Origin of the sequence: Streptococcus sp. FSL W7-1342 (genome assembly GCF_037966635.1) — a bacterium.
Lineage (GTDB): Bacteria > Bacillota > Bacilli > Lactobacillales > Streptococcaceae > Streptococcus > Streptococcus salivarius_D.
Genome location: NZ_CP150200.1, coordinates 2017451 through 2132793 on the forward strand (window position 1 = coordinate 2017451; position 115343 = coordinate 2132793).

Annotated in this window: 129 protein-coding genes, 1 tRNA gene, 1 other RNA gene and 1 pseudogene (1 of these 132 cut by a window edge); 33 read left to right on the forward strand and 99 right to left on the reverse strand. The window is 39.7% G+C overall.

Features of this window, described 5'->3' with window-relative positions:
- Window positions 1–48: 48 nt before the first annotated feature.
- From radA to NSQ79_RS09375, 3 genes are read right to left on the reverse strand one after another with little or no spacing between them, the layout of a single operon-like run.
- A complete protein-coding gene (gene radA / locus NSQ79_RS09365; protein ID WP_072903619.1) occupies window positions 49–1410 on the reverse strand; it encodes a DNA repair protein RadA in 1362 nt (453 codons plus the stop codon).
- Window positions 1407–1874 (reverse strand): isochorismatase family protein, encoded by a 468-nt coding sequence (locus NSQ79_RS09370; protein ID WP_164332142.1) that lies wholly within the window; start codon window positions 1872–1874, stop codon window positions 1407–1409. The genes radA and NSQ79_RS09370 overlap by 4 nt, the downstream gene beginning before the upstream one ends.
- 10 nt (window positions 1875–1884) lie before the next feature.
- Complete coding sequence (locus tag NSQ79_RS09375) at window positions 1885–2331, reverse strand: dUTP diphosphatase (protein WP_164332141.1); 447 nt, start codon at window positions 2329–2331, stop codon at window positions 1885–1887.
- Between the two features lie 208 nt (window positions 2332–2539).
- Here NSQ79_RS09375 and NSQ79_RS09380 point away from each other — a divergent pair, with 208 nt between their 5' ends.
- The 6 genes from NSQ79_RS09380 (at window position 2540) to galU (ending at window position 7960) form a co-directional block, all read left to right on the forward strand.
- A complete protein-coding gene (locus NSQ79_RS09380) occupies window positions 2540–3142 on the forward strand; it encodes an NADPH-dependent FMN reductase (RefSeq protein ID WP_002886986.1) in 603 nt (200 codons plus the stop codon).
- 18 nt (window positions 3143–3160) lie between these two features.
- Window positions 3161–4408: an NAD(P)H-dependent oxidoreductase gene (locus NSQ79_RS09385; protein ID WP_164332140.1), complete on the forward strand. Its 1248-nt coding sequence runs from the start codon at window positions 3161–3163 to the stop codon at window positions 4406–4408.
- A 118-nt stretch (window positions 4409–4526) separates the two neighbouring features.
- Window positions 4527–5318, forward strand: a complete 792-nt coding sequence (locus NSQ79_RS09390; RefSeq protein WP_002885797.1) for a formate/nitrite transporter family protein — start codon at window positions 4527–4529, stop codon at window positions 5316–5318.
- 8 nt (window positions 5319–5326) lie between these two features.
- Entirely contained in the window at window positions 5327–5887 is a 561-nt protein-coding gene (locus tag NSQ79_RS09395; protein WP_037611116.1) for an MptD family putative ECF transporter S component, read from the forward strand.
- 118 nt (window positions 5888–6005) lie between these two features.
- On the forward strand, window positions 6006–7028 hold the full coding sequence (locus NSQ79_RS09400; protein WP_022496721.1) for an NAD(P)H-dependent glycerol-3-phosphate dehydrogenase: 1023 nt from the start codon (window positions 6006–6008) through the stop codon (window positions 7026–7028).
- Between the two features lie 17 nt (window positions 7029–7045).
- The gene (galU, locus tag NSQ79_RS09405; RefSeq protein WP_002886993.1) at window positions 7046–7960 is read left to right on the forward strand and encodes a UTP--glucose-1-phosphate uridylyltransferase GalU; all 915 of its coding nucleotides are present in this window, start codon (window positions 7046–7048) and stop codon (window positions 7958–7960) included.
- Window positions 7961–8005: 45 nt separating this feature from the next.
- Here galU and NSQ79_RS09410 read toward each other — a convergent pair whose 3' ends face one another.
- The 7 genes from NSQ79_RS09410 to ffs form a co-directional block, all read right to left on the reverse strand.
- On the reverse strand, window positions 8006–8680 hold the full coding sequence (locus NSQ79_RS09410; protein ID WP_014632558.1) for a rhomboid family intramembrane serine protease: 675 nt from the start codon (window positions 8678–8680) through the stop codon (window positions 8006–8008).
- On the reverse strand, window positions 8671–9198 hold the full coding sequence (locus tag NSQ79_RS09415) for a 5-formyltetrahydrofolate cyclo-ligase (RefSeq protein WP_002886996.1): 528 nt from the start codon (window positions 9196–9198) through the stop codon (window positions 8671–8673). Before NSQ79_RS09415 ends, NSQ79_RS09410 begins: the two co-directional genes overlap by 10 nt.
- A gap of 68 nt (window positions 9199–9266) precedes the next feature.
- A complete protein-coding gene (locus NSQ79_RS09420; protein WP_002886997.1) occupies window positions 9267–10400 on the reverse strand; it encodes an N-acetyldiaminopimelate deacetylase in 1134 nt (377 codons plus the stop codon).
- Window positions 10401–10477: 77 nt separating this feature from the next.
- On the reverse strand, window positions 10478–11176 hold the full coding sequence (gene dapD / locus NSQ79_RS09425; RefSeq protein ID WP_002886999.1) for a 2,3,4,5-tetrahydropyridine-2,6-dicarboxylate N-acetyltransferase: 699 nt from the start codon (window positions 11174–11176) through the stop codon (window positions 10478–10480).
- Window positions 11177–11261: 85 nt separating this feature from the next.
- Window positions 11262–12014: an HAD family hydrolase gene (locus tag NSQ79_RS09430; RefSeq protein WP_002887000.1), complete on the reverse strand. Its 753-nt coding sequence runs from the start codon at window positions 12012–12014 to the stop codon at window positions 11262–11264.
- Window positions 12015–12127: 113 nt separating this feature from the next.
- Window positions 12128–12967, reverse strand: coding sequence for a methyltransferase domain-containing protein (locus NSQ79_RS09435; protein WP_002887001.1), 840 nt, complete (start codon window positions 12965–12967; stop codon window positions 12128–12130).
- Between the two features lie 14 nt (window positions 12968–12981).
- An RNA gene (gene ffs / locus NSQ79_RS09440) (signal recognition particle sRNA small type) lies at window positions 12982–13067 on the reverse strand.
- Window positions 13068–13387: 320 nt separating this feature from the next.
- On the opposite strand from ffs, the gene NSQ79_RS09445 reads away from it, so the two are divergent.
- From NSQ79_RS09445 to NSQ79_RS09455, 3 genes are read left to right on the forward strand one after another with little or no spacing between them, the layout of a single operon-like run.
- Entirely contained in the window at window positions 13388–13546 is a 159-nt protein-coding gene (locus NSQ79_RS09445) for a class IIb bacteriocin, lactobin A/cerein 7B family (protein ID WP_002885650.1), read from the forward strand.
- A 19-nt stretch (window positions 13547–13565) separates the two neighbouring features.
- Entirely contained in the window at window positions 13566–13733 is a 168-nt protein-coding gene (locus NSQ79_RS09450; RefSeq protein ID WP_002887002.1) for a class IIb bacteriocin, lactobin A/cerein 7B family, read from the forward strand.
- 47 nt (window positions 13734–13780) lie between these two features.
- Window positions 13781–14035, forward strand: coding sequence for a hypothetical protein (locus tag NSQ79_RS09455; RefSeq protein WP_045001373.1), 255 nt, complete (start codon window positions 13781–13783; stop codon window positions 14033–14035).
- A gap of 85 nt (window positions 14036–14120) precedes the next feature.
- Here the strand turns inward: NSQ79_RS09455 and tadA are convergent, their stop codons facing one another.
- From tadA to NSQ79_RS09490, 7 genes are all read right to left on the reverse strand, one after another.
- Window positions 14121–14639, reverse strand: a complete 519-nt coding sequence (tadA, locus tag NSQ79_RS09460) for a tRNA adenosine(34) deaminase TadA (protein WP_014632555.1) — start codon at window positions 14637–14639, stop codon at window positions 14121–14123.
- A gap of 769 nt (window positions 14640–15408) precedes the next feature.
- Entirely contained in the window at window positions 15409–15801 is a 393-nt protein-coding gene (locus tag NSQ79_RS09465) for a single-stranded DNA-binding protein (protein WP_014632554.1), read from the reverse strand.
- Window positions 15802–16228: 427 nt separating this feature from the next.
- Window positions 16229–16906, reverse strand: a complete 678-nt coding sequence (locus NSQ79_RS09470; protein WP_045001371.1) for a type II CAAX endopeptidase family protein — start codon at window positions 16904–16906, stop codon at window positions 16229–16231.
- 265 nt (window positions 16907–17171) lie between these two features.
- Entirely contained in the window at window positions 17172–17795 is a 624-nt protein-coding gene (gene ytpR, locus NSQ79_RS09475; RefSeq protein WP_002885779.1) for a YtpR family tRNA-binding protein, read from the reverse strand.
- A gap of 31 nt (window positions 17796–17826) precedes the next feature.
- A complete protein-coding gene (locus NSQ79_RS09480; protein ID WP_014632552.1) occupies window positions 17827–18351 on the reverse strand; it encodes a hypothetical protein in 525 nt (174 codons plus the stop codon).
- Between the two features lie 3 nt (window positions 18352–18354).
- Complete coding sequence (locus tag NSQ79_RS09485; protein ID WP_002885723.1) at window positions 18355–18669, reverse strand: thioredoxin family protein; 315 nt, start codon at window positions 18667–18669, stop codon at window positions 18355–18357.
- Window positions 18666–18950 carry a DUF4651 domain-containing protein gene (locus NSQ79_RS09490; RefSeq protein ID WP_002885838.1) on the reverse strand — a complete coding sequence of 95 codons (285 nt, stop codon included), beginning with the start codon at window positions 18948–18950 and terminating at the stop codon, window positions 18666–18668. Before NSQ79_RS09490 ends, NSQ79_RS09485 begins: the two co-directional genes overlap by 4 nt.
- A gap of 99 nt (window positions 18951–19049) precedes the next feature.
- Between NSQ79_RS09490 and pepA the strand changes: the two genes are divergently transcribed.
- Both pepA and proC read left to right on the forward strand, forming a co-directional pair.
- Window positions 19050–20117 carry a glutamyl aminopeptidase gene (gene pepA, locus NSQ79_RS09495; RefSeq protein ID WP_014632550.1) on the forward strand — a complete coding sequence of 356 codons (1068 nt, stop codon included), beginning with the start codon at window positions 19050–19052 and terminating at the stop codon, window positions 20115–20117.
- A gap of 15 nt (window positions 20118–20132) precedes the next feature.
- A complete protein-coding gene (gene proC, locus NSQ79_RS09500) occupies window positions 20133–20903 on the forward strand; it encodes a pyrroline-5-carboxylate reductase (protein WP_002885846.1) in 771 nt (256 codons plus the stop codon).
- 26 nt (window positions 20904–20929) lie between these two features.
- Here proC and NSQ79_RS09505 read toward each other — a convergent pair whose 3' ends face one another.
- The 17 genes from NSQ79_RS09505 to pbp1b form a co-directional block, all read right to left on the reverse strand.
- Entirely contained in the window at window positions 20930–21592 is a 663-nt protein-coding gene (locus NSQ79_RS09505) for a type II CAAX endopeptidase family protein (protein ID WP_111686674.1), read from the reverse strand.
- 112 nt (window positions 21593–21704) lie between these two features.
- Window positions 21705–22151, reverse strand: coding sequence for a hypothetical protein (locus tag NSQ79_RS09510; protein WP_013991259.1), 447 nt, complete (start codon window positions 22149–22151; stop codon window positions 21705–21707).
- Between the two features lie 77 nt (window positions 22152–22228).
- On the reverse strand, window positions 22229–22885 hold the full coding sequence (locus NSQ79_RS09515; protein ID WP_037601483.1) for a type II CAAX endopeptidase family protein: 657 nt from the start codon (window positions 22883–22885) through the stop codon (window positions 22229–22231).
- 11 nt (window positions 22886–22896) lie between these two features.
- A complete protein-coding gene (locus NSQ79_RS09520) occupies window positions 22897–23094 on the reverse strand; it encodes a helix-turn-helix transcriptional regulator (protein WP_002885716.1) in 198 nt (65 codons plus the stop codon).
- 250 nt (window positions 23095–23344) lie between these two features.
- The gene (locus NSQ79_RS09525) at window positions 23345–24538 is read right to left on the reverse strand and encodes an acetate kinase (RefSeq protein WP_138261572.1); all 1194 of its coding nucleotides are present in this window, start codon (window positions 24536–24538) and stop codon (window positions 23345–23347) included.
- Window positions 24539–24594: 56 nt separating this feature from the next.
- Window positions 24595–25551: a class I SAM-dependent methyltransferase gene (locus tag NSQ79_RS09530; protein ID WP_138261573.1), complete on the reverse strand. Its 957-nt coding sequence runs from the start codon at window positions 25549–25551 to the stop codon at window positions 24595–24597.
- A 44-nt stretch (window positions 25552–25595) separates the two neighbouring features.
- Complete coding sequence (gene comGG, locus NSQ79_RS09535) at window positions 25596–25913, reverse strand: competence type IV pilus minor pilin ComGG (protein WP_021144683.1); 318 nt, start codon at window positions 25911–25913, stop codon at window positions 25596–25598.
- On the reverse strand, window positions 25891–26328 hold the full coding sequence (comGF, locus tag NSQ79_RS09540; protein WP_045769383.1) for a competence type IV pilus minor pilin ComGF: 438 nt from the start codon (window positions 26326–26328) through the stop codon (window positions 25891–25893). Before comGF ends, comGG begins: the two co-directional genes overlap by 23 nt.
- Window positions 26315–26545 (reverse strand): competence type IV pilus minor pilin ComGE, encoded by a 231-nt coding sequence (gene comGE / locus NSQ79_RS09545; RefSeq protein WP_002887015.1) that lies wholly within the window; start codon window positions 26543–26545, stop codon window positions 26315–26317. Before comGE ends, comGF begins: the two co-directional genes overlap by 14 nt.
- A gap of 31 nt (window positions 26546–26576) precedes the next feature.
- Window positions 26577–27005, reverse strand: coding sequence for a competence type IV pilus minor pilin ComGD (gene comGD, locus NSQ79_RS09550; RefSeq protein ID WP_014632541.1), 429 nt, complete (start codon window positions 27003–27005; stop codon window positions 26577–26579).
- Complete coding sequence (comGC, locus tag NSQ79_RS09555) at window positions 26965–27279, reverse strand: competence type IV pilus major pilin ComGC (protein WP_037611125.1); 315 nt, start codon at window positions 27277–27279, stop codon at window positions 26965–26967. The genes comGD and comGC overlap by 41 nt, the downstream gene beginning before the upstream one ends.
- Before the next feature lie 8 nt (window positions 27280–27287).
- Window positions 27288–28388, reverse strand: coding sequence for a competence type IV pilus assembly protein ComGB (comGB, locus tag NSQ79_RS09560; protein ID WP_138261574.1), 1101 nt, complete (start codon window positions 28386–28388; stop codon window positions 27288–27290).
- Window positions 28270–29211 (reverse strand): competence type IV pilus ATPase ComGA, encoded by a 942-nt coding sequence (gene comGA, locus NSQ79_RS09565; RefSeq protein ID WP_002887018.1) that lies wholly within the window; start codon window positions 29209–29211, stop codon window positions 28270–28272. Before comGA ends, comGB begins: the two co-directional genes overlap by 119 nt.
- Window positions 29212–29290: 79 nt before the next feature.
- Window positions 29291–29653 (reverse strand): DUF1033 family protein, encoded by a 363-nt coding sequence (locus tag NSQ79_RS09570; RefSeq protein WP_049529260.1) that lies wholly within the window; start codon window positions 29651–29653, stop codon window positions 29291–29293.
- 162 nt (window positions 29654–29815) lie between these two features.
- Window positions 29816–33454, reverse strand: a complete 3639-nt coding sequence (gene rpoC / locus NSQ79_RS09575; RefSeq protein ID WP_002887020.1) for a DNA-directed RNA polymerase subunit beta' — start codon at window positions 33452–33454, stop codon at window positions 29816–29818.
- Between the two features lie 99 nt (window positions 33455–33553).
- Window positions 33554–37135, reverse strand: a complete 3582-nt coding sequence (rpoB, locus tag NSQ79_RS09580; protein WP_002885744.1) for a DNA-directed RNA polymerase subunit beta — start codon at window positions 37133–37135, stop codon at window positions 33554–33556.
- Window positions 37136–37493: 358 nt separating this feature from the next.
- On the reverse strand, window positions 37494–39917 hold the full coding sequence (pbp1b, locus tag NSQ79_RS09585) for a penicillin-binding protein PBP1B (protein WP_049527762.1): 2424 nt from the start codon (window positions 39915–39917) through the stop codon (window positions 37494–37496).
- A gap of 101 nt (window positions 39918–40018) precedes the next feature.
- Between pbp1b and tyrS the strand changes: the two genes are divergently transcribed.
- A complete protein-coding gene (tyrS, locus tag NSQ79_RS09590; protein ID WP_049527761.1) occupies window positions 40019–41275 on the forward strand; it encodes a tyrosine--tRNA ligase in 1257 nt (418 codons plus the stop codon).
- A gap of 123 nt (window positions 41276–41398) precedes the next feature.
- On the opposite strand, the gene ilvC is transcribed toward tyrS, so the two are convergent.
- From ilvC to treP, 14 genes are all read right to left on the reverse strand, one after another.
- A complete protein-coding gene (ilvC, locus tag NSQ79_RS09595; protein ID WP_002887024.1) occupies window positions 41399–42421 on the reverse strand; it encodes a ketol-acid reductoisomerase in 1023 nt (340 codons plus the stop codon).
- Window positions 42422–42496: 75 nt separating this feature from the next.
- The gene (gene ilvN, locus NSQ79_RS09600) at window positions 42497–42973 is read right to left on the reverse strand and encodes an acetolactate synthase small subunit (protein ID WP_002887025.1); all 477 of its coding nucleotides are present in this window, start codon (window positions 42971–42973) and stop codon (window positions 42497–42499) included.
- Window positions 42966–44666, reverse strand: coding sequence for an acetolactate synthase large subunit (locus NSQ79_RS09605; protein WP_339313601.1), 1701 nt, complete (start codon window positions 44664–44666; stop codon window positions 42966–42968). The genes ilvN and NSQ79_RS09605 overlap by 8 nt, the downstream gene beginning before the upstream one ends.
- A 133-nt stretch (window positions 44667–44799) precedes the next feature.
- The gene (gene ilvD / locus NSQ79_RS09610) at window positions 44800–46521 is read right to left on the reverse strand and encodes a dihydroxy-acid dehydratase (protein WP_002887027.1); all 1722 of its coding nucleotides are present in this window, start codon (window positions 46519–46521) and stop codon (window positions 44800–44802) included.
- A 169-nt stretch (window positions 46522–46690) separates the two neighbouring features.
- Window positions 46691–48358 (reverse strand): DAK2 domain-containing protein, encoded by a 1668-nt coding sequence (locus NSQ79_RS09615; RefSeq protein WP_164332138.1) that lies wholly within the window; start codon window positions 48356–48358, stop codon window positions 46691–46693.
- Entirely contained in the window at window positions 48358–48723 is a 366-nt protein-coding gene (locus tag NSQ79_RS09620; RefSeq protein WP_002885694.1) for an Asp23/Gls24 family envelope stress response protein, read from the reverse strand. Before NSQ79_RS09620 ends, NSQ79_RS09615 begins: the two co-directional genes overlap by 1 nt.
- Before the next feature lie 111 nt (window positions 48724–48834).
- Window positions 48835–50121, reverse strand: coding sequence for an MATE family efflux transporter (locus NSQ79_RS09625; protein WP_002887029.1), 1287 nt, complete (start codon window positions 50119–50121; stop codon window positions 48835–48837).
- Window positions 50122–50181: 60 nt separating this feature from the next.
- The gene (gene thrC, locus NSQ79_RS09630; RefSeq protein WP_049527750.1) at window positions 50182–51666 is read right to left on the reverse strand and encodes a threonine synthase; all 1485 of its coding nucleotides are present in this window, start codon (window positions 51664–51666) and stop codon (window positions 50182–50184) included.
- Between the two features lie 159 nt (window positions 51667–51825).
- On the reverse strand, window positions 51826–52803 hold the full coding sequence (locus tag NSQ79_RS09635; RefSeq protein ID WP_045769372.1) for a hypothetical protein: 978 nt from the start codon (window positions 52801–52803) through the stop codon (window positions 51826–51828).
- 25 nt (window positions 52804–52828) lie between these two features.
- Window positions 52829–53674 (reverse strand): hypothetical protein, encoded by an 846-nt coding sequence (locus tag NSQ79_RS09640; protein ID WP_049527748.1) that lies wholly within the window; start codon window positions 53672–53674, stop codon window positions 52829–52831.
- Between the two features lie 160 nt (window positions 53675–53834).
- Window positions 53835–56432: a bifunctional acetaldehyde-CoA/alcohol dehydrogenase gene (gene adhE / locus NSQ79_RS09645; protein WP_002887036.1), complete on the reverse strand. Its 2598-nt coding sequence runs from the start codon at window positions 56430–56432 to the stop codon at window positions 53835–53837.
- Between the two features lie 140 nt (window positions 56433–56572).
- Window positions 56573–58468, reverse strand: coding sequence for a M13-type metalloendopeptidase (locus tag NSQ79_RS09650; protein ID WP_002887037.1), 1896 nt, complete (start codon window positions 58466–58468; stop codon window positions 56573–56575).
- A gap of 81 nt (window positions 58469–58549) precedes the next feature.
- The gene (treC, locus tag NSQ79_RS09655) at window positions 58550–60175 is read right to left on the reverse strand and encodes an alpha,alpha-phosphotrehalase (protein WP_002887038.1); all 1626 of its coding nucleotides are present in this window, start codon (window positions 60173–60175) and stop codon (window positions 58550–58552) included.
- A 54-nt stretch (window positions 60176–60229) separates the two neighbouring features.
- The gene (gene treP / locus NSQ79_RS09660) at window positions 60230–62209 is read right to left on the reverse strand and encodes a PTS system trehalose-specific EIIBC component (protein WP_049527746.1); all 1980 of its coding nucleotides are present in this window, start codon (window positions 62207–62209) and stop codon (window positions 60230–60232) included.
- 156 nt (window positions 62210–62365) lie between these two features.
- Between treP and treR the strand changes: the two genes are divergently transcribed.
- A complete protein-coding gene (gene treR, locus NSQ79_RS09665; protein WP_049527744.1) occupies window positions 62366–63076 on the forward strand; it encodes a trehalose operon repressor in 711 nt (236 codons plus the stop codon).
- A gap of 53 nt (window positions 63077–63129) precedes the next feature.
- On the opposite strand, the gene NSQ79_RS09670 is transcribed toward treR, so the two are convergent.
- The 3 genes from NSQ79_RS09670 to NSQ79_RS09680 are packed head-to-tail and all read right to left on the reverse strand — an operon-like array spanning window position 63130 to window position 64433.
- On the reverse strand, window positions 63130–63690 hold the full coding sequence (locus NSQ79_RS09670; protein WP_049527743.1) for a TIGR01440 family protein: 561 nt from the start codon (window positions 63688–63690) through the stop codon (window positions 63130–63132).
- A gap of 15 nt (window positions 63691–63705) precedes the next feature.
- On the reverse strand, window positions 63706–64044 hold the full coding sequence (locus NSQ79_RS09675) for a hypothetical protein (RefSeq protein ID WP_014635137.1): 339 nt from the start codon (window positions 64042–64044) through the stop codon (window positions 63706–63708).
- A gap of 32 nt (window positions 64045–64076) precedes the next feature.
- Window positions 64077–64433 carry a hypothetical protein gene (locus NSQ79_RS09680; protein WP_049527740.1) on the reverse strand — a complete coding sequence of 119 codons (357 nt, stop codon included), beginning with the start codon at window positions 64431–64433 and terminating at the stop codon, window positions 64077–64079.
- A 910-nt stretch (window positions 64434–65343) separates the two neighbouring features.
- Here NSQ79_RS09680 and NSQ79_RS09685 point away from each other — a divergent pair.
- A complete protein-coding gene (locus NSQ79_RS09685; RefSeq protein WP_339313606.1) occupies window positions 65344–65538 on the forward strand; it encodes a hypothetical protein in 195 nt (64 codons plus the stop codon).
- Window positions 65484–65786: a hypothetical protein gene (locus NSQ79_RS09690; RefSeq protein WP_339313608.1), complete on the forward strand. Its 303-nt coding sequence runs from the start codon at window positions 65484–65486 to the stop codon at window positions 65784–65786. The genes NSQ79_RS09685 and NSQ79_RS09690 overlap by 55 nt, the downstream gene beginning before the upstream one ends.
- A gap of 32 nt (window positions 65787–65818) precedes the next feature.
- On the opposite strand, the gene NSQ79_RS09695 is transcribed toward NSQ79_RS09690, so the two are convergent.
- On the reverse strand, window positions 65819–66556 hold the full coding sequence (locus NSQ79_RS09695) for a hypothetical protein (protein WP_339313610.1): 738 nt from the start codon (window positions 66554–66556) through the stop codon (window positions 65819–65821).
- Between the two features lie 4 nt (window positions 66557–66560).
- Window positions 66561–67355, reverse strand: coding sequence for a SinI family restriction endonuclease (locus NSQ79_RS09700; protein ID WP_339313612.1), 795 nt, complete (start codon window positions 67353–67355; stop codon window positions 66561–66563).
- Window positions 67356–67471: 116 nt separating this feature from the next.
- Here NSQ79_RS09700 and NSQ79_RS09705 point away from each other — a divergent pair, with 116 nt between their 5' ends.
- A complete protein-coding gene (locus NSQ79_RS09705; protein ID WP_339313614.1) occupies window positions 67472–68893 on the forward strand; it encodes a DNA cytosine methyltransferase in 1422 nt (473 codons plus the stop codon).
- Window positions 68894–68905: 12 nt separating this feature from the next.
- Window positions 68906–69361, forward strand: coding sequence for a hypothetical protein (locus NSQ79_RS09710; protein WP_339313615.1), 456 nt, complete (start codon window positions 68906–68908; stop codon window positions 69359–69361).
- A 429-nt stretch (window positions 69362–69790) separates the two neighbouring features.
- On the opposite strand, the gene NSQ79_RS09715 is transcribed toward NSQ79_RS09710, so the two are convergent.
- The 9 genes and pseudogenes from NSQ79_RS09715 to NSQ79_RS09755 form a co-directional block, all read right to left on the reverse strand.
- A complete protein-coding gene (locus NSQ79_RS09715) occupies window positions 69791–70084 on the reverse strand; it encodes a DUF5960 family protein (RefSeq protein ID WP_339313617.1) in 294 nt (97 codons plus the stop codon).
- Complete coding sequence (locus NSQ79_RS09720) at window positions 70077–70439, reverse strand: hypothetical protein (RefSeq protein ID WP_339313619.1); 363 nt, start codon at window positions 70437–70439, stop codon at window positions 70077–70079. The genes NSQ79_RS09715 and NSQ79_RS09720 overlap by 8 nt, the downstream gene beginning before the upstream one ends.
- A pseudogene (locus NSQ79_RS09725) lies at window positions 70436–71186 on the reverse strand (hypothetical protein). Before NSQ79_RS09725 ends, NSQ79_RS09720 begins: the two are co-directional and overlap by 4 nt.
- Window positions 71186–71641: a hypothetical protein gene (locus NSQ79_RS09730; protein ID WP_339313621.1), complete on the reverse strand. Its 456-nt coding sequence runs from the start codon at window positions 71639–71641 to the stop codon at window positions 71186–71188. The pseudogene NSQ79_RS09725 and the gene NSQ79_RS09730 overlap by 1 nt, the downstream one beginning before the upstream one ends.
- Window positions 71642–71655: 14 nt before the next feature.
- Window positions 71656–72342: an XRE family transcriptional regulator gene (locus NSQ79_RS09735; RefSeq protein WP_339313623.1), complete on the reverse strand. Its 687-nt coding sequence runs from the start codon at window positions 72340–72342 to the stop codon at window positions 71656–71658.
- A gap of 8 nt (window positions 72343–72350) precedes the next feature.
- A complete protein-coding gene (locus tag NSQ79_RS09740) occupies window positions 72351–73211 on the reverse strand; it encodes an ImmA/IrrE family metallo-endopeptidase (protein ID WP_339313625.1) in 861 nt (286 codons plus the stop codon).
- Window positions 73212–73498: 287 nt separating this feature from the next.
- The gene (locus NSQ79_RS09745; RefSeq protein WP_339313627.1) at window positions 73499–74200 is read right to left on the reverse strand and encodes a DUF2290 domain-containing protein; all 702 of its coding nucleotides are present in this window, start codon (window positions 74198–74200) and stop codon (window positions 73499–73501) included.
- Window positions 74190–76166 (reverse strand): ATP-binding domain-containing protein, encoded by a 1977-nt coding sequence (locus tag NSQ79_RS09750; RefSeq protein ID WP_339313629.1) that lies wholly within the window; start codon window positions 76164–76166, stop codon window positions 74190–74192. Before NSQ79_RS09750 ends, NSQ79_RS09745 begins: the two co-directional genes overlap by 11 nt.
- Before the next feature lie 259 nt (window positions 76167–76425).
- Window positions 76426–76785 carry a helix-turn-helix domain-containing protein gene (locus tag NSQ79_RS09755; protein ID WP_339313631.1) on the reverse strand — a complete coding sequence of 120 codons (360 nt, stop codon included), beginning with the start codon at window positions 76783–76785 and terminating at the stop codon, window positions 76426–76428.
- Between the two features lie 869 nt (window positions 76786–77654).
- On the opposite strand from NSQ79_RS09755, the gene NSQ79_RS09760 reads away from it, so the two are divergent.
- The 15 genes from NSQ79_RS09760 (at window position 77655) to NSQ79_RS09830 (ending at window position 91410) form a co-directional block, all read left to right on the forward strand.
- Entirely contained in the window at window positions 77655–77951 is a 297-nt protein-coding gene (locus NSQ79_RS09760; protein ID WP_021144871.1) for a hypothetical protein, read from the forward strand.
- Between the two features lie 21 nt (window positions 77952–77972).
- Window positions 77973–78434 carry a conjugal transfer protein gene (locus NSQ79_RS09765; protein ID WP_339313634.1) on the forward strand — a complete coding sequence of 154 codons (462 nt, stop codon included), beginning with the start codon at window positions 77973–77975 and terminating at the stop codon, window positions 78432–78434.
- Window positions 78435–78447: 13 nt separating this feature from the next.
- On the forward strand, window positions 78448–80136 hold the full coding sequence (locus NSQ79_RS09770) for an FtsK/SpoIIIE domain-containing protein (protein ID WP_339313636.1): 1689 nt from the start codon (window positions 78448–78450) through the stop codon (window positions 80134–80136).
- Window positions 80137–80343: 207 nt separating this feature from the next.
- Window positions 80344–81576 (forward strand): replication initiation factor domain-containing protein, encoded by a 1233-nt coding sequence (locus NSQ79_RS09775; RefSeq protein WP_339313637.1) that lies wholly within the window; start codon window positions 80344–80346, stop codon window positions 81574–81576.
- A 14-nt stretch (window positions 81577–81590) separates the two neighbouring features.
- On the forward strand, window positions 81591–81821 hold the full coding sequence (locus NSQ79_RS09780; RefSeq protein ID WP_021144867.1) for a hypothetical protein: 231 nt from the start codon (window positions 81591–81593) through the stop codon (window positions 81819–81821).
- A 4-nt stretch (window positions 81822–81825) separates the two neighbouring features.
- Window positions 81826–82383, forward strand: a complete 558-nt coding sequence (locus NSQ79_RS09785; RefSeq protein WP_339313639.1) for a conjugal transfer protein — start codon at window positions 81826–81828, stop codon at window positions 82381–82383.
- A gap of 11 nt (window positions 82384–82394) precedes the next feature.
- Window positions 82395–83390 (forward strand): conjugal transfer protein, encoded by a 996-nt coding sequence (locus NSQ79_RS09790; protein ID WP_339313641.1) that lies wholly within the window; start codon window positions 82395–82397, stop codon window positions 83388–83390.
- A gap of 9 nt (window positions 83391–83399) precedes the next feature.
- Window positions 83400–83624 carry a hypothetical protein gene (locus NSQ79_RS09795; protein WP_021144863.1) on the forward strand — a complete coding sequence of 75 codons (225 nt, stop codon included), beginning with the start codon at window positions 83400–83402 and terminating at the stop codon, window positions 83622–83624.
- 2 nt (window positions 83625–83626) lie between these two features.
- Window positions 83627–84037: a conjugal transfer protein gene (locus NSQ79_RS09800; protein WP_339313644.1), complete on the forward strand. Its 411-nt coding sequence runs from the start codon at window positions 83627–83629 to the stop codon at window positions 84035–84037.
- Between the two features lie 13 nt (window positions 84038–84050).
- Window positions 84051–86555 (forward strand): ATP-binding protein, encoded by a 2505-nt coding sequence (locus tag NSQ79_RS09805; RefSeq protein WP_339313646.1) that lies wholly within the window; start codon window positions 84051–84053, stop codon window positions 86553–86555.
- A gap of 11 nt (window positions 86556–86566) precedes the next feature.
- The gene (locus NSQ79_RS09810) at window positions 86567–88447 is read left to right on the forward strand and encodes a conjugal transfer protein (protein WP_339313648.1); all 1881 of its coding nucleotides are present in this window, start codon (window positions 86567–86569) and stop codon (window positions 88445–88447) included.
- 1 nt (window position 88448) lies between these two features.
- Window positions 88449–88673, forward strand: coding sequence for a hypothetical protein (locus NSQ79_RS09815; protein WP_339313650.1), 225 nt, complete (start codon window positions 88449–88451; stop codon window positions 88671–88673).
- A 16-nt stretch (window positions 88674–88689) separates the two neighbouring features.
- Window positions 88690–89802, forward strand: a complete 1113-nt coding sequence (locus tag NSQ79_RS09820; protein ID WP_339313652.1) for a CHAP domain-containing protein — start codon at window positions 88690–88692, stop codon at window positions 89800–89802.
- A 13-nt stretch (window positions 89803–89815) separates the two neighbouring features.
- The gene (locus NSQ79_RS09825) at window positions 89816–90064 is read left to right on the forward strand and encodes a DNA-binding protein (RefSeq protein ID WP_179969591.1); all 249 of its coding nucleotides are present in this window, start codon (window positions 89816–89818) and stop codon (window positions 90062–90064) included.
- On the forward strand, window positions 90064–91410 hold the full coding sequence (locus tag NSQ79_RS09830; protein ID WP_339313655.1) for a site-specific integrase: 1347 nt from the start codon (window positions 90064–90066) through the stop codon (window positions 91408–91410). Before NSQ79_RS09825 ends, NSQ79_RS09830 begins: the two co-directional genes overlap by 1 nt.
- Window positions 91411–91493: 83 nt before the next feature.
- On the opposite strand, the gene NSQ79_RS09835 is transcribed toward NSQ79_RS09830, so the two are convergent.
- The 33 genes from NSQ79_RS09835 to ruvB form a co-directional block, all read right to left on the reverse strand.
- Window positions 91494–92375, reverse strand: a complete 882-nt coding sequence (locus NSQ79_RS09835) for a class II fructose-bisphosphate aldolase (protein WP_002887043.1) — start codon at window positions 92373–92375, stop codon at window positions 91494–91496.
- 145 nt (window positions 92376–92520) lie between these two features.
- A tRNA-Leu gene (locus NSQ79_RS09840) sits at window positions 92521–92606 on the reverse strand.
- A gap of 191 nt (window positions 92607–92797) precedes the next feature.
- Window positions 92798–94093, reverse strand: coding sequence for a hypothetical protein (locus tag NSQ79_RS09845; protein ID WP_002887045.1), 1296 nt, complete (start codon window positions 94091–94093; stop codon window positions 92798–92800).
- A gap of 250 nt (window positions 94094–94343) precedes the next feature.
- Window positions 94344–94730 carry a 50S ribosomal protein L17 gene (gene rplQ, locus NSQ79_RS09850; protein WP_002885709.1) on the reverse strand — a complete coding sequence of 129 codons (387 nt, stop codon included), beginning with the start codon at window positions 94728–94730 and terminating at the stop codon, window positions 94344–94346.
- A gap of 17 nt (window positions 94731–94747) precedes the next feature.
- Window positions 94748–95686 carry a DNA-directed RNA polymerase subunit alpha gene (locus NSQ79_RS09855; RefSeq protein WP_002887046.1) on the reverse strand — a complete coding sequence of 313 codons (939 nt, stop codon included), beginning with the start codon at window positions 95684–95686 and terminating at the stop codon, window positions 94748–94750.
- 48 nt (window positions 95687–95734) lie between these two features.
- Window positions 95735–96118, reverse strand: coding sequence for a 30S ribosomal protein S11 (gene rpsK, locus NSQ79_RS09860; protein ID WP_002885718.1), 384 nt, complete (start codon window positions 96116–96118; stop codon window positions 95735–95737).
- A gap of 26 nt (window positions 96119–96144) precedes the next feature.
- A complete protein-coding gene (gene rpsM, locus NSQ79_RS09865) occupies window positions 96145–96510 on the reverse strand; it encodes a 30S ribosomal protein S13 (protein WP_002885820.1) in 366 nt (121 codons plus the stop codon).
- A gap of 17 nt (window positions 96511–96527) precedes the next feature.
- Complete coding sequence (gene rpmJ, locus NSQ79_RS09870; protein ID WP_000868345.1) at window positions 96528–96644, reverse strand: 50S ribosomal protein L36; 117 nt, start codon at window positions 96642–96644, stop codon at window positions 96528–96530.
- Between the two features lie 25 nt (window positions 96645–96669).
- Entirely contained in the window at window positions 96670–96888 is a 219-nt protein-coding gene (gene infA, locus NSQ79_RS09875; RefSeq protein WP_001040189.1) for a translation initiation factor IF-1, read from the reverse strand.
- 117 nt (window positions 96889–97005) lie between these two features.
- A complete protein-coding gene (locus NSQ79_RS09880) occupies window positions 97006–97662 on the reverse strand; it encodes an adenylate kinase (protein WP_002885632.1) in 657 nt (218 codons plus the stop codon).
- 131 nt (window positions 97663–97793) lie between these two features.
- Entirely contained in the window at window positions 97794–99089 is a 1296-nt protein-coding gene (gene secY / locus NSQ79_RS09885; protein WP_002892081.1) for a preprotein translocase subunit SecY, read from the reverse strand.
- A gap of 16 nt (window positions 99090–99105) precedes the next feature.
- Window positions 99106–99546, reverse strand: coding sequence for a 50S ribosomal protein L15 (gene rplO, locus NSQ79_RS09890; protein ID WP_045769365.1), 441 nt, complete (start codon window positions 99544–99546; stop codon window positions 99106–99108).
- Window positions 99547–99673: 127 nt separating this feature from the next.
- On the reverse strand, window positions 99674–99856 hold the full coding sequence (rpmD, locus tag NSQ79_RS09895; RefSeq protein ID WP_002885773.1) for a 50S ribosomal protein L30: 183 nt from the start codon (window positions 99854–99856) through the stop codon (window positions 99674–99676).
- 14 nt (window positions 99857–99870) lie between these two features.
- On the reverse strand, window positions 99871–100365 hold the full coding sequence (rpsE, locus tag NSQ79_RS09900) for a 30S ribosomal protein S5 (RefSeq protein ID WP_002885626.1): 495 nt from the start codon (window positions 100363–100365) through the stop codon (window positions 99871–99873).
- Between the two features lie 18 nt (window positions 100366–100383).
- Complete coding sequence (gene rplR / locus NSQ79_RS09905) at window positions 100384–100740, reverse strand: 50S ribosomal protein L18 (protein ID WP_002885810.1); 357 nt, start codon at window positions 100738–100740, stop codon at window positions 100384–100386.
- An 89-nt stretch (window positions 100741–100829) separates the two neighbouring features.
- Window positions 100830–101366 carry a 50S ribosomal protein L6 gene (gene rplF / locus NSQ79_RS09910; protein WP_002887056.1) on the reverse strand — a complete coding sequence of 179 codons (537 nt, stop codon included), beginning with the start codon at window positions 101364–101366 and terminating at the stop codon, window positions 100830–100832.
- 126 nt (window positions 101367–101492) lie between these two features.
- The gene (gene rpsH, locus NSQ79_RS09915; RefSeq protein ID WP_002885642.1) at window positions 101493–101891 is read right to left on the reverse strand and encodes a 30S ribosomal protein S8; all 399 of its coding nucleotides are present in this window, start codon (window positions 101889–101891) and stop codon (window positions 101493–101495) included.
- A gap of 121 nt (window positions 101892–102012) precedes the next feature.
- Complete coding sequence (locus NSQ79_RS09920) at window positions 102013–102198, reverse strand: type Z 30S ribosomal protein S14 (RefSeq protein ID WP_001085699.1); 186 nt, start codon at window positions 102196–102198, stop codon at window positions 102013–102015.
- Window positions 102199–102215: 17 nt separating this feature from the next.
- Complete coding sequence (rplE, locus tag NSQ79_RS09925) at window positions 102216–102758, reverse strand: 50S ribosomal protein L5 (protein ID WP_002887058.1); 543 nt, start codon at window positions 102756–102758, stop codon at window positions 102216–102218.
- Between the two features lie 26 nt (window positions 102759–102784).
- Entirely contained in the window at window positions 102785–103090 is a 306-nt protein-coding gene (gene rplX / locus NSQ79_RS09930; RefSeq protein ID WP_002885874.1) for a 50S ribosomal protein L24, read from the reverse strand.
- Between the two features lie 80 nt (window positions 103091–103170).
- Entirely contained in the window at window positions 103171–103539 is a 369-nt protein-coding gene (gene rplN / locus NSQ79_RS09935; RefSeq protein ID WP_002885711.1) for a 50S ribosomal protein L14, read from the reverse strand.
- A gap of 24 nt (window positions 103540–103563) precedes the next feature.
- Window positions 103564–103827, reverse strand: coding sequence for a 30S ribosomal protein S17 (gene rpsQ / locus NSQ79_RS09940; RefSeq protein ID WP_232585530.1), 264 nt, complete (start codon window positions 103825–103827; stop codon window positions 103564–103566).
- A 24-nt stretch (window positions 103828–103851) separates the two neighbouring features.
- Window positions 103852–104058: a 50S ribosomal protein L29 gene (gene rpmC, locus NSQ79_RS09945; RefSeq protein ID WP_002885754.1), complete on the reverse strand. Its 207-nt coding sequence runs from the start codon at window positions 104056–104058 to the stop codon at window positions 103852–103854.
- A 9-nt stretch (window positions 104059–104067) separates the two neighbouring features.
- A complete protein-coding gene (gene rplP / locus NSQ79_RS09950) occupies window positions 104068–104481 on the reverse strand; it encodes a 50S ribosomal protein L16 (protein ID WP_000960950.1) in 414 nt (137 codons plus the stop codon).
- Window positions 104482–104484: 3 nt separating this feature from the next.
- Window positions 104485–105138: a 30S ribosomal protein S3 gene (rpsC, locus tag NSQ79_RS09955; protein ID WP_002885727.1), complete on the reverse strand. Its 654-nt coding sequence runs from the start codon at window positions 105136–105138 to the stop codon at window positions 104485–104487.
- 12 nt (window positions 105139–105150) lie between these two features.
- Complete coding sequence (gene rplV, locus NSQ79_RS09960) at window positions 105151–105495, reverse strand: 50S ribosomal protein L22 (protein WP_002887063.1); 345 nt, start codon at window positions 105493–105495, stop codon at window positions 105151–105153.
- A gap of 15 nt (window positions 105496–105510) precedes the next feature.
- Entirely contained in the window at window positions 105511–105789 is a 279-nt protein-coding gene (gene rpsS, locus NSQ79_RS09965) for a 30S ribosomal protein S19 (RefSeq protein ID WP_000533765.1), read from the reverse strand.
- A gap of 93 nt (window positions 105790–105882) precedes the next feature.
- Window positions 105883–106716, reverse strand: coding sequence for a 50S ribosomal protein L2 (rplB, locus tag NSQ79_RS09970; protein WP_002887065.1), 834 nt, complete (start codon window positions 106714–106716; stop codon window positions 105883–105885).
- A 17-nt stretch (window positions 106717–106733) separates the two neighbouring features.
- Window positions 106734–107030: a 50S ribosomal protein L23 gene (locus tag NSQ79_RS09975; protein WP_002887066.1), complete on the reverse strand. Its 297-nt coding sequence runs from the start codon at window positions 107028–107030 to the stop codon at window positions 106734–106736.
- The gene (gene rplD, locus NSQ79_RS09980) at window positions 107030–107653 is read right to left on the reverse strand and encodes a 50S ribosomal protein L4 (RefSeq protein ID WP_002885795.1); all 624 of its coding nucleotides are present in this window, start codon (window positions 107651–107653) and stop codon (window positions 107030–107032) included. The genes NSQ79_RS09975 and rplD overlap by 1 nt, the downstream gene beginning before the upstream one ends.
- Window positions 107654–107677: 24 nt before the next feature.
- Entirely contained in the window at window positions 107678–108304 is a 627-nt protein-coding gene (gene rplC / locus NSQ79_RS09985) for a 50S ribosomal protein L3 (RefSeq protein ID WP_002885755.1), read from the reverse strand.
- Window positions 108305–108418: 114 nt separating this feature from the next.
- A complete protein-coding gene (rpsJ, locus tag NSQ79_RS09990) occupies window positions 108419–108727 on the reverse strand; it encodes a 30S ribosomal protein S10 (RefSeq protein ID WP_002885653.1) in 309 nt (102 codons plus the stop codon).
- Window positions 108728–108960: 233 nt separating this feature from the next.
- A complete protein-coding gene (gene ruvB / locus NSQ79_RS09995; RefSeq protein ID WP_339313659.1) occupies window positions 108961–109962 on the reverse strand; it encodes a Holliday junction branch migration DNA helicase RuvB in 1002 nt (333 codons plus the stop codon).
- Between the two features lie 134 nt (window positions 109963–110096).
- Between ruvB and NSQ79_RS10000 the strand changes: the two genes are divergently transcribed.
- Window positions 110097–111083 (forward strand): IS30 family transposase, encoded by a 987-nt coding sequence (locus NSQ79_RS10000; RefSeq protein ID WP_339313661.1) that lies wholly within the window; start codon window positions 110097–110099, stop codon window positions 111081–111083.
- A 46-nt stretch (window positions 111084–111129) separates the two neighbouring features.
- Here NSQ79_RS10000 and NSQ79_RS10005 read toward each other — a convergent pair whose 3' ends face one another.
- The 4 genes from NSQ79_RS10005 to NSQ79_RS10020 all read right to left on the reverse strand — a co-directional run.
- Window positions 111130–112953 (reverse strand): acyltransferase family protein, encoded by a 1824-nt coding sequence (locus NSQ79_RS10005; RefSeq protein WP_339313663.1) that lies wholly within the window; start codon window positions 112951–112953, stop codon window positions 111130–111132.
- Window positions 112950–113360 carry a membrane protein gene (locus NSQ79_RS10010; RefSeq protein ID WP_002885750.1) on the reverse strand — a complete coding sequence of 137 codons (411 nt, stop codon included), beginning with the start codon at window positions 113358–113360 and terminating at the stop codon, window positions 112950–112952. Before NSQ79_RS10010 ends, NSQ79_RS10005 begins: the two co-directional genes overlap by 4 nt.
- Window positions 113357–113791: a low molecular weight protein-tyrosine-phosphatase gene (locus NSQ79_RS10015; RefSeq protein ID WP_002885857.1), complete on the reverse strand. Its 435-nt coding sequence runs from the start codon at window positions 113789–113791 to the stop codon at window positions 113357–113359. Before NSQ79_RS10015 ends, NSQ79_RS10010 begins: the two co-directional genes overlap by 4 nt.
- 275 nt (window positions 113792–114066) lie before the next feature.
- Window positions 114067–115343 carry the 3' portion of an adenylosuccinate synthase gene (locus NSQ79_RS10020; protein WP_049528625.1) on the reverse strand. 16 nt of this gene lie beyond the right edge of the window, so only the last 1277 of its 1293 coding nucleotides appear in the window; its start codon lies beyond the right edge, outside the window; its stop codon occupies window positions 114067–114069.

The following is a 115343-nucleotide window of genomic DNA, read 5'->3' on the forward strand; positions in this document are numbered from 1 at the left end:
GAGATATAATTTTGCAAACGTTTTCAAATTGACTTTTTTATCACTTTTTTAAGAAAAGACTTTTTTGAGTACTTCTCCCACTGTCGTAACGCCAACCACCTGGATACCTTCTGGAATTTTCATGCCGTGCAGAGAATTTTTGGGAGCATAAATCTTAGTAAAACCTAGTTTAGCAGCTTCATTAATACGCTGTTCAATGCGAGTTACTCGGCGTATCTCTCCGGTCAAGCCAATTTCTCCTATAAAGGCTTCTTGTGGATTGGTTGGAAGCTCCTTGTAACTAGAAGCAATGGCAACGGCAACAGCAAGGTCAATAGCCGGCTCGTCCAATTTGACACCACCAGCTGATTTTAAATAAGCATCTTGATTTTGGAGAAGAAGACCACAACGTTTCTCTAAAACAGCCATAATGAGGCTGACGCGGTTAAAATCCAGTCCTGTTGTTGTCCGCTTGGCATTACCAAAGACGGTTGGGGTCACCAAGGCTTGAACTTCAGCTAAGATAGGTCTGCTACCTTCCATTGTTACAACAATGGCAGAACCTGTGGCTCCGTCTAGGCGTTCCTCTAAGAAAACTTGGCTAGGATTTAGCACTTCTACCAAACCACCAGACTGCATCTCAAAAATCCCAATCTCATTAGTTGAACCAAAACGGTTTTTGACTGCTCGTAAAATACGGAAGGTATGATGACGTTCACCCTCAAAATAGAGCACAGTATCCACCATGTGTTCCAACATACGTGGTCCAGCCAACTGTCCCTCCTTGGTCACATGCCCAACAATAAATGTAGCAATGTTATTGGTTTTGGCAATCTGCATGAGTTCAGCAGTAACTTCACGAACCTGAGATACAGAGCCTTGAACGCCTGAAATCTCTGGACTCATGATGGTCTGAATAGAGTCGATAATGAGGAAATCGGGTTTTATAGCCTCCACTTGGCTGCGAACGGCTTGCATATTAGTCTCAGCATAAAGATAAAATTCGTTATCAATATCACCTAAACGTTCGCTCCGCAATTTGATTTGCTCGGCAGATTCTTCCCCAGAAACATAGAGGACAGTTCCCTTGTTAGCCAGCTGTGTTGACACTTGTAAGAGAAGAGTCGATTTCCCTATCCCTGGATCTCCTCCAATAAGAACCAGACTACCCGGAACCACACCGCCACCTAAAACACGGTTAAACTCGTCCATGTCAGTCTTTATGCGGGCATAATTAATTGAAGAGACTTCTTTTAATTTAGTAGGTTTAGACTTTTCACCCGTTAAACTAACACGAGCATTTTTTACCTCCTGCACCTCAACTTCTTCCTCAAAAGAGGACCAAGAAGAACAGTTGGGACAACGCCCTAGATATTTGGGTGAATTGTAGCCACATTCTCGACAAACAAAAGTTGATTTTTTCTTAGCTATGATAATTCTCCTTCTACGCTTACTCCAGCAGAGTGCCACTTATGCAATGTTTTTTGAAATTTCTTCTGGTTGGCAACTCCGACAGCGGACAAATCTACGGAAACCTGATAGTTCTCCTTGATAGCCGCCAAAACGGAAGCCTTAACACAGCCATTGCCATCTACCCCTATAAACTCTATGCTTTTAGCACCATTTCCCTCTAAAAAATCTTTTAAATCTGGATTAGTAAAGCAAGAAGCCCGACACTTCTCAAAAATACGAGAAGATACAAGCAGCAAGCCGGTCGCAAATTTCTTCTTTCTATCTTTTCTCTCCCAGAAAAAACGATTGAGAATATAGATAACCCGGTCGCTAGGATAGCTAGCAATTTTGTCATTTACAGCTGCAATCAGTTCTTCATGATATGCTTTTCCTACAGCAACATAATCTGACTGCATATCGATTACTAACAAATAATCTGCCACTTTGCTTCCTCTACTGTCCAGTCGATCCAAAGCCACCTGTACGAACACCATCAGCTTCGTCTCCATCTACAATCAAGAAGGGCATAAAGACACCTTGAACGATGCGTTCGCCAACTTCAAGAGTCACGGGCTGATTAGTAATATTTTTCATCTGGGCGAAGATATGACCTTCATTTCCTGGATTTCCATAGTAATCGCCGTCAATAACGCCAACTGAGTTGATCAAAACCAGGCCTTTTTTGCGAGGGTTTGACGAACGGTCATAGAGATAGAGGACCTCACCAGGTTGCATGTAAGCCTTAACACCTGTTGGGACGAGAACAATTTCCCCAGGAGCAATGACAGTGTTCTCTGCCACCTTTAAGTCATAACCTGCAGCATGAGCTGTCTCACGTTTTGGAAGCAAGTCCTGATTGTTATACGTTGATACAAGTTCAAATCCACGAATTTTTGTCATTATTTTTTCCTTTCGATACATCTATTGACTAGTATTTGTATAAACTAGCCATGCTAGCTTCAGACTTTTAAATCTATCCTATTATAATCTATTCGAAATAAGATGACAAAGGTAATAATCTAATCAGTTTCTCATTAAACGAAGATTGACTTTTAACCAGGAAAACGCTAACATAATACTAGATATAATACTTTTAAGGAGAATTGTCATGAAATTCATCGGACTTGTTGGTACGAATTCAAAACGTTCAACTAATAGACAATTATTGCAATATATTCAGAAACATTTTGCAGATAAGGCAGACATCGAACTTGTTGAAATCAAAGACCTCCCTGTCTTTAACAAACCCGCTAACAAACAATTGCCAGAAAGTGTCCTTGAAATCGTTAAAAAAATCGATGAGGCTGATGGGGTTATTATTGGAACACCTGAGTATGACCACTCAATTCCAGCTGTTCTCATGAATGCTTTAGCTTGGGTCTCATACGGTGTTTTCCCTCTTTTGAATAAGCCTGTTATGATTACAGGAGCATCTTATGGAACTCTAGGAGCTTCTCGTGCACAGCTACAACTTCGTCAAATTTTGAATGCTCCAGAAATCAAAGCTAATGTGCTTCCAGACGAATTCTTGCTTTCACATTCCCTTCAAGCTTTTGATAGCAATGGTGATTTAGTTGACCTCGATGTCATCAAAAAATTAGATGCTATTTTCGATGACTTCCGTCTCTACGTCAAAATTACTGGTAAACTCTCACATGCTACAGAGTTATTACATAAAGAAGCTGAAGACTTCGACTGGGAAAGCCTATAAGACAGGAGAATAGAAACTATGAAATTTGTTGGACTCGTTGGAGCAAATTATGATCAATCATATAACCGTAAACTGCTCGAATTTATCAGAAGACATTTTAAAATTAAATTTGAACTTGAAGTTTTGGAAATTGATGACGTTCCTATGTTTAACCAAGATGAAAAATGGAATGAAAGTTTCCAACTTCGCTTACTTAATAACAAAATTACACGCGCTGACGGTGTCATCATTGCAACACCTGAGCACAACCACACTATCTCTGCAGCACTTAAATCAGTATTAGAGTGGCTATCATTCGAAGTGCACCCTTTTGAAAACAAGCCTGTAATGATTGTTGGTGCTTCTTACTACGATCAAGGGACTTCACGTGCCCAAGTGCATTTGCGTAAAATCCTTGAAGCGCCTGGTGTTAATGCTTATACACTTCCAGGTAATGAATTCTTGCTTGGAAAGGCTAAAGAAGCTTTTGACCTTGAGGGGAACATTACTAACGAAGGTACTATTAACTTCCTTGAACAATGCTTAGATAATTTCATCCAATATGTAGGAGTGGTTTCTAAATTGAAAAAACCAAAACCAATCGAACCTGAAGACTTGGATTGTAACAACCCAATCGCTACAACTGTTACTGAGGTCGACCCTGATGATCCTGAATGGGTAGAAAAAGTAGCTGAAATTACTGGTGCGGTATCTGGCGATACCTACGTAAAATTAGACCACGGTATCTTGACAGTTAATCAAATTGACATGTTCCTCAAGGCTATGCCATTTGAATTGACCTATGCCGATGATAATAACCAGTTCCTATACTACAATAACGCCCATCAAGATCCTGACACTATGTTTGCCAAACGTGTGCCACCTCAATCTGGTAGCCGTATGTCAACTGTTCACGGCTCACTTCCACCAGCTCGTATGAAAAATGTGGAATGGGTTATCGGTACACTCCGTAATGGTAACCAAGAATACGTTCGTACGATTGTCCCAGGGTCACCTGAAGGAGTTATCAATACGCATAACTATCAGGCTATGTACTATGATGATGGTTCTTATGCAGGAATCAATGAAATCGTCTTTAACTTTAAACCATGGCTTGACTGGTATCTCGAAACAACTGGTCAACGCCTTGTCGGAGGAAGCGGTCCTTTTGCACCAGCTGCAGCTAGTCATGGCGGTAGCGACGCCACATCTGGAGCATCAGATGCTGGTGGTCACGGAGATGCATCTTCAGCCGCAGATGCCACATCCGGAGCATCCTCATATTAAGACTTGGAAAAGTTGGGACAAAATGTCCTGACTTTTTTTCATGGTCATCTTAGACTTGTTTTCACTCGAGCTTGCGCATTTGCCCATGCTCCATGCCACACATTTTAGAGGTAAACCTATGTCTCAATTTCAAGAAAAAGTTTTCGCTGCTTGCGCTAAAAAAGAAGCTCTCTTTGACGAAAGTCTGGGGCGCTATGCCTTGCGTTCTATGCTTGCAGGAGCTTATCTTACCATGTCGACTGCTGTAGGAATTATTGGTGCGGATGTTATCGCAACAGGTATTCCAGCCCTTTCTCGTTTTGTCTTTGCCTTTATCTTTGCCATCGGACTGGTCTTCGTTCTCATATTCAATGGAGAGTTGGCTACTTCAAACATGATGTTCCTGACCAGTGGTGCCTATTATGGTAAAATCAAATGGAGCAAGGTGTGTACCATCCTCCTCTACTGTACCTTCTTTAATTTTGTCGGTGCCCTTATCTTGGCCTGGTTCTTCAACCAATCCTTCTCTTTCCAACATTTGACTGACAAGAGTTTCTTAGTTACTGCTGTCTCAACCAAGCTTGGAAAAACAGATTGGATGAACTTTACAGAAGGTATTACAGCTAATATGTTCGTTAATATTGCCATCTTGGGCTACATGCTCCTCAAAGAAGAATCTGCTAAAATTTTCATTGCGCTATCAGCTATCTTTATGTTTGTATTTTTGATTAATGAACACTTGATTGCGAACTTTGCTTCTTTCATGTTGCTCGGTTTCAACGGCGTGCGTGATGCTGTGGATAATTTCACTTTGGCAAATATTCTACGTCAGTGGGTAGTCGTTTTCTTCGGTAACTGGATTGGCGGAGGTATTTTCATCGGTTTGGCATATTCTTGGCTCAATAAAACTAAAACACCTCACATTGATTAGGAGACCACATGCGTCAAAAAACATTCATCAAACAAACCAGCCTAGCTATTCTACTCTATTTTATTTGCCTAGCCCTTGCAGTGGCTATTGATTTAATCTTTTTCAAAGTCAAAAATATGTATCATACCCCTGCTTTAGCGGCTATCTTTGCAGGCTGGGTCTACTTGGGGCTTATCAGAAAGACAAAACAATTTGGAGCAATTACCTGTCTGGGTATCTTTATGTCCCTCTTTTTCTTTGCCTCTGGGCACTTTGTTCTAGCCTTTCTTCCTAGCTTGCTAGCTGGCCTTGTTGCTGACCTTCTAGCTAAGAAAGGGAACTATGAGAATAGTAAACTTAATTTACTTTCCTATATGATCTTTTCTCTAGGGAACTTAGCACCCATTATCACCATGTGGCTTGCACCCAAAGCCTATATCGCACAGCTCCTAGCCAAAGGGAAAACTCAAGATTATGTAAATCAAGTTATGGTTCCCTTTACAGCCAGTCATGTCCTAACTCTGATTGGAGGAACACTCATGGCTGCTCTCATTGGGGGCTACATTGCCCAAAATTGGCTAAAAAAATAAATAGCCAGCAGCCCTCCTAACAGAGAGTACAAGACAAACATGCTTTTCTTATGTTATAATGAGAAAGAATACAGTCTTTTTCTACTTTGTTAGAAAGGACCTAAAGGGAGACCTAATGATGAAAAAACAAAAAATCGCTGTCTTGGGCCCTGGTTCATGGGGAACTGCCCTTGCTCAGGTACTCAACGACAACGGACACGAGGTCCGTATTTGGGGAAACATCCCTGAACAAATTGATGAAATTAACGAGAAACACACCAATACCCGCTACTTCAAGGATGTGGTTTTGGATGAAAACATTAAAGCCTACAAAGAGCTATCTGAAGCCCTAGATAGTGTCGACGCTGTTCTCTTTGTTGTTCCAACCAAGGTCACTCGCTTAGTTGCTAAGCAAGTTGCTGAACTTTTGGACCACGAAGTTGTTGTCATGCATGCTTCAAAAGGTTTAGAACCTGGAACACACGAACGTCTTTCAACAATCCTTGAAGAAGAGATTCCTAAGGAACTTCGTAGTGAGATTGTTGTCGTATCTGGTCCAAGCCACGCTGAAGAAACTATTGTTCGCGATATCACTTTGATTACAGCAGCATCTAAGGATCTTGAAGCGGCACGCTATGTCCAAGGTATTTTCAGCAATAGCTACTTCCGCCTCTACACCAATTCAGATGTGATTGGTGTTGAAACAGCTGGTGCTCTTAAAAACATTATCGCGGTAGGTGCTGGTGCCCTCCACGGTATGGGATATGGGGACAATGCTAAGGCAGCCGTTATTACTCGTGGCCTTGCGGAAATTACTCGTCTTGGTGTGAAACTTGGGGCTGATCCTTTGACTTACAGCGGTCTATCTGGGGTTGGTGACCTTATTGTTACAGGAACCTCTATCCATTCACGTAACTGGCGTGCTGGGGATGCGCTCGGTCGTGGAGAAAAGCTAGAAGACATTGAACGTAACATGGGAATGGTTATCGAAGGTATTTCAACCACAAAGGTTGCCTATGAAATCGCCCAAGAACTCGGCGTCTACATGCCAATAACAACAGCAATCTACAAATCTATCTATGAGGGTGCTGATATCAAGGAATCTATTCTCAATATGATGTCCAATGAATTGCGCTCTGAAAATGAATGGGATAAAAAATAAAAATCTAAGGAGTTCTCATGAAGAATCAAAAAGTTAGAAAAGCTATCATCCCCGCTGCAGGACTCGGAACACGCTTTTTACCAGCTACTAAGGCCTTGGCCAAAGAAATGTTGCCAATCGTTGACAAACCAACCATCCAATTTATCGTTGAAGAAGCCCTCAAATCAGGTATCGAAGATATCTTGGTGGTTACTGGTAAATCAAAACGTTCTATCGAAGACCACTTTGATTCAAACTTCGAGTTAGAATATAACTTGGAACAAAAAGGTAAGACAGACCTGTTGAAATTGGTTAATGACACTACTGCTATTAACCTCCACTTTATCCGCCAAAGCCACCCACGTGGCCTTGGAGATGCTGTTCTTCAAGCTAAAGCATTTGTCGGGAATGAGCCATTTGTTGTTATGCTTGGTGATGACCTTATGGATATCACTAACGATAAAGCTGTACCATTGACTAAACAGCTCATTAACGATTATGAGGAAACACACGCATCAACCATTGCAGTTATGCCTGTACCACACGAAGAAGTTTCTTCTTATGGTGTCATCGCCCCTCAAGGCGAAGGCGAAAATGGACGTTATAGCGTTGAAACTTTCGTTGAAAAACCAAATCCAGAGGATGCACCAAGTGATCTTGCTATCATCGGACGTTACCTTCTAACACCTGAAATTTTCGGTATTTTGGAAACTCAAGAACCAGGTGCTGGAAACGAAGTCCAATTGACTGATGCTATCGATACGCTTAACAAGACACAACGCGTCTTTGCTCGCGAATTTACTGGAGACCGTTATGATGTCGGTGACAAATTCGGATTCATGAAAACGTCTATCGATTATGCGCTTAAACATCCTCAAATTAAAGATGACCTCAAGCAATACCTCATTGACTTGGGTCACAAACTTGAAGGCAAACCAGCTAAAAAAGACTAATATAAAATCCATCGAACATGACATTCGATGGATTTTTCATATGACTTAAAAATAAGTGAATCCTAGAAGAATCAGCAATAGTAAAATGTAGGTTAAAAGAGCTGTAAAACGCCAACCTTTACTAAATAAGCGACTTTCAACCTTGTTAGCCAAAAAGATAGCTGCAAGAGCACCTCCAACTAAACCACCAAGATGGCCTGTAATCCCAACACTAGGTGTAAACAGGTTGAAGATTAAGTTTATGACAATCAAAGCCAAGTAATTGCGACCTAACTGATTAAGCAAAGGACTATGACTATAGTAGCCAAGAATCACAACAGCCGCAAAAAGTCCAAACAAGGATGTCGAAGCACCAGCTGCAATAACATTAGGCGTAAAAAGTAAGGTAAAGGCATTTCCCATAACACCAGCTAACAAATAGAGCCCTAGAAAACGTAGAGTCCCAAAAATATGCTCAGCCATTTTCCCCATAAAGTAAAGGGCAAGCATATTAAATAGAAAATGCTCAACACCTATATGCACAAAAATCGGTGTTACAAGACGCCAGAGGTTCAGTGGGCTGTACTGAACAAAAGCACCGTACATAGCCCCCATCTTAAAGAGGCTCAAAGGTGAGGTCGCTTGAAAGCCGTTTAAAAGATATTGACAGATAAAAGTCAACGTCGTAAGCCCCAACAATAGATAGGTTGCTGGGTATTTCTTCCACTCATTTATTTGCATGTGACGACCTCCTTAACAGGAATATCATAGCTGTCTGGTTGAAAATCATGTTTCTGGCAAGGATAAACCGTACTAACGGTCTCCCCTTCAAAGTCAGACAAAAAGCGGTCATAGTAACCTGCTCCGTAACCAATACGATAGCCTTCATCATTGAAAACTACTCCTGGCACATGAATCAAATCAATCTCTGATTTATCCACAGCCAAATCAGACGCAGGTTCCATCAAGCCAAAAGAGGTTGCAACAAGATTATCTGGATCATAATCCACAAAAATCATTCGACCTTGTTTATATGTTTTAGGAATCAACAGTCGTTTACCATCCTTTAAAGCCTGATTGATTAAAAGACTGGTATCATATTCATGAGGAAAAGACAAATAAGTCGCAATCACCTGGGCATCTTTATAAGCAGGTAAGGCAATCAATTGCTCCAAAAGATATTGATCTATCTTAGCCTTAGTCTCAGGATCTTGTGAAGTTAACTGAGCCAAGACTGTTTTTCTAAGTTCATTTTTCATAGGTTTATCATATCAAAAAAGCTACCAAAAGTCAGACTTGGTAGATTTTTTAGCTGTATCAACTATGGTTAGGCTTCTGCCTTGTGTTTAAGGAATTTTCCAATTTCAGTCACTGCAAAAGCGAGGGCATCTTCATTTGGACTCATCTTAGGATGGTGAAGTGCATATGGCGTGTCAATTCCCAACCAGAACATGACACCTGGAACCTTACTAAGCAAATAACCAAAATCCTCTCCAGTCATAGCTGGTGGACAATCAATCAAGTTGACCTCTGGGCTAGCATCAAAGAAGCTCATTAACTCTTTAGCCAAGGCTGGATTATTTTCCACAGGAAGATAACCACCTTGTTTCAACATGATATCCACTTCCATACCAAAGCTAGCTGCCACGCCTTCTGCAATCTGACGCACGCGCTTCTGGATAAGGAGACTCATTTCCTGAGTAAGGGTACGAATAGTTCCATAAACCTCTGCAGTTTCAGCGATAACATTATTAGTAGTTCCTGCATGGAACGAACCAAAGGTAACTACCCCACCCTGGATAGGGTCAACATTACGACTAACAATCGTTTGCACCTGAGTAATAAAGTAAGAAGCTGCTACAAGGGCATCATTGGCCTCATGTGGAAAGGCTGCATGTCCACCTTTCCCCTTGAAAGTAACGAGGACTTCACAAGTCCCAGCAAAAAGGGTGCTTGTGTTAGTCGCAATATCACCTACCTTGAAATCTGGACGGACGTGAAGGCCATAGAACTCATCTGGCAACCAATCTCCAAAGGCACCATCCTCATACATAAGCATACCACCAGCTTCATTTTCTTCAGCCGGCTGGAAGAGGAAGAGCATGTTATTTTTAGGCTGTACTTGAAGCATCTGATCCAAGAGACCAAGCGCTGTGGTCATGTGCATATCGTGTCCACAAGCATGCATACGACCTTCATGAGTAGACTTGAAGTCAAGACCTGTTTCCTCTACGATTGGAAGACCATCAATATCTGTACGCCAACCAATAGTCTTTTCAGGAGCATGCCCGTGAAGATAGACAAGAATCCCTGTACGCCAAGTACGTTTCTCCACAAAATCCTTACCTTCAGTCATTTCAGCAATACGCTCTAAGAGATAAGCCTGAGTTTTAAATTCTTCCAAACCAATTTCAGGAATTTGGTGAAGGTCTCGTCTGATTTTAATTAAATCAAGTGTCATGTTTTTATCCTTTTTATTTGTCTTATTTTATAGAGAATCTAGAAATAGAGGCCTTACAGGCCTCTACTATCAATATGTTACAAGTTACGCAAAGCATCTTCGAGTGCTGTTTTTTGTTGTGTTTTCTCATCAATTTCCTTGATGATACGAGCTGGAACACCAGCCACAACCACATTTTCAGGAACATCTTGAGTAACGATAGCTCCAGCAGCAACGACTGAACCGTTACCAACTTGAACACCTTCAATAACAACAGCATTGGCACCAACAAGAACGTTGTCACCGATACGAACTGGGTCTGCTGAAGCTGGTTCAATCACTCCAGCAAGGACTGCACCCGCACCGATGTGGCTGTTTTTACCAACAGTAGCACGACCACCAAGGATAGCACCCATATCAATCATAGTACCAGCACCAATTTCAGCACCGATATTGATTACAGCACCCATCATAACGACAGCATTGTCTTCGATAGTTACTTGGTCACGGATAATGGCACCTGGTTCGATACGTGCATTAAGGTGACGTTTATCAAGCAAGGGAACAGCTGAGTTACGACCATCTTGTTCCACAACATAGTCCTTGTTTTCAGTCAAGTTAGCAAGAAGTGGTTCAATATCTTTCCAGTCTCCGAAAAGAACGTTACCAAGTTTAGTGACAGAAGCTGGAACAGCAGTTGCCAATTCCCCTTCAAAAGTTACTTTAACATTCGTTTTCTTTTCAGCATTACCGATAAAAGCGATAATTTCTTGTGCAGACATTTTTTGTGCAGTCATGAGATTCTCCATTCACATAAAGTTAGGAATTATTATACCAAAAATTCTGATAATTGTCTTTGCTTTTGCCAAATACAGTGTATTTTTATGTAAAATTGGTCTTTAGAGCCTCTATATCAGTAATCACTCGGTCTGGCTTGATTGGGGAATTCTCCAGTTCTCGACGGGAATAAGGGAAGGTATTGAGCAAGATACCATCGATCCCAACTGCTTCAGCCACAGCAATATCAGTCGTCAAGTCATTTCCAACCATGACAGTCTCAGACGGGTTTAACCCATAATCATCCAAAACTTGCTTTAAAAATTCAGGTTGAGGCTTACAGATACCGGCATCCGAAGACAAGTAAATAGCATCAAAATAAGATCTTAACGCCATTAGGTCAATCTCAGCGTTAGTAAAGGCTGCTTGAGCATTAGACAAGAGATAAATCCGACAGCCCTGTTCTTTTAGAAAGGCTAGCACCTCCTTGGTATGGGGATAAGCCGTCACATGTTTGCGAGATAAGACGCGAAAGACCATTGCTATCAATTGTCCCCAATCTTCCGGCTGATTAGAATTACTAGACTGAGGCCGAGCATCTACATAAAGCTGGTTAAAAATGTGGGCTAAATCAATTTCTGGATAAGCAACTCCTTTGAGCTCTATTAACTCCTTACGGGCCTGATCCACGTGCTTAGCATAAGCCTTTTTAAGAGCATCACCCTCATAAGCCGCTCCATAAGCCTGATATAGTTGGCCTAGTTTATCCCATAACACAGGATCCTTCTCATCGGTTAGGATATCAACCAAGGTACCATAAAAATCAAAAATGTAGTTCTTATAGGCTCTGTTTTTCATCGCTTTTTACCCATTACTGAAACTTTCCTACTTATTGCTCTCATCATACACCTTTTAGGAAGACCAAACAAGCTAACTGAGACATTTTCCCATCAAAAAAATCCCAACGATTGTTAGGATTGCTTATCATCTCTAATACGGCCAATCAGCAGTTCTCCCGCAACGGTTAATTGCGTCACTGAAGTCAAGTCCAAAGTATCCTTATTGGCATGGAAAAAAAGAGGTGTCATCTCGGCAAATGTTTGAACATGCTCTGATGGCATAGACCAAGTCTTAGCAATCGTCACACGCTCCAAAAGGTCACAGGACTCTTGAAAATGTTCCAGAACATCCTGGTTCGAATAAGCCTGCGCCTCCGGTAACAATTGGCGAAACTCTTTAAGATGATCCTCATGAGGAATAACCTTAAAAACCAAGCCATAATCAGACAAAAGTCGTCCAAATTCTTGATAATTAGCTGGTGAAAAAATATCTAAAATCACATCAATACTATGTTCACGTAAAGGCAATTGAGCCAAATCGCCAACAAACCAAGCTACGTTTTTCTGAGGATTTTGACGTGCCGCAAGAAGGATTGAATCCTTAGACAAGTCAAAGGCCATGAAATCCTTGTCAAACTCTTGAGCCAACTGACGGCTATAATAGCCTTCACCACAGGCAACATCTAGAACGTGCGAGTGTTTAGGAAGGTCACGCAAGTGCTCTGAAATCACCTCCAGAATAGGATCGTAATAGCCTGCCGCAAGAATCTGACTCCTCTTTTCAAAAGAAGCCATATCATAGTGCTTATCTCCCTTGGTCTGTCTCAAAAAATTAACAAAGCCCTGCTTGGCGATATTAAAGGTATGCCTATTCTGACAAACCAAGCTAGACAAATCCAAATGCATTGGCGCCTGACAGATAGGACAAGCAAAAAGACTCTCTTGATCTTTAAAAACACTAAATTTGGCCATAAATCCTCCTTAACACAAAAAAAGAGCACACACCTGAAATCGCTTAGGGCTGCTGGATTCCTCCCCTGACCCGCTTCACGCACAGATGTTGCTCCGAAAAATATTATACCATAAATTGAAGTGATTGCAAGTAGAGAACTTATGATAAGACTAGCTAGACCTACCCCTATCAATCCCTATTATCTTCTTCTGTCAGTATAACCTTCGATAAAACATAAGACTTACCATGGTGACATTTATGTCACTACTTTTTTATTTCTCGACACCTTATAATAAATCCATAGCTTGAGTAAAGCACCAAAAGCTAGTGACATGGCTGACTTTATTGAAAGGAGAAGTCATATTTAACATATCTCTTAACTCGTGGTGAGAGGGTATGAGATTTAAAAACTCACCAAAAATAAAAAAAGGAGAATGACAATGATTAACAAAGAAATGAAGGCAGCTGACCTAGCCTCAGTAACAGGAGGCGGATGGAAGACTAACCTTGCCATTGGAGGGCTCTGCCTAGCTTCAGGACCTATTGGAACTATGGTATGCCTTGGAGCCTACAATGGCTACATGGACTCTGCGAGATAAAAGAAAGGACATATGAACAATGACTAAGACCATTAACAATCGTAAAAACATGACTACTCAAGAACTTGAAACTGTATCAGGTGGAGTGGTTCCTTGGGCCGCTATTTCTGTTGGCATTGCTGCTGCAAAACTGACTTATGACCTTAGCTATGCTGCAGGTAAGTCTTTCTATAACCTCACCCACTAACTAACAGAACTCGGCTGACATCTCAAAGATTTTGAGGATGATAACTCATGAAACATATAAACAATCAAACAAATAATACTACTGCTAATCAATCACCTAAAATGAATAACTATTTACTCGTAAAAATAGCTTTAGCTGGAATTATCAGTAGCCTACTTCTGATACTCCTAATCAACCTTATCTTTTATGTACGATTAGGAACACCAATTATTGATACTAATTTGAAGTCCGCTTTTGGTACTCTGATTCTCTTTATGCCTATTTTTCTTTTAACAAGTGAGAAAGAAAAAAATAAAGCATAGAAAGAGTGACCTAAATTGCCTTCAGGAAAACAAAAAAATCATCTTCCATTAAAAAGTGCAAGTCCCTTTGGACTTGCACTTTTGTTTACATCTCTTGCCTTGTTTCCAATTTAGCCAATCGTTTGGCTTCTTTTTTGCGTTCACGACTCTGACGGAAAAAGTCTTGCATAATCTTAGCACACTCTTCCTCCATGACACCAGTCTCTACTTCTACGCGATGGTTGAGACGCTCATCTCTTAGGATATCGTAAAGGCTACCCGCACCACCAAACTTTTGATTGCTTGCTCCATAGATAACTTTAGGAATACGAGCCAAGCCAATTGCCCCACTACACATGACACAGGGTTCGATGGTTACAAAGAGGGTACAATCTAACAAACGCCAATTGCCTACAGTCCTATTAGCCTCTTGAATAGCCATGACCTCCGCATGCATGATAGCTTGATTGAGCTCCTCACGTGCATTGTGCCCACGGCCTATGACTTCGCCATTTTTAACGATGACACAGCCAATTGGAATCTCTGCTTTATCTAGAGATTTTTCGGCCTCCTTAAGAGCTTCAGACATAAAAAAGTCTTTCTCTTCTTGGGTAAAGTCAAGCATTAGTGTCACTCCCGTTCCAAGATTTGCGAGACAATATCTCACTTAGTCCTTCTATTATAGCATAAGAAAAGAAATACCGAAGACCTCCATTTTAAAGGACACAAAAAAAGCTAAGACGAATCATCCTAGCTTCAAACACATTAGTCTGGTGAGTCTTAGGAATCACACCAATGTGTTCCCCCAAGGCTAGACGAAAAGTCAACGACCGCTTAACATCCTAATTCATATGTCAGTCGGAGTGTCATAGTCAATTGTCTGTGAAATCATTATACAGGCCTAAGGCCTCACAACGATAAACAAAAATGCAACTGTCTCAAACAATTGCAAGGATAGCGTTATAGTTGTGATATTTCACACTTTCCTTCCAAACAAATAATGCCTACTATAAAAGTAACTTTTATAGCTTTTTCCTTACCCATCTATAGTTTATCATGAAACCTCTATCATTTAATTTAAAAATCGGTAATAAAACAATAATATAGATTAGAAACAACTGTTAATTGTATGCATTCTTTTGAATATTTTGCTTAACATTTAAAACGTTGATATATCAACGTTTTATGGCTTCCTAAACTATTTTTTCTAGTCTATCTACACTATTAAACACCTATCATCCTAAGTCTTATCTAATTTTACTGTTTATTAGTCTAACAAGTGTTTAATATTTTATCTCCAACAATTCTTCAAAACAAGGTATGGAACAAGATAATGATTTTTTATAGAGGTTGCTTCAAAGATAGGAGACCTAGATAGCTAGTCAAAGGATAAACTAGAAGGGAAGCTCTTCTTCCAAGACGAGGTCAGCCAAGTCATTATCAGGATTATTTTCCCTAACAGCACGCTGAGCACGACTCTCCAGAAGTTGGAAAGAGGAACAAAGCACTTCAGTAACGTAATGAGTTTTACCATCCTTATCGTACTTACGGGTACGAAGCTCACCATCAAGAGAAATTAAACTCCCCTTGCTAGCATAAGATGCTAAGGTCTCAGCCAAACGCCCCCAGACAACCACTGTAATAAAATCAGCCTCACGCTCACCATTTTGCGTCTTATAGCGACGATTAACCGCAACTGTAACACGTGTAAAAGACCTATCGCTAGCAGTTTTTACCATTTCAGGAGTCGCCGTCAAACGTCCAATTAAAATAACTTTGTTATACATTTTTTTACCTCCACCTATCTATTCGTAAGCGGAAGTAAAAAAAGTGACAGATTTTGAAAAAGCAAGAATAAAAATAATATATATATCACATTATTGACTTCAATTAAATAGAAAAAAGTAAAATCTATTCGGGTGAAAAGCAGGATGAGTTCTTCAATAAATGTACTTGTCACTAAATATTAGACATCTGAAGATGAGCTGAGCTACTAGCAAAGGAAGTAGGAAGCTTGGTATGAGCTGTCGATTCAAAGAACAGTTATCGCCATACAAACTTGTCATTAGTTTACTTACTCAAATCATCCTCTGCTGACCCAGAGTTACCACTTAAAATAATTTTAACACTCCGTTTTGAAGTTCTTCTATTGATAGAAGAGAGACGAGAGTCCTTTGCCTTTTTCTTTGTAAGCTGAAATAGTTTGGAATTCACTTATTGCATACTACCAATGACCAATACTATAAAAGATAAAATATTTCCTAGCACATGAACCATCAAGGGATAGTAAATATTTCCCTTTTCATTCACATAAATAATTGAAAGGGTTACTCCGCCACCTAAGTAACCAACTGCACTGACCCACTCTGATAAAGACAAACTGTGCATATGGGTCAAGGCGAAAACAAATCCTACCACACAAATGCTTAGCCAGCTTGGCAAATGTCTCTGTAAACAATGCAATAAAATTTGACGGAAAAAGAGTTCTTCCACCAAAGGTCCAATGATACAGGCGAAAACTGCTATCAGTAGTGGTTGTTCTTTAAAGGTACTTTGTATATTAGCCTCGTTTAGTCCTTGTTCACTTAGTCCCAAAACCTGCCTCAATATTGCCGATAGTAGTCCAAAGAAAATGGTCACCAGGACAAGTAAGAGCCAGCCTTTTAAAACCCCCAAGAAAAATTTTCTTTTAGAACTTCTGACCTCTTCCCACTTTTTGAGCAATTCAGACTTAAATAAGAAGCAACCATACAAAAACATGATGGTATAAACTAAATAGGTCGTTAAAGAAGAAGGTAAGGGAGCATCAAATACTCGTATACCGTCAAAAACAAAGAGGACTGTATAGAGAATCATAAAAACAAGGACTCCCTTATGTTTGTTGTAAGCCATTGAACTTTCCTTTCTTTTATAATCATCACCAAATCTGAGTCTGACAGATAAATAAAACACAACTTGATTAATAAACTTGAAGCCACATTTTTTAGATAATTGCTCGGATAAAGTTGTTTTGGCAAATAATAGAGATTGAGAGCAATACTATTATATTTTGATGATGAACTTGGTAAGCATAAAGAGGTTCTCGAAAATTTTGAACCATTTGCCAAGACGAGCTCTCCTGAAAAAAAAGCGGCTTACTTACCGCTTCTTGTCTTATTTACCCTTTCCAGTGTTTGGCTGGATCAAAAGCCTCTCCGACTACTGCTGAATCATCAAGTTCAATAATACCACGTTTTTGTGGGGCATTTGGAAGTGCCAACTCACGTGGGGCACACATCATACCATAACTATCTTCACCACGAAGTTTTCCTGGGAAGATAAGGGCACCGCTAGGCATCATAGCACCAGGAAGAGCTACGATAGTTTTAAGACCAAGGGCTGCGTTTGGTGCTCCTGCAACGATTTGGACCTTCTTATCACCGATGTTCACTTGGCAGATGTTAAGGTGGTCACTGTCTGGATGTGCAACCATTTCATCAATTTGTCCAACCACAAAGACTGGTCCTTGTGTGTTTTCCAAACGCTCTTCAAAGCCCTCTTTAGCCAATTCCTCGTTCAAAACAGCTACATCTTGGTCTGACAAGAAAACTTGACCGTTACCTTCGATATCAATGAGGCTTGACGCTTCAAAAATATTCCAAGCAAGAGTCTTGCCTGTTTCATCAGCTGTGACACGCGCCACTTTACCTTTACGTTCTACGCTACGTTTGATGTCCTTAGTATCTTCCAAGATAACCAACAAAACGTCACCAACTTGTTCCTTATTGTATGCAAAAATCATGGGTTCTCCTTCAATAGTTCTTTTATAGATTTTAAAATCGACTGACATGCCAAGAATCGTCATTACTACCATAGCGATAACTAATCTTGTCAATTTTCCAGTCACTCTCTGTTAATTTTATGATAAATTGTTTATGGTACCAAAAGTCATTCCCATAAGAAAATTCGAGAAACATCTTAGCCTTACTCTTCATAATAAACTTAGCTCGACAGGGCTCTAACACAAAATCATAGGTGCCTGGAGAACCAAAAGAAGCTGAAAAACCTCTTTTATAACAGTTATCAGTCAAGTGTTTTTGAGCTAAAGGAGTCAACTTCTCTTTAAATTCATCAAATAACTCCATTTCTCCAGGAATAGTTTGATGTGTAGGAAGATTATTTTCCTTTTTGTAGGTGTTTATTTCTTGGTGTTTTAGGAAGATATCACTTTCAATTTTGGAATGCTCTACTAAAATTTGGCATAATTCTTCGATGATCTCCTCATTTTTTTCTGTCAGATACTTTTCTTTAGTTTCTGAAATATCAAGAGAGATATTAGGAAAGTGATTGATTTTCATCTTTTAAATCTCCGACAAAAAGGCAGTGATTTCTTCTTTGGTTTTACGAGCTTTATTGACCAAGCGTCCCAATTCTTGACCTTTCTGAGTCACGACAAAACTTGGGATACCAAAAATATTCCAAGTTTGCGCCAAAGCCATATAATCATCACGGTTGACACGCACAAAGGTCATATCTGGATGGAGGGCTTCAATTTCAGGCATAACGGGATAGATGAACTGGCAGTCTGGACACCAATCGGCAGTGAAAAAGAAAACCACCTTTTGATCACTTTCAACATAGCTTGCCAATTCTTCAAGATTCTTAGGAATAATCATGCCTGCTCCTCCTCATAGGTCAAGATATCCTCTGCATAAACAAAGCTATAGGAACGTCCATCCTCTAAGACGATACCTCCTGTAAGTCCTGGATTTTCCTTATCAGTGGGATTTGTATAAAGGACTGCGATAGTCCCCAAGTGAGATAATTCTTGTCTAATATCTTGGATTAATGCAGCCTTCTTCATTTCTGCACGTGACTGTCTATACTTCTCTGCCATTGCCAAGAGACCTAAAGCTCCTACGCCTCCAGCAAACAAGGCCAATGTTTTACGTTTCATAAGAAACATTTTACCATAATTTTAGACGAATGGGGAGAGGCTACCTATCTCTTGAGAATCGTGCTAAAATAGTAGCAAGTACTACTCAAGGAGGATTTTATGACTACCCTATTTGACAAAATTAAAGAAGTAACCGAGCTCAGTGCTACTTCAGGCTTTGAAGCTCCTGTACGCGACTACCTTCGCAAAAACATCACCCCACTTGTAGATGAGGTCCAAACAGATGGTCTCGGTGGTATTTTCGGTATCAAGCATAGCCAAGCAGAAAATGCCCCTAAGGTGCTTGTGGCTGCCCACATGGATGAAGTTGGGTTTATGATTAAGGAAATCAAAGCAGACGGGACTTTCCGTGTCGTCGAACTTGGTGGTTGGAACCCACTGGTTGTCAGCTCACAACGCTTCACCCTACACACTCGTGACGGTCGTGTCTATCCTGTCATCTCAGGTTCAGTGCCACCTCATTTCTTACGTGCTAGTGGCGGAGCTTCAAGTCTTCCTAGTGTTTCTGATATCGTCTTTGATGCTGGTTTTGCTAACCAAGAAGAAGCAAATGCCTACGGTGTTTTCCCAGGTGATGTCATCATTCCTGAATCAGAAACAATTCTAACAGCCAATCAAAAGAATGTCATTTCTAAAGCTTGGGATAACCGTTATGGTGTTCTCATGATTCGTGAACTCTTGGAAAACGTTAAGAATCAAGAACTCAACAATACTCTAATTGCTGGTGCCAATGTTCAAGAAGAAGTTGGTTTACGTGGTGCCCATGTCTCTACCACTAAATTTGATCCTGAAGTTTTCTTTGCAGTGGACTGTTCTCCTGCAGGGGATATCTATGGTAATCAAGGTAAGGTAGGCGATGGTACCCTTATTCGTTTCTTCGATCCAGGTCACATCATGTTGCCAAATATGAAAGATTTCCTTTTGACTACAGCTGAAGAAGCGGGTATCAAATACCAATACTACTGTGCTGCGGGCGGAACAGATGCTGGTGCCGCTCACTTGCAGAATGCTGGTGTTCCATCAACAACTATCGGTGTTTGTGCCCGCTACATTCACTCGCACCAAACCCTTTATGCGATGGATGACTTCCTAGAAGCACAGGCCTTCTTACAAGCTATTGTTAAGAAGTTGGATCGCTCAACAGTAGATTTAATTAAAAACTACTAAGATAAGGAGTAACCCATGATTATAGGTTTTATCGGTGTCGGAAAAATGGCAACAGCCATTATCAACGGCCTAAATACAAGCTCACATCGTATCATTATTTCAGGGTCTTCCTTGGCTCGTTCACGCCAGCTTGCAGAGGAACTAGAGGTTGAAGCGGCTGCTTCCCATCAGGAATTGTTGGATAATGCTGACCTGGTCATCCTTGGTATCAAACCTCAAATGTTTGACAAGGTACTAGCCGGTCTCAATTTTCATCAACCTATCATAAGTATGGCTGCTGGAGTGACCTTGGAACGCCTTGCTTCCCTCACCAGTCCAGACCTTCCTCTTATTCGTATCATGCCGAACCTTAATGCTCAGATCCTCAAAAGCACTACTGGTCTTTGCACTAATGATAAGGTATCCGAGGACCTTTTGGCAGTTGCCAAGGAAATCACAGACAGTTTTGGAACCACTGTTGAATTGGCTGAGAAAGACTTTGATACCTTTACTGCCCTAGCAGGTTCTAGCCCTGCCTACATCGCCCTCTTTATCGAGGCTCTAGCCAAGGCTGGTGTCAAAAATGGCCTAAGTAAGCAGGTCGCTCTGACCATTGCCACACAGACGGTTCTAGCTACTGCTGAAAATCTCAGTCTTGGTAGCGACAGTCCACATGATCTTATTGACAAGGTCTGTAGCCCTGGTGGGACTACTATCGCCGGTCTCATGGACCTTGAGCGTACAGGCCTCACCCATAGTGTAGTTTCAAGTATTGATACAACCATTGCTAAAGCCAAAAAACTATAAGAAAAAAGCTCGGAAGATTCCGAGCTTTATTTGGTATATGGCGCTAAAAATTGTAAGAGTAACAACATTGAAACCGCAATGCTATTGTTAATGATATGGGCAATGATACAGTACTCTAACTTTTGAAACTTACGATATGCTATTCCAAGGGCAAGACCCATACCTGCATATACAATCCAAACACCGATACTATTCGGCATATGAACAAGGCCAAAAAGTAAACTACTAACAATCAAGCCAACAATAGAATCTGGATTAAAGACGCGTCCCATGAGGAGCCCGCGAAAAACCAGCTCTTCCACAATCGGTGCCATAATTACCGTAAACGTTATGAGGAGGAAGGGATTCATATGGGCATTTTCTATGGCTGCCTGATTGGTGCTATTACTAACACCTTCCATCATCATGACCATAGAACCAATCCTAGTAACGATATAAATACCTAGGTAGGTCAAGCCAATCATACCCCAGGCCTTCAGGGAAGAAAGGGCCTTAAAGCCTTCGAAAAGCCCAAGACGTTTTCCTAAGAAAAGAGCTCCTGCGCTCATAAGAAGCAAGACAAAAATTAAGAGACAGACCAGCCTTATATCTTTGACACCTAAATAGATGGTTGGAACTTGATCAATAATTAGTATTAGGAAAGCTAGTAAAAAATAAAGAAAGCGTTTGAGAATTGACCCTTTGTTCATGAGAATCCACCTCTTTTCATCATTTATTTGTATCTTTATTATAATACAACAAAACTTACTTGACAAGACAAAAAGAGAACGAGAGGTGAATTTTTCAAGATAATATAGGCTCTTATCCTATTTTAGATAGGATGAGACGAATAAGAGCAAATCCCAATACTAAGCCATAGAGCAAGACTGATAAGACTGTAACATATGGCAACTGAATATTGACAAAGGCATATAGAGCAATCAAAGCAAAGATAAGCAAAAACTCTAAAATCAGAGTTGCAACTGCTGTCGCCATTAAAATCTGTTTATTTCGCTCATCATAGGCAGCAATATACATCTGGTGAAGACGTTTAGGATGAGTAAGCGTCGCAAAATAATAGATTGACAAAACATAAACCCCAATGGTAAGTCCTAAAACTAAGCCTAGAGCATAATCACTAAGACTGTTAGAGCGAATAATAAACAATCCCAAAACACCCAAAGACAAAAGAGAACAGGCTACTCGTGTAATGTATTTCTTAAACTCATCCTCTGTTTTTCTCTTTCCTACTAACATTTTTATTAACATATCTTAACACTCCCTTTATTATCCTTTATAAGAGCAATATAACTTTTTTCACTGACAACTTTAAACACTTATTCACCTTAAACGAAAAGACTGAGTAGTACACTTATGCTATTGTTTAAGATATGAACACCCATACTGTACTCGATACGCTTAGTCTTATAATATGTTATCGCAAGACCAGCTGACATAATACCATAGATGACAATTGTCTGAAGCGTAAATGCTGAGTGACCAGCCATAAAGAGAAGACTGGAAATAACAAGACCCGTCTTAAAGTATTTTCCAAAGAGCACCTTGGCTAAGAGTCCCCTAAAAATGATTTCTTCCATAATCGGAATAATAAAACCGGCGACTACTAGGTGAAGATAGAATGGTACGTGGGCAAAGATATCATTTAAAGCATCTTGATTTTCCATAGTCGCATTGTGTGTTAACTGACCAATAAAATACCCTAGAAGATCACCTAGGAAAAAGATGACGAGATTAAGAGAAGCAATCGCAACGAGACGTCTCCAATTAATCTCTTTAAGCGATAAAAGTTTAAATCTATAAGCAATCACGATAAAAATAGTCAAACTCCCTAATGCCCAAATACCGTAACCTATTTGCTCCACAAGTGAAAACTTACCATCCTGAGTAAGTAGCGGGAAAGCACCTAATAGTGTTAAATCTAAGATTAGTAGAGTGAGCGCTAAAACAATAACACCAATTTTCTTCATGACTTGTTTAAACATATCTTTTCTCCTTAATCTTCCTCAAAAATAAAGACTTCTTCAATAGTCTTTCCAAAATATCTAGCAATTTTAAAAGCTAGTTCCAACGACGCATTATAGCGACCTTTTTCGAGTGAAATGATGGTCTGTCTCGTGACTCCCATTTCATCTGCTAACTCTGCCTGACTAATCTTATTAGCCTTGCGAAGTTCCTGAATTTTTGTTTCCATGTGGTACCTCAACCTTATCGTTTATTTTCAAATAGTTAAACTCCTTACTTTTCTTTGTTAAGTTAACTTTACATTTATAGTATAGCCTACTTTACATATTTTGTAAAGTCTTTTTTACATTTTTTGTAAAGTTTTCTTTACTTATTGAATTACACATATATAGACATCGACAAATGATGCTTTCAGAGCATTCAAAAAAGCTAGCCAATCACTCGGCCAACTTTTCTGGTCTTATCAAATTTTTGATAACTTATTTAGTTTTAAGGCGCTCAACATCACGCGCAATCACCAACTCTTCATCTGTTGGAATAACAAATACTTTAACAGCTGACTCTGCTGTTGTAATATCGCCTACATGTCCAAAGACATTCTTTTCAGGATCCACTTCAATACCAAACCAAGTGAGACCATCCAAAACTGAAGCACGAACTTCCGCAGAGTTTTCACCAATACCTGCTGTAAAGACGATAGCATCCGCTCCGTTCAACACACCGAAGTATTGAGCAATGTATTTACGCAAACGATCCACATAAAGATCATAAGCCAAGGCACATTTTTCATCGCCAGCATTCTTACCAGCAATGATATCACGCATATCACTTGATTTTTCAGAAATGCCAAGAAGACCTGATTCCTTATTAAAGACGTGACGGATACGCTCAGCATCTGCCATTTCAGGCTCACGATCAATAACAAATGGAATAATCGCAGGGTCAAGGTCCCCAGTACGTGTTCCCATCATAACGCCACCAAGTGGTGTCAACCCCATTGATGTGTCTACTGATTTACCACCATCAACCGCAGTAATTGAAACACCATTTCCCACATGGGCTGTGATAATCTTAGTTTCTTCAATTGACTTACCTAACAACTTAGCTGCTTCTTGAGAAACATATTGGTGACTAGTTCCGTGTGCTCCATACTTACGGACTTGGTAGTCTGTATAGTAACGATTAGGCACTGGATAACGGTAGGCCACTTCTGGCATAGATGTATGGAAGGCTGTATCAAAAACAGCAACACTTGTAATATCTGGGAGGAGCTCCTTAAAGGCACGAATCCCTGAAGCTGCACCTGGATTGTGTAAAGGCGCTAAGGCTGACAATTCTTCAATCTTAGCCAAGGCATCTTCATCCACCAAGCTTGATTCTTTGAAATATTCTCCACCAGCAACCACACGGTGACCAACACCTGTGATTTCATCATAGCTCTTGATAATATCAAAACGAATCAAATCATCAAGCAAGATTTTTACTGCCTGAACATGGTCAGCAATATCTAGAGTTTGCGATTCTGAACGGTCATCAAATTTTACTGTTGAAACAGAATCTTTCAAGCCGATACGTTCAATCAAACCCTTAGCAAGAACAACTTCATCTGGCATCTCATATAGTTGCCATTTCAAGCTTGAGCTTCCTGCATTAATTGCTATTGTTTTTGTCATAAGCCACCTCTTTGTAAAACGCTTTCAATAATATAGTCCTATTCTAACATGTTTTGCTAGAAAATGGAATTATCTGATTTCCATTTTTGAAAATTCTCTGTAAAATCTTTGAGGACCTCTGGGTTTTGCAAATCGCTAAGTGGATAAACAAAGGTCTCAGGAGCATTTTCAGTTTGTTTTTTAAGCACAAAGATAGACTTCATGTTACGTTTATTGCCAAAAGCTGCTTCTGGAAGAGTGATAACTGCAATAATATCAGCATAGCCTGACAGCCATTTCTTAAGCAAATCACTTTGTGGGCTTGTTAAAAGATTAGTTGGTGCCAAAAGAATAGCAATACCATCTTTCTTCAAGTACTTGAGTGATTGCTCCATGAGAAGGTGATGGGCATAGGTGTGTTCACCAGTTGCTGCAACCTTGAAACGACTCGCAATCTCATCATTAGGGTAGTAACCAACAGGTAGGTCACTAATAATAACATCACTCTCTTTGAGAATGTGTGGTCGAACAGCATCTTCTTGGATGTAAACTGCACTTGAATTCACCACATCAGCAATACTAGCTGACAAATCGATAAGGAGATCGTCAACTTCCATTCCCATATAATTAAGGGTTTTCTGACTATTATTTAGAAGAGTCTCAGCCAAGTTTCCTGTCCCCGAACCAATCTCCAAAACATCTAATTGGTCGTCCTTGGTCAACCCTTCAAGTAGGTAAAGAATGATAAATCCAATAGCATCAGGTGTAAATTGGTGATTGGCTTGTAAGGCTTCCAATTGCCCTAGCTTGATAAACAAGAACTGAAAAGCGCGACGCCACTCCTCTTTGCTTAGATTAAGGGCACGTAATTTCTCGTTGTTTTTGATGATGACTTCATTAGCTACCTCAGCCCCCAAATAATAGGAATTTTGCTCAATAAGCGCATCGTAAGCATGGGTTCCAAGATCATTTTCAATGGTTTGGACATTTTCTAACAACAGCTCAAAGGCTGTCTCAATTGCTTCAAAATTCATGATTTCCTCCGTCCTTCTATCATATCAAAAAGGAAAGAGAATTTCTATTTCTGCTCCTGCTTCTTCACATAACGATAGGTCTTGATTTGGCCTTTACTGGCAACTCTAACAATCACTTGTTTGTCCTTAACCTCATAAGTCGTAGTTCCCTGAGAGAAACTAAAAGCACCTGCTTCCTTGTCCGCCAAGTCCATGGTCATCTCTGCCATGAGACGACTCTGACTGGAGATCATTTGTGCTTGGTTCTGTCTAGAGCTAGCAACCACCCGCTCCAGATAAACATGCAGAAGAAGTGTGAAAATGCCAGCCATAAAAAGAGCGTAGAGAAGAACGCCTCCCCTAACCTGTTTTTTCAAAAGCATAAACAAAACTCCTTTGTAGCCCATTTTTAAGAGTCACTTGGATGGTGACTATCTGGTTATTTTGACTAATTGTACTAGCTTTTACATTGAAAAGCATTGGTTGGTAGCCTCGACCGTCAGCATTTGTTTTTCGAAAATCAGTAGCACTTGAAAGGCCAAAAGCCAGGTCTTGATTATCCTGCTTAACATAGAGCTTGTTCCCTTCTACCTTTACCAACTGACAACCTTCTAACTCTGCCTCCATTTGTTGGACAAATAGGAGCCAGTCTTGGTTTTCTTGTTGCTTGACCTGCTTAACATTGCTCACCAATACTGTGGTCAGACCTTGATAAACTTGAACTGAACCAGCAATCACCAATAGAGCTACTAGACATTCCAAGAGGGTAAAAGCACGAACCTTGCTATTGAGAGACATGAATAATCTCCTTTCCTGATTCATAAACTGCGATACCTTGCTGGCTACGTTTTACCGTCACTGTGATGCCATTTAAGGTCAACTGATCCTGTTTGGTCTGAACTGCCATGGTTGCCACACTCAAGACCTCCTGTTGGTGGAGATTCCTAGCCATTAGCCTACGATTGGTATTGATCTGATCCAAGATAAGACCACTGACGAGTACTAAGACAGCCATTGCTACCAAGCTTTCGATAAGAATATAGCCTCTAAGAGACCGTCTTTTTATATTTACCGCTGCCCATGTTAAGCTGATAGGTCACCACCTCCTTATCACTTGAAAAACGAATCTTTGTGAGGCTAGAGTTGCCTCCTTTGGCATCAAACACTAGCGTCTGCCCCTTATCCAGATGTATATTTTTAGGAATCACCAGACTGGATTTTCCGTTACTGATTTTATCCTTGGACAACTGCAATTCAACATTGGACCCTTCCGCCGCTGCCAAGCGCTGACTATCTCGGTATAGGTACTCAAAGCGCAGATAAAAAAGATTAGTCTCAACCTGCTGAAAAATACCTGTGACTGAGCCTGATAAACTCAGAGTGAGAAAGGCAACCACTGCTAGAGTCACCAGACTCTCCAACAAGGTAAAGGCTCTAATTGGCCACTGAGCGGCTTTCGCCACCATGTTTCGCATAATAATCATTGTATGAATCTGCCTGTTTTTGCGTGATTTGACCTTCTGAAACAAGAGCAGCTAAGCTAGCTGTCTTATTATTCTTCATTTCATAAAGTTCTGCTTGAGAATCCACGACCTTGACCACAGCCGCATTTCCAGTCTCTTTAACAGAATCCTTCTGCTTGCTCAAGTTAGGTACAAAGAGCAAAAGGAGAATACTGATAATGAGAAGCACGACCAGCATTTCAATCAGTGTAAAAGCTCGTAGTTTAACGGCATTCAATTTTTTCAACATCATTTTCATGACATCATTCCTTCCATATTTTGATACATTGGTAATAGCATGGCTGCATAGATCATTACAATCACGACAGCAACAATAACAAAAATGAGGGGTTGCACAAAGGTTGTTGCCTTATTAAGACGGTTGAAGAAAGTCTGCCAAACCTCTTCAGCATAGACTTCTAACTCATAGCCCAACCTAGCATTAGCCTCTCCATAAGCAATAATTAAGGATAGTTCCTTAGTGAAGAAAGGGTGACTAGCAATACGGTCAGGAAAACTCTGTCCTAGCATCAAGGCTTCTTCTAAATCAGCCCCCAGCTCACGAAAGAGCTTTGATTTTTGCTCTTTCATTAGGGCAACTAAGTCTAGCAAGTCAATACCTTGCCCTAAGAGATTTCCCCATTCCCTAGCATAATAGGCGGTCATATATAGCCTGACAGTTTGGCCTATAAAAGGGATTTTTGCCATTCGTCGATAAAAGACAAGGGCTGACTGGCGTTTCACCCATAGATAGAGAATTAAGCTTAATACAAGCAGTCCGCACAAAATCACAAAAAAGAGCTGGGGAAAAATTTGAACCAACTGTACAGCCCAATTCTCCTTACCATCCCCCTCTAACAGTTGAGGCAGAAGATAATTTTTGAGCCCCAACATAATCAGAATCAGGAAACCCAGAAGTAGAATAGGGTAGGTCGCTACCTCCATGAGTTTCTTACGAACCTTGGTCATACGAAGCATGTAGGTTTCAATCTTAGTTAAACTCCCTAGAAGATTACCGTGCTTATCAGCAAGGGCAATCTGAGTAACAATATTGTCCGAAAAGCCCACTGACGCAAACATCTGGTCCAACCTGTCACCTCGCATTAAACTCGCTTTCATAAGAGACAAGGACGATTCTTTCAACAAGTGACTTCGCTCCAAAAAGGCTACGATTTCAGTCAAGGTAAACCCTGCCTTTAAAAGTTGTTTGAAAAGCTGGATAACCTTGAGTTGCTGATTAATCTTTAATTTTTTCCCCTTGGATATCCCCTTCAGTGAGATATCCTTGTTTAACCAAGCCTTCCAACTGCTGGTTCCAACTGGTTGACGAATGACTTTGGAAATTTTCACTGGCAAAATCAATCACACCTCCTCCCTTAATCAGACGCATGTAGGCAATCCCTTGAAGGGCATTATCCAACTCAGACTTATCTACACCAAGGTCCAGAAGACGCTCATAAACACCTGCCACACTCTTTGCGTGAATAGTTGAAAGAACAGTCACTCCCGTCAGACTAGCTCTAATAACCGCTCGAGCAGTCTCCTTATCTCGAATTTCTCCAATAATCAAAACATCCGGGCGGTGACGCAGTGATAGCTTAATCAAATTATCATAGGTCATGTCAATTGCTTGATTCACCTGAAGTTGCAAAACATTATCCTGTTTAATTTCCACAGGATCCTCAATCGAAATCACCTGCTGCCCCTTAAAACGCTCCTGAACCAACTCATGCATAAGCGTAGTCTTTCCAGAACCAACGGGACCTGCAAAGAGATATAATCCACGATAATCCAAAGCATCCATAATAGGCTGGATTCCTTGATTCCAGTACACTAATTCTCGACGTTCGGAATGTAGAACACGAATAACTAAACTTTCTAAGCCACGATAATCCCCAACGGTAGACAAACGCAGAGAAACTCTTTGACCATCACCACAATCATAGTCACAGGAACCTAGTTGACTCCTACGCTTCTCACCCACCATCATTCCCGCTACAAATTTAAAGTGACCAATAAGACTAGCCATGAAATCAGGCCGATATACATCAATTAATCTCCTCTCCTGGCCAACTCGCATATAGAGCTCGTAATTATCCTGACGTGGAATGACATAGATGTCTTGAGCCCCACAACTATCAGCATTTTTGATCATTTCCTTAGCAAATTCTGTTACCATAAGGACCTCCTCATAGACCTATTCGTAAAAAGTTTAAGAAAATGAAAAAAAGCTCGAAAATTTCGAGCTTCTGCTTTATTTAACGTTTAATTTTACAGTGGGCATGATTTGGAAGGTCATTTCGCTTTTCATATCCCGGACGGTATTTTTCCTTAGGAATTTCCTGCCAATCATCCAAAAGAGCAATTGATTGATAGACCTGCAGGTATTCATCACACTCCTCACACCAGTGCTTATCCTCTTGATCCCAAAAAGCAGTCATGACACTACTACGGCTGATATAACTTGGCAAGGTTTCTTCCATCGCAAACCAAAGTTTTTTATAGTACTTGAGGGCATCGTAAAAATTTTCAAATTCCTTAGTACTGATGATATCCTCTTGCCAGCCTTCTAGGAACCACCACGGTTCCAAATCCCCTTTCATTTCAACTACTTGGTACATTTTTCTTTCTCACTTCATCTTTGGTGTTCTTATTATACAAAATTTTCTGGAAAAGATAAAAAAAATGGTCTTATATTTTATATTTATCAAAAATAGAAGAAATTCTAGTCATATAAATACGAAAAGAACCCACAATTCATTGTGAGTTCTTTTGCTTTCGTTTTAGTCTTCAGATGATTCCACAATTGCTTCATCAACAGCAATGTTTTCAATAACTTCAACTTCGTTAACTGAAAGTGGTTCAATGTTACGGTAACGAGCCATACCTGTACCAGCAGGGATAGTCTTACCAATGATAACATTTTCTTTAAGACCAAGGAGATGGTCTTTCTTACCACGGATAGCTGCATCTGTAAGGACACGTGTTGTTTCTTGGAAGGAAGCCGCTGACAAGAATGAATTTGTTTCAAGTGAGGCTTTCGTAATACCAAGAAGGACTGGACGAGATGTTGCAGGAACACCACCAGAGATAACAATATCCTTGTTAGCATCTGTGAAGTCAGAAATGTCCATAAGTGTACCCGGAAGGAGATCTGTATCACCTGGATCCATAACACGTACTTTACGAAGCATTTGACGAACCATTACTTCGACGTGTTTGTCACCGATTTCTACCCCTTGGCTACGGTAAACTTTTTGTACTTCTGCAAGAAGATAAGTTTCAACTGACAAGGTATCACGTACTTCAAGGAGACGTTTAGGTTGGATTGAACCTTCTGTCAAGGCCGCACCACGGTGTACTTCGTCACCCACTTCAACTTTCATACGAGCTGTAAATGGAACAACGTATTCACCCATTCCAGTCTTACCTTGAACGAAGACTTTCTTAGTACGTGTTGCAGCATCTTCTTCGATTTCAATAACAGTACCCTTAACTTCAGTGATAACCGCTTCCCCTTTAGGATTACGTGCTTCAAAGATTTCCTGGATACGTGGAAGACCCTGTGTGATATCGGTATTTGAGGCTACCCCACCGGTGTGGAAGGTACGCATAGTAAGCTGTGTACCAGGTTCCCCGATAGATTGAGCGGCGATAGTACCAACTGCTTCACCAACTTCAACCGCATCACCTGTTGCCAAGTTGATACCGTAACAGTGACGGCAGACACCGTGACGTGTGTTACATGTAAAGACTGAACGGATAGTTACTTCTTCAACACCAGCATTGACAATAGCAGCAGCCATGTCTTCAGTAATCAAAGTATCTGGACCTACGATTACTTCACCTGTTGTAGGATTCTTAACTGATTTCTTAGTGTAACGACCTTGAAGACGTTCTTCAAGTGTTTCCGTAACCTCTTTACCATCAGTAATCGCACGGATGAGAAGACCACGGTCTGTTCCACAGTCATCCTCACGAATAATAACATCTTGGGCAACGTCAACCAAACGACGAGTAAGGTAACCTGAGTCGGCTGTCTTAAGGGCCGTATCGGTCATACCTTTACGCGCACCGTGAGTAGAGAAGAACATTTCCAAAACGCTCAAACCTTCACGGAAGTTTGAAAGGATAGGCAATTCCATGATACGTCCGTTAGGAGCGGCCATCAAACCACGCATACCGGCAAGTTGAGAGAAGTTAGAGATGTTACCACGGGCTCCTGAGTCCATCATCATAACGATTGGGTTCTTAGGATCTTGTGTTTCAATCAGACGTTTTTCAAGGGCTTCTTTCGCTTCACGCCATGTTGTTGTAACAGCAACATAACGGTCATCATCTGTCATCAAACCACGACGGAAGGCCTTGTTAATTTCTTCAACACGGTGGTGAGCAGCATCGATAATTTCTTGTTTGTTATCGATAACTGGGATATCGGCGATACCCACTGTCAAACCAGCAAGTGTTGAGTGGTAGTAACCAAGGTCTTTCAAACGGTCAAGGAAGGCTGATGTTTCAGTCGTACGAAGACGTTTGAAGGTTTCAGCGATGATGTTACCAAGATTTTTCTTCTTGAATGGTGCATTAATTTCCAAACTATCAATAACTGTTTGGATATCTTGACCTGGTTCAAGGAAGTACTTATCTGGTGTACTATCTGTCAAGTTCTCATTTGTTGTTTCTTGAAGATATGGAATTTCTGCTGGGATGATTGAGTTAAAGAGAATCTTACCAACAGTTGTAACCAAAATCTTATGAAGTTGGTTTTCTTTCCAAGGTTTATCAGGCATGCTATCTACTGCGATACCGACACGGCTATGCAAGTGAACATAACCATTACGATAAGCCATAACTGCCTCATCAATATCCTTGAAGACCATACCTTCACCCTCACGGCCTTCTTCTTCCATAGTCAAGTAGTAGTTACCAAGAACCATATCCTGAGATGGCGTTACGACCGGTTTACCGTCTTTAGGGTTAAGGATGTGTTCAGCCGCAAGAAGGAGCAAACGTGCTTCAGCTTGAGCTTCTTCAGACAATGGAACGTGGATGGCCATTTGGTCACCGTCAAAGTCGGCATTGTAGGCCTCACATACCAATGGGTGAAGACGAAGGGCCTTACCATCAATCAATACTGGTTCAAAGGCCTGGATACCCAAACGGTGGAGGGTAGGTGCGCGGTTAAGAAGTACTGGGTGTTCCTTGATAACATCTTCAAGAATATCCCAAATACGTTCATCACCACGTTCAACCATACGTTTAGCGGCTTTCACGTTACCTGCGTATTCACGCGCAACGATTTCACGCATCACAAATGGTTTGAAAAGTTCGATGGCCATCAAACGTGGCACACCACATTGGTACATTTTAAGTGTTGGACCAACGGCGATAACGGAACGTCCAGAGAAGTCAACACGTTTACCAAGCAAGTTTTGACGGAAACGACCTTGTTTACCTTTAAGCATGTGGCTCAAAGATTTAAGTGGACGACTACCTGGTCCAGTGATTGGACGACCACGACGTCCATTATCGATAAGGGCATCTACCGCTTCTTGCAACATACGTTTTTCGTTTTGCACGATGATACCTGGAGCATTCAATTCAAGCAAACGAGCCAAACGGTTGTTACGGTTGATAACACGACGATAAAGATCGTTCAAGTCTGATGCCGCAAAACGTCCACCATCCAATTGAACCATTGGACGAAGGTCTGGTGGCAATACTGGCAAGATGTTAAGAACCATCCATTCTGGTTTGTTACCAGACTTATAGAAGGCATCAAGAACGTCCAAACGACGAACAGCTTTAACACGTTTTTGACCAGTTGCTGTCTTCAACTCTTCTTTGAGTTCAGCAATTTCAGCTTCCAAATCCACTTGTTTCAAGAGGTCTTGGATAGCTTCTGCACCCATTTTAGCGACAAATGAACCATGTCCATACTCTTGCAATTTTTCACGATATTCACGTTCTGTCAAGAGAGATTTTGGTTCAAGTGGTGTTTCCTTTGGATCGATAACCACGTAAGCTGCGAAGTAGATAACTTCTTCAAGCGCACGAGGACTCATGTCCAAAGTCAATCCCATACGAGAAGGGATTCCCTTGAAGTACCAGATGTGTGATACTGGTGCTTTCAACTCGATGTGACCCATACGTTCACGACGAACCTTAGCACGTGTTACTTCAACACCACAGCGGTCACAAACGATACCTTTATAACGGATACGTTTGTATTTCCCACACGCACATTCCCAGTCTTTAGTAGGACCAAAGATTACTTCGTCGAAGAGACCTTCGCGTTCTGGTTTGAGCGTACGGTAGTTGATTGTTTCAGGTTTCTTAACTTCACCATAAGACCATGAACGGACCTTAGTTGGTGAAGCTAGTGTGATTTGCATACTTTTAAATCGATTTACGTCAACCACTAGTATTACCTTTCTTTTGTTCTATTGACAATAGCAGCGCTATTCTCACCTTTATCAGCTACCTTAGCAGAGAGAGTGAACTCCCTCTCTAAAGCTTATTTATTCTGTTTTATCTGAAGCTTCTTCTTTAGCTTTTTCTAATTCAGCAGCTTCTTTGGCTTGTTGTACACGTGCTTTTTCAAGATCATCGACGTGCATGACATCGTCATCTTCACCTTCATCAAGATCACGCAATTCAACTTCGTAGTCATCCTCATCAAGGACACGCATATCAAGACCAAGTGATTGCAATTCTTTAACAAGTACTCGGAATGATTCTGGAACGCCTGGTTTTGGAATTGGTTTACCTTTAGTGATAGCTTCATAGGCTTTCAAACGTCCGTTAACGTCATCTGACTTGTAAGTCAAGATTTCTTGAAGGATATTTGATGCACCATAAGCTTCAAGGGCCCAAACCTCCATCTCACCGAAACGTTGTCCACCAAATTGTGCTTTACCACCAAGAGGTTGTTGGGTAACAAGTGAGTAAGGACCTACTGAACGAGCGTGAAGTTTATCATCAACCATGTGGTGAAGTTTGATCATGTACATGACACCAACTGACACACGGTTATCAAATGGTTCACCTGTACGTCCATCGTAAAGGATTGTCTTAGCATCACTATCCATACCTGCTTCACGAACAGTATCCCAGAGGTCTTCTGAGCTTGCCCCGTCAAAGACTGGTGTTGCGATGTGGATACCCAAGTTACGAGCAGCCATACCAAGGTGAAGTTCCATAACCTGACCGATGTTCATACGTGATGGCACCCCAAGAGGGTTCAACATGATATCAACTGGTGTACCGTCTGGAAGGTAAGGCATGTCTTCAACAGGAACAATACGAGAAACAACCCCTTTGTTACCGTGACGACCGGCCATCTTATCTCCGACCTTGATCTTACGTTTTTGAGCGATGTAAACACGAACAAGCATGTTAACACCTGATTGCAATTCATCACCGTTTGCACGTGTGAAGATTTTAACATCACGAACGACACCATCACCACCGTGAGGTACACGGAGTGATGTATCACGTACTTCACGAGATTTATCACCAAAGATAGCGTGGAGAAGACGTTCTTCAGCAGAAAGGTCTTTTTCACCCTTAGGTGTTACCTTACCAACAAGAATGTCACCTTCTTTAACCTCAGCACCGATACGGATAATACCCATTTCGTCAAGGTCTTTGAGGGCTTCTTCACCAACGTTTGGCAATTCACGTGTGATTTCTTCAGGCCCAAGCTTTGTATCACGTGTTTCTGATTCGAATTCTTCCAAGTGAACAGATGTATAAACGTCATCTTTCACAAGACGCTCACTCATGATAACGGCATCCTCGAAGTTGTAACCTTCCCATGTCATGTATGCGACAATAGGGTTTTGACCGAGGGCCATTTCTCCACCTTCCATAGATGGACCGTCAGCGATAAAATCACCTTTTTCAACAATATCGCCAACCTTAACCAAAGTACGTTGGTTATAGGCAGTACCTGAGTTTGAACGACGGAATTTTTGAATAGTATAAACATCAAGAGAACCATCTTCACGACGAACTTCAACTTTATCAGCATCAGAGTAGACAACTTTACCGTCGTGTTGAGCAATAACTGCAGCTCCTGAATCGTGGGCAGCTTGATATTCCATACCAGTACCAACATAAGGTGCTTTAGGATCAATCAAAGGCACAGCCTGACGTTGCATGTTGGCACCCATGAGGGCACGGTTAGAGTCATCGTTTTCCAAGAAAGGAATACATGCTGTCGCAACGGCAACTACCTGTTTAGGAGAAACATCCACGAAATCTACAAGGTGTGATGGGTACTCTTGGTTATTACCTTGATGACGACCCATAACGATTTCTTCTGCAAATGTTCCATCTTCGTTCAATTTAGAGTTAGCCTGAGCAACTGTGTACTCATCTTCTTCGTCGGCAGTCAACCAAACTACTTCGTTGGTTACTTTACCAGTTGCACGGTCAACCTTACGATATGGTGTTTGAATGAAACCATACTTGTTAAGGTGTCCGTACGAAGACAAGTTATTGATCAAACCGATGTTAGGTCCTTCAGGTGTTTCAATTGGACACATACGACCGTAGTGCGTATAGTGCACGTCACGAACTTCATATCCGGCACGGTCACGTGTCAAACCACCAGGTCCCAAGGCTGACAAACGACGTTTGTGTGACAACTCTGACAATGGGTTGTGTTGGTCCATGAACTGTGACAACTGTGAAGAACCAAAGAATTCTTTAACAGCTGCAGTTACAGGGCGAATATTGATGATTTGTTGTGGTGTCAAGACTTCGTTATCTTGAACTGACATACGCTCACGTACGTTACGTTCCATACGAGCCAAACCAATACGGAATTGGTTAGCAAGCAATTCACCAACGGCACGGATACGACGGTTACCAAGGTGGTCGATATCGTCTACTTTACCGATACCTTCAGCAAGGTTGAGGAAGTAGCTCATTTCAGCTAAGATATCCGCTGTTGTCAAAGCACGAACTTTGTCATCTGGGTTGGCATTACCAACAATTGTAACCACACGATCTGGATCATTTGGTGCAACAACCTTGAATTTTTGAAGAACAACAGGTTCTGTAACCACCGCATAATCGTTTGGTGTGTATACAAATTTGTTCAAATCACCATCCAAGTATTCTGCGATTGAATCAATCACATCACGTGTCATTTCAGTACCAGCTTCAACAAGGATTTCACCTGTTTCAGGATCTACCAAGTTTTCAGCAATTGTTTGTCCCAAAAGACGTGTCTTGATGTTAAGTTTTTTGTTGACTTTGTAACGACCAACAGCAGCCAAGTCATAACGACGTGGATCAAAGAAACGAGCTACAAGCAAGCTACGTGAGCTGTCGGCAGTTTTTGGTTCACCTGGACGAAGACGTTCATAAATTTCTTTAAGTGCTTCATCAGTACGTGAATCTGCTGGGTTTTTGTGGATATCTTTTTCAATGGTGTTACGAACCAACTCGCTATCACCAAAGATATCAACAATTTCGTCATCACCTGAGAATCCAAGCGCACGCACAAGCGTTGTGAATGGAATCTTACGTGTACGGTCGATACGAGTGTAGGCGATGTCTTTTGAATCTGTTTCGAGCTCAAGCCATGCCCCACGGTTAGGGATAACTGTTGATCCATAACCCACTTTGCCGTTTTTATCAACCTTATCGTTAAAGTAAACACCAGGTGAGCGCACCAACTGAGAAACAATAATACGTTCACCACCATTGATGATGAAAGTACCCATCTCAGTCATAATAGGGAAATCTCCGAAGAAGACTTCCTGAGTTTTGATTTCACCAGTTTCTTTGTTAATAAGACGGAAAGTCACAAAGATAGGTGCTGAGTATGATGCATCGTGGATACGAGCTTCTTCAAGTGTATACTTAGGCTCTTTCAATTCGTAACCAACGAATTCCAATTCCATAGTGTCTGTGAAGTTTGAGATAGGAAGTACATCCTCAAAAACCTCTTTAAGACCAGTATCCAAGAATTCTTTGAATGAATCCGTTTGGATTTCAATCAAGTTTGGTAAATCAAGAACTTCTTTGATTCTTGAAAAACTACGACGGGTACGATGTTTCCCGTATTGAACGTCATGTCCTGCCAAGTCTTCTACTCCTTTTCTACATTCGAGACCTGCTTTGCAAGTCGTGCACTTTAAATATTTGTCTTCTGCCTTTTTCAGTTGCTTGTCCCATTGACAAGTGATTAAACACTAAGATCCACTTAACTGATTAATGATAAGCGATAACTTAATCTGTGAATTTTTAGAACCTTTAAATATGCGTTACAACACTTGGAAATCCTAAAAATAAGCACAAAAATAGCAGCTAAATCTGACCGAAAAAACGTTGATTTAACTGCTGTATCTCTTGATTGGACAATATTTCAACCAAGTAAGACGACAAATAGTTGTCTACATTATACCTAATTTTTTACTTTTTTGCAAGTTTTCTTGGCAATTCCTAATGCCCTCCAAGAATGCTAGACCAGGCTTTTTGATAGTCACTGTCGGTTCCACCAATAGCAAACTTGTAAGTCGTATCTCCAGGTCCATTTTTAGCCCAGTAAGTATCAACCATTTCACCACTTACAGAAACATTACGACCATTGACAGACACTGTTGCTGGTTTAAGACCTGTTGATTTAAGCACACTTGCCTTAATGGCACTTGAATCGATATTAAACTTATCTCCCGTTTTAAAAATACCTGGATTAGCATTATAGATAGCGGAAGTCAAACGAGCCATATATTGGGAATTATATATGTAACCCGTTTTAGAATTGGTTGGTGTATTATTATCATATCCGGCCCAACCACCAAGAGTAATACCAGGCGTTGACACAATCAGCCAAGCATCCGCAAAGTTATCTGTCGTTCCTGTTTTACCCATCCAGTCCGCTGAGGCTGCTGCACCATTGACATTTTTCAATTCAGAATGAAATTGAGTTGTTGCTCCTTTAACTACCACTTCTTTGAGTAAGTTATCCATGATACTAGCCGTAGCCCTTGAAAAAACTTGAACTCCTTCAGATTTATGCTGATAGATAACTTCGCCAGTCCGGTCAGTAATACTATCAATCATATGGCCCTTCTCATAGACGCCACCATTGGAAAGCATTTGATAGGCATTTACTTGCTGGGCAACCGTAGTTTCAATTCCCCCGCCAAGAGGTAAACTTTCGATATTGTAGTTAGCAATCTTATAACCCATCTTGGTCATGTAACCCTCAACATCAACATCATGACGTTGAAGCATTTGATAAGTCCAAAAGGCTGGAATGTTCCATGAGGTATTGAGTGCCTCTTGTAGGTTCATCATAGCTGTACCCTTATCACCATCATGGAGAATAGGCGTTCCACCCGTAAAATTAGTTGGGTAGTTAGAAAGGATACTTGAGCTACCCATCAAACCTTGATCAATAGCAATTCCATAAGCGATAATAGGCTTAATAGAGGAACCTGGGGAGCGTGCCGTATCAAAGGCATGGTTATTTTGGTTATTTTCGTAACTACGACCACCAACAAATCCTAGAATTGCTCCGGTCGCATTATCCATGAGCACATTTCCGACTTCAACTCCACTATTACCTCCTTGGTCAAGGAGGCCACCATATTGACTCGCAGCATCTTGCATCGCATTATAAACTGCATTGTCAATAGTTGTCTTAACGCTGTAGCCACCGGTTTGGAGCTCTTGAAGAGCCCTCTCACGATAGCTTTCCTTTGTCTTATCATTTTTCAACTCTTGACTCGATACCTTGTCATGTTTAACGAGGTAATCATACATGACACCCTGAGCCTCAGACATGACAGAATAGTACAAATAGTCATGACTTACGGCATCAGACTTCTCACCAGCCTTGAAATCTTTAGTGATATCATAATTCTTATAGCTTTCGTACTGCGACTTATCTAGATAGCCACCGCGATAAAGATTGTAGAGTACATCTTGTTGACGTGCCAAGCCATAAGAAAGATCCTCTGCGTTTTTTAATTGTCCATCAGCTGTATAAGGGGAGTAGACAATCGGGCTCTGTGGCAAACCTGCCAGATAGGCTGCCTGAGGAACTGTCAAATCTGCCGCAGATACCCCAAAGATACCTTGAGCAGCCTCCTCAATACCAGCAATATTTTTCCCCTTGTTATTACGTCCAAAAGGAGAAACATTCAGATAATCGGTTAAAATTTCATTTTTAGAAACACGACGCTCCAATTGTAAGGCATAGATAATCTCTGCCGCCTTACGTTTAAAGGTTGGCGCATCCCCTGTTACCTGTTGCTTTATTAACTGCTGTGTTAGCGTCGAACCTCCACTTGAAGAGCCAACTCCCAAAACTGATGACACCAAAGCCCTAAATACTGCCTTTGGCACAACACCCTTATGCTTCTTAAAATTTTCATCCTCAGTCGCAATGATGGCATTCTTGACATTGTTAGAAATCGCATCACTCTCAATAGGTGTTCTCAGCAAGTCAGTGTCAATATCCGCAATCTTCTTGGAATCGGAATAGCTCATCGAAGATACCAAACTAACCTCACTAATCTGATTCAACAAGGTTTTGTCCTTAATCGACGGAACAGACTCAATTTGACTCCCCAAATAACCCAAACCAATTCCTGCACCGAACAAGGTAAGGACGATAATAACCACATAAAAGAAATCAGACAAAAGCTTTAAGGTTTTTAAGAAAACATCACCCATGTCTAAGAGTGTCATCCGGTCCTCAGGCGACTTTCTAACTTGCTTACGATTCCACTTAGAATCAGTTGTAGCTTTCCTTTCATTAAAAGATTTATCCCCTCTTTTAGACCTAGAACCAGCAAACTTTGTGCGAATAGCCTGCCCTAATCGTCTAAAATAATTTATTATTTTTTCAAAATTCATAGAAATACCTCAAAGCCTATTATAACAAACTTTGACAAAGCTTGCATAGGCCTACTTTCTTTTGGTATAATGGTGCAGAATATACTTTATTGGAGAATATCATGACAATTTTTGAAGAACTAAAAGCACGTGGCTTGATTTTTCAAACCACAGATGAAGAAGCCCTTGTAAAAGCCTTTGAAGAGGGACCAGTCTCATACTACACTGGTTATGACCCAACAGCAGACAGTCTCCACCTTGGACACCTTGTAGCTATCCTTACAAGTCGCCGACTTCAATTGGCTGGACACAAACCTTACGCCCTCGTTGGTGGTGCAACAGGTTTGATTGGTGACCCATCATTTAAAGATGCTGAACGTAGCCTCCAAACCAAAGAAACCGTTGAAGGTTGGGTTGAAAAAATCCAAGGTCAGCTCTCTCGTTTCCTTGATTTTGAAAATGGTGACAACAAAGCCGTTATGGTTAACAACTATGATTGGTTTGGTTCAGTCAGCTTCATCGATTTCTTGCGTGACGTGGGTAAATACTTCACAGTTAACTACATGATGAGTAAGGAATCTGTTAAGAAACGTATTGAAACAGGTATCTCTTACACTGAGTTTGCCTACCAAATCATGCAAGGTTACGATTTCTATGAACTCAACGATAAGTACGGCGTAACCCTCCAAATTGGTGGTTCTGACCAATGGGGTAATATGACAGCAGGTACTGAGCTCTTGCGTCGTAAAGCAGATAAATCTGGACACGTCATTACAGTGCCACTTATCACAGATTCAACTGGTAAAAAATTCGGTAAATCTGAAGGTAACGCTGTCTGGCTTGATGCTACTAAAACAACACCTTACGAAATGTACCAATTCTGGCTCAACGTTATGGATGATGATGCTGTTCGCTTCTTGAAGATTTTCACTTTCTTGTCACTTGAAGAAATCGAAGAAATCGGTAAAGAATTTGACCAAGCTCGTCACCAACGTTTAGCACAAAAGGTTTTGGCTCGCGAAGTTGTTACTTTGGTTCACGGTAAAGAAGCCTACGAACAAGCTGTTCACATCACTGAACAACTCTTCGCTGGTAACCTTAAAGCTCTCTCAGCACGTGACCTTAAAGTTGCCCTTAACGGTGTCCCAACTTATGAGATCTCAGCAGATGAAAATCTGAACATCGTTGAACTTCTCGTCAATGCTAAGATTTCACCTTCTAAACGCCAAGCACGTGAAGATGTCCAAAACGGTGCTATCTACATCAATGGTGAACGTGTACAAGACTTGAATTACACCCTCTCAGATGCAGATAAAATTGATAATGAAATTACTGTTATCCGTCGTGGTAAGAAGAAAAACTTTGTCTTGACTTACTAATTTATAGCTATTCTCACTCCTTAATGGAGTGAGTTTTTTTACCCAAAAAGAGCAGTCGGATTCCCAACTACTCTCTTCAGAACACAAAAAACCAGTACTAGACTGGTTTTTGAGACTATCACATTAGTTATAGATTTTGAATGCGTCATCGTCGTTTTGACCAACGAATGGCATTGCTTTACGCAATTCAGCACCAATCTTTTCAATTTCAAGCTCTTCAGCTTCTTTACGGTAAGCTTTCAAACGTGGGAAGCCAGCATCATGGTCTTCAACGAATTCACGTGCAAATTTACCTGATTGGATATCAGCAAGGGCAGCTTTCATGTTTTCTTTGACTTCTGGACCGATGACACGTGGACCAGTTACAAAGTCACCAAATTCTGCAGTATTTGAACATGATTGACGCATTTTCTTGAATCCACCTTCGTAGATCAAGTCAACAATCAATTTCATTTCGTGAAGCACTTCAAAGTAAGCTAATTGTGGTGCATAGCCTGCTTCAGTCAAGACTTCAAAACCAGCTTCAATAAGGTGTGTCAACCCACCCATAAGAACCGCTTGTTCACCAAACAAATCTTCTTCAGTTTCTTCTTTAAATGTTGTTACAAGTAATCCAACACGTGCAGAACCAATACCCTTAGCCCAGTCCATAGCGATATCTTTAGCATTACCTGTAGCATCTTGGTATACTGCGTAAAGTGCAGGAACACCAAAGCCTTCTGTATATGTACGGCGTACCAAGTGACCTGGTCCTTTAGGAGCAACCATAAAGACATCAACATCTTTAGGAACCTTGATGAATTCGAAGTGGATGTTAAATCCGTGTGCAAAACCAAGAGCTTTGCCTGCACTCAAGTTTGGCTCAATTTCATCTTTATAGATATCTTTTTGAATTTCATCTGGTGCCAAAACCATAATGATATCAGCCAATTTAGTTGCTTCTGCTACTGTGTAAGTATCAAAACCATCTTCTTTAGCTTTATCAAATGATTTACCTGGACGAACACCGATGATCACATCGTGACCTGAATCACGCAAGTTTTGTGCATGCGCATGACCTTGTGAACCATAACCGATAACGGCGATTTTTTTACCGTCAAGTGCTGCTACTTTTACGTCTTTTTCATATTCCATTTGAACTGCCATAGTAATATGTCTCTTTTCTAAAAAAATATTTTATTGCCTTTTTAAGGCTGGGTTAACAAATTTAGGTTGGATTTTTTAATCACGGGTAAATCCAGTAGCACCCGTACGAGCGATATTCTTTATTCCGTAAGGACGAATAACTCGTAGAAGCGCCTCGCTCTTTTCAGCATCACCAGTCATCTGGATAGTGATAGAGCTTGGTGCCACATCAACCACCGATGCACGGAAAGGTTGAATAATCGCCAAGATTTCAGCACGCTTAGAGGTTGGTGCTGACACCTTAACTAGGATAACTTCACGTTCCAAGTGTGGCTGATCCGTGATATCACGGATACGAATCACATCAATCTGACGATTAAGCTGTTTGATGATTTGTTCCACTTCATTTTGAGAATTCACATCAATAATAATCGTAATACGTGAAACGTTAGGATCCTCAGAAGCCCCTACAGAGATACTTTCAATATTAACTTGACGTCGTGAAAGAACACCTGTGAAGCGGTTAAGGACACCCGAACGGTTCTGAAGTTTAGCTGTTAACATTCTACGCATTGAACTTCACCCCCAACATTTCGTGATTACTCTTACCAGCCGGAACGATTGGCAAGACATGCTCTTTACGAGAGATATCCACCTCGATGAACATTGGTACGTCTTCCTTGATAACTTCCAAATCCTGATCAATTGTCTCTGGATTATCAAACTTGTAGGACTTAATGCCGTAAGCTTGAGCCATCAATTGGAAATCTGGGAGGGTATCAAAGACTGACTCTGATGTACGCCCTTCGTAGAAGGACTCTTGCCATTGACGTACCATACCAAGTGAGTGGTTGTTCAACATAACAACCTTGATTGGCACCTTGTAAATATTTAAGATAGCCAATTCTTGGTTCGTCATTTGGAAACCACCATCACCAACAAAGAGGATAACTTCTTTATCAGGATTAGCAATTTTGGCACCAATTGCTGCTGGGACACCAAATCCCATTGTTCCAAGACCACCTGAGGTCACCAGTTGACGCTCATTTTGGTATGGATAATACTGAGCTGTCCACATTTGATGTTGACCAACGTCAGTAACAACAACAGCATCACCCTTAGTCAATTCACCGATACGCTCGATAACTGTCTGAGGCTGTACCATACGTTCTTTCTTATCGTAAGAACGTACACGCTCTTTGTCTTTTGTGACTTTTTCAATCCATTTTTCAGTGTTATTCTGAACCACTGGTTCTGCTAAGAGCATTTCAAGAGCTTGCTTGGCATCACCAACAACTGGAAGGTCCACTGCAATAATTTTACCAATCTCAGCTGGATCTATATCAATATGGACAACCTTAGCATTCTTAGCAAATGTTTTAGGATTACCTGTCAAACGGTCATCAAAACGACAACCAATAGCAATCATAAAGTCAGCATCCGTCATAGCAATGTTAGCCGCATATGAACCGTGCATACCACCCATACCCAAGAAAAGGGGATGACTAGTAGCAATTGTCCCTTGTCCTAGAAGACTTGTGACAACTGGGATTTGGTAGCGTTCTGCAAAAGCAACTAGCTCCTTAGCAGATTCAGAATAAGACACCCCACCTCCAGCTACAATAACCGGTTTCTTAGCTTTCCCCAACTGCTTCAAGATTTTCTTGATTTGCATTTCGTTTGGTCTTAGCGTCGGTTGGTAACTTGGAAGATTAATTTCAGGATCGTTGATGAAGGCTGTTTCCTTAGCTACGACATCTTTAGGGAGGTCGATAACAACCGGACCAGGACGACCAGTTGTTGCAATATGAACCGCTTCCCTAATAATACGAGGAATATCAGCTGTATCGCGAATCTGATAATTGTATTTTGTAATCGGCATGGTAATTCCGACAATGTCAGCCTCTTGGAAGGCATCCTTACCAATACCTGATGTTGCTACCTGACCAGTAAAGACTAGGAGAGGTACGCTATCACTCATAGCATCTGCAATCCCTGTAATAGCATTAGTGGCACCAGGACCACTCGTTACAAGAGCAACACCGAGTTTACCAGTTGATTTGGCATAACCTTCAGCTTCGTGCAGACTTCCTTGCTCATGACGAGATAAGATATGATTAATCTTGTCATTTTTGTAAATAGCATCATACAAAGGAAGAACCGCTCCGCCAGGATATCCAAAGATAGTTGAAATCCCAAGTTCAAGAAGTGTATCAAGAATCAAATCAGCACCAGAGCGTGCTTCTTCAAGTTCAATTTTCTTCACATGGACCTCCTTTAGTAGTTGTTTTTTTCGAATTGTCTAAAAATTCAAAACCTTGTATACTATGATAACATTTTTAACCAAATTTGCAAGGGTTTCAGAGAAAAATATCACAAACTCTTCGGAAAGAATGTTCTTAGTTTTTTTCTTGTGCTTGACGTTCTGCTTTACGTTCTTCGAATTCTTCGTCACTCATCAAAGTTCCGCCGACATTGGCTGATTTAGCAAAGGCTGTATAGCGACGCAACCAACCACTTGAAATTTTTGATTTGAAAGGTTTCAAATGTTTGCGACGTTCTTCAAGGGTTACATCATCGACAAGCAGATCAAGAGTACGGTTTGGAAGATCAATCACGATTTCATCGCCATCTTCGATTAGGGCGATATTACCACCTTCTGCTGCTTCTGGAGAAACGTGACCAATAGCAATACCACGAGTAGCTCCTGAGAAACGGCCATCCGTAATCAGTGCCACATCCTTACCAAGACCGCGTCCGACAATCTTAGAAGTTGGTGCCAACATTTCTGGCATACCAGGACCACCCTGAGGACCTTCGTATCGAATGACAACGACATGTCCCTTCTTAACTGTTCCATTGTCAATCAACTCAAGGGCTTGATCTTGTGAATCACAACAAATAGCTTTACCGCGGAAAGTTTTAACAGATGGATCTACACCACCAACCTTGATAACAGCTCCATCCTGAGCAATATTTCCGTAAAGAATAGACAAACCACCAACTGGTGAAATAGGATGCTCAATCGGATGGATAATTTCTTCATTTTTGATTTCAGCACCAGCTACATTTTCTTTCAAGGTTTTACCAGTAACTGTAATACGATCACCCTTAATGGCTCCCTTTTTAATCAACTGATTGATAATGGCTGGAACACCACCAGCTTCATGCACATCATGCATGGTGTAAACACTTGAAGGGGCAATTTTAGAGAGATAAGGTGTCTTCTTGGCAATTTCATTAATGTCCTTAAGGTCATAATCAATACCAGCCTCACGCGCAATAGCAAGGGTATGGAGAACAGTATTGGTTGAACCACCCATAGCCATATCAAGAGCAAACGCATCATCGATAGCTTCTTTGGTCACAATATCACGTGGGCGAACATTATTTTTGATGTTATCCATCAATTTTGTGGCTGCTTGACGAACCAATTCACGACGTTCATCTGAGACAGCTAGGATAGTACCGTTACCTGGAAGGGCAAGACCCAAAACTTCCATCAAACAGTTCATTGAGTTAGCGGTAAACATTCCTGAACATGAACCACAAGTTGGACAAGCATTTTTCTCCAAATAATCGAGCTCTTCCTTGCTCATATCTCCAGCCTGATAGGTACCTACAGCTTCAAACAAACTTGATAGCGTCGCTTGATGACCAGTCATGTCAACGCCACCCTTCATAGGGCCACCAGAACAAAATACTGCTGGCACATTAGTACGCATGGCTGCCAAAATCATCCCTGGCGTAATCTTATCACAGTTAGGAATATAGAAAACCCCGTCAAACCAGTGGGCATTAATAACTGTTTCTGCTGAATCGGCAATCAATTCACGAGATGGAAGACTGTAACGCATCCCAATATGCCCCATGGCAATCCCATCGTCCACACCAATGGTATTAAACTCAAAAGGAATACCGCCAGCCTCACGGATGGCTTCCTTGGCAATATCTGCTAATTCACGCAAGTGAACATGCCCTGGAACAATATCAATATAAGAGTTACAAATAGCAATGAAAGGCTTTTGCATATCCTTGGCAGATTTAACTTGCCCAGTCGCATACAAAAGTCCGCGTGCTGGTGCCTTATCAACACCAACTTTAATCATATCACTTCTCATGATGTTACCTTCAATCTATAAAATTTCTTACAACATATGTTACCACTTTGGAAAGTAATGTCAAGGAATTTTCAGAATATTTCTGTAATTTCGAAAAGATGTCCCAGCCGTATCAAAACCGACAAAACAAAAAGGAAGCTCTAAGACTTCCTAAATGATTATTTCAATATTATTCAACACTAAAGAGGTATGGATAAACTGGTTGGTCTCCTTGGAAGATTTCAACTTCGATACCTTCGTGAGCCTCTTCCAATTTTTCCGCAAGTGCTTGAGCTTGTTCTTGATTACCTTCTTCGCCGACATAAATCATAACAATTTCACTGTCTTCGTCAATCATCTTGTCAAAAGTGTCAAGAAGGGCTTGATCCATATCTGGTGTAGACACAAGGATCTTACCATCAACCATACCAAGGATATCATTTTCATGAATCTCAAGTCCGTCAATAGTTGTGTCACGTACCGCCAAGGTCACGCTACCACTTGTTACATCTGAAAGACTAGCTGTCATAGCTTCAACATTCGCTTCGATACTTTGGCTAGGATCAAAAGCAAGCAAGCTTGTAAAGCCTTGTGGTACTGTACGCGTTTCAACAACTGCCGCATTGACATCTACTACCTCAGCAGCTGATTGTGCTGCCATAAAGATGTTTTTATTGTTTGGCAAGATGATAACATTCTTAGCATTAACCTGCTCAATAGCCTTAACAATATCTTCTGTTGATGGGTTCATTGTTTGACCACCTGAAATCACATAGTCAACACCTTGTGATTTGAAGATATCTGCAAGCCCATCTCCAGCAACAACTGCAATAAGAGCAAAGTCTTTAGGAGCAGAAGGTGCAGCTTGGATAGCTTCTTCTTTTTGAACTTGTGCATCGTGTTGGTTACGCATGTTGTCAACCTTAACTTTGACAAGAGCCCCATATTTAAGACCTTCTTGCATGACAAGACCTGGATCCTCAGTGTGGACGTGAACTTTGACAATTTCATCGTCATTAACAACAAGGAGAGAATCCCCAAGGTTGCTCAAGTAATTTTGGAACTCTTCATAGTCAAAGTCCTTCACATAAGTTGGACCTTGTTTGAGACCAATCATGATTTCCGTACAGTAACCAAAAGTAATGTCTTCTGTTGCAACATGACCAGCAACTGACTTATGATGTTCTGCATTGATCATCTCTGTCATCGTAGCTGGTGTCGCTTGGAAGTCCTCTGAAGCGATATACTCACCTGTGAGGGCTGACAAGAAACCTTCATAAATGAAGACCAAACCTTGACCACCTGAGTCTACCACACCAACTTCTTTCAAAACTGGAAGCATCTCTGGTGTCTTAGCCAAGGCAGCTTTAGCTCCGTCAAGAGTTGCACGCATAACCTCAACAGCATCATTTGTAGATTCAGCTTTCTTAATCGCTGCTGAAGCTGCACCACGAGATACTGTAAGGATTGTTCCTTCGACAGGTTTCATAACAGCTTTATAAGCAACTTCAACCCCTGCTTGGAAGGCATGAGCTAGATCTTGGCCGTCAAGTTCCGTTTTATCCTTGATACTTTGACCAAATCCACGGAACAATTGTGACGTGATAACACCTGAGTTACCACGGGCACCCATCAAAAGACCTTTAGACAAAATCTGACCAACTTCACCAACTGTTGAAGCTGATTGATCTGCGACAGCTTTGGCTCCGTTATCCATAGTCATTCCCATGTTTGTTCCAGTATCTCCATCTGGTACTGGGAAGACATTGAGTGAATTCACATATTCTGCTTGCTTACCTAGACGTGTTGCTGCCGCTTGGACCATCTCCTGAAGCAAGCTTGTTGTAATTTTAGACACTAGTTTTCTCCTACGACTTTAATATTTTGAACGTAAACATTTACTGTTTCAGCCTTGATACCGAGTTGATTCTCAAGATTAAATTTCACACGTTCTTGAATATTTTTTGAAACCTCACTAATCTTAACACCGTAACTCATAACAGTGTAGACATCCACAGTGATACCTGCATCAGTAGATTTCACGACAACTCCTTTTGCGTAGTTTTCTTTTCCAAGAAGTGCTTGAAAATTATCTCGGATAGCACTCTTACTTGCCATACCGACAACGCCAAAAATTTCTGTTGCTGAACCGCCAACTACTGTTGCGATGACATCATCTGACAATTCGATTTGACCATCTTTTGTATTGATTTTTACAGTCATAATTACTACCTCAAAAAGTTTTTATCAGCTTATTTTACCATATTCGAGCCTACTTGTAAAAAATAAGAAGAAGATACCCTTTGAATAAGAGTATCTTCTCAGTATTTATCATTAAAACTTTCTCTTTACGAGATAACGACGGTACATCACGTAGAGGAAAATCGCACGCCATACATTATCAACAACGGTTGCAATCCAGACACCAGCAAGACCCATTCCCAGACTCACCCCAAGGAAGTATCCTGAGAAAATTCGAATAATCCACATCCCAATAGTTGTCGCATAGAAAGGCATCTTAGCCTTACCCAGACCTTGCCAAACTGCTGTGTAAACTAAAGTCCCCGAAGTCACAGGATTCCCAAGGAAAGAATAAAGAATAACTACCTGACTAGCCGCAATAGCTGCTTTATTATCTGTAAAGAGACCTGATAATCCTTGGCCAAAGAGCAAGATACTCCCTGAAACCAGAACCATCAAGAAGGTGGAAATCCAATAAGACTCTCGTATAATACGCTTCATCTGCGTCTTATCCCCTCGACCCAGACTATTGGCAACCAAGATAACCGTAGCCGTTGCGACTCCCATACCAGGCATATAGTTAAACTGGGTGAGGTTTTCACCAATGGCGTTACCACCGACAACGGCTGTACCAAAGGTAACAATAATAGCCACGATGACCACATCTCCAGCACGCATCATCAGTCGTTCACCTGCTGCTGGCAGGGCAATCCCCAACAACTCTCTATTAAAAGGTTTGGTAATTTCAAGCTGCTTCACATCTAGTTTCATCGCTTGCCAGAGTATCACTGTCCCAACCAGACGAGAGAAAACCGTAGCTGTAGCGACCCCAACAATCCCCCAATGTCCAACAAAGATAGCTAAAGAAGATAAAATAGCATTAAGAACATTGGTCAAAAGACTGACGACCATGGAAATACGAGGTCGTCCCTTGGCCCGTAGGATGTTACCAAAAGTGGTCATCAAGGCTAGGAAAACCACTCCTCCACCGACAAGAGCAAGGTAGAGACTACCAGCCTGAGTCACAGATTGCTCAGTACCTAAAAGATTAAGAATGGCCCCACCACCAAAAATGGAAAGTAGACCAAGGATGAGACTAAGAGCAAGGGTAATAATAATAGCATCCCAAGTGTCTCGGTTAGTCGCTTTAACATCACCTTTTCCTAAACTCCTGGCAATGACACTGGCACTTGAGGCTCCTAGAGCAATAAAGATAGCTTGGTAAATCGTAATGATATTATTGGCTACGGAAACCCCCGATATAGCGACAATACCCACCTGAGCCACTAGGTAAGAATCGACAACCCCCATCAACATTTGTAGAAGGTTTTCGGCCATAGCAGGCAAGGCTATGTTTAGAATTTTCTTTGTTTCTGTCATAATATTCTTTTCTATATTGATAAAAATAGGGCTGATTTCTCAGCTCCTATTTTTTTATTCTTATACACCAAGATAGCTTTCAACTGCTTTTTGCATATCAGCTGCCGCAACAACTGTTTTATGGCGAACTTCTGCATGTTCAAGTCCATCTACAGCCGCTGGGATAGCTACACCTGAAAGTTGGTGCAAATCTTCTACTGCTTTGAAATCATCCCCACTGTCTTTACCAGTGACAGCTGAAACTGCCACACGTGGGAATTTGTATGGGCTAGCTGTTGAAGCGATAACTGTTGGTGTGTGGTCATCTGTCTTTTGAACATATGCTTCGTAAACAGCTGAGGCAACTGCTGTATGAGGATCTTCGATATACTTGTCTTCATCATAGACACGCTTGATTTCAGCAGCTGTTTCATCCTCAGTTGCAAAACCTGCTGCAAACAAATCAAGAATATCTTTATCTGCATCAGCCAAAGTATACTCACCCTTAGTCACAAGTGCATCCATAAGCTCTTTAGTCTTAGTAGCATCATTACCAAGAAGGTGGAAAATCAAACGTTCCAAGTTAGAAGATACCAAGATATCCATAGAAGGGCTTGTTGTTACCTTGAAGTCACGTTTCTTATCATAAGTACCCGTTGCGAAGAAGTCTGTAAGGACGTTATTTTCATTAGAAGCACAGATTAATTTGCCAACTGGAACACCAATCTGATGTGCATAATAAGCCGCCAAGATATTACCAAAGTTTCCTGTTGGTACTGTGAAGTTCACCTTATCTCCGTTTTGGATATGACCTGCCTTAACCAACTGTGCATAGGCATATACATAGTAAACCACTTGCGGTACCAAACGACCAACGTTCATTGAGTTAGCTGATGAGAATTGCGTATGATGAGCCAACAATTTCTCACGCAAATCAACATCATTAAACATACGTTTCACATCTGTTTGAGCATCATCAAAGTTACCATCAATGGCAATAACGTGCGTATTAGCTCCTGTTTGAGTGGTCATTTGCAATTCTTGGATTTTTGAAACACCGTCTTTTGGATAAAAGACAATGATTTCAGTTCCAGGAACATCTGCAAAACCAGCCATGGCAGCTTTACCAGTGTCACCTGATGTCGCTGTCAAGATGACAATCTTATTATCAACACCTTGCTTTTTAGCTGATGTTGTTAGCAAGTAAGGCAAGATTGAAAGGGCCATGTCTTTGAAAGCGATAGTAGAACCATGGAAAAGTTCAAGGTTGTAGTGGTTCTTAAGTTTAACTACTGGTGCAATGGCAGCTGTATCAAACTTGTCATCATAAGCATTTGTGATACAGTAATCCAATTCCTCTTCAGTAAAATCATCCAAGAAAGCTGACAAGACCAATTTAGCAACTTCTTGATAAGAAGCGTCTTTCAATTGATCAAAGTCCAAAGCAACCTCAGGCGTTGACAACGGTGTGAACAAGCCACCATCTGTTGCCAAACCTTGAAGAATAGCTTGACTAGCTGTTACTTTATTATTTTCGTCACGTGTTGATTGGTATACAAGTGTCATGGTAAATCCTCTTTTTAGATAGTCTGTGGCTCTATTGTAGCATAATTGTCAGAATATTTCTACACGTATTGTGACTTGTGAGAAAATCATTCGGATATCACCCTATTTTCTCCTCTCAAAGACATGAAAAAATCCGGAATAGCTATTCCAGATGTCATCTTAAAATTTATCTTTGGTGTCATTCTTAGTTGAGAAAGTAATATCTTTTGATTTGCCATCACCACTAAGCGTTACTTTCTTATCTTTTTTAGTCACTTTTAGCTCTTGGCCTTTTTTCACATTGAGACCATCAATATCAACGTCTTTGTTGACAGAAGTAACAGTCATCTTATGTCCCAAGCGACTAACCTTCCCTTTGAAAAGGGTTGTCGTTGTTTCGCCTGTCTTCGAATCATACTTTTGACCGCTGTCTTTTGCAGCTTTTTCAAGAGCTTCATCAAGTTCTTTTTCTATAGTTTCCTCACTATAATAGTTTTCAAAGGAATCTCCATAGAAGGCTTTAAATAAATCTCCAAAGGCTGAGAAGGACTTCTGAACCCTCTCACGATAATCCTTGATGTAAGTTTTCTTGTCAAAAGTATAGCCAGCAGTCACCTTCGCATTGCTACCTTTTACCTTCATGGTTACAGCAGTATCTGTAAAGTACTTTTCAAGCTCCTTACTATCCAAGTCTGTCAAACTTTCAGACATGCTTGAACTATACTCTCTACCTAGAGAACTACTGTACCATTTGCCATCAATATTACCTGTCACATAACGGTAAGTCATAAAGCCACCGATACATAAGAAGACGAGGACTACCGCTGACAAAACTGAGACTAGGATGCGTTTTTTCTTTTTGGGATCCATTGGTTTTTTAGGAGCCAAATTTGCCATAGCTACTTGTCCTTCTGGAAAAGCAACCATAGAAGGTGCTGTTGTTGTTACCGCTGGTGCCGTTTCTGTTGGTAGAGGACTAGTGCTTGTCTCGACGATTTCTGCCTCAACCTTAATAGGTTCAGTAGTAGCTGTATCTTCAGCTTTAGCTGGTGCTTCATTAACAAACTCTCCAGCTTTCAAAGCATCCGCCATTTCCTGAACACTCGGCTTACGTCCGTTTACCGTCTCAAAATAGTCCAACCATTCTGCTCTTGTCATTTATATTCCCCTTTAATTTCCTTTTTTATTTATTTTTTGTAAAACTAATGTCACCGAATTCACTGTGTGCCTTGATAGTAAAGCCTTCATTGTTAGGCGTATAATCTAAGACATCACCTTTTTTAAAAGCATCTGAATCTCCAGCCTTATCCACAGTGATTGTTTGCTCCCAACGGTTAATATCTCCCGTAAAAGCAGTTGTTGTGACACGACCGGTTTTGGCATCGTAGGTATAGCTCTTTGGAAGTTCTTTCTTCACTGTCTCATCAAACTGTTTATAGTAGTCTTTTTCTGACAATGAATAACTATCAAAAACCTCCGAGAACTCCTCACCGTACTGACCTTTCAATTCAGTAACTCTACTCTGGTAAGCCTGATAAAGAGCTTTACGATTGTAAACAAAGCTCACTTTTAAGTGAGCCTTATTGTCAGTAATACTCATTGCTGTATTGATATCGGTGATAAGATTTTGACCTTGTGGTAAAGCATTACTAACTTTATTCTTAGTATTAGCAGTATCTTTCAGAGTGGCTAACATTTTCTCACTAAAGGTTGGGCTTGTCCAATCGCCCTCAATGCTTGCGGCTCGATAACGGTATCCCATCACGAGACAAACGATCAAAAGTATGGTTAGTATCGCTGCAATCACACCTGATACCATCCCCACAATATTCTTTGAGGTTACTGGCTCCTTTGATTCTTTTACTTGTTGACTAGGATTGAATTGAACACTCACCATCCTATCAGCATTAAACTCTTTAAACTTATTAGTCGCTCTATTCCCTTCCATGAGAGCCCCCGATGGTCCCATTTTATGAGGCTTAAGAGGGTGTGCTGTTTCACCCAAGCTAAGCCCTTCTTCTTTTGTCATAGGAATCTCCTTATCTTGCTGTAAGGTTATTATAACAATTCTTAAAGCGTTTTTCTATCTTATTCAAGAAAGTCCTTTATTTTTAATTTGGATAAACACTCTAATATAGAAGATTCCTGGCAAAAAAAGTAGCCCTTATAGAGCTACTTTAGTCTATCACTTACCCTTTATAATCAAAGGCAATTTCGATAATTTCTTTCAATTCTGAAATAAGCGGTTCTTTCGGATTAGCTGTTGTACATTGGTCTTCATAAGCATGTTCGGCCAAAGTATAGGCAGTGTCTTGAAGAAGTTTCTTAGTGACACCTTGTCCCTTCCAGTTCATGTCAATACCAACGGCAATACCTAATTCGTATACTTTTTGTGCCAAAAGTTCAACCAATTCAGCATCTGATTGTTTGTCAGTACCCCATCCCATGAAACGAGCAATATCAGCATAATCCTTGTCTGCACGGAAGTAGTCATATTTAGGGAACATGGCGTGTTTTTGAGGATCACGACCATTGTAGCGGATAACGTGAGGTAGAAGAATTGCATTGGTACGTCCGTGTGGAATATTGTACATTGGACCAATCTTATGTGCTAATGAGTGACTAATACCAAGGAAGGCATTGGCAAAGGCCATACCAGCCATTGTTGACGCATTATGCATTTTTTCACGTGATTCTTCATCACCAAAACGGTAAGAATGTTCAAGATTTTCAAAAACAAGTTTAATCGCTTGAAGTGAAAGTCCGCGTGTATAGTCGCTAGCCATGACTGATACATAAGATTCAATAGCGTGAGTCAAAACGTCCATACCTGTATCTGCCGTAACGCTGGCAGGTACACTCATAACCAAAGCAGGGTCGACGATAGCAATATCCGGAGTCAAAGCGTAATCTGCCAATGGATACTTGATATGAGTTTCACTATCAGTGATAACCGCAAATGACGTTACTTCTGAACCCGTACCTGAAGTTGTAGGGATACAGATAAATGTGGTCTTTTCAGCATATGGAATCTTATAGGTACGTTTACGAATATCTAAGAATTTTTGTTTAGCACCGAAAAAGCTTACATCTGGGTGTTCAAAGAACATCCACATAGCCTTAGCCGCATCCATTGCAGAACCACCACCAAGGGCAATAATGACATCTGGTTGGAAGTCTACAAAGCGTTCCAAGCCTTTATAAACCGTATTCGTAGATGGGTTAGGCTCAACATCTGAGAAAACTTCAATCATTGGATCGTGACGGTTGAGTTCCAATTGGCGTTTAACCAAGGCAGCGTAGCCAAACTGAACCATACCTGGATCACAGACCAACATTACACGCTTAGCTTTGATATGACGCAGATATGTTATTGAGTCTTTTTCAAAGAAGATTTTTGGTGGGACGCGAAACCATTGCATATTATTGCGACGCTTTGACAATGTTTTTACGTTAAGAAGGTCAAATGAACTAACATTGTGAGAGATTGAGTTGTGTCCGTATGAGCCACAACCAAGAGTCAATGATGGGATCATGTTATTGTAGATATTACCGATACCACCTTCAGCTGATGGGCTATTTACCAAGACACGGCAGGCTTTCATGCGAATACCATATTGGAGTTGGAGCTCTTCATTTTCAGTGTGGATAACAGCTGTGTGTCCGAGACCACCCAAATTGAGCATACCTTCTGCTTTTTTGAATCCATCTTCAACGCCATCAGATTTGATAAGGGCAAGTACTGGAGACAATTTTTCCAAGGCAAGTGGGTGTTCCATTGTTGCATCTGGAATTTCTGCCAAAAGCAATTTTGTACCTGCAGGAACTTTAAGGCCAGCTTTTTCAGCGATTTCAATAGCTGAGTGACCTACAATGGCACCATTTACAGCTGTACGCGCTTCATTAAGAACGACTTTTTCCAATTTAGCAATGTCGGCTTTTTTAGAAATGATGACACATTGATGTGCTTCAAATTCAGCCTTAACTTCGTCATAAATAGCTGCATCAACGATAGCTGCTTGTTCAGAAGCACAAATCATACCATTGTCAAAACTCTTTGAAAGAATGATATCGTTGACAGCACGTTTAACTTTAGCATCTGCCGCAATATAGGCAGGTACATTCCCAGCTCCTACACCAAGTGCTGGTTTACCAGTTGAGTAAGCTGCTTTAACCATACCAGGTCCACCAGTCGCAAGTACTGTGGCAATCTTAGGATGGTTCATCAAGAGACCAGTCGCTTCGATAGATGGCTCTTCAATCCACTGAATACAGTTCTTAGGTGCACCAGCTTCAATAGCAGCATCACGAACAATGCGCGCAGCTTCTGCTGATGATTTTTGAGCTGATGGGTGGAAGGCAAATACAATTGAGTTACGTGTTTTCAACGCAATCAAAGCTTTGAAAATAGTAGTAGATGTTGGATTAGTTGTTGGAGTTACCCCACAGATAACACCTACCGGCTCAGCGATAGAGACCAAACCTTGCTCTTTATCTTCAGCAATAACACCGACTGTCTTGTCATTTTTGATGCTATTCCAAATATATTCAGAAGCATACATATTTTTTATAGCTTTGTCTTCATAAATACCACGACCTGTTTCGTCAACAGCCAATTTTGCAAGATACATGTGTTTATCAAGCGCTGCGATTGCTGCATGGTGAACAATGTGATCCACTTGCTCCTGTGTAAAGTCAGCCATTTCATTGAGGGCTTCAACCCCCTTTATTGCCAATTCATCAATTACTGTTTGAATATCTTTAGTTTGTTTAATTTCTTTAGTCATATAAAACTCCTTTTAAGCACTTGTTAAAAAAATCACAAGCTTTTGAACAATATTATTATAGCTCTTTATTCAATTTTTGTAAACCCTTACAACGACAAAAATAAAGAAATCCATCCATTTTAGGACAGATTTCATCATTATTACCAAATAATCACACGATCTTCTGGGGCACGCCACATGCCGTCGCCTTCTTTAACGTCAAATTCCTTGTGGAATTCGTCGAAGTTGCTCACGATAACATTGGTGCGCCATTTAGCCGGAGCATGCACATCCACGCTAGCTAACATTTGCATGTATTCTTCACGTGCTTTCATACGCCAGATTGTCGCAAAATTAACAAAGAACTCACGAACTGAAAAATCCTTATCTCGTTTAGCGGCCTCTAAGGCACAGGCTACACCACCGAGGTCAGCAACATTCTCAGAAACAGTCAATTTACCATTGACCTTGGCACCATAAGAATCCAAGCCCTCAAACTGATCCACAATCTTGTCAGTACGTTCCTTAAAGGCTGCATAGTCTTCCTCAGTCCACCAGTTCTTAAGACTACCATTCTCATCAAAGGAAGCTCCGTTTGTATCAAAGGCATGGGAAATCTCGTGAGCAATGACAGCACCAATACCACCATAGTTGGCTGATGAGCTTTGTGCAATATCATAGAAAGGTGCTTGAAGGATAGCTGCTGGGAAAACAATTTGGTTCTGCTGTGGATCATAGTAAGCATTAACCATGTGGGCAGGCATATGCCACTCACTACGATCAACAGGTTGATTCCACTTGCTCCAACTATGTGCAACTGAAATTTCGACTAACTTCTGTGCATTCTCAACAAGTGACAAGTTCTCATCAATAATCTTCTTATCATATGTCTCAGGTAGTTTTTCTGGATAACCGATATGAGGTGTGATGACATTGAGTTTCGTAATAGCCTTTTCACGTGTCTCAGGAGCCAACCAATCTGCTGTTTGAAGGCGTGATTTATAAACATCAATCATAGTTGCCACCTTCGCTTCAACATCTGCTTTTGCTTCTGGAGAGAATTTTTCACCTGCATACCAAAGTCCAAGAGCCTGATTGTAATGTCCTTGTGCCAAATAGTAGGCTCCTTTTTTCTTGTCCCAGGCTTGTGGTGTTCCTGAAAGCGCACGACCATATTTTCCAAATAGAACACGAAGTTCGTCTGTCAAATAGGCATTCCAAATTGTCGTAGCATCGATAAGTAGGCTCGCCTTAAGTAGCTCCCAATTATCTTCTGAATAATATTCTGCCGCAAATTCTGTCCAGAAGCGCTCTTCAGGAACGATAACTTTATCAGGAACTTGTCCCAAGATTTCTGTGAAGATGTTATCAAGTGGAAGTTCCGGTGCTAGCTTGGTAAAGTCTTCCCAATCATATGGGTGGTAGAGTTCCACATACTCGGAAGATTCTTCACTCGAAAGGACATACTTGGCCAACTTAGCATCAAGGGCGATAACCTTGTCCAAGATATCTTTGATTTCTTCAGCTGTAAAGCCATATTTCTCAAGGAGTTCTTCTTCCATTTCACGCCAAATTCCTAAAAGCTCCTTGCCCTTCTCATTATCCTCAGTGTAATAGGTTGTATCAGGTAAAATAATACTTGGCGCTGCTGCCCAGAGGACATTTAATTGAGCATTCATAAAGTCTGGAGATACACCGAATGGGAACGCATTAGGTTTACCAGACATCTCGTACTCAGCAATTTTCGAAGCAAATTCTGAGAATGAGGAAAGCTTCTTGTATTCTTCAATCCAAGGTTTAACAGGCTCGATACCCAATGCCTCACGTTTGTCAAAGTCCGCAGCCATACGGTGAAACTTAATGAAGTTTTGTAGAATAGCATTGTCTGGAATATTCTCTCCTGCCAACCACTGATCAGTCGTTTCAAGCATAAGGTCTTCAATTTCATCTGCTAAATCTGAGAAACCACCTGTACGTGGCTTATCATCGGGAATCACTGCTGTTTTTTCCCACTCACCATTAATCGCATGGTAAAAATCATCTTGTAAGCGTGTCATTACACTTCCTCCATCAACATTAAAAGTGCTTTCATTATAACAAAATTCCCCAGCAAAAGCATTTACTGAGGAAAGTTTGGCTTATTTTACTAAGATTGCTAGGGTTTGATAAGGCTTAAGACTTACCTTTTCAGCAAGCTCTGCATCGTCATAGTTTGACAAGAGCACGCGCCCTGACTGGTATTCTGCTGGAATCTCCACTTCAGCTTCACTTCCATAGAAATTATTGAGTACCAAGAGTTTTTGACCGTCTAAGTGGCGTTCAAAGGCGTAGACTTGTTGACTATCTTCCAGTGCTGGCAAGTAGCTACCTTCTGAAATGATGGGCATTTCTTTGCGCAAGCGAATCAATTCTTTATAGAATTTAAAGATTGGTCCATCAATTTCATTTTCAACGTTGATGTCTTTGTAAGATTTGCCAGCTTTCAACCATGGAGTTCCTGTTGAAAAACCTGCATTTTCAGAAGCATCCCATTGCATTGGCGTACGAGAATTATCTCGTGACTTAGCTTGGATAATCTTAAAGGCTTGCTCAGGTGACTTGCCTTGATCCAAGAGCATTTGGTAAGCATTGATGGACTCGACATCCACATAATCTGCCATAGAATCATAATCTGGATCAATCATGCCAATCTCTTCGCCCATGTAGATATAAGGGGTTCCACGTGACAAGTGAATGCTAGCTGCTAGCATAGTCGCTCCTTCATTGCGGAAGTTCTTGATATCTACAAAACGATTCAAGGCACGAGGTTGATCATGGTTATTCCAGAAAAGGGCACTCCAACCACCACGTTCACTCATTTCCTTGCCCCAAGTATGATAGAGACGTTTGAGCTCTTCAAAATCAAAGGGAGTAATGGTCCATTTTTGACCATCTTCATAGTCTACTTTAAGATGATGGAAGTTAAAGGCCATAGACAACTCGTGGCGCTCCGGTGCTGAATACAAAACACAGTTGTCAATGGTTGTCGATGACATCTCTCCAACTGTCATAAAGCTATCATCAGAACCAAAGGTCGCTTCATTCATCATACGAAGATAGTCATGGACAATTGGTTTATCCGTATAAGCTGGTTTCCCTTCATTTTCAGGGCAATCCACCAAGACCTCATCTTTCCCAATCAAATTGATCACATCGAAACGGAAACCTTTAACTCCCTTGTCACGCCAGAAGTTGACCACCTTGAACAACTCCTTACGAACATTGGGATTACGCCAATTGAGGTCTGCCTGTGTTTCATCAAAGAGGTGAAGATAGTATTTCCCTGTATCTCCAAAAGGAGCCCAGGCAGAACCACCAAATTTAGATAACCAATCGGTTGGTTTGTCCTGAATGAAGAAGAAAGCTTGGTAATACTTATCCCCAGCCAATGCCTTTTGGAACCACTCATGCTCCGTTGAGCAATGATTGAGCACCATGTCTAGCATGAAGTCAATATTATGCTCTTTAGCGACACGGACCATCTCTTCAAAATCAGCCATGTCTCCAAAGACAGGGTTGACGGCTGTGTAGTCTGAAATATCGTAACCATTGTCACGTTGTGGACTTGGATAGAAAGGATTGAGCCAAACCATATCCACGCCCAACTCTGCTAGATAAGGAATCTTTTCAATGATCCCTCTGAAATCACCGATTCCATTTCCTGTCGTGTCCTTATATGATTTTGGATAAATTTGGTATACAACCTTTGTTTTATCTAATGCCATTTATTTAACCTCTTTTTTATCAAAGGGTGGACCGTAACGTTTTCACCCCTTAGCTTATTTTGTTCGATGAGCAATCATGAGAACATCACCACGTTTGATATCACGTGGAAGATCCCCTTCAACATCTGCTTGGAAATCATCTTGATTTGTAATGATAACTGGAGTCTCAGTGACCAAACCAGCTTTTTTGATAACATCCATATCAAAGCTAATCAATTGTTGACCAACAACAACTTTATCACCTTGTTCAACATGAGCCTCAAAACCTTTTCCGTCAAGGCTAACAGTATCCATACCAATGTGCATTAGCATTTCAACACCTTCTTCAGAAACGATACCTACGGCGTGCTTAGTTGGGAAGAGTACTGTCACTGTACCATTCACTGGTGAAACCAATTCCCCTTGACTTGGTTCGATGACGATACCTTGTCCCATTACACCTGATGAAAAGACAGGGTCTGTGGCTTGGCTAAGTGGTTTAACTTGACCAGCAAGTGGACTAACAACCTCTGCTGATTCAGCAAGAACCGTTGAAGTAGCAGTATGTGATGCAAATTCAGCCTCTTCTTGAGCTGCAAATTCTTCCTTAAGTTCTGTATCATCTTCTGTCTTAGTAAAGAGACCCGCTTTGCGGAAGAAGAAAGTCAAGACCATAGGTACAATGATAGCAACAAGCATAATTCCTGCAAATGGAATCATATACTTAGGTTGAATTGATAGAATACCAGGCAACCCACCAATACCAATAGAGGCCGCTGTAACGTTAAAAGTTACGGATAGAAGACCTGCAATAGATGAACCAATCATACCCGCAACAAATGGGTAAATATATTTGACGTTAACCCCGAAGAGAGCTGGTTCTGTAACACCAAGATAAGCTGAAATAGTAGCTGGAAGTGAAATTTGAGCCTCACGTTCATCATGACGATGCATAATATAGTAAGCAAAGACTGCTGACCCTTGAGCAATGTTTGATAGAGCAATCATAGGCCAAAGAGCTGTTCCACCAGCATCCGCAATCAACTGAGTATCAATTGCATTGGTCATGTGGTGAAGACCAGTAATAACGAACGGCGCATAAAGGGCACCAAAAACAGCACCGAAAAGCCATTTTACAGGACCTGTCAAACCAGCAAGAACCACTGTTGAAAGAGCTTGGCCAATAGTCCAACCAATAGGACCTAAAACAGTATGAGCCAAAATAAGGGCTGGAATCAATGACAAGAACGGTACAAAAATCATTGATACTACTTCTGGTACATGTTTACGCCAGAAAATTTCAAGATAAGAAAGTGACAAACCAGCAAGAAGGGCAGGAATAACTTGCGCTTGATAACCTATACGATTAACAGTAAAGAATCCAAAATCCCAAACCCAATCCTTAGCAATTTCAGACGCTGGTGTCGATGCTACTGAATAAGCATTAAGCAATTGTGGTGACACCAGACAAATACCCAAAACAATTCCAAGAATTTGGCTAGTTCCCATTTTACGAGAAACAGACCAAGTAATACCTACAGGCAAGAATTGGAAAATAGCTTCACCAGGCAACCACAAGAAGTGATTCACTCCTGACCAGAACTGAGAAACCTCGGTAATTGTCTTACCGTCAAGCATAGACCAATGCACACCCTCAAGAACATTACGGAAACCAAGAATTAATCCCCCAACGATAAGGGCTGGAATAATAGGTGTAAAGATCTCGGCTAAGGTTGTCATAACACGCTGAACTGGGTTTTGGTTGCTCTTAGCAGCTGATTTAGCAGCTTCCTTAGAAACACCTTCAATCCCTGATACAGCAGTGAAATCGTTATAAAAGATTGGTACATCATTACCAATGATAACTTGGAATTGACCTGCATTGGTGAAAGTCCCCTTAACAGCAGGAATGGCTTCGATTGTTTTCACATCTGCCTTCTTGTCATCACCAAGAACGAAACGCATACGCGTCGCACAGTGAGTAACAGCAGTCACATTTTCTTTACCACCGATTGCAGCAAGCAGATCTTTAGCTTCTTGTTCAAATTTACCCATTTGAATCTCCTTTTCTTTTTTGACAATATCTGATTGACTTGATAAACTGATTGTAAACGATTGCAAATTTGTCTGCAAGTGTTCCGGTGTTTTTTTAACATATTTTTGTAAAAAAATATCGGTTGTATGTTTTTTTACCTACAAATGAGGAGAAAGATGAAAAAATATCAGATTATTTATAAGGATTTAGAAAAAGCTATCCATGAGCAAAAGTATCAAGTGGGAGACTTTCTCCCCACCGAGCAAGAACTGGTTCAATCTTATCAGGTTAGTCGAGACACTATACGAAAGGCGTTAACCTTACTCGTTGAAGAAGGCTTGGTCAAAAAAATTCATGGCTCTGGCTCCCAGGTTATTAACCAAGAACAAATCAACTTTCCTGTGTCTGACCTTACTAGTTACCAGGAGCTAATCGAACAACAAGGCCTTAATTCGCAAACCAACGTTATTTCTCTGGATAAAATCATTGTTGATTCAAAACTCTCAGAAAGAACTGGTTTTTCTAATAGCCAACAGGTTTGGCGTGTTGTTCGTCAAAGAGTCGTTGATAGCTGTGCCTCTGTTATAGATATTGATTACCTAGATGCCAGCCTTGTTCCGCAACTAAACCGTAGCATTGCTGAATACTCTATTTTCGACTACATAGAGAATCAACTCAACCTTAGCATCTCCCACGCCTTTAAAGAAATCACTATCGATAACGCTACCGATCAAGATAAGATTCTTATCGACCTAGGTAAGGACCAGCACGTCGTCTGTGTCCGTTCAAAAGTTTATTTAAACAATGGAAAACAGTTCCAATTTACGGAAAGTCGCCATAAACTTGAAAAATTCAAATTTGTTGATTATGCCAAGCGCCATCATTAAAACGAAAAGCCCAGCTAATAGAAAAAGTATCGGACAAGAGTGTCTGATACTTTTTAGTTTTTACGGATAGGATCTGCTAGATACTCCGCACGAGCACCACCAATTAACTTAGGACGACTAGCCAAAGCAGTCACATGGGCACCACCTAATTCTGGAATAATAGGGCGAAGAGGAACTTGGACCCTCTTCACATGCATACCAATAGAGGTATCCCCAATATCAATACCAGCCTGAGCGACAATTTCCTCCACCTCAACAGGATCCTTCATATAGTCGAAAGCAGCCAGCTGACCACTTCCCCCAGCGTGTAAGGTTGGAAGAACATTCACAATTTCCAAATCTTTAGCTATAGCAAGTTCACGCTCAACAACCAAAGCACGATTCAAATGTTCACAGCCCTGAACAGCCAAGGAAATCCCTTTAGGTTCCAAAACCTCAAGAATAGTTTTCACAATTCGTTGACCAATTTCACGGCTAGAGGCTTTGCCGATAGTCCCACCAGCAACCTCACTGGAAGACAATCCCAAGACAAAGATAGCTCCTCTCCCAATAGCTGAACGTTCAACAATATCTTCTACAAGCACACGTGTCTTCTCTTCTAAATCTAGCAACATCACAACAGCCCTCCTTTAGACAACAGCTGTATTCAAGATTCTCACAATAAGATAGTACAGAATCACAAAAAAGACAAGGAAAAATGCCCCTAATAATAATAACTGCCTACGACGTTTCTTACTTAGGTCCCAGGAGAAACCAAATCCCATCAAAAAAGGACCAACACTATAACTTAGCATAAACCATAAATCTACACGTGCTATATGCCAAAAAGAAGAAATAAAGGCCGCCAAACCTATTAAGGATAAGATCCAAGAAAAGTCCCAACGATCTGGTTTAGCAAAAGCCAAGCCTATTAAGAAGCAGCCCAAGGCAGGCATGATAATAAATGATAGGGTCATAAAATAAAACATGCCATTATTATAGCATGTTTTACAGTTTCATGTTAGTGGCGGTTAATAACACCATAAGCAATAGTAAATGCAATAGCAGCAATACCTACAACGATTGCCATGATGGCCCAAAACATAGTCATCGCACGGCGTCCCTTGCGATTGTTGAAAGGAAGTCCCCAACCAACCATGATAACACCTAGCAATCCAAGCCAGATTTTATAAGTGATAACAATCGCCGAATCAAAATAGGCAAAAGCAACCAAACCTAAACCTAGCAAAGAAATCAAATAAGACCACTTACCCTTCAAAAATGAAGGCAAAGCCCAACCAAATAACACTAAACCTAGTAGAGCAAGAGCTCCACCACCAAAAAATACAGGTACAATATAATTATCAAACATATTCATATTATAGCATATCTTAAAAAGTTAGGAAATAGAATCTATCAACCAAAGCCATATCCACTCTTTAAAATTTGTTCACTCTCAATCACAGATTGATTGGCAGATACTAACTAATTATTTTAGTACAAAAAAACAAGATCCGAAAAGGACCTTGTTTTAATAAGCTAATTAAGCTTTGTTTGCTGAGCATAGTTGATTTATTCGCCATACTTCCCATTACATCGTAAAACTCTATATTTAAGATTTCAAACAACCATATTAATAGGAAGAGAACTTCATTATTCCTCTTAGTTCTATAAAAAGTGTGGCTAATTTGAGGCAAAATATTAAATTAAATTTGCCACAAATCGTAAGACCTGGTTTAATAAGTGTCTATTTCAACCAGTTTCAAAATTTTGTTATATCAATGATTATCTTAGTACTATCAAAAGACTCTTTCATCTAATTTGATTTTATTTTAAACAAATAGTGTTAATTTTAACCCGTAATCTAAGCGAACATGTTATTCCAACCTTGCTTTACTTACTAACAGTATAACATAAATTCTATCCATACAGTCTCCGTTTAAACGATCCATTTTCCAAACTTCCCACTATAATGAATTTTACTTACTTACATAGTAGAGAAATAATTATCTGTTATAATAGTAGAAAAGGAATGTTTCGTTATGAAAAAACTATTATCATTACTACTAGCAACATTATCAACTATCATTCTTGTTTCTTGTGCTTCACAAGATAAATTAGATGGTGACTATTATTAGATTGATACCGAGAATGGTCTAAGAAATGAGCTGTCATTCTCTATCAAAGGTACTGAAGGTACGATTGATAAGGAAGAGTACGACAAATTCACCATCAATAGTAAAAACAACACTTTTGAACTTTCTGGCGAAGACGCTTCAGCTAAAGAAGTGACTTACAAACACTCTGACGGAGTCATCACTGTTGATATCATTGGTACTGAACACGACTACTATCTAAAAGGAACAGATGCTTACGAGGAAGCACTCAAGAAATACAATGAACTACAAAATTCAGGAGGTCAATCTTCATGGAAATCAGCCAAGAAATTTATGACAATCTATTTGATTTCATCCAAAACTTAGAAATCAGAATCCAAAAGAATGTTTTTCATTCTAATCATTCAGAACAACTATCAACTTTCTGTAATAATCTATACCAACTCTGCAAGACTAAAGAGCTGAATGTCTTGCTTAATGATGTTACTTCTCTATCTTCTTATGAAGAACTTATATTAGCTACGCCTGAACAATCAAATGGTTATGTCTTGATGAGCATAGAAAACTTCTATACTGAGATTATCGAACCATCTAAGATGGAATATTATGGGTAAATCAAAAAGGTGCAGTTTTGAACTACACCTTTTTACATTATTCTTTCAAACACAGTTGGATCATTTAAATTAAATAAAAAACTGTCTTTAGCATTATGGTCATCGTTTTGTCTATAAATATAAGGATGAAGTGCAACAATGCCGTTCTCTATTAACTCTGACATTCTGGAAAAACTAGCTCTCCAGATCCCTTCAACAGATTCAACTTTTATATCTCTATATGAAAGCTGTTGCCAACTAACCCAGAAATATATATCACAATCTGGATGATGTGCTCTATAATTTTCGTAGTCTTTTCTATTAAAAGTTACAGTATAAGAAGGGTCGTATGGTGTTCCATTGTAGCAATACCTACCAGATGTAAAAAAGGGAGTATCTTGAACTTTAAGATCAGCATATCTCTCATTAGTTAAATCATATAAATCAATACGAGTCGGATCTGATTCTTTTTCTGGATTTATTATAATTTCATTTTGTAAATTAGGAACTATTGTAGCAATAAATTCATCTTCTTTGCCTTCACCCCATTTATACCACTGCTTCCTATCTTCTGTATTGTAAAGACTCATATTTCTATCAGCAACCTCAATAAATTTTGCATAATAGTTATTTTTTTGGCTTAAAACCAATTGAAACTTTACAGTAGTATTTATAGGCAAATTTATTGGGACTTTATAAATACTTAAAATTCCATATTTATCACTTCTTGTATCAACTTTTCCGTAACTACCATCACTAGCAACGAATATTAACAAACCGTACATTTCCATAAAATCATTCTCCCAAAATATCTAGTTCAGACGTTGAATTCGTCTCAATGTAGTTAAGGTATTTTTCTTCAGTTAGTTGATCATTAAGCGAAGGATTTTGTACAATTTCATGCAGTGTATCCCAATTAGGAATTGGAGTAAATTTACCTGTTGCTACTTTAGGACGTGAAAGGCGATTCCATTTTTTTATTTTTGTTCCATTACGTATCGCAGAGCTAGAACTATTTTCTGTATTATACTTATTTTTAACTTGTAGTAAAATAGGTTCTTCTTCGTTAGATAGATAACAAAAATCAATCGCTCTAAAAACAGACCCCGCACACCATTGCCATCCAGCTGGTTCTAATACTTCAGCTAAATATTCTTCTAAGATCGCACCGTTCATATTTTCAGCACTCATAAACAGATAATGACCATCAATATAATTTTGAACAACTTCTTCGCTCTCTCTTGTGGACGCTCGAACTCTAGAAATCAAAGCCTCGTCTTTTTCACCATAATTCTTTAAAGGTGTGGCTAGCTTTTCATTCTCTCTATCTTTGATATATTTACTAATCCATTTATCAATGTAACAAGATATTTCTCCTTTAGCATCTTTAGATGGTTTAATAGAATTGTTCGTAAATAGCTCCTTATGTTTGAGAGCAAAAGTGAAAAGCTTTCGTAAGTTATCATCATATTTGGAACTTTCGGCATTTTCTAAACATTTTTCAAATAACCGATTTAATTCCTCATCAGTAATAAAAGAATACTCAGTAAGTAAATTTTCTAAATTAGTATTTTTTGATTTTTGTTTCATGTCAAATCACCTCTAGTATAAATAGAGTATCATATTTTTTAAGTTTTCTCTGGACCTTACTGCCTTTTTATGATATTATAGAAGGGTCTAAAAATTGTTTCGCAGAAAGGGTTGAAATGACAAATAATAGCATAAAATATCTACAAGCTGAGGAAGTTGCGAACAGACTTAATATTTCTCCTCAATATGCTAGACGACTAATGAGAGAAAATAAAATTAGTTCCATAAAAATTGAAAATTCTTATAAAACTACTGAGGAACATCTTCAAGATTTTTTAGAAAATAGTGATGTAATCATTAATCCCGAGGATAGAATCAGACTATCTAACTCTCTTCCAGAAATCACTGCGATTTCTTTTTTCAGTGGCGGGATGGGTTTGGATATTGGAATGCAAAATTCAGGTATAGAACCTCTGTTAGCCTGTGAAATAAACAAAGAAGCAAGAGCTACTATTGTGAATAACAATAAGCATATTGGTCTGATTGGTGACATTTGGGAATGCAACAAAGAAAAGATTTATAAATTCGCTAATTTACCTGAAAATCGTAAAATAGATATCATTTTTGGTGGTCCACCATGTCAAGCTTTTTCAACAGCAGGTAATCGCAAAGGATTCGAGGATGCTAGAGGAGATGTTTTCATCAAATACCTTGAAATAATCGGAGAAATAAGACCTAAATATGCCGTCATTGAAAATGTCCGTGGTCTTTTAACCACGGAAGCAAGTCTTGAAGACACTAAAGGGATACCAGTAAAAGGTGGTGTTCTCCACTATGCTCAACAAAAGTTAGAAAACTTCGGTTATACTGTATCTTTTGAATTATATAATGCTGCTAATTTCGGAGCACCACAAAAACGTGAGCGTTTCGTAATTATTGCAAAATTAGGTAATGAGAAAGTACCATATCTAACACCAACTCACTCGGAAAATGGTGAATTTGGTTTAGAAAAATGGGTAACCCTAGGAGATGTTATTTCTGATATCCAAGGAACCGAAATGCACTATACCGAGATTCCTAAAAAACGTATTGATTGGTATAAAAAAATTCCTGAAGGTGGAAATTGGCGTTCTCTCTCTGTAGAAGACCAGATGGAAGCAATGGGAAAAAAATTTTATATGAGTGGTGGAAAAACAGGCTTCTTCAGAAGACTTTCATTTAGTGAACCTAGCCCTACTTTAGTTACCGTACCAACTATGCCTGCAACTGACTTGATTCATCCGACAGAACTTCGACCTTTATCAATTGAAGAATACGCTAGAATCCAAGGATTTCCTGATAATTGGAAATTTAGAGGGAAAATAGGAGAAATTTATAAACAAATCGGAAATGCTGTACCAATTAAATTAGGAGAAGCTATTGGAAATACAATCTTGAACGACATGAAAGGTATCAACACAAATACTTTTGAAGATTTTAAATATTCCAGATACAAAAAAACTTCTGATAAAGAATTCCCTCTTCTGTTTGCTAGCAATCTAAAAAAAGCTTTTGATAAAGAGTTTAATTCAGTAGAACAATTAACTTTACCACTTTAACGAGGATAGCATATGATTCCACTAATGAGTTTTTGGCCCGATGTCTACAATAGAATTTTAAACAAGGAAAAACTATTAGAGTATCGAAGAACGTTCCCTAAGAACTGTACACACGCTTATATGTATATAAGCTCGCCAGTAAAAGCAATCTGTGGAATTGTATACTTTGATAGTGTAATTAAACTAGAAGATTTAAAAGGAAAATATAGTTCAGAAGTGGATCAAAGAATTGATTTATACTCCTCAAATTATTTATATGCAGGAACCATTAAGTCAGTTCAAAAAATTAAACCTATTCCTTTACAGGATTTAAGGGAAAATGTCCCTGGTTTTACAGCTCCACAATCATACTTATACGTTGATAATTTTCCAATCCTTAAAAATTACATAGAAAACAATATTATTTATGATGATGAAATTATAAATAATAATCTAACAAACATAATTCCCAATAAGCTTTGTAGATAAAAAAGGGATTTCATCTTGAAGTCTCTTTTTTTTTATCAGTAAATTACCAAACCTTAAGTTCTTCACCATAAGTAAGAGATTATTCATATCTTTGTTCTAAATTACTTCCGATGCTACTTCCAGTATTTTTTGTTTTAAGTTCGATATTTTTTTTAGAATTTCAATAAGTAACCAACTCTCAGATTCCATCTTATCTGAAAGAACAAGGTACCAAATTTTATAAAATTTTTGATTATATTGGAAGTAGAGACGACACCAATGTTCAGTTCCATATTCAGTATGTTCAACATGGTCTAGTTTAATTCGTTTTAGTTGCACCATTTTTAATCCTCCAAAAAATATTTTAAGAAAGAACTTCTCCTTCTATCTTATTTATTCGTAAAAAATTTTGAAACGAAAACTTTTTTTAGTGCAATTTTTTTATACTTTTTACTGGATAGAGCTAAACACCCTCAAATACTGATACTTTCTAACCGTCTTACACTCATCACTCATTTCAATTTTAAAGTAGAAAAAGTGATCTCGTCCGTCTTTGCTATTTTCCTTATTGAGTTTGAAATAGTTCTTTTGACTCATGGCCATTTCTCTTAGTATATCATCAGTGAGAAATGTCAATGGTACATCCATAGCTGAATACTTGTAGAAGTCTTCTTCAAACTTAATATATGAATTCGAGAAATAGTCAAACTGTAATTTATCTTTATAAATTTCTCTCCTACTCACCGCTCAATTCCTCCATTAAACTGATTCCCAAAATATCATCCACTTGAAGTAGCTGGTACTTATCAGCTGTTTTTATTGTGATTTCAGACGTGCTGATTTCTGTTACCTGTCCAGTGTATCCTTCTTTTCTCTTGTCGGATTTGACTTCAAATATTCCTGTCAGCCTACCAACATACAACTGGTTAATCAAGGTGAGTTTATCTAACTTAGTCAACTCGCTACTCATATCAACCTTGTTCTTATCATCTGCCAATGAGGTTGTATGTTCTGAAAGGAAGAAGCCCATCCATTTCATCATTCCCCTATCTTGATGTTCCCTTGCTGACTGGAAGGGAAGATAACTTCTATCAATCATTTTAAACCATCTAGTCCACCAGCTGAATGACCACCAATCAACTTATTTCGCTCTAAACTTCTTGATGCTTCTAGCCAAGAGTTCCCCTTTTAAATTGTAGTAAATCCAAATTGATTTCGGATGGTATCAATAGCTGTATGGAGCCTTTCTTATTTATCAATTTTCTCTACATCATCAAATAACGAGATAATCTGGATAGAATCATCTACAAAATTTGAATAACTAACGGCTACATTTCTGACTGCTCCCGAATCGTATTTCATTCTAAACAAAGATAGAACATGGTCTGTGAGAAATCTAGTATTATTAGTCGGCTCTACCTTCATCTGAGTCTAGATAGGTCCTTTCATTTCATTCCTTGAAAAGCCTATGGAGATGAAAACTGTACAATACTTCTTATGAGCTCTTCTCAATCGAATGGCTACCTGCTCTGCCATTTCTCTTAAAATCTATTCAATATCAACTTGTTTGACATAATCCCTAGGCAAGACTTGAGAAATTCCTAGTATAAATATAAAAGGGTAAACCATAGCTTCGCTCTACGTTCGATTTCCCAAAGACTTTCTTGAACATTGGAGAGGAAGCTAAGATAAATCTGTTTGAATTATCTGCTCTACTCATCACACAAAACGAGATCCTTAAAGGATACAATCCATGTCCCACACACTCAACACTTGTATAGAAAGATCTAATATCCACAAAAGCAATATCAGATTTTGGTTCTCGTGAACAATCAAAATAGCCCATTATCTATCTCTTTTATAGTTGTTTTCCCAATATTCCCTTTCACCTTTTCCTATGCCTTCTGGTAGTTGCTTCAAACATTGTCCCATACTTTGATATTTAACAATTTCAGTTATTTCAGCCAAGGAAAGTCGATGGGATGCTCTGCTAAAGTTCGTATCGAAGTAATCAACCTCTTCTATTTCAACTAAAATCTCATAATTTTGACCAAGATAATATTTAATTTCAGACGGTACTAACTTCTCTGATTCTTTAAAAAACAAATGAATATGGCCGTTTGAAGACAACAATCGTTCTCTGATATTAGTTGATTTTCCAATATAAAAACAGACTTTTTCATCTTCTAAAATAGCAAAAAACTTATATACGCCCACAATATCTTTTTCCAAAATTTCTGAGGGGATAGTGATATTCCTCATTTTAGCTTTTTCTAATTTTGCTTTATACGTCATTCCCATGGTATTCTCCTAACTTACACCTCTAATGGCATAAAGTCTCCTACAATTTTACCCACGATACGAGGGTTTTCATCATAAGGAATATAGATGTCCTTATAATCCTTGTTAATAGAAACTAGGCGTAGCCCCTCTTTCTCACGGTAGACTTTCTTGATAAAGGTCTGAAAGTTCCACACTACAGCATAGACTGCTCCATCATAATCAAATCCTGTCTCACGGATAAGAGCTACTGAACCGTTGTGATATTTGGGTTCCATTGAATCTCCAGAAACCCATGAGGCAAAATCATGAGCTAGTTCTTCATCAAAATAAACAGTATCATAGTTTCGATCATCGTAAACTGATGCACCAATACCAGCAGACATTTTTTCGTAAACATGATACTCGTAAAGATTTTCTGAAACTGATTTTACTTGTTGAGTTTTCTCTTTTTGAACCAAGTCACGAGCATATTCTACTACTTGATTTTTACCTTTATTCGACAATGTATTATACAGACGAACAATCTCAATTTCTGTAAAATAACCTTTTGGTACTCTTAGTATTTGTTCTAGTCGTTGAACTTTCTCCTTGGATGGTTCTTTTACTCCACGTTCCCATGCAGAATAGGCTTGATAGCTGATTCCTAATTGATCCGCTATATCTTTTTGAGTCATTTTTAGCTCTTTTCTACGAGCTTTTAGTTTTTCTGGTTGATACATAGTGCACCTCACATTAATAGTAACTGTAATTCTGCCTTTTTTCTTGCCTCTTCATCTGAGAATTTTTCTTTATCCCAAACATATGCAATCGCCTTTCCCTTGTTATAAACAAGCCACGTTTTTAAATTGCCATTATTATCTTTAATTGCTTTCCAGTTATCTTGATTTAATAAACTTGGGTATTCTTGGCTTGTTACAAAACCTACCTTTCTAACTCTTTGCTTAACCTGATTAATAAGGGAAGGTTGAAACTGATGGAACTCCTCGATAATTTTATCTTTAATATTATGAAATAAACGAAAAATAGAGGCGTTCTTTCCTTCAATATAACTCTCAATAGCTTGTGTAACTTCTCCCTCGTTATCAGAATAATATTCTCTTAAAAAATCTAAGAGGCGATAGAATAAGGCCTGATTTGAAACTTCGAGACTATTTTGTACCTGATGAAAGGTATGACAACTATAGTAGATTTTTGATAAAAGGACAATATCTGGCATCAATACCATAGCCGAAAAAATATTGGCCTCTCGCTCTAAGATGTCCTCTTGATTATCTACAGACTCTGCAAAATAAGAACCATCATGTTTTAGAATAAAATGACCTAACTCGTGGCATAAGGTAAAATTTTGCTTCACTTTGGGATTATCTCGCTCATAAGAAAAACTTATTCCTAATTCATCCACTACTGTTAACCCTTCAATCTTATGACTTGAGAAATGATGAGGAATCACTTGAATATTATTTATTTGAATACAGAAGTGAAAATAATGGCTAAAATGATAGTTCAGCAAGGAAATATCTTCATCCTTCATAAACTGATATAACGTTTGTTTTGTTGCACTACTTACTATTGCATACAATCCATCCAAAGAACAGTACCCCCTTTAAGTATAATCCGCAAAACTAAACCAATTTGGTTGAGTAAATTATATAAAAAAAGTGAACGATTGTCCACTTACTTATTATTTTTTCTTGTAGCAAGCTCTAGTTAGGGAAATATAGATGCAAAAGAAACTACGAATGTAGTTATTAATAACAATTCGTAAATATTTACTACTGAAGAGTTATTAGCCCCAATCTACAAAAAGACAGTGAAGCTTATGAGAAAGTATTAAAAGATTAATGGATTGAAAAATCACTTTGATCGTAAAAAGACCTAATTATTGAAGAAAGAATTATCTATCGAGAAGTCTTGTTCGTCTACTTGTATTAAATCACGTCTTTCAAATTCTTTATTAATATTTATAGTACTTTGATTATCATAAATATATTTTGTAATTAGATAAAGAAAATCTAGAGGAAATATCACCTTATTTATGGGAAGCCTAAGTTCATGTCTAAACGAACTATCTTCTAGAGGTTCTAAATTCTCCTTATTTTTTTTAGTCTTATTGCGTTCAACTAGACCTTTATGAAGATGTTGTTTTTCATGTACCGCTTTTTTATATCCGACTTCAGAGAAGTCTATTCTTAGATAGTCATTAAAACAAGGAGTTAAAGTTTCTCGGATTTCCCAGTCTTTTTTTCCCCCAACAATTTGACCTTCCTCGAATGCTGGTATAAATGACAGAGAATATTGAAGCAGCCTCCCCGAACTATCGAATTCATAAAAATAACTTATCAAGGAATCATCTAATAGTTTTATTTGCCAGTTTTCTTCTTTATCACATTCTCTATAGCGAATATGATAATTTTCATATGTGAATTTAGAAGTCTTCTTTCCTATTTGTCTTCTCTTATTATGAGAGATACACTCTGGATATTTAGTCAACATCACAATTTGTTTACCATTTTTCAGATTTATAATATCATTAAAATCAGACAAAATTTTTTCATAATCAGTTTTTTCATTCAACACTTTGTTCTGCCCTCTTTTGAGCTAAAATTGCTTCGAGAATTTCTACCGATAAACCTTCTGCTGCTTCAACCTTCGTTTCTATTTTCTCTTCTTCATCTCCCATCAATCTAATACTTCTTTTTTGTTCTTCCGTAGGGTAATTAAAGATTAAATGATAATTATTTACTTTAACCTCCTCAATCTCGTTTGAAAGAAAACCTACATTAGTCCCATAAAGCCAAACTTTAACTTTTGCACGTGTCATAGCTGTAAAAATTTCATTCCTATAAGTCCCATTCGCTAATTGTGTTAATCTATTACAGTTTATTACAAACACCAAGTTAGCTTCATTACCTTTGGCTCGAAATACCGATGTATAGTTAATTGCTCCTTTTTCCTTTTTCATAGAAGGAGTTTTACTACTGACTAATCTCACATGATATGTTTCATCCATTTTATTTAGAGCCAATAATTGCTCAAATTGTTCACTAAATTTTTCATGATTTTTGGTTAGTTGACCACTATTTAAATCAATAATCATTATATCTTCTGGAAGCACATCCTCTGATTTAATTAAGCTAATAATATCTTTAGCCAAGCAACAATATTGATCTAAAGCATTGGAGTAAGCTTTTGGTGCATCTACTATTATTCCACTTTCTTGTTCATGTTTCCTTTTCAAATCAACCAAATGATTAGGTATAAACTCTTCTGTTAAGTTCTCATACCCCATATCAAGCAAAGTATTATTATCTACAAGATTTACAATAGGAGTTGCTCCTTCGGCAACTGTCCTATAAATTCCCATACCTAATGCATGTGCTGTAGTTAATATCTCAAGAGGTGCTCTATAACTTATTGAAAGGTTAATGTCCTCACAATCTAAATCACTTCCGAAAATCTCTTTTTTGCTTGGAATTGATAATTCATCCTTTAATGACTGAAGTTCATCATAAGCGTAGATTATTTTACCGTTATTTTTCAGTGACTTTAATGCTAAATGGAAGAAGTTTATACCAAAATCCTGCGCCTCATCAATAAATACATAATCATAGGTTCCCATATATGAAGAATCTATTTTTAGCTCATTAAGTAATTTTTCCGAAACAACTTCAAAAGGTTCTCCCTCAGAGTCGTAGTCAATTGCTTCACTATAATTGAGATATTCTTTATCGGTTAACTCACACAAATCCGAATAAAACCCTCTCCTACCTTTTCCTCCCCAAGCATGGAAAATTTTCACATTATCAAAATCAGGCTCCTTATAGGGTTCATATTCTTTGTAAAAATTTTTAAATAAAGTGACCATACTCAATCTTAAGGACGTTGTATAAAAAACAAAACACATTTTAGTTTTTCGTTCCAAAAAATGAAGATAAGCTAATTTTTTTAATAGTAGTATAGTTTTTCCACTGCCTGCCAAGCCTCTAACTCTCTGATGTTTTTGCACTTCGTTTAGAACCATATTAAATTGATCCACATCATAACTACTAATATAAGTATTTCTTTCTTTAATTATCGACCCTAGTGAATTATCTTTAGTAATCGTTCTATTATCAGTGCTAGTAAGATTGAATGATTTTTGGATTGCTCTATTAATCTTTTTAATATCAATATCAGAAAGTCTATCACCTAATAAAGTCAAGTCACTTATTATTTTATAAATATCATCTCTTAAATTTATTAATTTAACATATTCTTTAAAATTTGAAGCAATTGTAAATAAACTTGAATCAGCTGATAGATGGTGCATCAGACTACTAGCAAACTTTACTTGTTCCTCATCATTTTCAAACAATACCAGCAAACATTTTTTTGTAATAAAAATCGCCTTCACGAATTCTTTTTTTAAGTTTTCATTAATAATAGGGTATCCTGAATACAAATCATAATCAATATTAACCTCAGATAGAATTCCTTCAATGATGTGAATTTTCTCTTCCGTCTCTTTATTAATTCTACTAAAATTTCCAAAATGTCTACTCATTTCTGCCCTTCTTTCATACAACTATTGTAACCATTTACCATATGATTTAAGCTTGATTCCAAAACGGTTGCAACTCTCTCCGTACCCTTCAAATACGTATTTAATTTTCCTTTTTCCTATCGTGCTACTATTTGAATAGTTTTATCTACTGCTTTAGCAAAATCTAATTGAGTAACACATCTTGCTTTTCACATTTCTTATAGTTTTATAAATCAGCCTATTTTTTCTTCTATCTTACTATTCGTAAAAGTAAAATTTTTTAAAATTTTGGTGATCTATTTTTTTCTTGTTCAAAAACCTCCTTTCGTGTTTTCATAAACTCAATAAGTTCTCTCTTAAAGATTTTCTTTTCTTCATCAGTTAATCCCTTTGAATTCATGCGGAAAAGTAATTCAATATTATCCAACTCATCTGATTTCTCTTCTGAGTTTCCAACTAGATAATCGACTGATACATTTAAAACTTGTGCAATCTTCACTAGGTTCTCTTGAGTTGGTTTCTTTGCTCCACGTTCCCATGAAGCATAGGCTGGTTGAGAAATTCCTAGTTTTTCTGCCACATCGACTTGCGTTAGTTCTGCTTGTTTCCTAAGGTCTTTTAAGCGTTCCGAAAATTCCATTTTAAACCTCTAAAAAATTTTTCCAATTTTTTCAAATTATCCCTTGACTTATATAACCATTGGTTATATAATTTAAATATAGCTGATAGTTATATTGGTTTTAAAAATAATAATGCCAAACTATCGGCATTACGATCATTGACAACTAAATAAAAAGTGCGTCTGACAACCAGAGGACTGACTATCAAACTACACTAAACTTCGTACCTTTATTGTAATTGTTTTGATAAGTAAAGTCAAGTCCGTTTATGGTTGAAGTGAAGATAAAAACAAGTATTTTGTGGGCTTCCACGCATTTCGGACGATTAGCACTTTTGCCGAATAGTAAAGTGAACTGGTTGCGCAGAGTTGCGTAAGAGAATCCCTTGGGTATGACAATGACTACCTAAAGAGATTGGCCGGGCAAACGATGGTAATTCATGCAAAGCACCTTGCTAAACGTTGCCACCGTGGAAAGAGGAATCTTTCCAAACAAACAACTTTTCTTTACTGCTGTCTGTCTTTATAGATGGACTTACTCTCAAGCTACTAAGTCCTTCTTATATCTTAGTAGCTTTTTTATGCTTACAATAAAGGAGAAATTATGACAAACTTTTTTCGCATTACAATGTAAACGCCTCTATGATAACTATGAGTTCACCTATGGTATGTTTAGCTACTCACCTAAACTACAAGCCAAACTCTATACACAAGCTCTTCTTGACCTCGATTATTTAGTCCAAGAAGCTCGCAGAAACAGCTATCCTAGCAGTGATATTCAGTTCTATAGTCGACAGTTTAAACGTAAACTGTTTACCCACTATTACTCAAGAGTGAAGCAATTAGCTTAACTCTTTTTTCTTTTGCTCAAAATCAGAAAGGATAATCCTATGATTCCAGAAACACTTGTTATGAAACCAGATTTTATCGGCCCTGCTTACTACGAAAAATTAGGGAACGCCCCTCGTTTTATCTTTGGAAAAGAAGGTAAATACCAACGCCACATTCTTAATAGTGAGAAACACGGCGCCTTCCATGTCATCACACCTGCTTCTACCACCGTCTTCCCAGAAGATGCTCTCGTAGAAGCGGTCAACCCAATTTTTCTCTCAGACACAGCTCTAAATGGTAACTCAGTTGCCCCAGCTCTCAATGTCTTTGCGGAAAAATTAGTCCTAAAAAAATAAGAAAATAAAGGAGAAATACATATGGCTAAAATCGGATTAAACTACGGAGAAAAACTACAAATTGCAGACAAGACCTATCGTGTCATTACGGATGGTCTAAACGTGTCTGAAGTCCTTGGAAAACTATCTTTCCGTGGCATTGAAGGCCCTGATATCATCTTTGAAGAAGACCGTACCCAACGTAACCCTGACGGTTCATTCGTCCAAGTCAATACGGGAGAAATCCGTGGGATCGTTGTCGCAATTCACTCTTCTGTCCAGCATGAGACCCTCTTTTTCACTATTGCTGATATGGCTCAGTCTGAAATTGAAGACCTAGGCATTAAATACCGAGAAGAGGTAGAGCTAGAAGATATTGTGATCACCCATACTCACGTTAACCGTAATGATATTTACAAGCTCTTTGCTTCTAAAATCAAGAAAAAGAATGGAGGGACACCTCTTAAAGAAAACAAACCTCTAGACAACAAGAAAGAAAACTAGGAGGTGATGCACTATGAAGCTCTTTACCTATCGTGGGATAAGAGTTAGGGCCTTTTATCGTCATATTCGGGGAATCACCTGGTTTACCTGGTGGTTCCCTTCTTTGTTAGCTATTGGAAATTATTGTTATGTCAATCTAGAAGAATTGAAGGATTATCCCTTGCCACAAGTTTACTTTATCGGGGGTGTCCTTGTTGCTTCTTGCTTGGTCGCTTACCTACTGAATCGCATGTGCTACGAGAAAATCGTCTTCTTCCAAAAGCTCAATAGCCTACGGATTTTGTCTCGCTTCCTGATAGAAAATAACCTCTATTTGATTAAGAATATCAGGCGTGAAAACAAAACGATTGAAAAGATTGTTCTTCCTCAGGTGTACTTGAAACAGTCTCGCTACAAGATTGAAGTCCGTTTTATCCTAGAAGGGAATAAATTTCAGGACCGTTTTCTCAATCTTGGTTCTACCCTTGAAGTCATGTTTAACGGTGACTTTCGTAATAAAACCTTTGATAAACGGTTTATCACCTATGACATTGCCATCAACCGCATTGATAGCCGTATCACTATTAACGAAGTAGAGGTTAAGGGCTCTAAACTCCAACTTATGAAAGATGTCACTTGGGACTATATCGAAGAGCCTCACCTGCTCATTGGTGGGGGAACTGGTGGCGGTAAAACCGTTGTCCTTATGACCATTATCTATGCACTGGCTAAGATTGGCTTTGTGGATATCTGTGATCCAAAGAACTCTGACCTGGCTGGTCTAAAAAAGATTCCTGTCTTTCATGGTCGTGTCTATACAAGTAAAGAAGATATCATCCAGTGTTTTAAAGAGAACGTCGCCTTCATGGAAAAACGATATGAGCTCATGTCTAACTCACCCAAATTTCAAGCTGGTAAGAACTTTACACACTACGGCATGACACCCAAATTCATCCTTGTGGACGAGTGGGCAGCCCTTATGGCCAAGATTGACCGTGACTATAGCCTACAATCAGAACTCATGGAATACCTCTCTCAGCTCGTCCTAGAAGGGCGTCAAGCTGGTGTCTTTATCATCTTTGCTATGCAACGGCCCGACGGGGAATTTATCAAGACGGCTCTTCGAGATAACTTTATGAAACGTCTCTCAGTGGGACACTTGGAATCAACCGGCTACGACATGATGTTTGGAGATGCCAACAAAAGCAAAGAGTTTAAAAAGCTCGATGAAATAAACGGAGTTAAAGTCAAAGGACGAGGCTATATTGCTAATAACGGAGACTTGGCTGGGGAATTCTTCTCCCCTTACGTACCTCTTGACCAAGGCTTCTCTTTCTATGATGCCTACGCAAAAATCCCCATTATGGAGTACAATGGCGAAGAATTTGAAGTTTTTAGAGAGAACCAACCAAAAACTAAAAAAACTGAATTAATAGAGGAGGACGAAGCTCTAAACAATGAAACAAACGGACGTCCACTCAAGGAGTTTGCGGAGGAACAGGATCTCAAAATGGCGACGCTCCGAAAGATTATTTATCTCTTACAAGAACAAGGGATTGTTTTTGAACGGACGGAATCTGCCATTCTAGTCGACCCTTTTCAAGAAGAACTTCTTCTTGAAAGTCTTATCCATTTTGAGGAGGGAGGACGCAAATCTTATCCCAAAGCCGTTGAAGCGACGCTTAGTCATCATGGGCTAGGACAAGGGCAAGGGCAAGCCTGACCACAGGTCAGGCGCAGACCGTAGCCCGAAGTTCCTAGGCCATGATGAGACTTCAACCCCCGATTTCTAATAGGGGGGTTACATTTGGCAAAAGTGCCACGTCCACCCCTCCTCATTCCTTGTGGGAGTTGGGATTTCAGGATTTAGAAAGTGTGTAACTTTGGTCCAAAAAGTGTGTCACTTAGTCAAAAGGAGGTGTTCCCATGAATGACTAAAATAAGTCCCTTTCAGATCAAAAACTTCAGAAAACAAACAGGCCTTAGTCAAAAAGCCTTTGCACAAGCCGTTAACTTACCAATAAGAACTTATCGCTCCTATGAATCAGGGGAAAGAGGTCTCACCATTGACAAGTTCCGAAAACTCAAAGAAAAACTCGGTTATTATCAAGAGTGTCACAGAAACAATCTCAGGGCTCACATCGACTATTTGCGACTTACCTTCCCTAGTCTCCGAGATTTAGAAGCCTTCTGTGAGAACTTTCTTCATTGTCACTTAAGCGAATTTACTGACCAAGAAACACGACTCATGAATTATACCCACTTATGGCAACGAGGAAACATTTGGATTTTTGATTTCTTTGATAAGTCTGCCACTAATAACTACCAAACTTGTCTCCAACTCTCTGGTCAAGGCTGTCGGGAGATGGAACTCCTCTTAGAACATAAGGGGATTTCTTGGCAAACCTTTCTTCAAAATATTCTCTATGCTTACGAAGATGTCAGGGTAAAACGCCTTGATATCGCCCTAGACGAGCTCTATAAAGGCTATGGGCATGAGGAGGAACACATCCAGATTCCAAAGCTCATTGATAAGCTCTATGCCAAAGAAATTGTCCTAGATACCATTCGAAAATGGAACATCACAGGTGGGGGTTCCTTCACCGATAACGATGATATGGAAGCCAATCACGGGCTCTCCCTTTACTTTGGAAGCCGTCAAAGTCAGCTCTACTTCAACTTTTATGAAAAGCGGTACGAAATCGCCCGTATGGAAAACATCTCCTTGGAAGAATCCTTGGAGATTTTTGGTATCTGGAACCGCTACGAGCTACGCTTTTCAGACCAGAAAGCCCAAGGTGTTGTGGAGGAATACATCAACGGTGTGGACCTCGGAGAAATCGCAAGAGGCATCGTGAACAAGGAAATCCAAGTCTATGATGGTGTCACCCGTTTTGGAGCCTATAAACCCTATGAAAAATGGCAAGAACTCTTTGGAGGGGTCGAACCCCTAAAACTCTCAACCAGTCCACAACCCTACAGTATCGAACGAACCATTCGCTGGTTAACCTATCAAGTCGCAAACTCTCTTGCACTCGTTTCTGAAGCAGACAAAATCATGCAAACAGAATACATGAAGATGATTCAAAATAGCGGTGAAATCACTGATCGTGGGGAGGCTATCTTAAGACTCCTCAAAACCAACAAACACTATGAACACTAGAAAGGAAATCCCTTATGGAATACAAAGTCGAAATCAATTCATTAAACAACTTTAAAGCCTGGTCTGGTGGCCTTAGTACCTTAAACACTGTCCGTGAACGTGGTGGGATAGATACCCTAACCACCATCTGTGAAGATCTCTTTTCAGGCAACACCCCTACCGACACTCAAATCAATGATTGGCTCTGGTTTGATACAGACTTTATTTATCAAGCACTTGGCTACGAGGACCTCCTAGAGGGCTAAGGCCATGCTCAAGAAAATCTATCAAGCAGACTTCCTTCTTCTTCCTGATCAGGAGTTTTGGAACATGTATATCCTCCTTAGGAAAGATAAGGACTTCTACTATGAATGTGCTGGAAGATGTACCGAAAAGCCACCAGATGATAGGGGCTTCTACGACTATGAACATGCCTGTTTCACCCTAGACGGTCAGGTACTGAGTCTCAATAAACGGATGCGTCCCTCTCTCATTGCCTATATTCAACAGACCATCAAAGACAATCACGAAACATTTAGAAAGGAAATTGATATGTCTACTAAAACGATTTTTGAAACAAAAGTTGGACAGGTTACCAACGAACTTGGAGAATTACTCAAAAAGAAAGACCACAAACAGGCTTGGACCAAGGCTGGAGAACTCAACGCTCTTCTCAAAAAAGAAGAAGCCAAAGACCTAAAACCTGAGTTAGTCGAACAACTGCATAATGAGTTACGAGGCTACTACTACATCAACAGTGAGATTGAAAAAGCCAATAAGCGACTCTACGCTAAAGGTTCTAAACTCATTGAACTCGCTAGTCTCTAGAAGGAGGTCCTATGATTAAAGCTAAACGTTACTTACTAAAAGCAAGAGAATACCTCTCAAACTTTAAAAAGGTGGAGAAGAAAGGTGGCCCACCAAAGCTAAAAGTCACTACGAAAAAAACCGTCAATATAGCTGTTATCGGAGGAATTTCTTTCCTCCTTTTTGTTGGTCTTATGGGATCCATCCGTGCCATCACACTCTCAAATAAAGTGGGAACACTACAAGCTCAAGTGGAAGCGACTCAAAAACAAAAAGCACAGCCTGTAGACGCTAATCGCAAGTATGACTACAAGCTCCAGTATTACCTCAATGACTATGTCTACGCCTACTTCACCCTCCCACAAGAAGGGGATAAACAACAAGCACAAGTCGAACACCTCAACAGTTTCTATAACTTCGTTCCAGACGTTAAAGCACAAGGTCAAGTGCGTAACCCAAGTACCCTGCTCTACTCACAATTAGTCACGGTCAAAGGTAAGGTAGCCACCTACAAGGTCAAATACAAGGAAATGATCCAACATGACAAAGACACCGAGGAAAAAGAACTGGTAACGGGATTTAATATTCCCTTTGATGAAAAAGAAGGGAAATACTATGTATCTGGACTCCCTTGGTTCTCAGCGATTGAGCCTTCACAAGCAGGACACTTTAGCGAAGATGATCAACTCCAACTCACAGCTAACGATCACGTCTCAGACAGTCAACACAAGAAGGTTGAAAAGTTCCTCAAGGTTTTCTTTACCAACTATACCACTAACCAAGACAACCTCAACCTTATTGCCAAGAACGTTGCTATTGTAGCCAATACAACCTTTAAAACGATTGACTACACCTATCTTAAGAAAGATGGGGCTAGTCTTATTGCCTATGTCCAAGCAACCTTTGAGGTGGGAGGAACGACACACTCTGAAAACTTCACCTTCACACTCTCAGAAAAAGACAAAAGCTACTATGTCACAAAACTAGAACACACCATTCCACTTAACTACGCAAACGATAAAGATTAGGAGAACTCTATGAATACAGACAATCTACGTACCTTCCTCCAAGGCGATGGGATTTGGATTCTCACCGCTATCGCTGTTTTGTTGGCTATTAAGGCTTGGCGAAACAGTTCTTGGCTTCAACTTTTCTCAGTCGTTGGTTTCTATGCCGTCATTGTCTCTATCGCAAAAGGACAAGACATCCTAAAAGTAGTCGGCTGGTTCCTACGACTCTTTGGCATTGATTCAGGACTTTAAATATGACTGAAGAAAGACTCTATGACTACAGTAAGGGCTTGAACGCCCCCTATTGGATCCAGGAAATCAAGACAAAAAAGGGGACTCGCCTTTGGTACTTTGCGACACCAATGCAATTATCCTTTTTCATTGTCTTTACCTTCGTTTTTGTAGCTATGTTGCTCTTTGGAGGGTTTATCCTGGTTCCCCTCGCAAAATTCACACACTCTATTTCACTACTGCTCTACTGGTATCTCCCCTATAAACTCGCTAAATTCTACACCGAATACGAACCACACGGTAAGAAGATGCACGTTTTCATTGGGGACTACCTGATTTACTTCTGGGATTTCAAGCTCAATAAAAAAGCGATCTACCATGAAGACCGAATAGAGCCTGTAGAAGAAATTGTCTTTGAAAAAACAAGACTCTAGAAAAGGAGGTCCTATGAGTATTACCTTAACCTATCCCATTAGGGAAACCCATGAAAATCTGGCCCTCAAAAAAGATCGAACGGTGGTAGCCTATTACCGCATTCCCAATACTCCCATCACCATTACAGATGAAGAGAAAAAGGGCAAACACAAGATTACAGTTGCTCAGATGATGAAAAAGCTCCAGAAAAACAAGTCCTTTGAGATTTCACTCATTCCTAAAGACTATCTCTTAGAAGAGAAAATGAGGGACTTTTCAGAAGCATTGGCAGATGATAGCCGTGAACTAGGAGAAGAGCTTCTTCTTTACACGGTTGACCGTCTCACGGATGAAATGGAAATTCCTTATCAGTTTGATTGGGTCGTGGGAGTGACCTTACGCAAACAAAATCACGGGGCAACAGTGAAAGACTTGGCCTATGAGAGTTTTAACGAGTTCTCGGAGAAAATCGCAAAAGGTTTTGGCTACGAATACGCATTGAGTCCCACCTGGTATGACGATTACAGAAGTGACGAATTCACTATTTTCCAAGCTTTTTCCGTCCTACGTGCTAAACGTCTGACCAATGAAGAACTCTTCTACTACCAGCGGATGCAATACCTCCGCTATATTCCCCATTACAAGAAGGAGGTCCTCGCTAATCGCTCCCAATTTAATATCACAGACACCCTAATTAAAGTCCTAAAAGGAGGCTTCATCAAGCTCGAAAGTCCTTATGGTTCCTCTTTTATGACTATTCTTCCTGTTGGGAAGTTTCCTGTGCAATTCAACGGCTTTCACTTAGGCGAATTCGTCCAACGCTTGAACTTTCCCGTAGAACTCCGCATCAAAGCAGAATTTATTGATACCAACAAAATCAAAGGGAGAATGGGACGTTCCAATACCCGTTATCGAAACATCATGGAAGAAGCCGAAAACACAGATACGGTCCAACAAGATGAAATCATCATGGGCTCTATCTCTCTAAAAGATCTGATGAAAAAAGTCGGAAACAAGGAAGATATCATTGAATATGGAGCCTATCTTATCGTCTCTGCTTCTAGTGTCAATCAGCTTCGTCAGAGACGACAAGTAGTTCTGAATTACTTTGACGATATGGGAGTTGAAATCAGTGAAGCCTCTCAAGACGGCCCATACCTCTTTCAAGCCCTACTTTACGGTGAAAACCTCCAAAAGAAAACTCGCACCTGGACACATATGGTCACAGCTCGTGGGTTCTCAGAACTCATGCCCTTTACCAATACGTCCTCAGGGAACCGTATCGGTTGGTATATCGGCCGAGTCGACAACTGGACAGGGCGTTGGGACACTATCGCTAAAGCCATTGATTCCTCTAAAAATATCGTCCTCTACAATGCCACAGTCGGAAACAAAGAAGATATCGCTGGAAAAATTACCAAAAACCCACATATCATTATTACGGGTGCGACAGGACAAGGAAAGTCTTTCCTCGCTCAAATTATCTTTTTAAGTGTGGCTTTACAAAATGTCAAAACCCTCTATATTGATCCCAAACGAGAACTCAGAAATCACTATCAAGAAGTAATCAACTCCCCTGAATTTGCACGACGCTACCCTGAACGAAAAAAACAGATTGAAAACTTTAACTTTGTGACACTAGATAGCTCACTGCCATCAAACCACGGAGTCCTAGATCCCATTGTAGTCCTTGATAAGGAACAAGCCGTAGAGGTCGCAAAGAACATGCTCGAGTTTCTACTACAAGCTGTCGATGACGTGACGATGGACCAGAAAACAGCCATCACAGAAGCCATTAACGCTATCGTAGAACGTCGAGTAGCTGGTGAAAACGTCGGCTTTAAACATGTCCTAGAAGCCTTAAGACAGGCTTCCTCATCTGAAATTGCCTCAGTGGGTCGCTACCTGACGTCCATTGTGACAAACTCCATCTTGGAACTCGCTTTCTCAGATGGCACAACCCCAGGACTTAACTATGAGTCCCGCGTTACTATCCTAGAAGTCAATAACCTCAAGCTTCCAAAAGATGACTCCACAAAGATTTCAGACCACGAACGAAACTCTATTGCCCTCATGTTTGCGCTTGGGGCCTTTTGTACCCACTTTGGTGAACGCAATGAAAATGAAGATACCATTGAGTTTTTTGACGAAGCTTGGATTCTGATGAAGTCCGCAGAAGGAAAGGCCGTAATCAAAAATATGAGACGTATTGGACGCTCTAAAAACAATACCTTGGCACTAATTACACAATCTGTTCATGATGCAGAAAATGACGATGACACGACTGGATTTGGGACCATCTTTGCCTTCTATGAAAAATCTGAACGTGAAGATATTCTCAGACACGTTAATCTCGAAGTCACTGAAAGTAACCTCGAATGGATTGATAATATGATTTCCGGTCAGTGCCTTTACTACGATGTTTACGGTAATCTTAATATGATTTCCGTCCACAATCTCTTTGAAGATATTGATATGCTTCTAAAACCTATGAAAGCAACAGTATCTTCAAGTCTCGAAAATAAATACGCTAGTTAGGAGGTGAACCGATGCAAGAAGCTTTTGCCAAGCTAAAGGGAGTGGATATCTTCTCCCTAAAGTCCTACATGGAACCAACCAACTTTGGCTCCTTTAATGGCGCCTGGGTTCTGATTAATGAACTCTTCGTTAACCTCTTCTTTTTCATTCTCAATGCCGTCGTTGGCTTCTTTTCCCTCCTCATTCGCATTTTAGAAAAGATTGATCTCTATGCCACCTATAAAGCCTATGTCTTTCATGGGGCAAGCAGTATTTGGCACGGATTTACTGGCTCTAATACTGGCAACATTACCAACAAATCACTTGTAGGCACCTTGCTTTTGGTTTTAGCTTTCTACCTGTTCTACCAATATTTCTTTTCAAAAGGATCCTTTTCAAGAACACTCCTCCACGTCTGTCTAGTACTCCTATTAGCTCTGGGGTACTTTGGGACTGTTGCTGGAACCTCTGGTGGGCTTTATCTCCTTGATACTGTCAATAACGTCTCTAAAGACGTTACCAAAAAGATTGCAGGAATTAAGGTGGACTATGCCAAAGACAAGTCCATTAAAATTGGAAAATCGATGTCGGATAGCTACATTGCAGAAACGTCCTATAAAGCCTATGTTTTTGTCAATACTGGCCAAGAAAATGGCAAATACAAGAACAGCCAAGATGGCAAAGAAGAAGCCTTTGACGACAGTAAAGTTCTTGGAACGAGTGATAAGAATGGGAACTTTAAGGCAGTCAAAGCTAAAGACCGTTCCAAGTATTTAGATGATTTAGGAGATGGCGCCAACGATGATGGTGAAAAGAACCGTTGGGTGTCAGCTATGCCAGACTTCATCTTCACTCGGATGTTCTATGTGATTTTTAAAATTGTAGAAGCCTTTGTATTAGCCGTCCCTATTATCCTTATCCAGCTCTTAAATGTGGTGGCTCAAATCCTTGTCCTCACTATGATTCTACTTTTTCCAGTAGTCCTTCTCATGTCATTCATTCCAAGGATGCAGGAGTTAGTCTTTGGAGTTCTTAAAGTTATGTTTGGGGGATTGATTTTTCCAGCGATTACTACTCTCCTAACACTCCTTATTTTCTATATTGAAAAAATGATAGAAAACATTGTCACAAATGGGTTTGATGGTGTTCTAAAAACCTTACCGTCACTTCTTTTATTTGGTCTTGTCTTCAAACTTTTAGTATCGGTGGTGTCTAAAGGTGTCATCTATTTCCTCATCTGGAGATTTAAAGGCCAACTCCTCCAATTCATTCTTGGCTCCAAAGCTCGAATGGTTGCGACAGATATTGGGACCAAAGTTGAACATGGCGCCACAAAAACCAAAGAGGTTGCTTCACAAGTCCCAACACGAAGCCTTGCGACGGCTCAACACCTCGGAAACTTTGCATTGGCTGGTGCTGGTTTTGGAACTGGTGTGATGATGAATGCCAAGAGCCATTTCCAAAATGCTGGCTCCTTCTTTACCAGTAAAGAAGCAAGCCAACCAGAAACAGTTATGCCATCTGGACCAACAGAGGGGCCAATAACCCCAGAATCTCCAGAACCAATCATTTCTCCAACACAGACACCACCTGATAACTTCAAGCCAATTGAAGAAGAGAACCCAACACCTCCTAGCGAGTCACCAATCATGTCAGAAGGAACACCTAGTCCAGAGGACGAATTCCAAACGCTCAGAGAAGAGTGGATTTCGCCATTCAAACAACACCGTATCAATACCCTAGAACGTAGATTGGATGCTTACAAGGACCCTCAAGCCATGTATAAAGCTCAAGGTTCTAATGCCTTCACCCGTGCTTATCGTCAGACTATGACACGAGACGATAAAATAAGGGCCAATATTGAGCGACGAGATCGTTTAACTCAACGCTTAAACCAATTGAGAGGAGAATAGAATGAATACTAAAATACGATCAAGAACAGCCTTTCCAAGAATACTTGAAGAAACAGTCTTTAAGGCCTACCAAGAAGGGAAACGCTCGGTCGATTTCCTTCTTTTATTTCCAGTTTCAGAAAAAGACAAAGACCAGATCATTGTACAAACGAAAGCTCATTCCGTTGTCTTAGATGCCAAATGGCGCTTTGGGACTGTTCTATTTACAGCTTATATCAGACATTGAGTAGAAAGGAGAGTCGATGAAAAAACTAAAATGGTATCTATTATCTGGACTTATTCCTCTCTTTTTTCCTGTTTTTATCATTATCATCATTATGGGAGCAGTCGGAGGGGGTAGCACTGGTGGCTCTTCTCAATCACCAAATGGTACAACCTACACGGATCACTGGTCAAATGGAGATCCCTATACCCATAATTTACTCGTCCATCGCTATGGTATTAAAGCAGAGCAATTGGACGGGTTTTTAGATACTTTAGGAATCTCCTACGACAAGAAGCGCATCAATGGGAAAAAGCTCCTAGATTGGGAGGCTAAGTCTAATCTAGATGTTCGTGCCATTGTAGCGATTGCCTTAAATGAAAGCTCACTTGGAACAGCTGGAGTTGCTACAAATCCTGGTTCCAACATGTTTGGTTTTGGGGCATTCGACTCTAATCCAGAAAATGCCAATAATTTTAACGATGAAGTAGCAGTTGTTGGACTCACCAATCAGACCATCATTGGCAATAAAAATGAAACCTTCAAAGTCCAAGATGACAAAGCTCAAAAATTTGCGAGTGGTTCTCTCAATACGTCAACAGATGGTGGGGTTTACTTCACCGATACTTCTGGATCAGGAAAAAGGCGTGCTGAGACCATGCAAAAACTCGACACTTATATCGATGAGCATGGAGGCACACCAAAGGCACCTGAACAAACGACAGGAAAAACGAGAGACGGAGGTGGCGTCACAACGGGGGATGTCCCACAAGGCTACAGTCTCACCAAAGAAATCAATACCTCAAGCTATGCAGGTCTATCTTATCCCTGGGGACAATGTACCTGGTTTGTCTATAACCGAGGAAAAGAGGTCGGTGTTAGCTTCGGAGAGTACATGGGAAATGGTGGTCAATGGATGAATGCCCCTGGTTATCAGACAACTCATACCCCAACCGAACACTCCGCACTATCTTTTAGCCCAGGACAAGCTGGTGCAGATCCAACCTATGGACACATTGCCTTTGTAGAACAAGTCAAATCAGATGGCTCTATTCTTATCTCTGAATCAAACGTCAAAGGCCTAGGAATCGTTAGCTACCGTACTTTTGATGCAGAAACAGCAAAACAATTTACTTATGTTATTGGAAAATAGAAAGGAGTTATTTATGCTAAAGCTTAAATACGTACCAGTTGAAAACTGCAAAGCCGAATGGGGTGACAAAATGGCCCTTATGAAACGTTTTGAAGGACTTAAACTCAAAACTCTTAACAATCTGCTAACTGAAATGAGAATGAATCCCCAATTCAAAGACTATGTGATTAATTCCGGTCACAGAACTGTTTGGATCAACTTCGAGGGTTTCTTAAATTTCTTACGCTATAGGCAAAATAAACGATTTAAGGAGGTGGGGTAATGGAGCAAGTTAAAATAGCTAATACTACTCAAAAAACAACAAGACCTACTGATAAAACTGGATATATTGAAGTAAAATTTAGAACCTACTTCAATAACCCGTTAACGAATAAACGTAGAGAAATTCTATCTGATTGGTACACTATCGCCAATAAAAAGGATCCCACAGGAAAAATAAAACTCTCTCCTCAAATTAAAGCTATTATCCATAAAGAACTTCAAGAGAAGGCCAATAAAGTTTATGAAGAGCTGACTAGAACTATTCTTCTAGAAAAATCAGATATCACGCTTGATGAGGTCTGGAATGAATGGCATAATGAACGAGTTGAAAGACAACTAGTTGCTCCTAAAACATTAGCAGGTGAAGATGGTAGATACCGTAACCATATTACTAAGCAAATCCCTAGGGATTCGATTTTAAAAAATATTCCATCTAGTTTAATAAAAAACTTACTTGATAATCTTTATCCTATAGGAAACCATAAAAGACTCGCACAAGGTGTAAAATCCGATTTAACATCAATCTATAAGTTTGCCATTCTTCATGATTATATTTCTCCTGACCAAAATCCAATGCCCTATATAAGTATCGGTAGAAAAGGGCTTTCTGACGAATTAGATCGTTTAAAGAAATCAGATATAGAAGATCAATATCTTGAATCTTGGGAACTCAAAGAAGTATTATCCATTGTTCGTAAGTACAATGAACAGTATGCACGTATTTTTGAATTTCAAGCACTAACCGGAATGCGTATTGGTGAAGTGCTCGGTTTAAAGGAGGAAGCTATTGATTTTAATAAAAATATAGCCTCAGTTATTAGAACTCGTGCTACTCATGGAGGAGCTTCAGAAGATAGCTATGAAGGTAATGTAAAAAACTTACAAAGTTACCGAAATGTCCAATTATCTAAAAGGGCTATCGAAATTCTTAAAGAGGAAATTGAGTTAAATCACCAACATATAAGATTCAATCCTGATTATAAAGATAATGGATGGATTTTCACCTCTAAGAGCATCCATAAACCTGATTACAATGGTACTCCTCTTCATTACAGTGTATTAAACAACTTCCTCAACTCTTCAGAAAATGGTAAACTAAACCGCAAGGGAAACCCGAGAAGGGCAGGAATCGATATTGACAATAAGCTTAGTTTCAAGAAACATATTACAACTCATATCTTCCGACACACGCATATCAGCTTCTTGGCTGAACAAGGAGTACCTTTAGAGGCTATTCAAGATCGTGTTGGACATTCTAGAGGTAGTCGAGTAACAGAAATTTATTTGCATATCACTAAAAAAACAAAGGATCAAATTATACCTATCCTTGATACTCTTACACAATAAGTGTGGCAAATCTGTGGCTAAACACAAGAAAAAGGCTTATCCATATTGGACAAACCCTTTATTTTCAAGCTTATATAGTTTAATTAAGCTTTGTTTGCTGAACCGAATACGTCGATACGTTCTTCAACAGCTTCTGTAATAGCTTCGAAACCTGGTTTCAAGAATTTACGTGGGTCGAAGAGTTTCTTCTTGTCGTATTCTGCTTCATTTGCTTCGTATTCAGCAACAAATTTACGTGTTGCGTTAGCAAATGCGATTTGACATTCAGTGTTAACGTTAACTTTAGCAACACCAAGTTTGATAGCTGCTTGGATTTGATCATCAGGAATACCTGATCCACCGTGCAATACGATTGGGAAGTTAGGAACAGCTTCTGTCAATTTTTGCAAGTGGTCAAGGTGAAGTCCGCTCCAGTTTTCTGGATAAGGACCGTGGATGTTACCGATACCTGCTGCAAGGAAGTCGATACCAGTTGCAACCATAGCTTTAGCATCTTCGATTGGTGCCAATTCACCATCACCGATGATACCATCTTCTTCACCACCGATTGTACCAACTTCAGCTTCAACTGATACACCGTTAGCGTGTGCAAATTCAACAACTTTAGCTGCTTTTTCAAGGTTTTCTTCAACTGGAAGGTGTGAACCGTCAAACATAACTGAAGTGTAACCTACACGGATACATTCCAAAGCATCATTGTAGTGACCGTGGTCAAGGTGAATAGCAACTGGTACAGTGATACCCATTGATTCAACCAATTCTTCGATAAGAACTTTACACAATTTGTAACCACCCATGTACTTAGCTGCACCCATAGAAGTTTGGATAAGTACTGGAGCTTGTTTAGCTTCTGCTGCACGCAAGATAGCTTGAGTCCACTCAAGGTTGTTTGTGTTAAATCCACCAACTGCGTAACCATTATCACGAGCTGCTTGGACAAATTTTTCTGCTGAAACGATTGCCATTATAAAGGCCTCCTATATTTTTTTGGGTTTGAACCCGTTTACAAGTTTATTCTATCACAATTAGACTCAAAAAACTAGCTTTTCTACAATTTGTAAGCGTTTTGATTTTTTAATACAAAAAAACCAGTCATCTGACTGGTTACTCTGCGGAAAGAGGGACTTGAACCCTCACGACCTAAAGCGGTCACAGGATCCTTAGTCCTGCGCGTCTGCCAATTCCGCCATTTCCGCTAACAACATCAGTTATTATATCAAGATTGACAACTCGTGTCAATACTTTTTTGAAAGTTTTTTATAACTTTCTCTTGTCTCTTTCGAAACAACTACTATATAATACCATTTATTGTTTGCTGACGTCAATACTTTTTTGCTTTTTTTTAAATTTTTTAGCAAAAGTTATCTATTATATCTTTTATCAAAAGTTAAGCTAAACTCTTATTCAGTTTATCTAATTTCTCTCTAAGGGGAGCTAAGTAGACTTCTTCTCCAAAACCACGCGATTTCAAGCCATCCTCAGCACAAGCCAATAACGATTCTGTCAAAGGTAAAATCATTTTGAGATCTGTAGCAGAAATATCCTTTTTCGAAAATAAACGACGAATTCTAGGAAAATCATAGTCAAATGCTTCAAAAAAGGGTGAGTCATTCAAAATATTTTCCAGATTTTCCAAATTGACTAAAAGACCAAGGTGAAAGGCTGCCGGCGCAAAAGTTGATGAGAAAGGTTGGGTACAAACACTGCGAAACTCAATAGTTCCTCGCGTCGTTAAATCTTGGAATTGATAAGAACGGTGAGTCTTAAAATCTTCCTCACTTGGCTCAATAGTGACTACTTCACCATGAATAGAGTGTGCTTTGACAGATGGCGTACTTAGGTAGTCTTTAGCACGTATTGGTTCAAAATAGTAGGTTTCGTCACCACGCTTAGCAGTAAAAATGGCTGTCTCAGACAAGTAAGAAAAATAGTCATCTTCGCTCTTAAACACCTTAGGAAATACACCAGCATTTTCCTCAAACACACCATGCATGGAATTCTCCCAGAAAACATCACGGGAAATCGCTAAATCCCAATCAGAACCCCAAAATTCAGAGTTTGCCAATAATACTTCCTTGGGTCCCTCTATTTGATTAAAAGCATTTAAAACCCTTAAATAGGACGTTTTTGAAACATCTAACTGTACCTGACTCCCACAGATGAAAGAACCATATTCTGGATAATCATGAAAGAAAGAATCGTTCTTTGCTTTAGATAGCTCGAGAAAATCCATAAGCATCTCATAACGAGGAGATTTAACAGGTCTGTTGTCATTTTTTGCCCAGTTTGGATTCACTCCCCAACCTTGCAACTCATGATTATGATTCTGAAGATAAGGTTGGATTATACCGAAGTAAGTATCCAAACGTTCCTCAACCTCAGAGATTCTTTCAGCCTTTGCAAAAGCAAACTCAATCGTATTGTAGGAGACTTCAAAAAGAATCATATCTCCAGAAGCTTTATCAATAAGCTGAATAGGATTGTTATCAGAATCATACTTATCAGCTTGAAAATCAAAATTATCCAAGAGATAGACTAGTAACTGTTTTGTAAGAGAGACATCTGTAGCATTACCACTCAAATTAACAACTGGATATTCCAACTCAATCCCCACAAATAATTCGGGTTGCTCCTTAATTGGCTCATAATACCTTTGCTTAAGCAGTTCCTTGGCTGTTGTCAAAATAATGTCCCCCCTTTTTGAAATAAGCTTATTCCATTATATCAAAATATTCAGACGATTTATAGCCCAAAAAAACGCCTGCTTACGAAAAATAACAGTATTACCTTTCGTAAACAAGCGTTACATGCTTATTTATTCCCATTTTTATGATGAGTGTTCCCGCTAGGCGTATGCCCAGCGGTAGACCAGAGCTAGACTAAGAAAAGCTAAGCTATTCCATCATCATAACACTCAACAAAATTGATAAAAATTAAACAAGTTCGATGATTGCCATTGGGGCAGCATCGCCACGACGTGGTTCTGTTTTAAGGATACGAGTGTATCCACCGTTACGTTCAGCATAACGAGGTGCGATTTCTGAGAAAAGTTTTTGAAGAGCAGTTGTTGATGTATATTTATCAGTTGCTTCATCATAGCTTTCAGATGCAATTTCGTTACGTACAAATGCAGCTGCTTGACGACGTGCGTGCAAATCACCACGTTTACCAAGAGTGATCATTTTTTCAACTGTTTTACGGATTTCTTTAGCACGTGCTTCAGTTGTAACGATTGCTTCGTTAATGATAAGATCTGTAGTCAAATCACGAAGAACCGCTTTACGCTGTGAGCTTGTGCGTCCAAGTTTACGGTAAGCCATGTTATCCTCCTATATTATTATTTATCGTTTTTGAGTCCAAGTCCAAGATCAGCCAACTTAACTTTGACTTCTTCAAGAGATTTACGACCTAGGTTACGGACTTTCATCATTTCAGGCTCAGTTTTTTCTGTCAAATCATGAACGGTATTAATACCGGCACGTTTCAAACAGTTATATGAGCGTACAGACAAATCAAGTTCTTCGATGGTACGGTCAAGCACCTTTTCATCGTTCACTTTTTCAGTTTCTTTCATTACATCAGTAGCTTTAGCAACATCAGTAAGGTCAGTAAACAAGTTCAAGTGTTCAATCAAAACGCGAGCCGAGAGACCGAGGGCATCTTCAGGGATGATTGTTCCGTTTGTCATGATTTCGATTGTCAATTTATCAAAACCATCGTTGCTACCTACACGGGCAGGTTCAACTTGATAATTGACTTTTTTCACTGGTGTGTAGATTGAATCTACAGCCAATGTTCCCACTGGTGCATCATCCTTCTTGTTTTCATCTGCTGGAACATAACCACGGTTTGTAGCTACTGTCATAGTCGCTTTCAAAGAAGCTCCTTCAGCGATAGTGAAAAGATAATGATCAGGGTTAACAATTTCAATGTCGCTATCAGTCAAGATATCTCCAGCAGTAACTTCAGCTGGACCTTGAACATCAAGTTCAATTGTTTTTTCGTCTTCGACGTAAGATTTTACAGCAAGTCCTTTAATATTAAGGATGATTTGCATCACGTCTTCACGGACGCCTGGTACGGTATCAAATTCGTGGAGTACTCCATCAATCTTAATTGATGTTACGGCAGCACCTGGAAGTGATGACAAAAGTACACGACGAAGAGAGTTACCCAAAGTTGTACCATAACCACGTTCTAGTGGTTCGATGACAAATTTGCCGTAATCTTTATTTTCATCAATTTTTGTTATTATTGGTTTTTCAAACTCAATCATTTATTATACTCCCTCGAAACGAACCTTGTGTACTATTGTTATTAAAGATTACACACGACGACGTTTTGGAGGACGACAACCATTATGTGGTACAGGTGTTACATCACGGATTGCTGTTACTTCAAGACCTGCAGCAGCAAGAGCACGGATAGCAGACTCACGACCTGAACCAGGACCTTTAACAGTTACTTCAACTGTTTTAAGACCATGTTCTTGTGCAGATTTAGCAGCAGCTTCTGAAGCCATTTGTGCAGCAAATGGTGTAGATTTACGAGAACCTTTGAAACCAAGAGCACCAGCTGATGACCATGCTACAGCGTTACCATGCACATCTGTAATCATAACAATAGTGTTATTGAAAGTAGCGTGAATGTGAGCAATACCAGATTCGATATTCTTTTTCACACGACGTTTACGTGTTGGTTTAGCCAATGTTTTTACCTCCTATTTTATTTTAATTATTTTTTCTTACCTGCAATCGCAACAGCTTTACCTTTACGAGTGCGGGCATTGTTTTTAGTGTTTTGTCCACGGACAGGAAGTCCACGACGGTGACGGATACCACGGTATGAACCGATTTCCATCAAACGTTTGATGTTAAGGTTAACTTCACGACGAAGGTCACCTTCAACTTTGATTGCATCCACTTCGCGACGGATAGCGTCTTCTTGATCGTTTGTCAAATCTTTAACGCGGATGTCTTCAGAAACGCCTGCAGCAGCCAAGATTTTCTTAGATGTTGCAAGTCCGATACCGTATACGTAAGTAAGTGAAATTACTACACGTTTATCGTTTGGAATGTCAACTCCAGCAATACGAGCCATGATTTCTCCTTTCTATATTATCCTTGACGTTGTTTGTGTTTTGGATTTGTTGGACAAATTACCATAACACGACCGTTACGACGAATAACTTTACAGTATTCGCAAATTGGTTTAACCGATGGTCTTACCTTCATGTTTTAATCCCTCCAATTATTTCGATTATTTAAAGCGGTATGTGATGCGTCCACGTGTCAAATCATAAGGACTCATTTCAACAGTCACACGGTCACCGACCAAAATACGAATGTAGTTTTTACGGATTTTACCAGAAACTGTCGCCAAAATTTGGTGTCCATTTTCCAATTCAACAGTAAACATAGCATTAGGCATAGTTTCTACAACTTTACCTTCAATTTCAATCACGTCTTCTTTTGCCACGCAAAAGTACCCCCTAAAATTTCGATTTGATTTCCTCTGAGCACAGAGGTAACAATTATAAGTCAGACTAAAGTATTATAACATGCTTAAGTCTGATACGCAAGTAAGATTATATAATTATTTAATTGCTGCAATCGCTTTTTTAACATCAGCGAATACATCATCGATATCTTGGTTACCTTGAATATCTGATACAAGACCAAGCTCACGATAATGTGCAATAATTGGCTCACCCTGAGCAATGTTTACATCAAGACGACGTTTAACAGTTTCAGGTTTGTCATCTTCACGTTGGAAGAATTCATGTTCGCCACAAACATCACATGTTCCTTCAACCTTAGTTGGGTTGAATACTTTATGGTAAGTTGCACCACATGAGCGACAAATGAAACGACCTGAAAGACGTTCAACCAAGCTCTCTGGATTAACTTCAATATTGATTACACCGTCAAGTTTAATACCAAGTGCTTTCAATGTTTCATCCAATGCATGAGCTTGCTCAATAGTACGTGGATAACCATCAAGCAAGAAACCTTTTTCAGCAATATCAGATTCAGCCAAACGCTCTTTAACGATTCCGTTTGTCACTTCATCTGGTACCAATTCACCTTTATCGATGAATGATTTTGCCAAAGTTCCCATTTCTGTTTGGTTAGCCATAGCAGCACGGAACATATCACCAGTTGAGATGTGAGCTACACCAAATTCTTCAACAATTTTTGCAGCTTGAGTCCCTTTACCAGCACCTGGTAGACCCATAATTAAAAGATTCATCTTACGAACTCCTTATTTTTGTTTTCAAATAACTCTATCAAAGTTTAAAAACATTGGTAGAGTTATCAAAAAACAAAAGAGAAGGGACAGAAAGTAACCTTTCTTTCCCTCTCAATTGTTCATGAGAAGACTTAGTCTTCAAGATTCATAAATCCAACGTACTGACGTTTCAATAGGTAACCTTCGAGTTGTTTCATACCTTCGATACCAGTTGAAATCAAGATCAAGAGAGATGTACCACCAAGCGCGATTGAGCTTGTAAGGTGCATAAACTGTTGAGCCGCAATTGGAGCCAATGAAATAAACGCGAGAAATACAGCCCCGATTGTTGCCAATCTCTTAAGCAATGAAGACATATACTTTTCAGTCTCACGACCTGGACGAACACTAGGAATGTAAGACCCATTCTTTTGAAGATTTTCTGCAGTTTTTTCAGGATTTACTTGGACAAATGTGTAGAAGAATGAGAACAAGATAATCAATATTGCGTAAGTAATCATTCCACTAGGCGTATTATACGAGAGTAGTCCTTGTAAGTGTGATAACCATGTAACCTTCGAGAAGAATGGAAGAATAGTACTAGGAATTGTTGTAATCGAGCTAGCAAAGATAACGGGAATAACACCAGCTGGATTAACTTTCAATGGAAGGTAAGAACTCGTTGGAGCCCCTTGAACCAATTTAGTATATTGAATTGGAATTTGATATTCTGCCTGTTGAACAAATGTCGTAAAGAAGACAATCGCCAAACCTACCACAATTAGCAAAGCAACTATGATATATGAACGAGTCAATTCTCCTGAACGAACGTTGACAAAGAAATCCTCGTAAATTGTTGAGAACATTTTTGGAATAGAAGCAATGATCCCTGAAAAGATAATCATTGACACACCATTACCAAAACCTTTATCTGTGATTTGTTCACCAAGCCATGTCACAATTATGCTACCAGCAGTTAGAATTGTCCCAATCAATAGGTAGGTTGAAACATTTGGTGTTTTAACCAATGAAATTGATGAGAGAGTATTAAAACTTGCTGTAATACCAATCGATTGAACAAAGGCTAAAACAAGAGTGATGTAGCGAGTCGCTTGGTTCAATTTACGACGACCAACTTCCCCTTGTTTGCCCCACTCTACAAATTTTGGATAAATATCCATCTGCAAAAGTTGGACAATGATTGATGCTGTAATGTAAGGACTAACCCCCATCGAGAAGATAGAGAAGTTATTCATGGCATTACCAGACACCAAGTTAAGCATGTTCAAGAAAGGTAAATCACTTAATTGTTTCAAACTTTCCGCATTGATACCAGGAACTGTTACATGAGTCCCTACACGAAAAACGAAAATAATGAAGATTGTAAATAAAATCTTATTACGAACGTTTTTGACTTTCAATGCGTCTTTTAATAGTTTAAAGAACATAATGAGTTACCCCTCATTAGATGACTTCGATTGAACCACCTTTAGCAGTGATAGCTGCTTCAGCAGATTTTGAGAATTTAGCTGCTTTAACAGTCAATTTCTTAGTCAATTCGCCGTTACCAAGAACTTTAACGCCTGATTTTTCAGCACGAACGATTCCAGCTTCTTTAAGAACTGCTGGAGTTACTTCTGTACCATCTTCAAAGACGTTCAATTGATCAAGGTTTACAAGTACGTATTCTTTAGCGTTGATGTTAGTGAATCCACGTTTTGGAAGACGACGGAACAATGGAGTTTGTCCACCTTCAAATCCTGGACGTACGCCACCACCGCTACGAGCTTTTTGACCTTTTTGACCACGGCCTGAAGTTTTACCGTTACCAGATGAAGTACCACGACCTACACGGTTACGGACTTTACGAGAACCTTCAGCAGGTTTCAATTCATGAAGTTTCATTATTATTTTCTCCTCTTTTTGTAAAATGCTAGCGCCTCTAACCAAGTAAGGTAGCTTAATTAGAAACTCGCCTATACATGAAATTCAGTTTAAGTCGCAAGGAAACCCTCACGACTTAAATCAATTTTTATTTAACGTCTTCTACAGTTACCAAGTGAGATACTGCGTTGACCATACCACGGATAGCAGCGTTGTCTTCTTTAACAACTGAGCTATTCAATTTACCAAGTCCAAGAGCAACAACTGTTTTACGTTGTTCTGGTTTGCGTCCGATTGGAGACTTAGTCAAAGTAATTTTAATTTGAGCCATTGTTATCTCCTTTCTTATGCCAAGTCAGATACTGAGATGCCACGAAGAGCCGCAACTTCTTCAGCACGTTTAAGTTGTTTCAATCCTTCAACAGTCGCACGAACGATGTTGATTGGAGTGTTTGAACCGAGTGATTTAGATGTTACATCAGCAACACCAGCCAATTCGATGACGGCACGAACTGCACCACCAGCGGCAACCCCAGCCCCTTCAACAGCTGGTTTCAACAATACTTTCGCTCCACCAAATTCTGAACGAACTTCGTGAGGAATAGTTGTACCAACCATAGGAACTTCGATAAGGTTTTTCTTAGCTGCTTCAACTGCTTTACGGATAGCTTCTGGAACCTCTTGAGATTTACCAGTACCAAATCCTACGCGACCATTACGGTCACCAACAACAACAAGAGCAGCAAAACGCATGTTGCGTCCACCTTTTACAACTTTAGTAACACGGTTGATAGCAACTACGCGTTCTTCAAGTTCTACTGCATTATCTTTAAATGCCATTATTAAGTGTCCTCCCTATTAGAATTTCAATCCGTTTTCACGAGCTGAGTCAGCCAAAGCTTTAACACGTCCGTGATAGAGATATCCACCGCGGTCAAACACCACTTCAGAAATACCTTTAGCTACTGCGCGTTCAGCAACAAGTTTACCGACAACAACGGCTTGTTCTGTTTTAGTTCCTTTAGAAACTTCTTTATCAAGAGTTGATGCACTTGCGAGCGTTACACCCGCTACGTCATCAATAACTTGAGCGTAGATGCCTGTATTAGAACGGAAAATGTTCAAACGTGGGCGATCAGCAGTTCCAGAGAGTTTTCCGCGAACGCGACGGTGGCGTTTTTGGCGGAGTTTGTTTTTATCTGGTTTCGAAATCACAATTTTCACCTCTTAATTATAATGCTTGCTCATGAGAGCTTTTGGTAAAGAGACAATCCAAAAAGAATTGCCACAAGGATAAAATCCTATTATTTACCAGTTTTACCTTCTTTACGACGTACGTATTCACCAACGTAACGGATACCTTTACCTTTGTAAGGTTCTGGTGAACGAAGGCTACGGATGTAAGCAGCTGTTTGACCAACAACTTCTTTGTTAATACCACTTACAACGATTGAAGTTGCAGATGGTACTTCAAAAGTAATACCTTCTGGAGCTTCAACTTCGTCTTGGTGAGATTTACCAACTGAAAGAACAAGTTTTGTTCCTTGGAGTTGCGCACGGTATCCGACACCGCGCATTTCAAGTTCTTTTTTGAAACCTTCAGAAACACCAACAACCATGTTGTTCAAGTTTGCACGTGAAGTACCGTGGATTGTTTTGTTTTCTTTTGAGTCGTTTGGACGGTGAAGTGTAACTTCATTGCCTTCAACTTTGATTTCAATGTTTTTGTTAAACTCACGAGTGAGTTCGCCTTTAGGTCCTTTAACAGTAACAACGTTATCGTTGTTTGTTACTTCAACACCAGCAGGCAAAGTAATAACTTTATTACCAATACGTGACATAGTATTTAATTCTCCTGTTAGATTATCAAGCCACAAAGTGACTAGTTTTCACGGGGATGAGTCTCATCGAATATAATCAACGAAACTCGCACAAATCATTTGAGATAAGTGCTTAGTATCAGCTTCTTACCAAACGTAAGCGATAACTTCTCCACCAACGTTCTTTTGACGAGCTTCTTTGTCAGTCAAAAGACCTTCTGAAGTAGAGATGATCGCGATTCCAAGTCCGTTAAGAACTTTAGGAACATCTTCACGTTTAGAGTAAACACGAAGACCTGGTTTTGAGATACGTTTCAAGTTAGTGATAACACGTTCACCGTTTTGTCCGTATTTCAAGAATACGCGGATGATACCTTGTTTGTCATCTTCGATAACTTCAACGTTTTTTACGAAACCTTCACGTTTAAGGATTTCAGCAATACCTTTTTTAATGTTTGATGCAGGTACTTCAAGTACTTCGTGTTTAGCTTGGTTAGCGTTACGAATACGTGTCAAGAAATCTGCAATTGGGTCAGTCATAACCATTTTATATTTTCTCCTCTTACTAGTAGTTTGAATAATTCACTTGCTAGTTAATGATTGAGCTAGGCTCAGATTGTGTTTAATACATTCAAATTAGATAAACCAACTTGAATACATCATATTTTTACCAAGAAGCTTTGGTAACACCTGGAATTTGACCTTTGTAAGCCAATTCACGGAAGCAAACACGGCAAAGTTTAAATTTGCGATAAACTGAGTGTGGACGTCCACAACGTTCGCAACGAGTGTAAGCTTGCGTAGAGAACTTCGCAGGGCGTTTGTTCTTAGCAATCATTGATTTTTTAGCCAATTTATTTACCTCCTAGATTATTTTGCAAAAGGCATTCCAAGGCCTTTAAGCAATTCACGACCTTCTTCGTCAGTGTTAGCAGTAGTTACGATAACGATATCCATACCACGTACTTTATCAACATCGTCGAAGTTGATTTCTGGGAAGATAAGTTGTTCTTTAACACCAAGTGTGTAGTTACCACGTCCATCAAATGATTTAGTTGGAACACCATGGAAGTCACGAACACGTGGAAGTGATACTGATACCAATTTATCCAAGAATTCGTACATGCGTTCACCACGAAGGGTAACTTTAGCACCGATCGCTACACCTTCACGAAGACGGAAGCCAGCGATTGATTTCTTAGCTTTAGTAATCAATGGTTTTTGACCTGAAATAAGTGCCAACTCAGCAGCAGCTTTTTCAAGAGTTTTAGCGTTGTTTACAGCTTCACCAACACCCATGTTGATAACGATTTTATCAACTTTTGGCACAGCCATAACTGAAGAATAGTTAAATTTTTCAGTCAAAGCTGGAATTACTTCGTTAGTGTATTTTTCTTTAAGACGGTTAGCCATTTAATACTTTCTCCTTTCCTTCGTGATTAGTCAAGCACTTCGCCTGATTTTTTGTTGTAACGAACTTTTTTGCCGTCAACAACTTTGTAACCTACACGTCCAGCTACACCGTTCTTGTCAAGAACTTGAACGTTTGAAGCGTGGATTGGTGCTTCTTTTTCCACGATAGCACCTTGAGGGTTTTCAGCTGATGGTTTTTGGTGTTTTTTGATGATTGCAACACCTTCAACAACAACTTTGTTTACTTTTGGAAGAGCTTTAAGAACTACTGCTTCAGTTCCTTTGTCTTTACCAGCAATAACGCGAACTTTATCGCCTTTTTTTACAAACATTTGAGTATTTCTCCTATTATTTCTTACGCCCTAATGGGCACCCTGAACATATCAGGGGACTAAGTTTGTGTTAATTCAGATTAAAGTACTTCTGGCGCCAAAGATACGATACGCATGTATCCACCTTCACGCAATTCACGTGCAACAGGGCCAAAGATACGAGTTCCACGAGGAGTTTTGTCATCGCGGATGATTACTGCAGCGTTGTCATCAAACTTGATGTATGAACCGTCTGGACGGCGAGCACCAGTTTTTGTACGAACGATAACAGCTTTAACAACATCACCTTTTTTAACAGCTCCACCTGGTGTAGCTTGTTTAACAGTTGCAACGATAACGTCGCCGATGTTAGCGAATTTACGTCCTGAACCACCAAGAACTTTGATAGTCAAGATTTCACGAGCACCGCTATTATCAGCAACTTTTAAGCGACTTTCTTGTTGAATCATTTCAATTGTCTCCTTTTAGTTTTATTAGATAATAACAGCTTCTTCCACAACTTCTACAAGACGGAAGCGTTTTGTAGCTGAAAGTGGGCGAGTTTCCATGATACGAACGATATCGCCTTCTTTAGCAACGTTGTTTTCATCATGTGCTTTATATTTTTTAGAATAGTTGATACGTTTACCATAGACTGGGTGGTTACGTTTAGTTTCAACTACAACTGTGATTGTTTTATCCATCTTGTCAGATACTACGCGTCCAACAAGGGTTTTACGTTGATTACGTTCCATTATTAGAATTGCTCCTTTCCCAATCTATTATTTGATTTCAGATTGCACAGTTTTAACACGTGCAATTTGTTTTTTCACTTCGTTCAAACGGGCAGTTTGATCAAGTTGACCTGCTGCAGCTTGGAAACGAAGGTCGAAAAGTTCTTTCTTAAGTTCGTTTTCTTTTTTAGCAAGCTCTTCTTGAGACAAGCCACGAAGCTCAGCAACAAACTTTTTGATTTCTTCAAGTTTCATGTCTTCTCCTTATTCTGCTTCACGTTTCACGAATTTACATTTAACTGGCAATTTGTGGCTAGCAAGACGAAGCGCTTCACGTGCAACTTCTTCAGAAACACCTGCGATTTCGAACATTACTTTACCACGTTTAACTGGTGCTACCCAACCTTCAGGTGCCCCTTTACCAGAACCCATACGTACACCGATAGCTTTAGCAGTGTATGATTTGTGTGGGAAGATCTTGATCCAAACCTTACCACCACGTTTCATGTAACGAGTCATGGCAATACGAGCAGCCTCGATTTGACGGTTTGTGATCCAGTGGCTAGTTGTAGCTTGAAGACCGTATTCACCGAATGATACTTCTTTACCACCTTTAGCCTCACCGCGCATTTTTCCACGGAATTCACGACGGTGTTTAACACGTTTAGGTACTAACATTTGTTATTTGCCTCCTTTAGTGTTTTTACGAGCTGGAAGAACTTCTCCACGGTAGATCCAAACTTTAACACCAAGTTTACCGTAAGTTGTGTCAGCTTCTTCCCAAGCGTAATCGATATCAGCGCGAAGTGTGTGAAGCGGAACTGTACCTTCAGAGTATCCTTCTGCACGGGCGATATCTGCACCGTTCAAACGACCTGATACTTGAGTTTTGATTCCTTTAGCTCCAGCACGCATTGCACGTTGGATAGCTTGTTTTTGTGCACGACGGAAAGCAACACGTTGCTCAAGTTGGCGAGCAATTGTTTCACCAACAAGGTGAGCGTCCAAATCAGGTTTCTTGATTTCAACGATGTTGATGTGTACTTGTTTTCCAGTCAATTTGTTAAGTTGAGCGCGAAGTGCGTCAACGTTTGATCCACCTTTACCGATAACCATACCTGGTTTAGCAGTGTGAAGTGAAACAATAACTTTGTTTACAGCACGTTCGATTTCAATAGTTGAAACTGAAGCGTCTGCAAGTTCTTTTTGAATGAATTTGCGGATTGCCAAATCTTCGTGAAGGTAATCTGCGTATTCTTTTTCAGCATACCATTTCGCATCCCAGTCACGGATGATCCCGACACGCATACCAATTGGATGTACTTTTTGACCCACGAGTTTACCTCCTTATTTTTCTGACACAACTACTGTTACGTGAGTTGTGCGTTTGTTGATTGGTGAAGCTGAACCTTTCGCACGTGGACGGAAACGTTTCATTGTTGGTCCTTCGTTTGCGAATGTTTCAGATACTACCAAGTTAGCTTTTTCCAAACCAAAGTTGTTTTCTGCGTTAGCGATAGCAGAGTTAAGAGTTTTCTCAACAATGCGTGCTGCTTTGTTTGGAGTGAATTTCAAGATTGCGATTGCATCAGCAACGTTCTTACCACGGATAAGATCAAGAACAAGACGTGTTTTACGAGGTGAAACACGCACTGTACGAGCCATTGCTTTAGCTGAAGTAATTTCTGCCATTGTGTCCTCCTCCTATTAACGACGTGTTTTCTTATCGTCAGCTGCGTGACCTTTGTAAGTACGAGTTGGTGCAAATTCACCAAGTTTGTGACCTACCATGTCTTCTTGGATGTAAACAGGAACGTGTTTACGTCCATCATAAACTGCGATAGTGTATCCGATGAAACTTGGGAAAATCGTTGAACGACGTGACCAAGTTTTAATTACTTTTTTCTTTTCGTCATTTGCTTGAGCTTCAACTTTTTTCATCAAATGCTCATCGACGAAAGGTCCTTTTTTAAGACTACGTCCCATTTTGTAGTTTTCTCCTTTAAATTGAATGTACCACAGCGGCTTGCACTAAGAAGTGCTACCGAGTTGGCGGATGTTATGTGCTAAGCGACTAAATTATTTTTCGTTACGACGACGAACGATAAGTTTGTCAGATTTAGCTTTCTTGTTACGAGTTTTAAGACCAAGCGCAGGTTTACCCCATGGAGTAGATGGCGCTTTACGTCCAACTGGTGCTTTACCTTCACCACCACCGTGTGGGTGATCGTTAGGGTTCATTACAGAACCACGAACTGTTGGGCGAATACCTTTCCAGCGATTACGGCCGGCTTTACCAAGGTTGATAAGTGATTGTTGTTCGTTACCTACAGTACCGATAGTTGCACGACATGTACCAAGAACCATACGAACTTCGCCTGATTGAAGACGAACAAGTACGTATTTACCTTCTTGACCCAAAACTTGAGCAGAAGCACCAGCGGCACGGATAAGTTCAGCACCTTTACCTGGTTGAAGCTCAATGTTGTGGATAACTGTACCAACTGGGATGTTTGCAAGTGGAAGAGCGTTACCAATCTTGATATCCGCATCTGGACCTGAAACGATACGTTGACCTACTTCAAGACCTTTAGGTGCGATGATGTAAGCTTTAACCCCGTCAGTGTAGTGTACGAGAGCGATGTTTGCAGTACGGTTTGGATCATACTCAATTGTTTTAACAACTGCTTCAACGCCATCTTTGTTACGTTTGAAGTCAATCAAACGGTAGTGACGTTTGTGCCCGCCACCTTGGTGACGTACAGTGATACGACCGTTGTTGTTACGACCAGCTTTGTTCTTAAGAGAAACAAGCAATGATTTTTCAGGAGTGCTTGTAGTGATTTCTGCGAAATCCAAAGAAGTCATGTTACGACGGCCATTTGTCGTTGGTTTATAAACTTTAATACCCACGTTAATTTCTCCTTTGATTATTCAGCTTCAGCTGCAAACAACTCGATTGCTTTAGAATCAGCTGTAAGAGTGATGATAGCTTTTTTAGTTTTTGAAGTGAAACCAGTGTAACGTCCAACACGTTTTTGTTTTGGTTTAACAGTTACAGTGTTCACGCTAGCAACTTTAACACCTTCAAATGCAGCTTCAACTGCTTGTTTGATCAAGAGTTTGTGTGCACGTGTATCAACTTCGAAAGTGTATTTTCCTGCTTCAAGAGCAATCATAGATTTCTCAGTGATAACAGGTTTTTTGATTACGTCATACAAATTCATTATGCAAGAACCTCCTCGATTGATGAGATAGCTTCTTTAGTAACAAGAAGTTTATCTGCGTTTACGATGTCAAGTACACTTGCAGTTGCAGGAGTTGCAACAGTTACGTTTGCAAGGTTACGTGCTGAAAGTTCAGCGAATTTGTTTCCTTCTTCAACGATAACAAGTACTTTAGAATCGATGCTAAGAGCTGAAAGAACGTTTGCGAATTCAGCAGTTTTTGGAGCTGCAAATGAAAGAGCTTCAACTGCTACAAATTTATCTTCTGCAACTTTAGCTGAGTAAACAGATTTCAATGCAAGGCGACGAACTTTTTGTGGAAGTTTGTATCCGTAAGAACGTGGAGTTGGTCCGAAGACAACACCACCACCACGCCATTGTGGTGAGCGGATAGAACCTTGACGAGCACGTCCAGTTCCTTTTTGACGCCATGGTTTACGTCCACCACCTGATACTGCTGAACGGTTTTTAACCGCGTGAGTACCTTGGCGAAGGCTAGCACGTTGGCTGATTACGACATCAAATACTACTGATTCGTTTGGTTCGATACCGAAGATAGCGTCGTTAAGTTCAACTGTGCTAACTTCTTTACCAGTTTGGTCAAATAGTTTTACGTTTGCCATTTTTAACTGATTTCTCCTTTCTTATTATTTAGCAGCTTTAACTGCTGATTTGATAGTGATAAGAGATTTCTTAGCACCTGGTACGTTACCTTTGATAAGGATAACGTTTTTCTCTGGGATAACTTGTACAACTTCAAGGTTTTGAATTGTCACACGGTTGCCACCCATACGTCCTGCCAAGTGTTTGTTTTTGAAAACACGGTTAGGCGCAACAGGTCCCATTGAACCTGGACGACGGTGGTAACGAGAACCGTGAGCCATAGGTCCGCGTGATTGACCGTGGCGTTTGATAACACCTTGGAAACCTTTACCTTTTGAAGTACCAGTTACGTCAACAACATCTCCAGCTTCGAATGTGTCAACAGTGATTTCTGATCCAACTTCCAAGCCTTCAATGTTTTTGAATTCACGAATGAAGCGCTTAGGAGCTGTGTTAGCTTTCGCTACGTGGCCTTTGGCAGGTTTGTTGCTCAATACTTCGCGTTTGTCGTCAAAGCCAACTTGAACTGCTTCGTAACCGTCTGTTTCAACAGTCTTAACTTGAAGCACAACATTTGGAGTAGCTTCGATGACAGTAACAGGGATAAATTCACCTGCTTCAGTGAAGATTTGAGTCATTCCCACTTTTTTCCCTAAGATTCCTTTTGTCATGAGAAAATATTTCCTTTACTTTATTGTTTTTTCAAAAAGTTTTTTATGAGCGTTTTTTATGCTCAAAAAAGTTTTTAACGAGCGTTTTTTATGCTCAATGAATCAAGCTTTTAATTAAAGTTTGATTTCTACGTTCACGCCACTTGGAAGATCAAGTTTCATCAAAGCGTCAACTGTTTTTTGAGTTGGGTTGATGATGTCAATAAGACGTTTGTGTGTACGCATTTCAAATTGTTCGCGAGAATCTTTATATTTGTGAGTCGCACGAATAATTGTGTAGAGACTACGTTCAGTTGGAAGTGGAACTGGCCCAGCAACTGTCGCACCTGTGCGAGTTGCAGTTTCTACGATTTTTTCAGCCGCTGTATCAAGCGTACGGTGTTCGTAAGCTTTCAAACGGATACGAATTTTTTTGTTTGCCATTTTTTCTCCTCTTTCGTCTATTTAAGATAATAGGCTAGCTCCTCAAGAAAACCAACACGGATTGCGTGGCAGTGCAACCAGGCGTGTCGCAACCTCTTGTATCATAGCTAAGCGCTGTATTTACAGCACCATAATATAATAACAAAAGAACCTACTCATTGCAAGGGATTTTTAAAGTTTTTTTCTTTTTCTTTTTTGACTAAACAAAAAATCCACCTTAGATGGATTTTTTATCAACTTTCTCGAGTGTAGTCGTACCCCATGTGTTCATAGGCTTTAACCGTTGCAACGCGTCCTGTACGTGTACGCATAATGAATCCTTTTTGAATTAGGTAGGGTTCATACATATCTTCTACCGTTTCTCGCTCTTCAGCAATATTAACCGACAAGGTACCTAGACCAACCGGTCCCCCACCATACATTTCAATCATAGTTCGAAGAATTTTTTGATCGACATAATCTAGTCCTTCATGGTCCACATCCAACATAGTCAACGCCTTGTCTGCAATCTTATCATCAATGATGCCATCACCCATGATTTGTGCATAGTCTCTCACGCGCTTAAGTAGGCGGTTAGCAATACGAGGCGTCCCACGGCTACGACGTGCTAGCTCTAGAGCAGCTTCAGGTGTTATAGTCATGTCAAAGATTTCTGAAGTACGTTCAATAATTTCCTTCAAATCTGGTAGCTCATAATATTCCATATGACCATTAATCCCAAAGCGAGCCCTCAATGGATTTGACAACATACCTGCTCGAGTAGTTGCACCTACTAATGTGAACGGTGGTAACTCTAGATGGACACTACGACTTGTTTCGCCTGCACCAATCATGATATCGATGTAGTAATCTTCCATAGCACTATAAAGAACTTCTTCAACTGCCATAGGCATCCGGTGAATCTCATCAATAAATAAGATATCACCTGGCTCCAAGTCATTGAGTATAGCAACTAAATCACCAGCCTTTTCAATTGCTGGCCCAGACGTCTGCTTTAAATTGACGCCCATCTCATTAGCTATCACAAAAGCCATAGTTGTTTTCCCCAAACCTGGAGGACCAAACAAAAGAGTATGATCTAGGGCTTCATCACGAAGTTTAGCTGCCTCTATAAAAATCTTTAATTGGTCTTTAACCTTATCTTGACCAATGTATTCCTTAAAGTACTGTGGACGGAGGGTACGCTCAACATACTCTTCATCTCCTAGTAAATCATTATCTAATATTCTTGCCATAGGCTTATTTTAGCACAAAACAAAAAATGCAGTCAAAATTTGTCCCTTGAATATACAATATAAGTGCACAATAAAAACTCATAAGATTTTCTAGTAAAATAGAATTGAACGAACTAGTTACGAAAGGAAATCTTATGAGCTACCATCATTTTACCATAGACGAGCGTGAAAGTATTCTCATTTACCGTACGCAAGGCCTAAATTTTTCTCAAATTGCTAAGTTACTTCATCGTCATCCATCTAGTATTAGTCGTGAGTGGAAGCGGCATCTAAAAGAAGGAAGCTATTCTCCAAGTCATGCACAGGAGTCTTACCATAGGGCTAAATCACACTGTGGGCGGAAGCGTATGCTTGAAATAGATCACAAGTTAAGCAATACCATCAAACATCTATTTCTCGATTACCAATGGTCTCCTGAAGAAATAGAAGGTCAGTTGCGAATAGAGTATGGGAAAACTGTTGTTAGTTATCAAACAATCTATAGAGCCATTTACCGAGGACATTTTGAGGATAACTCATTATCTCATGGTGCTCGTGGTGTCATTCGTAAACTTCGTCATCGTGGGAAAACACGTCATACTAAAGGTCATGTTGAAAATAGAGGGAAAATATCCATTTCTCATACAATTCACGAAAGACCAGAAGAAGCTAATAATCGAACTAGAATAGGAGATTGGGAAGCCGATACTGTTGCAGGTAAAACTGGAAAAGCTTGTTTAGTTACTCTAACAGACCGTTATTCTCGTTTTCTAAAAATCAAAAAGGTAGCTGTTAAGAAAAGCAAGTTGGTAATAGAAGCTATGGTAAAACTGTTAGAACCCTTGACGAAGTATACAGTAACTCCTGATAGAGGGAAAGAATTCACCTATCATCAGAAATTGAGTGATCAATTGAACATTGAAGTCTATTTTCCTGACCCTCATGCTCCATGGCAACGAGGAACCAATGAGAACACGAATGGATTACTTAGAGAATATTTTCCAAAGGGTAGTGATCTAACATTGGTTGATGATCAGACTATTCAGCTATGGGAGAACAAACTTAATAATAGGCCACGAAAATGTCTTAACTGGAAAACACCTTATGAAGTATTCTATGGGGAAAGTATGCACTTAATTTGACAATTCAAGACATAAAAAAGAAGACAAGACTTGCCTTCTCTTTTAATTATTTCTTACCACCCTTAACTGGTGCCTTATCAGCTTTCTCTATAGCTTCTTTAATTGTCTTAGTATAGAGTTTAGCACCACGGTTAATTGAGTCGCTATCGGATCCAAAGTGAACCCCATCTGTACCATTCCAGATAGAAATATTTTCTTTAGCCACTTGATACCAGTCAGCAACCGTCACAAAGTCGTATTTCTTAGCCATCTCTAACTCATACTTACGTAACTGAATCAAAGATTGGGCCTCATTACCAGACTTACTACCATTATATGGTGTCACAAAGATAATATGGTGACCCTTAGGTAAATTCTTGATAATTTTATTAATAACGCCTTTATAGTCGTCAATTTCATTAACACCACCAGCAATGACAACATCCTTAGCAAGTGCATTACTATCTGCGTAATCTTTAAGCAAATCGTTGATTGTTGATAGGTTACGACTGACTACTGCATCTATAGCGACATTATCAATACTTGATTCCAGCTGATCTTTTGATCTAAGAGCTACGGAGTCCCCTAAAACTGTCACTCCCTTATTCACACCAAATGAAGTAGCCTGACTGTTCTCCGCATTTGTACGCGTTAATTTCATCTTAGTCTGAGCTTGCGACAAACCATTAGCTTCTAAATCTTTCTCGAAGTTCCCTACAGCCGGCGCAAAGAGAGAAATAAGCACTGTAATTAAGGTGAGACCACTAAATACATAAAGCACAATATGTCGGTACGGCGTCAAGTCTAGGTCTATTCCAAAGAGACTGGCCTTTCTTCCTGCAATAAATGGCTCTATTATATAGTAGGAAAGTGTCGCAAAAACAATTGACAGAATCGTTGTCAGAATGACCGCAATAATATTATTGGTCAATTGACTAAAGATAATATATAGCGGCCAGTGAAAAAGATAGACACTATAGCTGATTTCTGCCAGATAACTAATAAGAGCAGGCTCTGATTTTCCAGGCAATTTCTCATGGAGGACACGGGCAGAGTAAATCATAACAGCCGTGAACAAACTAGCCAAAACAAAACCAAATAGATAGGTGATGCGTTCCTCAAAATGAAGGACTAAGCCAAACAATACGAGCAAGGCAAAACTTCCTGCCATATAAAGGACTGTCTTTTTCAGAGTCCAAAGACGTATATTTTTCTTGAACCTAGCGGTCGTTTCATACACACCTGAAAGTGTCGCAAAGAGCGAGCCTAGGAAGAATGGATAGGCATGCGTAATTGATGAGAAATATAAGCGAGAAAAACTATCAACAAAGAAAGCACTAATAAACATTGATAGGAAGCTCACCATAAAGCAAGCAAGAGATACCATAAAGACTAGGCCTCTAAATTGATTTTGGTGTTTGACACGCTTAGCTAGGAACCAAAGCAAGGCACCCCAAAGAATATAATAGTGAACCTCAATAGCCAGACTCCATGTATGGAGGTAAATGTGCTGGTTAAACTGGTTCTCGTAATTTCCTCCAGTCAGAATCTCATAATAGTTAGTTACAAAACCGATAACAGAGGTAATTTGACGTCCAATACCTGCAATAAAATCATTTCGAACCAAGAGTGCTAAAGGGGTACAAATAAGAACCATCAACACAAGTGGCGGTACTATCCGATAGAAGCGTCGTCGCATAAAACCAAGGTAATCAATGCGATGCGTCCGAGATACCTCATCAATCAAAAGTGCTGTAATCAAATACCCTGAGAAGGTAAAGAAGACATCAACACCGATGAAGCCCCCAGGAAGAATACTTGGGAAGAAATGATAAATCAGAACCAAAAAAAGTCCTGTCACACGAATATAAGAAAACCAGTTAATTCTCATCCTTTAAAAATCCCCTGCTTAAATTTTCCTTTGTAGGTAACCTTATTTTCAGTAGTCAATTTTCCTTGGCCATCGGCTTGCCCAGACTTGAACTCACCTTGATAAATCCAACCCTCATGAGATTTGAAGGTTCCTTGACCATTAAAGGAACCATTCTTAAATTCTCCTGTGTAGGTATCACCATTGTCATAGGTCAAAGTTCCTTGACCATTCAAACGGTGGTTCTGCATCTGACCTTTATAGGTAATCTTAGTCCCATCAATCTTGATAGAATGTTGCGTTTTTATAGTCACCAAAAACAAGGACAGGGCACATAAAATAATAACCCCTACTGTGATACGCTCAAATTGATTTCGGTCAATATCAATATTTTTAAAATCAAAATCCTTTAGTTGTTTAAAATTCATTGTCTATCCTTAATCCACTGTAACCAGTCTCGACAACCTGCAGTTACCAATTTATATGTTTCTTCAAAGTCACCTGTGTACCATGGGTCCGGCACTCCACCAGGTCTGAAAAGCTTGATTTTATCGTCATAATGCCCTGCAGATATCTGTAGAAGATCCTCAACATTTGACTCATCCATTCCCACAACTAGATCAAAGAACTCAAAATCAGCCTGACTAATCTGCTGTGAGCCCTTGGAAGAGTCAAAAGAAATAGCATATTTCCTTAAAATCTTTTGGGTACCTTGATGAACTGGATTTCCATGCTCCCATGAAGATGTCGCGCGACTTTCGATATGCAAAGACTTTCCTTGGTCCAGCTCTTTCATCACAAATTCTGCCATTGGGCTACGACAAATATTCCCCAGACAAACAAATACAATCTTCTTCATTATTCACCTCTTGCCCAAAGCTATTAAGAGATATGCTCACTTATTTTCTTTGTCAAAATTACGAACACACTTTTAAATCATGAAAGTAGGTTCTCATTAATTTTCATTTAATCAATCCATATTATACCGAAAAACTAATCAAATAGAAAGGTTTCTCTCCTAATCATATCGAAAAATTAGTAACCTTTTTTAATAGTTGCAACATTCATATTAATCCATAAGTTTAAGGCGTGAGAAAAGAGAACCTAGTTTCCTAGATTCTCCTTTTGTTGGCTTTAGATATTTGACCAAACACTTTCAAGAATGTTTGTTTGTTCACGTCCTGGTCCTACAGAGAAAGTAGAGATACGTACACCTACCAATTCACCAACACGACGAACATAATTACGAGCATTTTCAGGAAGCTCATCTAAACTACGGCAACCTGTGATGTCTTCTTCCCAACCTGGCAATTCTTCATAGATTGGTTCACAGCGTTTCAATTGCTCAAGACTAGCTGGGTAGTAATCAATACGCTCACCATCAAGGTCGTAAGCTACACAAATTTTTACAGTGTCAAGACCTGAGAGAACATCGATACAGTTCAAGCTGAGGTTTGTGATACCTGATACACGACGGCTATGACGCATCACCACTGAGTCAAACCATCCTACACGACGTGGACGTCCAGTTGTTGTTCCATATTCATGACCAACTTCACGGATACGTTCACCCACTTCATCAAATAGCTCAGTTGGGAAAGGACCATCACCAACACGACTCGTATAGGCCTTACATACACCAACGACCTTGTTGATTTTAGATGGACCAACCCCTGAACCGATTGTAACACCACCCGCAACTGGGTTTGATGACGTTACAAATGGGTAAGTACCTTGGTCAATATCAAGCATAACCCCTTGAGCTCCTTCAAAGAGGACACGTTTACCTGCATCAAGAGCGTCGTTCAAGATTACAGATGTATCTGTAACGTATTGCTTAATTTGTTGTCCGTAAGCGTAGTATTCTTCAAAAATCTCATCGAATGATAATTCTTCAGCCTCATACATCTTACTGAAAAGACGGTTTTTCTCAGCTAAGTTTGTTTTCAAACGATCAGCAAAGATTTCTTTGTCCAAAAGGTCTGCAATACGGATACCTACACGCGCAGCCTTATCCATATAGGCAGGCCCAATACCCTTGTTAGTTGTACCAATCTTATTATCACCTTTAGCAGCTTCTTGCAGTTGATCAAGTTTAATATGGTACGGCAAGATAACGTGCGCACGGTCAGAAATACGAAGGCTCTCTGTTGACACACCTTCGGCATGAAGATATTCCAACTCTTTGACAAGTGATTTAGGATTGACCACTACACCGTTCCCGATAACAGAGATTTTCTCTGGGAAGAAAATACCTGATGGAATCAAGTGCAATTTAAATTTCTTACCATCGATAACAATCGTGTGACCTGCATTGTCTCCACCTTGATAACGTGCGATCACTTCGGCATCTTGACTTAGGAAATCTGTAATTTTCCCTTTACCTTCATCACCCCACTGGGTACCCACAA

Excerpts from the sequence above, each read along its gene's own strand:
- NSQ79_RS09750 (WP_339313629.1), bottom strand. The coding sequence starts at position 76,166 with ATGAGTAGACATTTTGGAAATTTTAGTAGAATTAATAAAGAGACGGAA.
- rplO (WP_045769365.1), bottom strand. The coding sequence starts at position 99,546 with ATGAAACTTCATGAATTGAAACCTGCTGAAGGTTCTCGTAAAGTCCGT.
- ilvD (WP_002887027.1), bottom strand. The coding sequence starts at position 46,521 with ATGAGAAGTGATATGATTAAAGTTGGTGTTGATAAGGCACCAGCACGC.
- rpsJ (WP_002885653.1), bottom strand. The coding sequence starts at position 108,727 with ATGGCAAACAAAAAAATTCGTATCCGTTTGAAAGCTTACGAACACCGT.
- pbp1b (WP_049527762.1), bottom strand. The coding sequence starts at position 39,917 with ATGAATTTTGAAAAAATAATAAATTATTTTAGACGATTAGGGCAGGCT.
- NSQ79_RS09830 (WP_339313655.1), top strand. The coding sequence starts at position 90,064 with ATGGAGCAAGTTAAAATAGCTAATACTACTCAAAAAACAACAAGACCT.
- NSQ79_RS09465 (WP_014632554.1), bottom strand. The coding sequence starts at position 15,801 with ATGTATAACAAAGTTATTTTAATTGGACGTTTGACGGCGACTCCTGAA.
- NSQ79_RS09485 (WP_002885723.1), bottom strand. The coding sequence starts at position 18,669 with ATGATTATTCCTAAGAATCTTGAAGAATTGGCAAGCTATGTTGAAAGT.
- NSQ79_RS09515 (WP_037601483.1), bottom strand. The coding sequence starts at position 22,885 with ATGTTTAAACAAGTCATGAAGAAAATTGGTGTTATTGTTTTAGCGCTC.
- NSQ79_RS09510 (WP_013991259.1), bottom strand. The coding sequence starts at position 22,151 with ATGTTAATAAAAATGTTAGTAGGAAAGAGAAAAACAGAGGATGAGTTT.
- rpsM (WP_002885820.1), bottom strand. The coding sequence starts at position 96,510 with ATGGCTCGTATTGCTGGAGTTGACATTCCAAACGATAAACGTGTAGTA.
- rpsE (WP_002885626.1), bottom strand. The coding sequence starts at position 100,365 with ATGGCATTTAAAGATAATGCAGTAGAACTTGAAGAACGCGTAGTTGCT.
- NSQ79_RS09410 (WP_014632558.1), bottom strand. The coding sequence starts at position 8,680 with ATGCAAATAAATGAGTGGAAGAAATACCCAGCAACCTATCTATTGTTG.
- comGE (WP_002887015.1), bottom strand. The coding sequence starts at position 26,545 with ATGGCTGTCTTAGTACTCGTCAGTGGTCTTATCTTGGATCAGATCAAT.
- rplD (WP_002885795.1), bottom strand. The coding sequence starts at position 107,653 with ATGGCAAACGTAAAACTATTTGACCAAACTGGTAAAGAAGTTAGCACA.
- NSQ79_RS09505 (WP_111686674.1), bottom strand. The coding sequence starts at position 21,592 with ATGAACAAAGGGTCAATTCTCAAACGCTTTCTTTATTTTTTACTAGCT.
- rpsH (WP_002885642.1), bottom strand. The coding sequence starts at position 101,891 with ATGGTTATGACTGACCCAATTGCAGATTTCTTGACACGTATTCGTAAC.
- adhE (WP_002887036.1), bottom strand. The coding sequence starts at position 56,432 with ATGACTAAAGAAATTAAACAAACTAAAGATATTCAAACAGTAATTGAT.
- secY (WP_002892081.1), bottom strand. The coding sequence starts at position 99,089 with ATGTTCTTTAAACTATTAAAAGACGCATTGAAAGTCAAAAACGTTCGT.
- NSQ79_RS09420 (WP_002886997.1), bottom strand. The coding sequence starts at position 10,400 with ATGACACTTGATTTAATTAAAATCAGACGAGACCTTCACCAAATTCCT.
- NSQ79_RS09755 (WP_339313631.1), bottom strand. The coding sequence starts at position 76,785 with ATGGAATTTTCGGAACGCTTAAAAGACCTTAGGAAACAAGCAGAACTA.
- NSQ79_RS09390 (WP_002885797.1), top strand. The coding sequence starts at position 4,527 with ATGTCTCAATTTCAAGAAAAAGTTTTCGCTGCTTGCGCTAAAAAAGAA.
- rplQ (WP_002885709.1), bottom strand. The coding sequence starts at position 94,730 with ATGGCTTACCGTAAACTTGGACGCACAAGCTCACAGCGTAAAGCGGTT.
- NSQ79_RS09530 (WP_138261573.1), bottom strand. The coding sequence starts at position 25,551 with ATGAATTTTGAAGCAATTGAGACAGCCTTTGAGCTGTTGTTAGAAAAT.
- NSQ79_RS09480 (WP_014632552.1), bottom strand. The coding sequence starts at position 18,351 with ATGAAAATCAATCACTTTCCTAATATCTCTCTTGATATTTCAGAAACT.
- NSQ79_RS09785 (WP_339313639.1), top strand. The coding sequence starts at position 81,826 with ATGCTCAAGAAAATCTATCAAGCAGACTTCCTTCTTCTTCCTGATCAG.
- NSQ79_RS09650 (WP_002887037.1), bottom strand. The coding sequence starts at position 58,468 with ATGACACGCTTACAAGATGATTTTTACCATGCGATTAATGGTGAGTGG.
- NSQ79_RS09695 (WP_339313610.1), bottom strand. The coding sequence starts at position 66,556 with ATGGAAATGTACGGTTTGTTAATATTCGTTGCTAGTGATGGTAGTTAC.
- NSQ79_RS09625 (WP_002887029.1), bottom strand. The coding sequence starts at position 50,121 with ATGACAGAAACAAAGAAAATTCTAAACATAGCCTTGCCTGCTATGGCC.
- NSQ79_RS09765 (WP_339313634.1), top strand. The coding sequence starts at position 77,973 with ATGGCTAAAATCGGATTAAACTACGGAGAAAAACTACAAATTGCAGAC.
- NSQ79_RS09805 (WP_339313646.1), top strand. The coding sequence starts at position 84,051 with ATGAGTATTACCTTAACCTATCCCATTAGGGAAACCCATGAAAATCTG.
- ilvC (WP_002887024.1), bottom strand. The coding sequence starts at position 42,421 with ATGGCAGTTCAAATGGAATATGAAAAAGACGTAAAAGTAGCAGCACTT.
- NSQ79_RS09700 (WP_339313612.1), bottom strand. The coding sequence starts at position 67,355 with ATGAAACAAAAATCAAAAAATACTAATTTAGAAAATTTACTTACTGAG.
- ytpR (WP_002885779.1), bottom strand. The coding sequence starts at position 17,795 with ATGATTTTTGCATACAATAAGGAACAAGTTGGTGACGTTTTGTTGGTT.
- pepA (WP_014632550.1), top strand. The coding sequence starts at position 19,050 with ATGACTACCCTATTTGACAAAATTAAAGAAGTAACCGAGCTCAGTGCT.
- NSQ79_RS09640 (WP_049527748.1), bottom strand. The coding sequence starts at position 53,674 with ATGACAAAAGAAGAAGGGCTTAGCTTGGGTGAAACAGCACACCCTCTT.
- NSQ79_RS09445 (WP_002885650.1), top strand. The coding sequence starts at position 13,388 with ATGATTAACAAAGAAATGAAGGCAGCTGACCTAGCCTCAGTAACAGGA.
- rplX (WP_002885874.1), bottom strand. The coding sequence starts at position 103,090 with ATGTTTGTAAAAAAAGGCGATAAAGTTCGCGTTATTGCTGGTAAAGAC.
- treP (WP_049527746.1), bottom strand. The coding sequence starts at position 62,209 with ATGGGTAAATTTGAACAAGAAGCTAAAGATCTGCTTGCTGCAATCGGT.
- proC (WP_002885846.1), top strand. The coding sequence starts at position 20,133 with ATGATTATAGGTTTTATCGGTGTCGGAAAAATGGCAACAGCCATTATC.
- NSQ79_RS09880 (WP_002885632.1), bottom strand. The coding sequence starts at position 97,662 with ATGAATCTTTTAATTATGGGTCTACCAGGTGCTGGTAAAGGGACTCAA.
- tyrS (WP_049527761.1), top strand. The coding sequence starts at position 40,019 with ATGACAATTTTTGAAGAACTAAAAGCACGTGGCTTGATTTTTCAAACC.
- NSQ79_RS09455 (WP_045001373.1), top strand. The coding sequence starts at position 13,781 with ATGAAACATATAAACAATCAAACAAATAATACTACTGCTAATCAATCA.
- NSQ79_RS09375 (WP_164332141.1), bottom strand. The coding sequence starts at position 2,331 with ATGACAAAAATTCGTGGATTTGAACTTGTATCAACGTATAACAATCAG.
- NSQ79_RS09380 (WP_002886986.1), top strand. The coding sequence starts at position 2,540 with ATGAAATTCATCGGACTTGTTGGTACGAATTCAAAACGTTCAACTAAT.
- NSQ79_RS09735 (WP_339313623.1), bottom strand. The coding sequence starts at position 72,342 with ATGTATCAACCAGAAAAACTAAAAGCTCGTAGAAAAGAGCTAAAAATG.
- NSQ79_RS09670 (WP_049527743.1), bottom strand. The coding sequence starts at position 63,690 with ATGTTGCTAGATTTAGAAGAGAAGACACGTGTGCTTGTAGAAGATATT.
- tadA (WP_014632555.1), bottom strand. The coding sequence starts at position 14,639 with ATGCTTGACTTTACCCAAGAAGAGAAAGACTTTTTTATGTCTGAAGCT.
- comGA (WP_002887018.1), bottom strand. The coding sequence starts at position 29,211 with ATGGTAACAGAATTTGCTAAGGAAATGATCAAAAATGCTGATAGTTGT.
- NSQ79_RS09385 (WP_164332140.1), top strand. The coding sequence starts at position 3,161 with ATGAAATTTGTTGGACTCGTTGGAGCAAATTATGATCAATCATATAAC.
- NSQ79_RS09810 (WP_339313648.1), top strand. The coding sequence starts at position 86,567 with ATGCAAGAAGCTTTTGCCAAGCTAAAGGGAGTGGATATCTTCTCCCTA.
- NSQ79_RS09400 (WP_022496721.1), top strand. The coding sequence starts at position 6,006 with ATGAAAAAACAAAAAATCGCTGTCTTGGGCCCTGGTTCATGGGGAACT.
- NSQ79_RS09635 (WP_045769372.1), bottom strand. The coding sequence starts at position 52,803 with ATGACAAGAGCAGAATGGTTGGACTATTTTGAGACGGTAAACGGACGT.
- NSQ79_RS09835 (WP_002887043.1), bottom strand. The coding sequence starts at position 92,375 with ATGGCAATCGTTTCAGCAGAAAAATTTGTCCAAGCAGCTCGTGATAAT.
- NSQ79_RS09770 (WP_339313636.1), top strand. The coding sequence starts at position 78,448 with ATGAAGCTCTTTACCTATCGTGGGATAAGAGTTAGGGCCTTTTATCGT.
- NSQ79_RS10005 (WP_339313663.1), bottom strand. The coding sequence starts at position 112,953 with ATGAGAATTAACTGGTTTTCTTATATTCGTGTGACAGGACTTTTTTTG.
- NSQ79_RS09470 (WP_045001371.1), bottom strand. The coding sequence starts at position 16,906 with ATGGCTTACAACAAACATAAGGGAGTCCTTGTTTTTATGATTCTCTAT.
- NSQ79_RS09520 (WP_002885716.1), bottom strand. The coding sequence starts at position 23,094 with ATGGAAACAAAAATTCAGGAACTTCGCAAGGCTAATAAGATTAGTCAG.
- NSQ79_RS09675 (WP_014635137.1), bottom strand. The coding sequence starts at position 64,044 with ATGTTTTATTTTATGACCCTATCATTTATTATCATGCCTGCCTTGGGC.
- NSQ79_RS09720 (WP_339313619.1), bottom strand. The coding sequence starts at position 70,439 with ATGATTGATAGAAGTTATCTTCCCTTCCAGTCAGCAAGGGAACATCAA.
- NSQ79_RS09680 (WP_049527740.1), bottom strand. The coding sequence starts at position 64,433 with ATGAATATGTTTGATAATTATATTGTACCTGTATTTTTTGGTGGTGGA.
- NSQ79_RS09790 (WP_339313641.1), top strand. The coding sequence starts at position 82,395 with ATGATTAAAGCTAAACGTTACTTACTAAAAGCAAGAGAATACCTCTCA.
- NSQ79_RS09815 (WP_339313650.1), top strand. The coding sequence starts at position 88,449 with ATGAATACTAAAATACGATCAAGAACAGCCTTTCCAAGAATACTTGAA.
- thrC (WP_049527750.1), bottom strand. The coding sequence starts at position 51,666 with ATGACACTTGTATACCAATCAACACGTGACGAAAATAATAAAGTAACA.
- comGD (WP_014632541.1), bottom strand. The coding sequence starts at position 27,005 with ATGCGAAACATGGTGGCGAAAGCCGCTCAGTGGCCAATTAGAGCCTTT.
- NSQ79_RS09780 (WP_021144867.1), top strand. The coding sequence starts at position 81,591 with ATGGAATACAAAGTCGAAATCAATTCATTAAACAACTTTAAAGCCTGG.
- NSQ79_RS09395 (WP_037611116.1), top strand. The coding sequence starts at position 5,327 with ATGCGTCAAAAAACATTCATCAAACAAACCAGCCTAGCTATTCTACTC.
- NSQ79_RS09975 (WP_002887066.1), bottom strand. The coding sequence starts at position 107,030 with ATGAATTTGTATGACGTAATCAAAAAACCTGTTATCACTGAGAAATCT.
- NSQ79_RS09800 (WP_339313644.1), top strand. The coding sequence starts at position 83,627 with ATGACTGAAGAAAGACTCTATGACTACAGTAAGGGCTTGAACGCCCCC.
- NSQ79_RS09825 (WP_179969591.1), top strand. The coding sequence starts at position 89,816 with ATGCTAAAGCTTAAATACGTACCAGTTGAAAACTGCAAAGCCGAATGG.
- NSQ79_RS10010 (WP_002885750.1), bottom strand. The coding sequence starts at position 113,360 with ATGAATTTTAAACAACTAAAGGATTTTGATTTTAAAAATATTGATATT.
- NSQ79_RS09855 (WP_002887046.1), bottom strand. The coding sequence starts at position 95,686 with ATGATTGAGTTTGAAAAACCAATAATAACAAAAATTGATGAAAATAAA.
- NSQ79_RS09690 (WP_339313608.1), top strand. The coding sequence starts at position 65,484 with ATGGAAATCAGCCAAGAAATTTATGACAATCTATTTGATTTCATCCAA.
- treR (WP_049527744.1), top strand. The coding sequence starts at position 62,366 with ATGAAAAAATATCAGATTATTTATAAGGATTTAGAAAAAGCTATCCAT.
- rplN (WP_002885711.1), bottom strand. The coding sequence starts at position 103,539 with ATGATTCAACAAGAAAGTCGCTTAAAAGTTGCTGATAATAGCGGTGCT.
- NSQ79_RS10015 (WP_002885857.1), bottom strand. The coding sequence starts at position 113,791 with ATGAAGAAGATTGTATTTGTTTGTCTGGGGAATATTTGTCGTAGCCCA.
- ruvB (WP_339313659.1), bottom strand. The coding sequence starts at position 109,962 with ATGGCAAGAATATTAGATAATGATTTACTAGGAGATGAAGAGTATGTT.
- ilvN (WP_002887025.1), bottom strand. The coding sequence starts at position 42,973 with ATGCGTAGAATGTTAACAGCTAAACTTCAGAACCGTTCGGGTGTCCTT.
- NSQ79_RS09430 (WP_002887000.1), bottom strand. The coding sequence starts at position 12,014 with ATGAAAAACAGAGCCTATAAGAACTACATTTTTGATTTTTATGGTACC.
- NSQ79_RS09710 (WP_339313615.1), top strand. The coding sequence starts at position 68,906 with ATGATTCCACTAATGAGTTTTTGGCCCGATGTCTACAATAGAATTTTA.
- NSQ79_RS09795 (WP_021144863.1), top strand. The coding sequence starts at position 83,400 with ATGAATACAGACAATCTACGTACCTTCCTCCAAGGCGATGGGATTTGG.
- rplE (WP_002887058.1), bottom strand. The coding sequence starts at position 102,758 with ATGGCTAACCGTCTTAAAGAAAAATACACTAACGAAGTAATTCCAGCT.
- dapD (WP_002886999.1), bottom strand. The coding sequence starts at position 11,176 with ATGACTGCACAAAAAATGTCTGCACAAGAAATTATCGCTTTTATCGGT.
- rpmJ (WP_000868345.1), bottom strand. The coding sequence starts at position 96,644 with ATGAAGGTAAGACCATCGGTTAAACCAATTTGCGAATACTGTAAAGTT.
- rpsS (WP_000533765.1), bottom strand. The coding sequence starts at position 105,789 with ATGGGACGTAGTCTTAAAAAAGGACCTTTCGTCGATGAGCATTTGATG.
- NSQ79_RS09820 (WP_339313652.1), top strand. The coding sequence starts at position 88,690 with ATGAAAAAACTAAAATGGTATCTATTATCTGGACTTATTCCTCTCTTT.
- comGG (WP_021144683.1), bottom strand. The coding sequence starts at position 25,913 with ATGCTTTTGAAAAAACAGGTTAGGGGAGGCGTTCTTCTCTACGCTCTT.
- NSQ79_RS09760 (WP_021144871.1), top strand. The coding sequence starts at position 77,655 with ATGATTCCAGAAACACTTGTTATGAAACCAGATTTTATCGGCCCTGCT.
- rplC (WP_002885755.1), bottom strand. The coding sequence starts at position 108,304 with ATGACAAAAGGAATCTTAGGGAAAAAAGTGGGAATGACTCAAATCTTC.
- NSQ79_RS10000 (WP_339313661.1), top strand. The coding sequence starts at position 110,097 with ATGAGCTACCATCATTTTACCATAGACGAGCGTGAAAGTATTCTCATT.
- NSQ79_RS09525 (WP_138261572.1), bottom strand. The coding sequence starts at position 24,538 with ATGACAAAAACAATAGCAATTAATGCAGGAAGCTCAAGCTTGAAATGG.
- rplV (WP_002887063.1), bottom strand. The coding sequence starts at position 105,495 with ATGGCAGAAATTACTTCAGCTAAAGCAATGGCTCGTACAGTGCGTGTT.
- rplP (WP_000960950.1), bottom strand. The coding sequence starts at position 104,481 with ATGTTAGTACCTAAACGTGTTAAACACCGTCGTGAATTCCGTGGAAAA.
- NSQ79_RS09705 (WP_339313614.1), top strand. The coding sequence starts at position 67,472 with ATGACAAATAATAGCATAAAATATCTACAAGCTGAGGAAGTTGCGAAC.
- rpmD (WP_002885773.1), bottom strand. The coding sequence starts at position 99,856 with ATGGCTCAAATTAAAATTACTTTGACTAAGTCTCCAATCGGACGCAAA.
- galU (WP_002886993.1), top strand. The coding sequence starts at position 7,046 with ATGAAGAATCAAAAAGTTAGAAAAGCTATCATCCCCGCTGCAGGACTC.
- NSQ79_RS09570 (WP_049529260.1), bottom strand. The coding sequence starts at position 29,653 with ATGTACCAAGTAGTTGAAATGAAAGGGGATTTGGAACCGTGGTGGTTC.
- NSQ79_RS09435 (WP_002887001.1), bottom strand. The coding sequence starts at position 12,967 with ATGGCCAAATTTAGTGTTTTTAAAGATCAAGAGAGTCTTTTTGCTTGT.
- NSQ79_RS09620 (WP_002885694.1), bottom strand. The coding sequence starts at position 48,723 with ATGACTGTAAAAATCAATACAAAAGATGGTCAAATCGAATTGTCAGAT.
- treC (WP_002887038.1), bottom strand. The coding sequence starts at position 60,175 with ATGGCATTAGATAAAACAAAGGTTGTATACCAAATTTATCCAAAATCA.
- comGF (WP_045769383.1), bottom strand. The coding sequence starts at position 26,328 with ATGTCTCTCAATAGCAAGGTTCGTGCTTTTACCCTCTTGGAATGTCTA.
- NSQ79_RS09450 (WP_002887002.1), top strand. The coding sequence starts at position 13,566 with ATGACTAAGACCATTAACAATCGTAAAAACATGACTACTCAAGAACTT.
- NSQ79_RS09730 (WP_339313621.1), bottom strand. The coding sequence starts at position 71,641 with ATGGGAATGACGTATAAAGCAAAATTAGAAAAAGCTAAAATGAGGAAT.
- NSQ79_RS09775 (WP_339313637.1), top strand. The coding sequence starts at position 80,344 with ATGACTAAAATAAGTCCCTTTCAGATCAAAAACTTCAGAAAACAAACA.
- rplF (WP_002887056.1), bottom strand. The coding sequence starts at position 101,366 with ATGTCACGTATTGGTAATAAAGTTATTACTTTGCCTGCTGGTGTTGAA.
- rpmC (WP_002885754.1), bottom strand. The coding sequence starts at position 104,058 with ATGAAACTTGAAGAAATCAAAAAGTTTGTTGCTGAGCTTCGTGGCTTG.
- NSQ79_RS09415 (WP_002886996.1), bottom strand. The coding sequence starts at position 9,198 with ATGAAAAATGAACTTAGAAAAACAGTCTTGGCTCAGTTAACTTCACAA.
- NSQ79_RS09490 (WP_002885838.1), bottom strand. The coding sequence starts at position 18,950 with ATGAAACGTAAAACATTGGCCTTGTTTGCTGGAGGCGTAGGAGCTTTA.